Annotated in this window: 76 protein-coding genes, 8 tRNA genes, 4 rRNA genes and 20 pseudogenes (2 of these 108 cut by a window edge); 35 read left to right on the top strand and 73 right to left on the bottom strand. The window is 54.5% G+C overall.

What is annotated here, in order from left to right; genetic code table 11:
- The 14 genes and pseudogenes from pnp to rlmE all read right to left on the bottom strand — a co-directional run.
- Positions 1 to 7 (bottom strand): annotated as a pseudogene (gene pnp / locus O1V66_RS19650) (polyribonucleotide nucleotidyltransferase); it reaches 2,118 nt to the left of the window's first position.
- A gap of 325 nt (positions 8 to 332) precedes the next feature.
- Positions 333 to 602 carry a 30S ribosomal protein S15 gene (gene rpsO, locus O1V66_RS19645; protein ID WP_045049021.1) on the bottom strand — a complete coding sequence of 90 codons (270 nt, stop codon included), beginning with the start codon at positions 600 to 602 and terminating at the stop codon, positions 333 to 335.
- 155 nt (positions 603 to 757) lie between these two features.
- Positions 758 to 1,702 (bottom strand): tRNA pseudouridine(55) synthase TruB, encoded by a 945-nt coding sequence (gene truB, locus O1V66_RS19640; RefSeq protein WP_045049020.1) that lies wholly within the window; start codon positions 1,700 to 1,702, stop codon positions 758 to 760.
- Positions 1,702 to 2,115 (bottom strand): 30S ribosome-binding factor RbfA, encoded by a 414-nt coding sequence (gene rbfA / locus O1V66_RS19635; RefSeq protein WP_045049019.1) that lies wholly within the window; start codon positions 2,113 to 2,115, stop codon positions 1,702 to 1,704. The genes truB and rbfA overlap by 1 nt, the downstream gene beginning before the upstream one ends.
- A 95-nt stretch (positions 2,116 to 2,210) precedes the next feature.
- Complete coding sequence (gene infB, locus O1V66_RS19630; RefSeq protein WP_045049018.1) at positions 2,211 to 4,913, bottom strand: translation initiation factor IF-2; 2,703 nt, start codon at positions 4,911 to 4,913, stop codon at positions 2,211 to 2,213.
- 24 nt (positions 4,914 to 4,937) lie between these two features.
- Positions 4,938 to 6,446, bottom strand: coding sequence for a transcription termination factor NusA (gene nusA, locus O1V66_RS19625; RefSeq protein WP_045049017.1), 1,509 nt, complete (start codon positions 6,444 to 6,446; stop codon positions 4,938 to 4,940).
- Between the two features lie 21 nt (positions 6,447 to 6,467).
- A complete protein-coding gene (gene rimP, locus O1V66_RS19620; RefSeq protein WP_026110674.1) occupies positions 6,468 to 6,920 on the bottom strand; it encodes a ribosome maturation factor RimP in 453 nt (150 codons plus the stop codon).
- Positions 6,921 to 7,149: 229 nt separating this feature from the next.
- Positions 7,150 to 7,226 (bottom strand) — tRNA-Met (locus O1V66_RS19615).
- Between the two features lie 93 nt (positions 7,227 to 7,319).
- Positions 7,320 to 7,406: transfer RNA gene (locus tag O1V66_RS19610), tRNA-Leu, on the bottom strand.
- A gap of 143 nt (positions 7,407 to 7,549) precedes the next feature.
- Positions 7,550 to 7,885 (bottom strand): preprotein translocase subunit SecG, encoded by a 336-nt coding sequence (gene secG / locus O1V66_RS19605; protein ID WP_045049016.1) that lies wholly within the window; start codon positions 7,883 to 7,885, stop codon positions 7,550 to 7,552.
- A 299-nt stretch (positions 7,886 to 8,184) separates the two neighbouring features.
- The gene (gene glmM, locus O1V66_RS19600; RefSeq protein WP_045049015.1) at positions 8,185 to 9,519 is read right to left on the bottom strand and encodes a phosphoglucosamine mutase; all 1,335 of its coding nucleotides are present in this window, start codon (positions 9,517 to 9,519) and stop codon (positions 8,185 to 8,187) included.
- A 10-nt stretch (positions 9,520 to 9,529) separates the two neighbouring features.
- Complete coding sequence (folP, locus tag O1V66_RS19595) at positions 9,530 to 10,366, bottom strand: dihydropteroate synthase (RefSeq protein ID WP_045049014.1); 837 nt, start codon at positions 10,364 to 10,366, stop codon at positions 9,530 to 9,532.
- Positions 10,367 to 10,496: 130 nt separating this feature from the next.
- Positions 10,497 to 12,443: an ATP-dependent zinc metalloprotease FtsH gene (gene ftsH / locus O1V66_RS19590; protein WP_045049013.1), complete on the bottom strand. Its 1,947-nt coding sequence runs from the start codon at positions 12,441 to 12,443 to the stop codon at positions 10,497 to 10,499.
- Between the two features lie 56 nt (positions 12,444 to 12,499).
- Complete coding sequence (gene rlmE / locus O1V66_RS19585) at positions 12,500 to 13,129, bottom strand: 23S rRNA (uridine(2552)-2'-O)-methyltransferase RlmE (RefSeq protein ID WP_045049012.1); 630 nt, start codon at positions 13,127 to 13,129, stop codon at positions 12,500 to 12,502.
- A gap of 182 nt (positions 13,130 to 13,311) precedes the next feature.
- Between rlmE and yhbY the strand changes: the two genes are divergently transcribed.
- Positions 13,312 to 13,608 carry a ribosome assembly RNA-binding protein YhbY gene (gene yhbY, locus O1V66_RS19580; RefSeq protein WP_045049011.1) on the top strand — a complete coding sequence of 99 codons (297 nt, stop codon included), beginning with the start codon at positions 13,312 to 13,314 and terminating at the stop codon, positions 13,606 to 13,608.
- A gap of 156 nt (positions 13,609 to 13,764) precedes the next feature.
- On the opposite strand, the gene greA is transcribed toward yhbY, so the two are convergent.
- Positions 13,765 to 14,241 (bottom strand): transcription elongation factor GreA, encoded by a 477-nt coding sequence (greA, locus tag O1V66_RS19575; RefSeq protein ID WP_045049010.1) that lies wholly within the window; start codon positions 14,239 to 14,241, stop codon positions 13,765 to 13,767.
- Between the two features lie 276 nt (positions 14,242 to 14,517).
- Here greA and dacB point away from each other — a divergent pair, with 276 nt between their 5' ends.
- Positions 14,518 to 15,951, top strand: coding sequence for a serine-type D-Ala-D-Ala carboxypeptidase (gene dacB / locus O1V66_RS19570; protein WP_045049009.1), 1,434 nt, complete (start codon positions 14,518 to 14,520; stop codon positions 15,949 to 15,951).
- A gap of 87 nt (positions 15,952 to 16,038) precedes the next feature.
- Here dacB and cgtA read toward each other — a convergent pair.
- The 4 genes and pseudogenes from cgtA to rplU form a co-directional block, all read right to left on the bottom strand.
- A pseudogene (gene cgtA / locus O1V66_RS19565) lies at positions 16,039 to 17,209 on the bottom strand (Obg family GTPase CgtA).
- 149 nt (positions 17,210 to 17,358) lie between these two features.
- Positions 17,359 to 17,482: pseudogene (locus O1V66_RS19560) on the bottom strand (EamA family transporter); the annotation flags it as partial.
- Between the two features lie 99 nt (positions 17,483 to 17,581).
- Positions 17,582 to 17,839: a 50S ribosomal protein L27 gene (gene rpmA / locus O1V66_RS19555; protein ID WP_009636773.1), complete on the bottom strand. Its 258-nt coding sequence runs from the start codon at positions 17,837 to 17,839 to the stop codon at positions 17,582 to 17,584.
- An 18-nt stretch (positions 17,840 to 17,857) separates the two neighbouring features.
- Positions 17,858 to 18,169, bottom strand: coding sequence for a 50S ribosomal protein L21 (rplU, locus tag O1V66_RS19550; RefSeq protein WP_009636772.1), 312 nt, complete (start codon positions 18,167 to 18,169; stop codon positions 17,858 to 17,860).
- A gap of 258 nt (positions 18,170 to 18,427) precedes the next feature.
- Between rplU and ispB the strand changes: the two genes are divergently transcribed.
- On the top strand, positions 18,428 to 19,399 hold the full coding sequence (gene ispB, locus O1V66_RS19545; RefSeq protein ID WP_045049007.1) for an octaprenyl diphosphate synthase: 972 nt from the start codon (positions 18,428 to 18,430) through the stop codon (positions 19,397 to 19,399).
- Positions 19,400 to 19,539: 140 nt separating this feature from the next.
- On the opposite strand, the pseudogene O1V66_RS19540 reads toward ispB, so the two are convergent.
- Positions 19,540 to 19,879 (bottom strand): annotated as a pseudogene (locus tag O1V66_RS19540) (DNA-binding protein); the annotation flags it as partial.
- Positions 19,880 to 20,019: 140 nt separating this feature from the next.
- Positions 20,020 to 20,385 (bottom strand): DNA-binding protein, encoded by a 366-nt coding sequence (locus O1V66_RS19535; RefSeq protein WP_045049006.1) that lies wholly within the window; start codon positions 20,383 to 20,385, stop codon positions 20,020 to 20,022.
- A 692-nt stretch (positions 20,386 to 21,077) separates the two neighbouring features.
- Here O1V66_RS19535 and O1V66_RS19530 point away from each other — a divergent pair.
- Positions 21,078 to 21,380 (top strand): helix-turn-helix domain-containing protein, encoded by a 303-nt coding sequence (locus O1V66_RS19530; protein ID WP_045049005.1) that lies wholly within the window; start codon positions 21,078 to 21,080, stop codon positions 21,378 to 21,380.
- Between the two features lie 98 nt (positions 21,381 to 21,478).
- Here O1V66_RS19530 and mdh read toward each other — a convergent pair whose 3' ends face one another.
- Positions 21,479 to 22,441 (bottom strand): malate dehydrogenase, encoded by a 963-nt coding sequence (mdh, locus tag O1V66_RS19525; protein ID WP_045049004.1) that lies wholly within the window; start codon positions 22,439 to 22,441, stop codon positions 21,479 to 21,481.
- 478 nt (positions 22,442 to 22,919) lie between these two features.
- Here mdh and argR point away from each other — a divergent pair, with 478 nt between their 5' ends.
- Together argR and yhcN are read left to right on the top strand one after the other, a co-directional pair.
- Positions 22,920 to 23,390: a transcriptional regulator ArgR gene (argR, locus tag O1V66_RS19520; protein ID WP_009636766.1), complete on the top strand. Its 471-nt coding sequence runs from the start codon at positions 22,920 to 22,922 to the stop codon at positions 23,388 to 23,390.
- 560 nt (positions 23,391 to 23,950) lie between these two features.
- A complete protein-coding gene (yhcN, locus tag O1V66_RS19515; RefSeq protein WP_045049003.1) occupies positions 23,951 to 24,214 on the top strand; it encodes a peroxide/acid stress response protein YhcN in 264 nt (87 codons plus the stop codon).
- Positions 24,215 to 24,325: 111 nt separating this feature from the next.
- Here the strand turns inward: yhcN and mpl are convergent, their stop codons facing one another.
- Positions 24,326 to 25,705: a UDP-N-acetylmuramate:L-alanyl-gamma-D-glutamyl-meso-diaminopimelate ligase gene (mpl, locus tag O1V66_RS19510; protein ID WP_045049002.1), complete on the bottom strand. Its 1,380-nt coding sequence runs from the start codon at positions 25,703 to 25,705 to the stop codon at positions 24,326 to 24,328.
- A gap of 168 nt (positions 25,706 to 25,873) precedes the next feature.
- On the opposite strand from mpl, the gene fbp reads away from it, so the two are divergent.
- A complete protein-coding gene (fbp, locus tag O1V66_RS19505) occupies positions 25,874 to 26,878 on the top strand; it encodes a class 1 fructose-bisphosphatase (RefSeq protein WP_045049001.1) in 1,005 nt (334 codons plus the stop codon).
- Positions 26,879 to 27,065: 187 nt separating this feature from the next.
- Positions 27,066 to 27,596 (top strand): inorganic diphosphatase, encoded by a 531-nt coding sequence (gene ppa, locus O1V66_RS19500; RefSeq protein WP_045049000.1) that lies wholly within the window; start codon positions 27,066 to 27,068, stop codon positions 27,594 to 27,596.
- 86 nt (positions 27,597 to 27,682) lie between these two features.
- Here the strand turns inward: ppa and O1V66_RS19495 are convergent, their stop codons facing one another.
- The 3 genes and pseudogenes from O1V66_RS19495 to tamA form a co-directional block, all read right to left on the bottom strand.
- On the bottom strand, positions 27,683 to 28,036 hold the full coding sequence (locus O1V66_RS19495) for a gamma-glutamylcyclotransferase family protein (protein ID WP_045048999.1): 354 nt from the start codon (positions 28,034 to 28,036) through the stop codon (positions 27,683 to 27,685).
- A 2-nt stretch (positions 28,037 to 28,038) separates the two neighbouring features.
- Positions 28,039 to 31,867, bottom strand: a pseudogene (gene tamB / locus O1V66_RS19490) (autotransporter assembly complex protein TamB).
- Positions 31,864 to 33,605, bottom strand: a pseudogene (tamA, locus tag O1V66_RS19485) (autotransporter assembly complex protein TamA). The pseudogenes tamB and tamA overlap by 4 nt, the downstream one beginning before the upstream one ends.
- A 146-nt stretch (positions 33,606 to 33,751) precedes the next feature.
- Between tamA and msrA the strand changes: the two are divergent.
- Together msrA and paeA are read left to right on the top strand one after the other, a co-directional pair.
- Positions 33,752 to 34,399 carry a peptide-methionine (S)-S-oxide reductase MsrA gene (gene msrA / locus O1V66_RS19480; RefSeq protein WP_045048996.1) on the top strand — a complete coding sequence of 216 codons (648 nt, stop codon included), beginning with the start codon at positions 33,752 to 33,754 and terminating at the stop codon, positions 34,397 to 34,399.
- A gap of 218 nt (positions 34,400 to 34,617) precedes the next feature.
- Positions 34,618 to 35,949, top strand: a complete 1,332-nt coding sequence (gene paeA, locus O1V66_RS19475; RefSeq protein ID WP_045048995.1) for a polyamine export protein PaeA — start codon at positions 34,618 to 34,620, stop codon at positions 35,947 to 35,949.
- 94 nt (positions 35,950 to 36,043) lie between these two features.
- Here the strand turns inward: paeA and O1V66_RS19470 are convergent, their stop codons facing one another.
- On the bottom strand, positions 36,044 to 36,247 hold the full coding sequence (locus O1V66_RS19470) for a DUF1107 domain-containing protein (protein ID WP_045048994.1): 204 nt from the start codon (positions 36,245 to 36,247) through the stop codon (positions 36,044 to 36,046).
- A 412-nt stretch (positions 36,248 to 36,659) separates the two neighbouring features.
- Here O1V66_RS19470 and O1V66_RS19465 point away from each other — a divergent pair, with 412 nt between their 5' ends.
- Complete coding sequence (locus O1V66_RS19465) at positions 36,660 to 37,217, top strand: YtfJ family protein (RefSeq protein ID WP_045048993.1); 558 nt, start codon at positions 36,660 to 36,662, stop codon at positions 37,215 to 37,217.
- Positions 37,218 to 37,263: 46 nt separating this feature from the next.
- On the opposite strand, the gene cysQ is transcribed toward O1V66_RS19465, so the two are convergent.
- The gene (gene cysQ / locus O1V66_RS19460) at positions 37,264 to 38,007 is read right to left on the bottom strand and encodes a 3'(2'),5'-bisphosphate nucleotidase CysQ (RefSeq protein WP_045048992.1); all 744 of its coding nucleotides are present in this window, start codon (positions 38,005 to 38,007) and stop codon (positions 37,264 to 37,266) included.
- 260 nt (positions 38,008 to 38,267) lie between these two features.
- On the opposite strand from cysQ, the gene O1V66_RS19455 reads away from it, so the two are divergent.
- Positions 38,268 to 40,226, top strand: a complete 1,959-nt coding sequence (locus O1V66_RS19455) for a bifunctional 2',3'-cyclic-nucleotide 2'-phosphodiesterase/3'-nucleotidase (protein ID WP_045048991.1) — start codon at positions 38,268 to 38,270, stop codon at positions 40,224 to 40,226.
- A gap of 80 nt (positions 40,227 to 40,306) precedes the next feature.
- Here the strand turns inward: O1V66_RS19455 and fklB are convergent.
- Positions 40,307 to 40,928, bottom strand: a pseudogene (gene fklB / locus O1V66_RS19450) (FKBP-type peptidyl-prolyl cis-trans isomerase).
- 211 nt (positions 40,929 to 41,139) lie between these two features.
- Here fklB and O1V66_RS19445 point away from each other — a divergent pair.
- Positions 41,140 to 41,886: an OapA family protein gene (locus O1V66_RS19445; protein ID WP_269127968.1), complete on the top strand. Its 747-nt coding sequence runs from the start codon at positions 41,140 to 41,142 to the stop codon at positions 41,884 to 41,886.
- A 111-nt stretch (positions 41,887 to 41,997) separates the two neighbouring features.
- On the opposite strand, the gene rplI is transcribed toward O1V66_RS19445, so the two are convergent.
- The 5 genes from rplI to yjfP all read right to left on the bottom strand — a co-directional run bounded on the left by rplI (position 41,998) and on the right by yjfP (position 44,357).
- Positions 41,998 to 42,450, bottom strand: coding sequence for a 50S ribosomal protein L9 (gene rplI, locus O1V66_RS19440; protein ID WP_045048988.1), 453 nt, complete (start codon positions 42,448 to 42,450; stop codon positions 41,998 to 42,000).
- 38 nt (positions 42,451 to 42,488) lie between these two features.
- Positions 42,489 to 42,716, bottom strand: coding sequence for a 30S ribosomal protein S18 (rpsR, locus tag O1V66_RS19435; RefSeq protein WP_004392491.1), 228 nt, complete (start codon positions 42,714 to 42,716; stop codon positions 42,489 to 42,491).
- 4 nt (positions 42,717 to 42,720) lie between these two features.
- Entirely contained in the window at positions 42,721 to 43,035 is a 315-nt protein-coding gene (gene priB, locus O1V66_RS19430) for a primosomal replication protein N (protein WP_072045106.1), read from the bottom strand.
- An 8-nt stretch (positions 43,036 to 43,043) separates the two neighbouring features.
- Entirely contained in the window at positions 43,044 to 43,436 is a 393-nt protein-coding gene (gene rpsF, locus O1V66_RS19425; RefSeq protein ID WP_045048987.1) for a 30S ribosomal protein S6, read from the bottom strand.
- A 171-nt stretch (positions 43,437 to 43,607) separates the two neighbouring features.
- Complete coding sequence (yjfP, locus tag O1V66_RS19420; protein ID WP_045048986.1) at positions 43,608 to 44,357, bottom strand: esterase; 750 nt, start codon at positions 44,355 to 44,357, stop codon at positions 43,608 to 43,610.
- Positions 44,358 to 44,568: 211 nt separating this feature from the next.
- Between yjfP and bsmA the strand changes: the two genes are divergently transcribed.
- A complete protein-coding gene (gene bsmA, locus O1V66_RS19415; protein ID WP_045048985.1) occupies positions 44,569 to 44,892 on the top strand; it encodes a biofilm peroxide resistance protein BsmA in 324 nt (107 codons plus the stop codon).
- 22 nt (positions 44,893 to 44,914) lie between these two features.
- Here the strand turns inward: bsmA and O1V66_RS19410 are convergent, their stop codons facing one another.
- The 13 genes and pseudogenes from O1V66_RS19410 to nnr all read right to left on the bottom strand — a co-directional run.
- Positions 44,915 to 46,546, bottom strand: coding sequence for an isovaleryl-CoA dehydrogenase (locus O1V66_RS19410; RefSeq protein ID WP_045048984.1), 1,632 nt, complete (start codon positions 46,544 to 46,546; stop codon positions 44,915 to 44,917).
- Between the two features lie 125 nt (positions 46,547 to 46,671).
- Complete coding sequence (gene rlmB / locus O1V66_RS19405) at positions 46,672 to 47,418, bottom strand: 23S rRNA (guanosine(2251)-2'-O)-methyltransferase RlmB (protein WP_045048983.1); 747 nt, start codon at positions 47,416 to 47,418, stop codon at positions 46,672 to 46,674.
- A 131-nt stretch (positions 47,419 to 47,549) separates the two neighbouring features.
- Positions 47,550 to 50,122: pseudogene (gene rnr / locus O1V66_RS19400) on the bottom strand (ribonuclease R).
- A gap of 486 nt (positions 50,123 to 50,608) precedes the next feature.
- A complete protein-coding gene (locus tag O1V66_RS19395) occupies positions 50,609 to 51,907 on the bottom strand; it encodes an adenylosuccinate synthase (protein WP_045049209.1) in 1,299 nt (432 codons plus the stop codon).
- A gap of 195 nt (positions 51,908 to 52,102) precedes the next feature.
- Complete coding sequence (gene hflC / locus O1V66_RS19390) at positions 52,103 to 53,110, bottom strand: protease modulator HflC (protein ID WP_045048981.1); 1,008 nt, start codon at positions 53,108 to 53,110, stop codon at positions 52,103 to 52,105.
- A 3-nt stretch (positions 53,111 to 53,113) separates the two neighbouring features.
- Positions 53,114 to 54,382 (bottom strand): FtsH protease activity modulator HflK, encoded by a 1,269-nt coding sequence (gene hflK / locus O1V66_RS19385; RefSeq protein WP_045048980.1) that lies wholly within the window; start codon positions 54,380 to 54,382, stop codon positions 53,114 to 53,116.
- 17 nt (positions 54,383 to 54,399) lie between these two features.
- Positions 54,400 to 55,758 (bottom strand): ribosome rescue GTPase HflX, encoded by a 1,359-nt coding sequence (hflX, locus tag O1V66_RS19380; protein ID WP_045048979.1) that lies wholly within the window; start codon positions 55,756 to 55,758, stop codon positions 54,400 to 54,402.
- Positions 55,759 to 55,856: 98 nt separating this feature from the next.
- The gene (gene hfq / locus O1V66_RS19375; RefSeq protein ID WP_045048978.1) at positions 55,857 to 56,165 is read right to left on the bottom strand and encodes an RNA chaperone Hfq; all 309 of its coding nucleotides are present in this window, start codon (positions 56,163 to 56,165) and stop codon (positions 55,857 to 55,859) included.
- Positions 56,166 to 56,278: 113 nt separating this feature from the next.
- Complete coding sequence (miaA, locus tag O1V66_RS19370; protein WP_045048977.1) at positions 56,279 to 57,220, bottom strand: tRNA (adenosine(37)-N6)-dimethylallyltransferase MiaA; 942 nt, start codon at positions 57,218 to 57,220, stop codon at positions 56,279 to 56,281.
- Positions 57,213 to 59,177, bottom strand: coding sequence for a DNA mismatch repair endonuclease MutL (mutL, locus tag O1V66_RS19365; RefSeq protein ID WP_045048976.1), 1,965 nt, complete (start codon positions 59,175 to 59,177; stop codon positions 57,213 to 57,215). Before mutL ends, miaA begins: the two co-directional genes overlap by 8 nt.
- A 40-nt stretch (positions 59,178 to 59,217) precedes the next feature.
- Positions 59,218 to 60,921, bottom strand: coding sequence for an N-acetylmuramoyl-L-alanine amidase AmiB (gene amiB / locus O1V66_RS19360; protein WP_241481435.1), 1,704 nt, complete (start codon positions 60,919 to 60,921; stop codon positions 59,218 to 59,220).
- Positions 60,922 to 60,994: 73 nt separating this feature from the next.
- On the bottom strand, positions 60,995 to 61,462 hold the full coding sequence (gene tsaE / locus O1V66_RS19355) for a tRNA (adenosine(37)-N6)-threonylcarbamoyltransferase complex ATPase subunit type 1 TsaE (protein ID WP_045048974.1): 468 nt from the start codon (positions 61,460 to 61,462) through the stop codon (positions 60,995 to 60,997).
- Between the two features lie 10 nt (positions 61,463 to 61,472).
- A pseudogene (gene nnr, locus O1V66_RS19350) lies at positions 61,473 to 62,969 on the bottom strand (bifunctional ADP-dependent NAD(P)H-hydrate dehydratase/NAD(P)H-hydrate epimerase); the annotation flags it as partial.
- A gap of 15 nt (positions 62,970 to 62,984) precedes the next feature.
- On the opposite strand from nnr, the pseudogene queG reads away from it, so the two are divergent.
- Positions 62,985 to 64,143: pseudogene (gene queG / locus O1V66_RS19345) on the top strand (tRNA epoxyqueuosine(34) reductase QueG).
- Positions 64,144 to 64,453: 310 nt separating this feature from the next.
- Here the strand turns inward: queG and O1V66_RS19340 are convergent.
- The 4 genes from O1V66_RS19340 to orn form a co-directional block, all read right to left on the bottom strand.
- Positions 64,454 to 64,529, bottom strand: a tRNA-Gly gene (locus O1V66_RS19340).
- Between the two features lie 99 nt (positions 64,530 to 64,628).
- Positions 64,629 to 64,704, bottom strand: a tRNA-Gly gene (locus tag O1V66_RS19335).
- A gap of 47 nt (positions 64,705 to 64,751) precedes the next feature.
- A tRNA-Gly gene (locus tag O1V66_RS19330) sits at positions 64,752 to 64,827 on the bottom strand.
- A 227-nt stretch (positions 64,828 to 65,054) separates the two neighbouring features.
- The gene (gene orn / locus O1V66_RS19325) at positions 65,055 to 65,600 is read right to left on the bottom strand and encodes an oligoribonuclease (protein ID WP_045048971.1); all 546 of its coding nucleotides are present in this window, start codon (positions 65,598 to 65,600) and stop codon (positions 65,055 to 65,057) included.
- A gap of 108 nt (positions 65,601 to 65,708) precedes the next feature.
- Between orn and rsgA the strand changes: the two genes are divergently transcribed.
- From rsgA to O1V66_RS19305, 4 genes are all read left to right on the top strand, one after another.
- Positions 65,709 to 66,746 carry a small ribosomal subunit biogenesis GTPase RsgA gene (gene rsgA, locus O1V66_RS19320; RefSeq protein ID WP_045048970.1) on the top strand — a complete coding sequence of 346 codons (1,038 nt, stop codon included), beginning with the start codon at positions 65,709 to 65,711 and terminating at the stop codon, positions 66,744 to 66,746.
- A gap of 148 nt (positions 66,747 to 66,894) precedes the next feature.
- The gene (gene asd, locus O1V66_RS19315) at positions 66,895 to 67,800 is read left to right on the top strand and encodes an archaetidylserine decarboxylase (RefSeq protein WP_045048969.1); all 906 of its coding nucleotides are present in this window, start codon (positions 66,895 to 66,897) and stop codon (positions 67,798 to 67,800) included.
- Positions 67,801 to 67,840: 40 nt separating this feature from the next.
- On the top strand, positions 67,841 to 71,176 hold the full coding sequence (mscM, locus tag O1V66_RS19310) for a miniconductance mechanosensitive channel MscM (protein ID WP_045048968.1): 3,336 nt from the start codon (positions 67,841 to 67,843) through the stop codon (positions 71,174 to 71,176).
- A gap of 260 nt (positions 71,177 to 71,436) precedes the next feature.
- The gene (locus O1V66_RS19305; protein ID WP_269127967.1) at positions 71,437 to 73,983 is read left to right on the top strand and encodes an autotransporter domain-containing protein; all 2,547 of its coding nucleotides are present in this window, start codon (positions 71,437 to 71,439) and stop codon (positions 73,981 to 73,983) included.
- A gap of 97 nt (positions 73,984 to 74,080) precedes the next feature.
- Here O1V66_RS19305 and epmA read toward each other — a convergent pair whose 3' ends face one another.
- Positions 74,081 to 75,058 carry an elongation factor P--(R)-beta-lysine ligase gene (epmA, locus tag O1V66_RS19300; protein ID WP_045048966.1) on the bottom strand — a complete coding sequence of 326 codons (978 nt, stop codon included), beginning with the start codon at positions 75,056 to 75,058 and terminating at the stop codon, positions 74,081 to 74,083.
- 107 nt (positions 75,059 to 75,165) lie between these two features.
- Between epmA and blc the strand changes: the two genes are divergently transcribed.
- Positions 75,166 to 75,702 carry an outer membrane lipoprotein Blc gene (gene blc, locus O1V66_RS19295; protein WP_045048965.1) on the top strand — a complete coding sequence of 179 codons (537 nt, stop codon included), beginning with the start codon at positions 75,166 to 75,168 and terminating at the stop codon, positions 75,700 to 75,702.
- 46 nt (positions 75,703 to 75,748) lie between these two features.
- On the opposite strand, the gene O1V66_RS19290 is transcribed toward blc, so the two are convergent.
- The 3 genes from O1V66_RS19290 to efp form a co-directional block, all read right to left on the bottom strand.
- Entirely contained in the window at positions 75,749 to 75,883 is a 135-nt protein-coding gene (locus tag O1V66_RS19290) for an entericidin A/B family lipoprotein (protein WP_045048964.1), read from the bottom strand.
- Between the two features lie 130 nt (positions 75,884 to 76,013).
- The gene (locus O1V66_RS19285; protein ID WP_072045105.1) at positions 76,014 to 76,142 is read right to left on the bottom strand and encodes an entericidin A/B family lipoprotein; all 129 of its coding nucleotides are present in this window, start codon (positions 76,140 to 76,142) and stop codon (positions 76,014 to 76,016) included.
- Positions 76,143 to 76,245: 103 nt separating this feature from the next.
- Positions 76,246 to 76,812, bottom strand: coding sequence for an elongation factor P (gene efp, locus O1V66_RS19280; RefSeq protein WP_045048963.1), 567 nt, complete (start codon positions 76,810 to 76,812; stop codon positions 76,246 to 76,248).
- A gap of 41 nt (positions 76,813 to 76,853) precedes the next feature.
- Here efp and epmB point away from each other — a divergent pair, with 41 nt between their 5' ends.
- Positions 76,854 to 77,882 (top strand): EF-P beta-lysylation protein EpmB, encoded by a 1,029-nt coding sequence (gene epmB / locus O1V66_RS19275; RefSeq protein WP_045048962.1) that lies wholly within the window; start codon positions 76,854 to 76,856, stop codon positions 77,880 to 77,882.
- A gap of 98 nt (positions 77,883 to 77,980) precedes the next feature.
- On the opposite strand, the gene O1V66_RS19270 is transcribed toward epmB, so the two are convergent.
- From O1V66_RS19270 to O1V66_RS19255, 4 genes and pseudogenes are all read right to left on the bottom strand, one after another.
- Positions 77,981 to 78,325, bottom strand: a complete 345-nt coding sequence (locus tag O1V66_RS19270) for a DUF4156 domain-containing protein (protein ID WP_045048961.1) — start codon at positions 78,323 to 78,325, stop codon at positions 77,981 to 77,983.
- Between the two features lie 369 nt (positions 78,326 to 78,694).
- Positions 78,695 to 80,341, bottom strand: coding sequence for a chaperonin GroEL (groL, locus tag O1V66_RS19265; protein WP_045048960.1), 1,647 nt, complete (start codon positions 80,339 to 80,341; stop codon positions 78,695 to 78,697).
- 49 nt (positions 80,342 to 80,390) lie between these two features.
- Positions 80,391 to 80,685, bottom strand: a pseudogene (locus O1V66_RS19260) (co-chaperone GroES).
- A gap of 155 nt (positions 80,686 to 80,840) precedes the next feature.
- A complete protein-coding gene (locus O1V66_RS19255; protein ID WP_045048959.1) occupies positions 80,841 to 81,323 on the bottom strand; it encodes an FxsA family protein in 483 nt (160 codons plus the stop codon).
- 369 nt (positions 81,324 to 81,692) lie between these two features.
- Between O1V66_RS19255 and aspA the strand changes: the two genes are divergently transcribed.
- The 6 genes and pseudogenes from aspA (at position 81,693) to O1V66_RS19225 (ending at position 88,856) form a co-directional block, all read left to right on the top strand.
- Positions 81,693 to 83,126, top strand: coding sequence for an aspartate ammonia-lyase (aspA, locus tag O1V66_RS19250; protein ID WP_045048958.1), 1,434 nt, complete (start codon positions 81,693 to 81,695; stop codon positions 83,124 to 83,126).
- Between the two features lie 184 nt (positions 83,127 to 83,310).
- Entirely contained in the window at positions 83,311 to 84,612 is a 1,302-nt protein-coding gene (locus O1V66_RS19245) for an anaerobic C4-dicarboxylate transporter (protein ID WP_045048957.1), read from the top strand.
- 164 nt (positions 84,613 to 84,776) lie between these two features.
- A pseudogene (locus O1V66_RS19240) lies at positions 84,777 to 86,550 on the top strand (protein-disulfide reductase DsbD).
- A gap of 76 nt (positions 86,551 to 86,626) precedes the next feature.
- Positions 86,627 to 87,203, top strand: a pseudogene (gene dicD / locus O1V66_RS19235) (division control transcriptional repressor DicD).
- A 144-nt stretch (positions 87,204 to 87,347) separates the two neighbouring features.
- Positions 87,348 to 87,423: transfer RNA gene (locus O1V66_RS19230), tRNA-Phe, on the top strand.
- A gap of 509 nt (positions 87,424 to 87,932) precedes the next feature.
- Positions 87,933 to 88,856 (top strand): glycosyltransferase family 2 protein, encoded by a 924-nt coding sequence (locus tag O1V66_RS19225; RefSeq protein WP_072045104.1) that lies wholly within the window; start codon positions 87,933 to 87,935, stop codon positions 88,854 to 88,856.
- Between the two features lie 373 nt (positions 88,857 to 89,229).
- Here the strand turns inward: O1V66_RS19225 and dhbA are convergent, their stop codons facing one another.
- The 4 genes and pseudogenes from dhbA to O1V66_RS19205 all read right to left on the bottom strand — a co-directional run bounded on the left by dhbA (position 89,230) and on the right by O1V66_RS19205 (position 93,720).
- Entirely contained in the window at positions 89,230 to 89,988 is a 759-nt protein-coding gene (dhbA, locus tag O1V66_RS19220; RefSeq protein ID WP_045048953.1) for a 2,3-dihydro-2,3-dihydroxybenzoate dehydrogenase, read from the bottom strand.
- Positions 89,988 to 90,857, bottom strand: coding sequence for an isochorismatase family protein (locus O1V66_RS19215; protein WP_045048952.1), 870 nt, complete (start codon positions 90,855 to 90,857; stop codon positions 89,988 to 89,990). The genes dhbA and O1V66_RS19215 overlap by 1 nt, the downstream gene beginning before the upstream one ends.
- Before the next feature lie 3 nt (positions 90,858 to 90,860).
- Positions 90,861 to 92,489 (bottom strand): (2,3-dihydroxybenzoyl)adenylate synthase, encoded by a 1,629-nt coding sequence (locus O1V66_RS19210; protein ID WP_045048951.1) that lies wholly within the window; start codon positions 92,487 to 92,489, stop codon positions 90,861 to 90,863.
- A gap of 23 nt (positions 92,490 to 92,512) precedes the next feature.
- Positions 92,513 to 93,720 (bottom strand): annotated as a pseudogene (locus tag O1V66_RS19205) (isochorismate synthase).
- A 191-nt stretch (positions 93,721 to 93,911) separates the two neighbouring features.
- Between O1V66_RS19205 and fepB the strand changes: the two are divergent.
- Positions 93,912 to 94,873, top strand: a pseudogene (gene fepB, locus O1V66_RS19200) (Fe2+-enterobactin ABC transporter substrate-binding protein).
- On the opposite strand, the pseudogene entS reads toward fepB, so the two are convergent.
- A pseudogene (entS, locus tag O1V66_RS19195) lies at positions 94,860 to 96,142 on the bottom strand (enterobactin transporter EntS). The pseudogenes fepB and entS overlap by 14 nt on opposite strands.
- A 249-nt stretch (positions 96,143 to 96,391) precedes the next feature.
- Between entS and fepD the strand changes: the two are divergent.
- The 3 genes and pseudogenes from fepD (at position 96,392) to O1V66_RS19180 (ending at position 99,198) form a co-directional block, all read left to right on the top strand.
- A pseudogene (gene fepD, locus O1V66_RS19190) lies at positions 96,392 to 97,362 on the top strand (Fe(3+)-siderophore ABC transporter permease).
- Complete coding sequence (gene fepG, locus O1V66_RS19185) at positions 97,359 to 98,390, top strand: iron-enterobactin ABC transporter permease (RefSeq protein ID WP_187329826.1); 1,032 nt, start codon at positions 97,359 to 97,361, stop codon at positions 98,388 to 98,390. The pseudogene fepD and the gene fepG overlap by 4 nt, the downstream one beginning before the upstream one ends.
- Positions 98,390 to 99,198, top strand: a pseudogene (locus O1V66_RS19180) (ABC transporter ATP-binding protein). Before fepG ends, O1V66_RS19180 begins: the two are co-directional and overlap by 1 nt.
- 60 nt (positions 99,199 to 99,258) lie before the next feature.
- On the opposite strand, the pseudogene O1V66_RS19175 reads toward O1V66_RS19180, so the two are convergent.
- The 3 genes and pseudogenes from O1V66_RS19175 to fes form a co-directional block, all read right to left on the bottom strand.
- Positions 99,259 to 103,193, bottom strand: a pseudogene (locus O1V66_RS19175) (amino acid adenylation domain-containing protein).
- A gap of 134 nt (positions 103,194 to 103,327) precedes the next feature.
- Positions 103,328 to 103,522 carry an MbtH family protein gene (locus O1V66_RS19170; RefSeq protein ID WP_045048946.1) on the bottom strand — a complete coding sequence of 65 codons (195 nt, stop codon included), beginning with the start codon at positions 103,520 to 103,522 and terminating at the stop codon, positions 103,328 to 103,330.
- Positions 103,509 to 104,900 carry an enterochelin esterase gene (gene fes / locus O1V66_RS19165; RefSeq protein WP_072045103.1) on the bottom strand — a complete coding sequence of 464 codons (1,392 nt, stop codon included), beginning with the start codon at positions 104,898 to 104,900 and terminating at the stop codon, positions 103,509 to 103,511. The genes O1V66_RS19170 and fes overlap by 14 nt, the downstream gene beginning before the upstream one ends.
- A gap of 227 nt (positions 104,901 to 105,127) precedes the next feature.
- Between fes and O1V66_RS19160 the strand changes: the two genes are divergently transcribed.
- From O1V66_RS19160 to actP, 4 genes and pseudogenes are all read left to right on the top strand, one after another.
- The gene (locus O1V66_RS19160; protein ID WP_045048945.1) at positions 105,128 to 106,156 is read left to right on the top strand and encodes a S66 family peptidase; all 1,029 of its coding nucleotides are present in this window, start codon (positions 105,128 to 105,130) and stop codon (positions 106,154 to 106,156) included.
- Positions 106,157 to 106,281: 125 nt separating this feature from the next.
- Positions 106,282 to 108,243 carry an acetate--CoA ligase gene (gene acs, locus O1V66_RS19155; RefSeq protein WP_269128367.1) on the top strand — a complete coding sequence of 654 codons (1,962 nt, stop codon included), beginning with the start codon at positions 106,282 to 106,284 and terminating at the stop codon, positions 108,241 to 108,243.
- 54 nt (positions 108,244 to 108,297) lie between these two features.
- Complete coding sequence (locus O1V66_RS19150; RefSeq protein ID WP_045048943.1) at positions 108,298 to 108,609, top strand: DUF485 domain-containing protein; 312 nt, start codon at positions 108,298 to 108,300, stop codon at positions 108,607 to 108,609.
- Positions 108,606 to 110,265, top strand: a pseudogene (gene actP, locus O1V66_RS19145) (cation/acetate symporter ActP). Before O1V66_RS19150 ends, actP begins: the two are co-directional and overlap by 4 nt.
- Before the next feature lie 129 nt (positions 110,266 to 110,394).
- Here actP and rrf (O1V66_RS19140) read toward each other — a convergent pair.
- The 6 genes from rrf (O1V66_RS19140) to O1V66_RS19115 form a co-directional block, all read right to left on the bottom strand.
- Positions 110,395 to 110,510, bottom strand: a 5S ribosomal RNA gene (gene rrf / locus O1V66_RS19140).
- A 31-nt stretch (positions 110,511 to 110,541) separates the two neighbouring features.
- Positions 110,542 to 110,617 (bottom strand) — tRNA-Thr (locus O1V66_RS19135).
- 55 nt (positions 110,618 to 110,672) lie between these two features.
- Positions 110,673 to 110,788 (bottom strand): 5S ribosomal RNA (gene rrf, locus O1V66_RS19130).
- 112 nt (positions 110,789 to 110,900) lie between these two features.
- Positions 110,901 to 113,805, bottom strand: a 23S ribosomal RNA gene (locus O1V66_RS19125).
- A 236-nt stretch (positions 113,806 to 114,041) separates the two neighbouring features.
- Positions 114,042 to 114,117: transfer RNA gene (locus O1V66_RS19120), tRNA-Glu, on the bottom strand.
- A gap of 174 nt (positions 114,118 to 114,291) precedes the next feature.
- Positions 114,292 to 115,343: ribosomal RNA gene (locus O1V66_RS19115) — 16S ribosomal RNA — on the bottom strand (it continues 490 nt past the right edge of the window).
- The 16S, 23S and 5S rRNA genes sit together here with 2 tRNA genes alongside, the layout of an rRNA operon.

The following is a 115,343-nucleotide window of genomic DNA, read 5'->3' as shown; positions in this document are numbered from 1 at the left end:
ATGACAATGTAATATCCTTTTTTGCGACGCGCAGCTGTTATGACAGCAGTTCACGTCAATAAAATCTGAACTTCACATTACATCCTCGCGACTAATGACAATCCTTAACCCTCTCGTCGGGATTAAAGTCTCTCATTAGCCGCGCGAACCTCTGCAATGGAAGATCTCGCTAACAATCTACTCTTTAAAACTCTACTTTTTTATAAAACTTCACAAAGAAACGTATTTATAAAAAAGTAGCGTAGAAACAAGGTTTCTGGCAATAGCCTGTTTACCGTTGCTCCCTAGAATAAAGGGGCCAACTTGGCCCCTTTACACTGAAACTCGCTAACTTAGCGACGCAGACCAAGACGTTCGATAACGCTGGTGTAACGTGCTACGTCTTTACCTTTCAGGTAATCCAGCAGCTTACGACGCTGAGAAACCATACGCAGCAGACCACGACGGCTGTGGTGATCTTTCTTGTGCTCGGAGAAGTGACCTTGCAGATGGTTAATCTGTGCAGTCAGCAGAGCAACCTGAACTTCGGTAGAACCGCTGTCGTTGGTACCACGACCGAAGTCTGCAACGATTTGAGCTTTAGCTTCAACGCTTAGAGACATAATGAACTCCAAAATATTATAGATTAATTAAACGGGCGCCGATCTCTAATTCAGCTACCCCATGCATAAGCTGCGCTATTCTACTCTTTGATATGCCCGATCGCAACATGAGCAACACTGTGTTAACCGCCGGCCTGCAATTGCAGACCCGCCGTTTACTCAGGATACTCTACGACCAGACGTTTGGGAGCAACGCGGCCCTGATCATCGATTTCACCAACACCGATGAACTTACGCTCTTCGCCTTCGGTCATGCGCACAAGGCCCGAAAGCGGCGTGCCCGAGGCTTGCACCGGTTGACCCTGCTTCACATAGCCGGCCACCACGGGCAGTAAATTGACTTCCGGAAAATCTTCGCACGGACTGTCCATCGGCAGCAGCAGCGGGTCGAGCAGCAAACGCGGTTCGATACCTTCCGCTTCGGCGCGGGCAATCAGTTCGTTAAGCTGTTCCATGGTCACCATCCGCTCGAACGGATAGGTCGCTACCTGCAAACGACGCAGAAACGTCACGTGCGCGCCGCAGCCCAGCTTCTCGCCAAGGTCGTCGACGATGGTGCGGATATAGGTGCCTTTGGAACAGTGAATCTCCAGTTCGACTTCCTCGCCTTCCCAGCGAATGAACTGCAGCTCATAAACGGTAATGCTGCGTGACTCACGCGGCACTTCAATCCCTTCGCGCGCATACTCGTAGAGTTTACGGCCCTGATATTTCAATGCGGAATACATTGAAGGGATTTGCTGCGTCTCGCCACGGAAGCTTTCAAGCGCGGCGTCGAGTTCGGCCTGACCAAAGGTCACCGGACGTTCGGAGATAATCTGGCCTTCGGCATCAGAGGTATCCGTACGCTGCCCCATGCGGGCAATGACGCGGTAACGCTTGTCGGAGTCGAGCAGAAAACGCGAAAACTTGGTGGCTTCGCCGAGACACAGCGGCAACATGCCGGTGGCCAGCGGGTCCAACGCGCCGGTATGCCCTGCGCGATTGGCATTGTAGAGGCGCTTCACCTTCTGCAATGCATCGTTGGACGACAGACCGAGTGATTTATCCAGCAGTAAAACGCCGTGAATATCACGACCGCGGCGACGTGGGCGACTCATTATGATTCCTCGTCGTCGCCTGCTGCTGAACGACGTTCGGCATCATTTTTCACGACATTGGTCACGAGGTTGGACATACGCATGCCCTCGACCAGAGAGTTGTCGTAGGCGAAAGTCAGCTCGGGCACAACACGCAGGCGCATGGCCTTGCCAATCAGGGTACGGATGAAACCAGAGGCGTCCTGCAGGGCCTTGATACCGTTTTTAACGCGGTCGGGATCCTGGGGTTCGCTGGTCAATACGTCCAGAAAGGTCACGAAAACTTTGGCATAAGCCAGATCGCGGGAAACTTCCACGCCGGAGACGGTCGCCATGCCTACGCGCGGGTCTTTGACTTCACGCTGTAAAATGATGGCAATCTCTTTTTGCATCTCCTGGGAGACGCGCTGGGTACGGCTGAACTCTTTAGCCATAATTATTTACTCCACACTTTTACTTCAACAGGCCCCAGACAAATAAGGGGCGCAAGGCCCCCTATCGTTCTGGATACAATCAAAAACGTAAAACGTTAAGCGATGGTACGTTTGATTTCGATGATTTCGAAGACTTCGATCACATCGCCAGGACGTACGTCGTTGTAGTTCTTAACGCCGATACCACATTCCATGCCGTTACGGACTTCTGCAACGTCATCCTTGAAGCGACGCAGGGATTCCAGCTCGCCTTCGTAGATAACCACGTTGTCACGCAGAACACGGATTGGGTTGTTACGCTTGATCATACCTTCAGTCACCATACAGCCTGCGATAGCGCCGAATTTCGGTGACTTGAACACGTCACGAACTTCAGCCAGACCAATGATTTGCTGTTTGTATTCTGGCGCCAACATACCGCTCATCGCCTGCTTGACTTCGTCAATCAGGTTATAGATGACGGAGTAGTAACGCAGATCCAGGCTTTCGTTTTCAACTACGCGGCGAGCAGAAGCATCGGCACGCACGTTGAAGCCCAGGATGATAGCGTTCGAAGCTGCAGCCAGAGTCGCGTCGGTTTCGGTAATACCGCCTACACCCATACCCACGATCTTGACTTTAACTTCAGGCGTAGACAGGTTTTGCAGCGCATCGGAAATCGCTTCGCAAGAACCCTGCACGTCGGATTTCAACACGATGTTCAGTTCAGAAACTTCACCTTCGGTCATGTTCGCGAACATGTTCTCCAGTTTGGATTTCTGCTGGCGAGCCAGTTTAACTTCGCGGAATTTACCTTGACGATACAGTGCCACTTCGCGCGCTTTCTTCTCGTCACGCACTACAGTCACTTCATCACCCGCAGCCGGAACGCTGGACAAACCCAGAACTTCGACAGGAATGGAAGGACCCGCAGAGGTGATATCGCGACCCATTTCGTCACGCATCGCACGCACACGGCCGTATTCGAAGCCACACAGGATGATGTCACCCTTGTTCAGCGTACCTTCCTGAACCAGCACGGTCGCCACAGGGCCACGGCCTTTATCAAGGAAGGATTCGATAACAACGCCGCTCGCCATACCGGTGCGCACCGCTTTCAGTTCGAGAACTTCGGCTTGCAGCAGGATAGCTTCCAGCAGGTCGTCGATACCGGTACCGGCTTTCGCGGATACGTGGATGAACGGAGACTCGCCGCCCCACTCTTCCGGCATGACGTTATACTGGGACAGCTCGGTTTTAACGCGATCGGGATCGGCTTCCGGCTTGTCGATTTTGTTTACTGCAACCACGATTGGCACGCCAGCGGCTTTCGCATGCTGTACGGCTTCAACGGTCTGAGGCATCACGCCGTCATCGGCAGACACTACCAGAACCACGATATCGGTCGCCTTGGCACCACGAGCACGCATTGAGGTAAATGCGGCGTGTCCCGGGGTATCCAGGAAGGTAATCATGCCGTTTTCGGTTTCGACGTGGTATGCACCGATGTGCTGGGTAATACCACCCGCTTCGCCTGCGGCTACTTTCGTTGAACGAATGTAGTCGAGCAAAGAGGTTTTACCGTGGTCAACGTGGCCCATGATGGTCACGACTGGCGCACGCTGTTCGGCCGCTGCCGAGGCACCGGTATCACGGTCGCTCATCAGCGCTTCTTCCAGCTCGTTCTCACGACGCAGGATAACCTTGTGGCCCATCTCTTCAGCAACCAGCTGAGCTGTTTCCTGATCGATAACCTGGTTGATGGTCGCCATTGCGCCCAGTTTCATCATGGTTTTGATGACCTGAGAACCTTTGACGGCCATTTTGTTGGCCAGTTCGGCAACGGTAATGGTTTCGCCAACGACAACGTCGCGGTTAACCGCTACGACAGGCTTGTTGAAGCTCTGTTGCAGGGTGCTTGGCTTACGCTTGCCTTTACCATTACGGCCAACGGCACGCGCTTCTTCGCGATCGGCTTTGGATTCAGACAGTTTATTGCCTTTCTTCTGCTTGGTCGCTTTGCCGCCACGAGTACGGGTGCGGCGTTCGCCTTCGACTTTCGCGTCATTTTCATCTTCGGCGGCACGTGCGTGCTGGGAAGTGGTGACGTGGTAGTCGGCAGTTTCGGCTTCGGCTTCGCCAGGGGCAGTCGCTTCAGTCCATACGCCGGAGTCGGCCATCTTACGTGCTTCTTCGGCAACGCGTTTGGCGTTCTCTTCGATTTTGCGCAGGGCTTCCTGTTCCGCTTTACGCTTCAGCTCTGCGGCTTCTGCTTCGCGGCGTGCTTTTTCTGCCTGACCTGGCTTGGTTACTTCATCGGTATGTTGATTCGTCACTTTATCTTTTTCCGCTGCGTCACGCTTAGCTTTTTCAGCGGCCTCACGTTTGGCTTGCTCAGCGGCTTCACGTTTAGCTTTCTCTTGAGCGGCCGCTTGCTGGGCCTGCTCTTGTGCTACACGCTGAGCCTGTTCTTCCGCTTCACGCTTTGACTGCTCTTCCGCTTCGGCCTGGGCAAGTTCTGCTTCGGTCATATCACGTTTAACATAAGTGCGTTTCTTGCGGACTTCGATTTGCACCGATTTACTCTTCCCGCCGGTGCTCGGAACATTAAGTGTACTACGCGTTTTGCGTTGCAACGTTAGTTTGTTTGTCGCATTCGAATTTCCACCATTCAAATGCGCCAGCAATGTTTCTTTTTCATGCTGGGTGACAGAGTCAGCTTCAGACTTATCAATCCCTGCGTCAGCAAATTGCTGTACCAGGCGATCGACAGGAGTTTGGATCTCCGCTGCCAGCGATTTTACGGTTACATCTGTCATGCTGTTCCTTCCTGCTACAGTTTATTACGCATTGTCGCCGAACCAACAGATATTACGAGCGGCCATGATTAATTCACCCGCCTGTTCGTCATTAAGACCTTCAATATCAGTGAGATCGTCGACACCCTGCTCGGCAAGATCTTCCAGCGTGCAAACACCGATTGCTGCCAGTTTAAACGCCATGCTGCGTTCCAAACCTGCAAGATTCAGCAGGTCCTCAGCAGGCTTGTTGTCACCGAGACTTTCTTCCTGTGCAAGGGCCAGGGTAGTCAGCGCTTCTTTTGCGCGTTCGCGCAGCGCGTCAACCGTGTCTTCGTCCAGACCATCGATTTCTAGCAACTCGTTGACCGGCACGTAAGCCAGCTCTTCGAGGGTAGAGAAACCTTCTTCAACCAGGACTGTCGCGAAATCTTCGTCGATAGCGAGGTATTTGGTGAAGGTTTCGATTGCAGCATGCGCCTCGGCCTGATGTTTGGCCTGCAGGTCGTCTGCCGTCATCACGTTCAGTTCCCACTTGTCATCGCCACGATGCTGCTTGAGAAGCTGGGAAGCCAAACGTACGTTTTGGCCATTACGGCCAATCGCCTGTGCCAGATTGCTGGCTTCAACGGCGATATCCATGGTGCACTTGTCTTCATCAACAACGATAGACGCGACATCAGCCGGCGCCATGGCGTTGATAACGAATTGCGCAGGATTGTCATCCCAGAGGATGATATCGATACGTTCACCGCCCAGTTCACTGGAAACGGCCTGAACGCGCGCACCGCGCATACCGACACAAGCACCAACAGGGTCGATACGCTTATCGTTGGTTTTTACTGCAATCTTGGCGCGTGAACCCGGATCGCGGGCTGCGGCCTTGATTTCAATCAGCTCTTCGCCGATTTCAGGCACTTCGATGCGGAAGAGTTCAACCAGCATCTCGTTGCGTGAACGGCTAACGAACAGCTGAGCACCGCGCGCTTCAGGGCGCACAGCGTAAAGAACGCCGCGAATACGGTCACCGGAGCGGAAGTTTTCGCGCGGCAGCATGTCTTCGCGCAGGATAACGGCTTCAGCGTTGCTGCCGAGATCCAGGGCGATGCTGTCACGGTTTACTTTCTTGACGACGCCGGTCACGATTTCGCCTTCCTGTTCACGGAAAGCATCGACTACCATCGCACGCTCGGCTTCACGTACTTTCTGTACGATAACCTGTTTGGCGGTTTGCGTGGTGATACGGTCAAAGGTGACGGATTCGATTTGATCTTCGATGTAGCCACCCAGTTCAATGGATGGATCTTCGTATTGCGCAGCTTCGAGCGTGATTTCACGCGTCGGCTGAGTGACTTCGTCTACGGCTACCCAGCGGCGGAAAGTGTCAAAGTCGCCGGTCTTACGGTCGATGGTGACGCGAACTTCGATTTCCTGCTCGTACTTTTTCTTGGTCGCTGTCGACAATGCAGTTTCCAGCGCTTCAAAAATTTTCTCGCGCGGAAGGGACTTTTCATTCGAAACTGCTTCTACAACAGCCAGAATTTCTTTATTCATCCTAGTTGCCTCATCCTAACTTTAAAAGTGGGGTACCAGGTTCGCCTTCTGGATGTTGCTCAGTGCGAACACTTCGTCTTTCCCATCCACCGTAACCGTGATCATTTCGCCTTCGACAGCCTTGATTATTCCCTGCCATTTGCGGCGGTTCTGCATTGCCATTCGCAACACAACGCTGACTTCATCACCAAGGAATCGTTGATAATGTTCTGCGGTGAACATAGGGCGATCGAGGCCCGGGGAGGAAACTTCCAGGTTATAGGCAACGGTAATCGGATCTTCTACTTCGAGAACGGCGCTAACCTGGTGGCTGACATCAGCACAATCATCAACGTTGATCCCGTCTTCACTATCAATATAGATGCGTAGCGTCGATTGGCGAGCTCGAACGAACTCGATACCTACCAGTTCGAAACCCAGGGCTTCGACCGGTGCTGAAATCATCTCTGTTAACTTTTGTTCTAATGTGGACAAGTCCACCCCCAAGACATAAAAAAAGGGCCTATAGCCCAGTGATTCTGCTGCCAGTCCTTATTGCCGAAACAATAATAAAAAACCCCGATAAATCGGGGCTTTATGCAACTGGACCCTATTTGCCGCAAGGCGGCTTCGGTGCACTTTCAAAAGGATTTTTTTCAAATGGATACTCGGAAGCACCAGGGAGGATACTAGCAGTATATTTGAAACAAATACTTGAGGAAAGTGGTTGCGGGGGCCGGATTTGAACCGACGACCTTCGGGTTATGAGCCCGACGAGCTACCAGGCTGCTCCACCCCGCGTCCGAAAACAACGTAACGCGTATTTATATTACCGCGACTTGATGCCGCAAAATATTACGCCGATAACCGCAAGAATGCAAGTCATCAAAAGATTGGTACCGAGGACGGGACTTGAACCCGTAAGCCCATTCGGGCACTACCACCTCAAGGTAGCGTGTCTACCAATTCCACCACCTCGGCACTCTGTTTTCTCAATCGCGCTTACTGTCCAAGTAATTGCAATTGTTTAGAACGCTTTACTTCTTGCTTACAAGCCCCGACGCTGGCGTCAAAAGCTTTTTAAATCTTTGTGTACTGCTTACTGCGATACGGTCTACAACAACTTACTTGGGAATATCGCTGCTTGGGCCAGTTGGTGCGGCCGGTGCAGTTGTCTGCTCAGATTTCACTGGCTGACCGAGATTTTCCCACTCGCTGCCTTTTTGGCTCTTGTTGGTGCTCATGTTCCCCAGAATCAAGCTGATGACGAAGAACAGCGCCGCCAAAATAGCCGTCATGCGGGTCATAAAGTTACCGGAACCGCTCGAACCGAACAACGTGCCTGATGCACCTGCTCCGAAAGAGGCTCCCATATCTGCACCTTTACCTTGTTGCAGCATAACCAGACCTACAAGGCCGATTGCCACGATAAGGAAAATCACCAGAAGAGCATCGTACATAGTTGTACCTGTATCCTTGCGGGTTCACCGCGTGCTAGTTGCTTCACACCTGCTTCTTACTATCACTAGCGCAGGTCTTCAAGGACCTACTGAAGCGGGTCTGAATACTAACCAAACCCTATGGGCTGCGCAAGAGCAATTTTCGGGTTGGCGTTCGTTTGCGGAAAAAAACGCCAAATGGCGTATTTTATTCGCATTTCCGGCGATAAGATGAGCAATCGACACCTTGTACACCTGGCAGATAAATTTCTTAACCTGCAAATATCCAGCGGCACCCCGAAGGCTGCCGCTGGATATTATCACACCGCTTTTACGGCATCGGCAATGCGGTTGGCCAGACTTTCGACCAGCGTCGCATTTTCGCCTTCAACCATTACACGGATAAGAGGCTCGGTCCCTGACTTGCGCAGCAGTACCCTGCCCTTGCCCGCCAGCTCTTTCTCCACTTCGGCCGTCACGCTTTTGACCGTTGCATCTTCCAGCGGATCGCTGTCACCCGAGAAGCGCACATTGACCAGAATCTGCGGCAGCAGCTTCATGCCGCTACAGAGATCATGCAGGCTCATGTGGTTGCGAACCATTGCAGTGAGCACTTGCAAACCGGCAACAATGCCGTCACCCGTGGTGGTTTTGTCCAGCAGGATAACGTGACCGGAGTTCTCGGCACCGATACGCCAGCCTTTTTCCTGGAGTTTTTCGAGCACGTAACGGTCGCCAACCTTCGCGCGGGCAAACGGGATACCCAGCTGCCTGAGCGCCAGTTCGAGGCCCATATTGCTCATCAGCGTGCCGACTACGCCGCCTTTCAGCTGCCCCTGACGCAAACCTTCGCGGGCAATGATGTAGAGAATCTGATCGCCATCGACCTTGTTGCCTTCGTGGTCGACCATGATGATGCGGTCGCCGTCGCCGTCAAAGGCCAGACCCAGATCGGCCTTTTCTTCCAGAACCCGCTGTTGCAGCATTGTGACGTCGGTTGCGCCACAGCCTTCGTTGATGTTCATGCCGTCAGGCTCGCAGCCGATGGCAATCACTTTCGCGCCGAGTTCGCGCATCACGCTTGGCGCAATGTGATAGGTCGCGCCATTGGCGCAGTCCACCACGATTTTCAGGCTGCTCAGGCTCAGTTCGGCCGGAAAGGTGCCCTTGCAGAATTCGATATAACGCCCTGCGGCATCGACGATACGGCTGGCTTTACCCAGCTCGGCGGACTCGACGCAGGTCAGTGGTTTTTCCATTTCGGCTTCGATGGCTTCTTCGACGTGGTCCGGCAATTTTGCGCCGTCGGTCGAGAAGAACTTGATGCCGTTGTCGTAGTAAGGATTGTGCGAAGCAGAGATAACGATCCCGGCTTCGGCGCGGAAGGTACGGGTCAGGTAGGCGATGGCCGGTGTCGGCATTGGACCGGTGAAGGACGCGGAAAGCCCCGCCGCCGCCAGGCCCGCTTCCAGCGCGGACTCAAGCATATAACCGGAAATACGGGTGTCTTTCCCGATAATCACCTTACCGGAACTGTGGCGGGCCAGAACCTTGCCCGCGGCCCAACCGAGCTTCAGTACAAAATCAGGCGTAATCGGGGTATCGCCAACCTTGCCACGAATGCCGTCTGTACCAAAGTATTTACGGTTGCTCATAATTTATTTTTCATCCCTTCTTAGCTGAAAGTGTTGCTTCGACAATGCGCATAGCCTGCACCGTCTCTTTGACATCGTGAACGCGAACGATCTGTGCGCCCTGCATGGCGGCAATTACCGCACAGGCAACGCTTCCTGTCACCCGCTGTTCAGGCGAAACGTGCAACAGCTGGCCAATCATCGATTTTCTCGACATGCCGACGAGGAGCGGCAAACCAAAATGATGGAATTCGGCCAATCTGGCCAGCAACGCATAGTTATGCTGCAAATTCTTACCGAAACCGAAGCCCGGGTCGAGCAACAATTTCTCTTTCGGAATGCCGGCATCCCTGCATTGGGCGATGTGTCGCACAAAATAGCTGTCGACATCGGCAACCACGTCATCGTAGTGCGGCGCATGCTGCATGGTTTTCGGCTCGCCCTGCATGTGCATCAGGCAGACCGGCAAACCGGTTGCCGCCGCCGCCTGCATCGCGCCCGGCTCCTGCAGCGAGCGAATATCGTTAATCAAATGCGCTCCTGCCTTGGCCGATTCGCGGATGACCGATGCCTTTGAGGTATCCACTGACAGCCACACGTCAAAACGTCGGGCCAAGGCCTCGACGACAGGAACCACGCGGGAAAGCTCTTCGTCATCGCTGACCTCCGCCGCACCGGGACGCGTAGATTCGCCGCCAATGTCGAGAATGGTCGCGCCTGCATCGACCATCGCCTTGGCATGGGCAATCGCCAACTCGAGGCTGTTGTGACGACCGCCGTCGGAGAAGGAGTCTGGCGTAACGTTGAGAATTCCCATGACCTGCGGGAAATCGAGGTTGAGGGTGCTGCCGTGTGCGGTGAGCTGCATGCTGGGTTCCTGTAGGGATAGCCTGGAATCTTTTTCACTGGCTTGAAATGTAAAAAACCCCGGTCGAGGCCGGGGTTTTATTTTAGTCAGTACAGGCGGGCGAAGCAAAGCCTGCCATCAGCGGAATAGATTACTTGCCGCTGAACTGCTCGCACATCGTATTGCCAGGATTTGGCGTACGAGGTTCATCAACAGGCGTCGGCGCTTTTGGCGTACCGTTGTTGTTGTCGTCTGAACCGGTGCTGGTTGCTGCGTCCCAACCGGCTGGCGGACGAACTACGTCTTTGCGCGTCATCAGATCGTCGATCTGCGGGGCATCGATAGTTTCGTACGTCATCAGCGCCTTGGTCATGTTATGCAGGATATCCATGTTGGCATCCAGAATTTCACGAGCGCGCTTGTAGTTGGTTTCAATCAGGGATTTGACTTCCTGGTCGATGATACGCGCGGTTTCATCGGACATGTGCTTGGCTTTCGCCACTGAACGACCCAGGAACACTTCGCCCTCTTCTTCTGCGTACAGAAGTGGACCCAGTTTCTCGGAGAAGCCCCACTGAGTGACCATGTTACGGGCAATCGAGGTAGCAACTTTGATATCGTTCGAAGCACCGGTCGACACCTTGCCCGCACCGTAGATAATCTCTTCCGCCAGACGGCCACCGTAAAGGGTGGAGATTTGGCTTTCAAGCTTCTCGCGGCTTGCGCTGATGGCATCGCCTTCCGGCAGGAAGAACGTCACACCCAGTGCACGACCACGCGGAATAATCGTTACCTTGTGAACAGGGTCATGGCCCTTGTCTTTCAGTAACCAGCCGATGATGGCGTGGCCCGCTTCGTGATACGCGGTCGACTCTTTCTGCGCTTCGGTCATCACCATGGAGCGACGTTCCGCACCCATCATGATTTTATCCTTGGCTTTCTCGAACTCGACCATGGACACCACACGCTTGTTGCCACGTGCAGAGAACAGGGCCGCTTCGTTGACCAGGTTTGCGAGGTCGGCACCGGAGAAGCCCGGCGTACCACGTGCGATAACCGCGGCATCAATGTCCGGAGACAGAGGCACGCGACGCATGTGAACTTTCAGAATCTGCTCGCGACCGCGAACGTCCGGCAGGCCGACAACAACCTGACGGTCGAAACGACCTGGACGCAGCAAGGCCGGGTCAAGAACGTCCGGACGGTTGGTCGCCGCGATAACGATGATACCTTCGTTACCTTCGAAGCCATCCATTTCAACCAGCATCTGGTTCAGGGTCTGTTCACGTTCGTCGTGACCGCCGCCAAGACCGGCGCCACGCTGACGACCGACCGCATCGATTTCATCGATGAAGATGATGCACGGTGCCGCTTTCTTGGCCTGCTCGAACATGTCGCGCACACGAGATGCACCCACACCCACGAACATTTCAACGAAGTCGGAACCTGAAATGGTAAAGAACGGCACTTTTGCTTCACCGGCGATGGCTTTCGCCAGCAGGGTTTTACCGGTACCCGGCGGGCCCACCATCAGCACGCCTTTAGGAATTTTACCGCCCAGTTTCTGGAAACGGCTTGGCTCGCGCAGGTAATCAACCAGCTCGCTCACCTCTTCCTTGGCTTCGTCGCAACCTGCAACGTCGGCAAAGGTCGTCTTGATTTGATCTTCGGTCAGCATGCGGGCTTTGCTTTTACCAAAGGACATTGCACCTTTGCCGCCACCGCCCTGCATTTGACGCATAAAGAAGATCCAGACCCCTATCAGCAACAGCATCGGGAACCAGGAGATAAAGATAGATGCCAGCAGGCTCGGCTCTTCAGGCGGCTCACCAACAACTTTCACATTCTTCGTCAACAGGGTATCCAGTAATTTAGGATCGTTGACAGGGATATAGGTCGTATATTTGTTACTGTCTTTCTTGGTAACGTCAATTTCACGGCCATTGATATGTGCTTCACGAATCTGGTCTTGGGTCAATTCGGACATGAAGGTAGAATAATCTACCCTACGGCCATTAGACTCGCTGGGCCCAAAGCTCTGAAATACAGACATCAATACAACCGCGATGACTAACCAGAGAATCAGGTTCTTCGCCATGTCACTCAAGGGATTAACCTCATATTACAACTGTGTTAACAAACAGCGTTAGGGAACTACACTTTTCGCCCTGTCGCTACGATGTACACTTCTCGGGAACGAGCTCGGGAAGCGTCTGGCTTACGAATCTTAACCTTCGTAAACAGGGAGCGAATTTCCCGCAGGTATTCATCAAAACCATCTCCCTGGAACACCTTCACCAGGAAACTTCCGCCTGGTGCGAGTACATCACGACACATATCCAGCGCTAATTCAACCAGATACATCGATTTTGGTATATCGACTGCCGGAGTGCCACTCATATTCGGGGCCATATCGGACATGACCACCTGAACCTTGTTTTCTCCTACTCTCTCGAGCAGGGCTTTGAGTACGAGTTCATCACGAAAATCGCCCTGAAGGAAATCGACACCCACGATAGGATCCATAGGTAGAAGATCCAAAGCGATGATTCGCCCCTTGCTGCCGATTTGCGTTACTGCGTATTGCGACCATCCACCCGGCGCTGCGCCGAGGTCAACAACGGTCATCCCTTGTTTGAACAGCTTGTCGCCATGCTGTATTTCATCAAGTTTAAACCAGGCACGGGAACGCAGCCCTTTTTTCTGTGCTTCTAACACATATTTATCGCTAAAGTGTTCCTGCAACCAGCGACTGGAACTTGCAGAACGCTTTTTATTAGACATTATTTAGTAACCATATAGTTTTCAAACTACCCTGAGTAGAGCCCGTACAACAAGCTCTTAGCGTCGTTTAGTCTATGGTTAAGTCGTCTCGGCACGCTACTCGGTTGAACACTGAGTTGGTGATATAGATGAGATGGCGGTAGAATGCCCCGTTTTCAATCCCAACTTAAGTAAAAAAGACGATGAATCTTAACAATAAACAAAAACAGTTCCTGAAAGGCTTGGCACATCCGTTAAAACCGGTTGTCATGCTGGGTAATAACGGCCTCACTGAAGGCGTACTTGCCGAAATCGAACAGGCGCTGCAACATCACGAGCTTATCAAGGTGAAAATTGCCGCCGAAGAGCGTGAAACCAAGACGTTGATCGTAGACGCAATCGTGCGGGAAACCAAGGCGAACAACGTGCAGGTCATCGGCAATATGCTGGTACTGTATCGCCCTTCTACCGAAGACCGCAAAATTATCTTACCGCGTTAACTTTTACGAGTTTAACGAAAAGCGCTTTGGTTTTAACGAAAAGTTGCCATCTATACAAGCTTTTACAAAAGGCCCTTGCGGGCCTTTTTCATTTTACCTTTAAAATCATGGGTAAAAGTAGCGACAGGGTTCACAAAAACCCAGCCTGAGCCTGCATTAAATATATTCTACTTTCTGAACTTCGAACTCGACTTCGCCGCCCGGTGTCTTGATAACGACAACATCGTCTTCTTCCTTGCCAATCAATCCGCGCGCAATCGGCGAGTTGACGGAAATCAGATTCTGTTTGAAGTCGGCTTCATCATCACCCACGATGCGGTAGGTCTGTTCTTCGTCGGTATCGAGATTAAGCACCTTGACGGTCGCACCGAAGACGACACGCCCATTGGCAGGAATTTTTTTGACATCAATAACCTGGGCGTTTGACAGCTTGGCTTCGATTTCCTGGATTCGGCCTTCGCAGAACCCCTGTTGCTCACGGGCAGCGTGGTATTCGGCGTTCTCTTTCAAGTCGCCATGCTCGCGGGCAGTAGCAATGTCAGCAATAATTTTTGGGCGACGAACGCTCTTGAGATGGTCAAGTTCTTCACGTAATTTTTCAGCGCCACGCAATGTCATCGGAATCTGATTCATATTTTATTGCCTCTAACTTTGTCCTTTCGGTAAACACCGTCCTGAATTTATCAGGTAGAAATCAGGCCTCTGTGGCCGACTCGCTCTGGCGATAAACAAAAAAACCTCACCCGGAGCGAACTCCAAGCCAAGGTGGGTTTTTCAATTTGAGTGGTATTTTAACGTAGAGTTCCTTTGGGATCATTGTTTACTTTCACCCACGTTGCGCCCCCGTTCGTTGCATCGTAGTATGGCACCACGTCATCCTGCAGTTATCCAGAGCCTATACTCAAAATAATGCGTTTTTTACGAATTGTCAGTGGATTAGCCTGCGCGCTTGCGCTTAATGCCAACGCCGCCCAGGTGGAAAGCTACACGCAGTACCTGCCGGAAGGCACGAATTTATCGGTACTGGTACAGAAGATTGGAGCAACCACGCCCGTTGTCGACTATCACGGCGACCAAATGGCCCTGCCCGCCAGCACCATGAAGATTTTCACAGCGCTGGCGGCCCTGCTTCAGTTAGGCCCGGATTTTCGTTTCAACACGACCCTTGAAACCAGAGGCACCATCGGAAACGGTATTTTACATGGTGATTTAATCGCCAGATTTGACGGCGATCCGACATTTAAACGTCAGAATATTCGGAATATGGTCGCCGCGCTGAAAAAACAGGGCGTGAAAGAGATAAGTGGCGACGTGGTGGTCGATACCTCGGTATTCGCCAGTCATGACAAAGCGCCGGGCTGGCCGTGGAACGACATCACACAGTGCTTCAGCGCGCCACCGGCTGCGGCCATCGTTGACCGCAACTGTTTCTCGGTTTCGCTCTACAGTGCCACCAAACCCGACGAAAACGCCTTTATTCGCGTTGCGTCCTATTATCCCGTGCAGATGTTCAGTCAGGTCCGCACACTGGCCAAGGGGTCGCCTGATGCACAGTACTGCGAGCTGGACGTCGTTCCGGGCGAGTTTAACCGCTTTACCCTGACGGGTTGTCTCACGCAGCGTAGCGAACCGTTGCCGCTGGCCTTTGCGATTCAGGACGGCGGTGCCTACGCCGGAGAGATTCTTAAAGACGAGTTGACGCAGGCCGATATCCAGATAGACGGCCGCCTGAAACGCCAGACTCGCGTGACGCCAGCCGGCACCATTCTGGCGCAAACGCAGTCGGCACCGCTGCACGACCTGCTGCACATGATGCTGAAAAAGTCCGACAACATGATTGCCGACACGGTTTTCCGCACGTTGGGTCATCAGGTTTACGGCGTGCCGGGCACCTGGCGCGCGGGTTCCGACGCCGTTCGTCAGGTTTTGCGTCAGAAAGCGGGCATCGTGATGGGCAACAGCATTCAGGTGGATGGTTCCGGGCTCTCGCGTCATGACCTCGTGTCACCGAAAACCATGATGCAGGCGCTGCAATACATCGCGCAGCATGACAACGAGCTGGATTTCATCTCGATGCTGCCGCTTGCGGGTCATGACGGCACGCTGCAATATCGTGGCGGTCTGCACGAGGCGGGCGTCGACGGCAAGGTGTCGGCGAAAACCGGCTCGCTGGCGGGCGTTTACAACCTGTCGGGCTTTATCACCGCCGCCAGTGGGCAGCGTCTGGCCTTTGTGCAATATCTGTCGGGCTATGCGGTTCCGCCTGAAGATCAACGCACGCGACGCGCCCCGCTGGTCCGCTTCGAGAGCCGTCTGTACAAAGACATCTATCAAAACAACTGATAAATTGCGCCTCCCGAGTCAAACGGGAGGCATAAAAAAGGTCGCCCGTAAGCGACCTTTTTTATTTATCATGCAGACAGCGCGTGATTAACGTTCGTAAATGATTTCAACGCCTTCGTCGTCTTCATCATCCCAGTCGTCCCAATCATCGTCTTCGTCTTCTTCGGCCACAGCCAGCTGTTCACGGTGGTAATCGTCCCACATGAACTCGACTTTCTCCGGCACGGCTTCTTCGACAGACATATGCTTCGGATTTTCGTTGATGAACTTCATCACTTCCCAGCACAGGGCGTTCACGCCTTCACGATTGGCGGCGGAAATCAGGAAGTACTCGCCTTCCCAACCCATGCCTTCGGCGATTTCTTTTGCACGGCGCTCGGCTTCTTCCTGACCGATGACGTCAATCTTGTTGAAGACCAGCCAACGCGGCTTGTTTGCCAGCTTTTCGTTGTACTGCTGCAACTCGTTGATGATTATCTTCGCGTTTTCAACCGGATCGGATTCATCGATTGGGGCGATATCTACAAGGTGCAGAAGAACGCGGCAACGCTCAAGGTGCTTCAGGAAGCGAATGCCAAGACCTGCGCCTTCGGATGCGCCTTCGATAAGTCCGGGGATGTCGGCAACCACGAAGCTCTGCTCGTGGTCCATACGCACGACGCCGAGGCTCGGAACCAGCGTGGTAAACGGATAGTCCGCCACTTTCGGCTTGGCGGCCGATACGGAACGGATGAAGGTCGATTTACCGGCATTCGGCAGACCCAGCATACCGACATCGGCAAGCAGCATCAGCTCGAGAGACAGATCGCGCAGTTCGCCTTTGGTACCCATGGTTTTCTGACGCGGGGAACGGTTGACGGACGATTTGAAGCGGGTGTTGCCCAGACCATGCCATCCGCCCTTGGCGACCAGCTGAACCTGACCATGACGCGTCATGTCGCCCAGCACTTCGCCGGTTCCCTGATCCAGCACACGGGTGCCCACGGGAATCTTGATGGTGATGTCTTTACCGCGTTTACCGGTACAGTCACGGCTCTGGCCGTTTTCACCGCAGTTCGGCACGGAAAGACTTCACAAAACGGTAGTCGATCAGGGTATTGAGGTTTTCGTCGGCAATCAGGTAAACATCACCGCCGTCGCCGCCGTCACCACCGTCAGGACCACCGTGAGGAATATATTTTTCGCGGCGGAAGCTTACGCAACCATTACCGCCATCGCCTGCTACGACCAGGATCGTCGCTTCATCTACAAACTTCATTTGAACTGTCTCCGTAAATCATTCACCCGGATGCATACCTAGCCATCGAGTCTTGTTCTGTTCCGGGGCGCCACGCATGATGGCCCATTGCAGAATACTTTACTCCTGCAACGTCCACAAAGGCTCAAAAATAACCCGTCGGGTCATGCACCGCAGAACAGAAGACAGGCTACTTGCCAGCATAAAAAATGTCTCAGGCTTCGCCAACGGAAGCAGTGCGATAGCACATAAAGTGTACAGCAAAATGAGAATCTGCGATGAAGTCAGTCTTCTTGACTATCATTTTTATTGCCGGTGTTGGCCAACAGAATGTAAAAAGCCCCGCAACTAATTGCGGGGCTTACATCAATCTATCTAGACGCAGACGGTAAATTATTCAGCTTCGATGCTGATGAATTTACGGTTGTCTTTGCCTTTAACTTCGAACTTGACTTTACCGTCAGTCAAAGCAAACAGAGTGTGGTCTCGACCGCAACCCACGTTGATACCCGCGTGGAATTTGGTGCCGCGCTGACGAACGATGATGCTGCCTGCCAGTACTGCTTCGCCGCCAAAGCGTTTTACGCCCAGACGTTTAGCTTCTGAATCGCGACCGTTGCGTGTGGAACCGCCAGCCTTCTTGTGTGCCATAGTTTCGCTCTCCTAAACTTAAGCGCTAATGCCGGTGATTTTAACATCAGTGAACCACTGACGGTGGCCCTGCTGCTTACGGTAGTGCTTACGACGACGAAACTTAACGATCTTAATTTTCTCGCCACGACCGTGAGCAACAACTTCTGCCTTGATCACACCGCCAGCAATTAAAGGCAAGCCGATGTTGATTTCTTCACCGTTAGCGATCATCAGAACTTGGTCAAACTCAATTGTTTCACCAGTTGCGATGTCCAGCTTTTCCAAGCGAACAGTTTGACCTTCGCTTACTCGGTGTTGTTTACCACCACTTTGGAAAACCGCGTACATATAAAACTCCGCTTTCCGCGCACTCAACTTTGTATAGTCCAGAGGGCGCTATAAATATTCACAATAGGGCGCGAATTCTACGCAAAAATTCAGCATATGACAAGAGCACAATCACCAGAAAAGAAGAAAAAAGCGCAGTTCACTTGAACGCGTTTATCTCACTCATTTTTCAAGTACAATCATTACTACAGATTGCATCATGTGCCAATGTGAGCCCGTTCTCATTGCGGTGAAGAGAAATAAAGCCGAAAAATCACAATGAACCTAGAACAGATTACCGACCTCACCGAACAGGATATGGCTGCAGTTAATGCGGCAATTCTCGAACAGTTGAACTCTGATGTCTCACTCATCAATCAACTAGGATATTACATCATTAGCGGTGGTGGTAAACGAATTCGCCCGATGATTGCCGTGCTTGCCGCCCGCGCCCTGAATTACACGGGTGACAAGCATGTGACCGTCGCTGCGCTGATAGAGTTTATTCATACTGCAACGCTGTTGCACGACGACGTGGTCGATGAATCCAACATGCGCCGCGGCAAGGCGACGGCCAATGCGGCTTTCGGCAACGCGGCGAGCGTGCTGGTAGGCGATTTTATCTATACCCGCGCCTTCCAGATGATGACCGACCTCGAGTCGCTGCCCGTGCTGGCACTGATGTCGAAAGCCGTTAACGTCATTGCCGAAGGCGAAGTGCTGCAATTGATGAACTGCAACGACCCCGACATCACCGAAGAAAGCTACATGCAGGTTATCTACAGCAAAACGGCGCGTCTTTTCGAAGCGGCGGCACAGGCGTCAGCCATGCTTGCAGGCGGAACGGATGCTCAGGTACGTGCCTTGCAGGACTACGGGCGCTATCTCGGTACCGCATTCCAGCTGATTGACGATTTGCTCGACTACGACGCCGACGGTGAAACGCTGGGTAAAAACACCGGCGACGATCTGGACGAAGGCAAACCCACGCTTCCGCTGCTTCATGCCATGAAGCACGGCAACGTCGAGCAGGCCAGTATGATTCGCCAGGCCATCGAGCAGGGCAACGGCAGGCATCTGCTTGAACCCGTGCTGCAAGCCATGCATCAGTGCGGCTCGCTCGACTACACGCGCCAGCGTGCCGAGGAAGAGGCCGATAAAGCCATCGCGGCCCTTCAGGCGCTGCCAGAATCCTCTCACCGTCGTGCGCTTGAAGGGCTTGCCCATCTCGCCGTCAAACGCGATTTCTAGAGTCTGCCACCGACGTGAACCCGTTAAACGTCGAATGAACTGCAAGGCCCGCGCTCTTCCGGCGGCCTTGCACATTCGCGGTCTTCCTGTCCTTCTTCCGGGCTGACGCTTTTCTGCTGCGCCTCCTCCCTGTTCGCTCCGAGCCTCTTGATAACCGCCAGCATGCCCTCTCTCACGATGAAGGACACGATTTGTCCGCGTTCCCAGTTCGTTTAGCTGCTTATAGCTTTCGATCCAGATGAGTAAAGGATCATGACAGCTCGAAGACAAATATTCGGCAGATTTTTCCTGAATGATCAGCGCGGGTTTCATCGGTTTCGGTAAACTGCCGATGTGATATTCCACCGCCTTACCCTGCACGCCACGACGACGGCGCGTCTCCCATTTCTGCCTTCTGGCCATTCCGTGGATACCCTGTGTCGTTTTAGGTAAACCATTTACCCCTGCAAGTTCCTTGGCTGCAAACCATTCCTTTTTCATGGCAATCCTTTTATTATTTTTAAATCTTGAAATTAACAGAGATTATTTTGAAAGCGCCCAGCCCAATACAGGTAACACATAAGAGGTCGAATTTACATCAACAGTTAATTAATAGAGAAGATAAACTGGAATTCATTTATTTAACAAATATTGTTATCTATTTTATTCAGCCTATTTATGATTTCCAGAATCCCTTCCCGCATAATGAACGTGACCATCCTATTTCTCTCTTCCTCATGAAGTTGTTTATAACTTTCAATCCAAATAACGAGTGGATCCTGAAGATGTGAAAAGAGATATTCCGCGGACTGCTCCTGCAACTTAAGCGTTGACCCCGTGTTAACTGGCAAGCTATCTCTATGATATTCAACCCCTCTCCCCTGTACACCCAACCTTCTTCGCCTAACCCAACCCTGACGTCGCGCCATACTGTGTATGCCCTGGGGTGAAGAAGGCAATCCAGTAAAACTTGTTAGTTCTTTAGCTGAAAACCACTCACGATTCATAAGTACACTCTCTATTTGATGTGTATATATCATTATGATTAATGCTACCGGAAGAATTGCCGTTACCCGGATTATTATTGACAACAGGGTTTGGTCGTTGCCTTCACGATAGGACACCGCCCGAAAAAACCGGAATATCTCTTTTAGTTGAACCTTTAAGTTATACCATTAGGCCATTAAAATTTGCAGCAATAAATTTATTTACCTCACGCCGTTCCTTTTTATGATGAAATATTTTGATGGAGAAAAATAAAACTAACTCGGCAATTTAACCCTCAGCGGTAAGTTAAAATGAAGAGCAATCATCATCAGCCAATAAAAATACAATTAATTCATCAGGATAACAGATTATATCAATTTATCTGCCCTTGGGATTTTCAGAAAACAGGCAGCAATGACGATCTTTTAATAATAACCAACCATTCCGAAAAATCACCTACTCCGCTAAAAAAGTTTTCTTTGCCTTAACGAATAACGGTTAAAAATAACAATTACAGCTAGTTATCCTAATGAGATTGATTGCTTACTGGTTTGAATAAGCCCAACCCCTCATGATGAAAAATAATAATATCTTTTGGGAAACGTGTTTGAACAAAGTGCATAAATTTGCTTTTATATGTTTCCCAATCGAGAAGGGAGAAAGCCACCCTCTATATATTTCACCTGCCTGCTCATTAAATAAGGAAGCCACAATGCTTTTACGGAAAGAAGATTGGCATCATGCCGATATTATTGCATCACTGCATAAACAGCGGACTACGCTGGCCGCCCTGTCGCGTTCAGCCGGGCTAAGCTCTTCAACGCTCGCCAATGCGCTTTCCCGCCCATGGCCAAAAGGAGAATGGATTATCGCCAATGCGCTACAGGTTCACCCGTCCATTATCTGGCCGAGCCGCTATTTTGATCCCGATACGGATGAACTGCTTGAGAGAAGGATGCGTGCAACCTCGATATTGAAACCCAGGGTGCCCGCTGCCGAGGAGAAGAGTATGTAGAAACGGCGTTTCACCGAAATTTGGACATAACAAACCGCCGGAGTACGACCCGGCGGGTTATCAGGAATAGGTTACCTGTTACCGGCTTCTGTCTGCCTTCACGTTGCCGCAGTGGTCGGAGAGGGAGCATTCACGAACTGTTCTCCCAACTCGATATCTTTGCGTAACTCGGCGAGCATGGAATCCAGCGCCTGCTGTTCGAACTGGCTCAAACTCCCTATTGGTTTATATTCGGCTATCCCCTCTTTTCCGAGCACAACCGGTTGTGCAAAGAAACGGGCATATTCTCCGTCGCCTTCTACATACGAACATTCGACGACCTCGCTTTTGCCCTGCATGGCCGCAACAAGTGAAAGCCCCAGCCGCGCAGCCGCCTGCCCCATAGAGAGCGTTGCCGAACCGCCACCGGCTTTCGCCTCGACCACTTCGGTTCCGGCATTTTGAATGCGACGAGTCAGGTCTTTCACCTCGTCATCCGTAAAACTGACATCGTTGACTTGAGACAGTAGCGGCAAGATGGTCAGCCCGGAGTGACCGCCGATGACGGAAACCTCCACCTCTTGCGGCAGTTTGCCTTTCATTTCAGCCACAAAGGTATTGGCGCGCAGCGTATCGAGTGTTGTCACGCCAAACAGTTTTCGCTTGTCGTAGACACCGGCCTTCTTCAGGACTTCGGCGGCAATGGCGACCGTCGTGTTGACGGGATTGGTAATAATACCGATGCAGGCCTGTGGACAGGTTTCCGCAACCTGTTGCATCAGATTGCGGATAATGCCCGCATTGACTTTAAAGAGGTCTGAACGATCCATGCCGGGTTTACGGGCTACCCCCGCAGAGATAAGCACAACGTTTGCCCCTTGAAGCGCAGGTCGGGCATCTTCACCACTGAATCCTTTAATCTTTACGGCGGTGGGGATATGGCTGAGGTCTACCGCTACGCCCGGCGTGACAGGGGCAATATCATAGAGGGAGAGGTCAGAGCCAGACGGCAATTGAGTCTTGAGTAGTAAAGCGAGGGCCTGGCCTATTCCGCCAGCAGCGCCAAGGACTGCAACTTTCATCCTGTACTCCTTTTTAAATGACGTTGAAAAAACATCATGCTTTCATTCACTTAATAACTGTTAACCTAATAACCTTAGTAAATGGCCGTATTAAAGACAAACGACCATTTTATATATTGCGAGCTGGCGCAGAATTTAAATTCCGAATTTAAAGGCGGGAATTAAATTACTATTCTTTATCATAAGGATAAAAAATCATCAGCATGATGAATTATTTATAACGGGGAAGGGAGTGGAAAAGGAAAAGTACCTGAGCGATTAAAAAATCAAAATTATTTAATATGAAAAGAGGTTTGTTTTAATTATTAAACTAACAATTCGTATAAAAGGTTTTATTTTTTTGTTCTCTCCACAGGGCGGGGCCTCTAAAAAACGCCGTCTCTGTGTCTTTCTTGACCTTCACTCGATGTTTTATTGCATAAAAATTCAAATTTATGCATAATCAACGCCACTATCATCATGAACCTATGGGTGCAACATGCGTAATCCTGCCAAACAGGAAGATTTAATCAAAGCTTTCAAGGCGCTCTTGAAAGAAGAGAAGTTTAGCTCTCAGGGTGAAATCGTAGTCGCACTGCAAGATGATGGTTTCGAAAACATCAATCAGTCTAAAGTTTCACGCATGCTGACCAAGTTCGGTGCCGTCAGAACCCGCAATGCCAAGATGGAAATGGTCTACTGTCTTCCCGCCGAAATTGGCGTGCCAACCACGACAAGTCCCTTGAAAAATCTGGTATTGGATATCGACTACAACGACGCCGTAGTGGTAATCCGCACCAGTCCGGGCGCTGCCCAACTGATTGCGCGCCTGCTCGACTCGCTCGGCAAATCGGAAGGTATTCTCGGGACCATCGCCGGTGATGACACCATCTTCATTACGCCTGCGCGCAAGTTTACCGTAAAACAGCTGTACGACGCGATACTCAGCTTGTTCGAACAAGAGCTTTAGTTCGTTATCGGGTCGGTAGGTTTCACTTACCGACCGGCTTTGCCCCTCTCTGCCTCCCGGATATCTGTTAAAACCGTCTTACCCCAGCATAATCCCCTGCGAGATTCCGCACAGAAAGTTCATTCTTCTCAATTCTTTGATTTAACTTAAATTAAACTAAAAACGAGCAATAAAACGACATCTTTTATGCTTTGCGGTTATTAAAAAAGCAAAAAGGGCGTTAATAATTACTTAGCATACTATTAATATGCCAAGTTATTAGATGTATAATTACTCTCGTAATGACGCATTGATGAAAATGTTAATCACGACGTTCTCGTCAAGTTGCCATTGAAAGGACGAATTTTGAATATCCATTCAAAAGCCGCCGATAAAACGGATTTATCGCCGCGAAAACCGTGCATTTGTTCGCCAGCCTGTGATTCCCCGGGTAATGCGACGCCGTTAATGCAGAATGAAGTTTTCTGACCTGATAAATCCAAAAATTAATCTGCGCTGATACTTGCACCGACTTCAACAAAAGCGGGCAGCCTGCGCACAGGTAAATTAAGGAAACTATCATGAAAATCACCACAGCTTTTGCCGCATTAGGTCTGATGACTGCCGTCTCTTTCGGCGCGTCGGCCGCACAGCTCATTACTGACCAGCAGGCGCAGAACCTGCAACCTATGGGCACAATCACTGTGAGTGGTATCAATGGCGTGCCAACGGATATTCGTCAGCAGCTGTCGCAGAAGGCAGACAGCGAAGGGGCATCTTCTTACCGCGTCATTGAAGCACGCAACGACGGTAACTACCATGCTACGGCTCAGATCTATAAATAAGAGCAAGGATCCCGCCCTGCTCTTGTAAAACGAATTATAACGAACCCTCGTCGTCCTGTCCGACGACACCCTTTTGCCCTCGCTCTGCGAGGGCTTTTTTTGGGTAGCCGCTTACTGCTGGGCGAGTTTCTGCGCTTTCTTGTCAAGGGCCGCCAGCAGCTTGCCGTGAATGCCGCCAAACCCGCCGTTGCTCATCACCAGAATGTGATCGCCCGGCAAGGCGGTCTTGACAATCATGTCGACCAGCGCATCCACATCGGCATGCCAGTGCGCGGGCTGAATACAGCGCTCGGCGACTTCAGCCACCTGCCACGGAATGTTCTGCGGTTGCAGCAGGAACACTTCGTCGGCGCGACCCAGCGCAGGCGCCAGCTCGTTTTTGGTTTTGCCGAGCTTCATGGTGTTCGAACGCGGCTCGAGTACGGCAATAATACGTGCTGTGCCGCCCACCTTGCTGCGCAGCGCCGCCAGCGTGGCGAGAATCGCCGTCGGGTGGTGTGCGAAATCGTCATACACTTTCACGCCATGCGCTTCGCCACGCAGTTCGAGACGACGACGGGCGTTGATAAAGGTACCCAGCGCCTGACAGGCATCCGCAGGCGTAACGCCCACATGACGTGCGGCGGCAACGGCCATCAGCGCGTTATGCATGTTGTGCTCGCCCACCAGGGACCATGACACCTCGCCCGCGACTTCGCCATTGAGATAGACCTGGAATTTGCTGGCATCCGGCGAGGTCTTTTTGGCATTCCAGGTGCAGCCGTCACCGGCGTACTCCTGCTCGCTCCAGCATCCCATCGCCATGACCTGTTTCAGCGGCGTGTCGTGTTCGGGAAGAATAATCTTGCCCTGACCCGGCACCAGTCGCACCAGATGATGGAACTGCTTCTGGATGGCCTTCAAATCGTCGAAGATATCGGCGTGGTCGAATTCGAGATTGTTGAGCACCAGCGTGCGTGGGCTGTAATGAACAAATTTGGAACGCTTGTCGAAGAAGGCGCAGTCGTACTCGTCCGCCTCGATAACCATGAACGGGCTGTTCCCCAGACGTGCAGACACGTCGAAGTTGCCCGGCACACCGCCTATCACATAGCCAGGCTGGTAGCCGCAGGCTTCGAGGATCCAGGTGACCATCCCCGCTGTAGTAGTTTTACCGTGCGTACCGGCAACGGCGATGACCCAGCGCCCCGGCAATACATGGTCATGCAGCCACTGCGGGCCGGACACGTAGGGAATGCCCTGCTCCAGCACCGCTTCGACGCAGGGATTCCCGCGCGTCATCGCATTCCCGATAATCACCAGATCAGGCTTGGGATCCAGCTGAGTCGGAGAGTAGCCCTGAATCAGCTCAATGCCCTGATTTTCAAGCAATGTACTCATCGGCGGATAAACGTTATCGTCCGATCCGGTCACCTGATGTCCCTGAGCGCGCGCCAGCATAGCCAGTCCGCCCATAAAGGTGCCGCAAATCCCAAGAATATGAATGCGCATAAATTTTCCATTATTGCTCTGTAGTCAGCGGCTATTCTAACGCTCAGAATCCTCCAGAAGAAATGGATTTGCCTATGATCCGTCCATATATTTGGGCTAAACTGCTTTCGCTTCTGTAAATGATTTATTATAAATCGATTACTCATCCTAAGATTCAGGGAACGTATCATGAAAACGTTAGGCGAATTTATTGTTGAAAAGCAGCACGATTTTCCACATGCCACAGGCGAACTTACTGCACTGCTGTCTGCAATAAAGCTTGGTGCTAAGATTATTCATAGGGATATCAATAAAGCAGGTCTGGTAGATATACTCGGAACCAGCGGCGTTGAGAATATTCAGGGCGAAGTTCAGATGAAACTCGACCTGTACGCAAACGAAAAACTTAAGGCAGCGATGAAAGCGCGCGGTGAAATCGCCGGTATCGCCTCCGAAGAAGAAGACGAAATTGTTATCTTCGACGGTGAACGCGCCAACAATGCCAAATATGTCATTCTGATGGACCCGCTGGACGGCTCGTCAAACATCGACGTCAACGTTTCTGTCGGCACCATCTTCTCGATTTATCGTCGTACTTCGCCACTGGGTCAGCCCGTTACGGAAGCAGACTTCCTGCAACCAGGCAGCCAGCAGGTTGCAGCCGGTTACGTCGTGTATGGTTCCTCGACCATGCTGGTTTACACCACGGGTGCCGGCGTTCACGCTTTTACCTATGATCCGTCGCTCGGCGTTTTCTGTCTTTCCCACGAGAAAGTGATGTTCCCGCCAAAAGGCTACATGTACTCCATCAACGAAGGGAACTATATCAAATTCCCGAAAGGCGTTAAAAAGTACATCAAATACTGTCAGGAACAGGATGAAGAGTCCGGCCGTCCCTATACCTCGCGCTACATCGGATCTCTTGCCGCCGACTTCCACCGCAATCTGCTGAAAGGCGGGATCTACATTTATCCAAGCACCGCGAGCCATCCTGAAGGCAAGCTACGTCTGCTGTATGAATGCAATCCGATGGCTTTCCTCGCAGAGCAGGCCGGGGGTAAAGCCAGCGACGGTAAAACACGCATTCTGGATATCGTTCCGCAAAAGCTGCACGAACGTGCGCCGTTCTTCGTAGGTAACTGCGACATGGTCGAAGATGCAGAACGCTTTATCAAACAGTATCCTGACGAATAAAAACCCCACTCAGGCTGTTTGCTAAGTTACTTCAAGTACCCTAATAACGGGGTGGCCCCAAGCCGCCCCGTTTTGCTTTTAGATAAACGTTTTTCAGATAAAGGTGCCGATGAAAAGGCAGGAATTCTTGATGGAGTTGGCTATAATGTGCGGCACTCCATTTCTGGTTCAATAAAGGAAACCAACAATGAGCTTAATTAATGTACCGGCTGGTAAAGACCTGCCAGAAGATATCTATGTAGTTATCGAAATTCCGGCTAATGCCGATCCAATCAAATATGAAGTAGATAAAGATACCGGTGCACTTTTTGTTGACCGTTTCATGTCAACCGCCATGTTCTATCCGTGCAACTACGGCTACATCAACCACACCCTGTCTCTGGACGGCGACCCGGTTGACGTGCTGGTCCCGACTCCGTACTCGTTGCAGCCAGGTTCCGTTATTCGCTGCCGTCCGGTTGGCGTGCTGAAAATGACCGACGAATCCGGTGAAGACGCCAAGGTTGTTGCGGTTCCACACACCAAGCTGAGCAAAGAATACGATCACATCAAAGATGTGAACGACCTGCCAGAACTGCTGCGCGGCCAGATCACCCACTTCTTCGAGCAATACAAGGCGCTGGAAAAAGGCAAATGGGTCAAGGTTGAAGGCTGGGATAACGCAGAAGCGGCCAAAGCTGAAATCGTGTCCTCTTTCGAGCGTGCAAAAGCTAAATAAGCCTTTCGGCTTTACGGTTTTCGCAAATAAAAACACCGCCCAATCGGGCGGTGTTTTTTTTGACTAGGACGACCTTTACTTTATTCTCACTTCTCTACTTTTTGGATACGTTTGAGCCAGTCGCCACCTTCGATACGTTCCACGCCTTCCAGCGGGCGAATATACAGGTAGATCCAGGCACTGCCGTAAGGTGTAGAGATTAGCTCTCGACGATAATCCTTGGTGTTACTTTTCAGTTCGTCAAGCTCAGCCATAATGGATGAGTTGATGCGGTAAACTTCGCAGTAGATCTTTCCCTCTCCGGGAACCGCTGCCGGATAATGCCCCAGATCATACAGGGCATAGCCGTCAAGCTCGTGGTCACCCAACCACTGAGCGTTTGTCATCCAGTGACTATTACCTTGCTTGCGTCGTAAACTGCCGTAGACAATTATTCGCATGGTTAAAACTCAAACTGATAGAGCAAATCTAATGCCTGATCCAAGCCAGACACCGCTTCCAGATACAATTTAGGCATCAAACGATAACGCAGTGTCAGTGTCGCCAGCGAGTCGAAAATACCCACGCCGTATTTAACCTGCAACCCGGGAAGCACATACCCGCTGACAACCACCTGCGAGCTGTCGCCCACACCCTGCGTATCCAGCGCCAGATTACTGACGCCAAATGCCTCACCGATTTTACCCACAAGTTTGCCACTTTGTGCAACCCCCATGCCGATAAGCATGGATGTCATGGCGCTACTGTCGGCTCCCGAGCTGTCCAGCCCCTGTCCGCGTAACAGATAGGACAGTGCTTCCTGCTGCGACATCGTCGGGTCGGAGAAAACCTCAAGCTTCGGCGCATCCGCTTCACCCGTGACCCGCACACCCGCCACCACATCGTTCTCGGTCGATTCCGGATTACGGATCGCCTCGAAGTTCAGCAGCGGCTGGTCGGCCGGTCCCGAGAACAGCAAGAGACCTTTCCTGACGATTAAGTCCTGTCCGTAGGCATGGAAACGACCGGATGTGATATCTATCTGGCCGTTTAATCCCAACCCACGTTTATCCTGAGCCACTTTCAGCGCACCCTTGAGGCGGGCTTTCAGGCCAAAGGCATCGAGTCGAACATCATCCCCGATGTTCACCACAAGATTGGTGTTGATAGGTATCGAGGTCGAGGCTGGCGCAATCGGCTGACGCTGTTCATTCAACATGACTTCATCAGACGAAACGCCGACCGCACTCTCCGGAAGTTCCTGAACGGTGATGCGCGCCCAGGGAATATCCACCTTGCCATTCAACGCAAATGCTTGCGGTGTAGCATCAAACACTAGATCCGGCGAGACATCAAGCCGAACCATCGGTGGAACCGATACCCTGACCTTTTCCCCCTTCGCAGCGATACGCGCACGCCAATTATTGGGCTGACTCCAGTCCGCATCGCCGTTCAGCGCCAACTGTCCGTGCGCCGTTTGAATGACACCCGCGAGCAATGAAGACATGCCGTTGAAGTTGATATTCAGATTGGCGTGGGTGATGTCGAACGGCATGAACTGCGCATCGAAATCGACGTCCGACAGAGCCAGACGGCCATAAACCTGCGGCGCTTTTGCATTCCCGCCGACGCGCAGATTGGCGTTGAGCATACCTGCCGCCTTTTCGCCGTCGAGCAGTGCCGGTTGCAGCAGTGCCATCGAGATACGGGTGATATTGACGTTACCGCTCAGATTGCGACTGCCCATAGGGTCGGCTATCTGGAGGTTACCGTCGAGCTGCCCATTATTGGCAATCTTGATCAACCAGTTCAGGTTGGCCCGACCATTTTGCAGCGCGGCGTTGAGATTCAGCGTATCGAAGGCGACCGGCAGTGGACTGCCCTGCACCAGCTGCTGCACTTTTACGCCCTTGCCCACCAGCGCCAGACTGGCCTGCGGCAAACCGCCTTCCGCTTTCCACGCGACGTTGGCCTTGCCGCTAAACTGGCCCGACACCTGAGTGTCGTCGGTCAGGAACCGGCTTGAGCATGGCCAGATCAAAACGGTTGAGCACGATGCTGGCCTGTCCGCTGGCACCGGCATCGATGGTCGTCGGAACACAGATGTCGGCATTCGGGTTCTGCCAGCAGTGAGGGCCGACCGTCACACGCTGTTCCGTATTGAAATAGGTGAGCGCGATAGGCCGCGTCAACCGCCAATCTCCTACCGGCGTATCGAACAGCGTATTGCTCAGCGTGCCTTTCCACTGCTGGGTCTTGCGGTCGAAACTGCCGTTCAGCGCCAGACGCCCGCCCACCGGCTTGCCGGTGATGTTCAGGGTTAACTGATGCTGCTTTTCGTTGCCTTTGGCGTCGAGCGTGATATCGCTGATATCCAGCGCATCCTGTTTCAGCTGCTGGACTTTTACCGCGAGCGTGCCCTGAATCTGATCCGTCGAGGTGATATCGCCTTTGACGTTGACACTGCGGACGCTCATCGCCTGCCATTTGAGATTGCTGGCATTGAGGTCGGCGAGCACCTGCGGCGCCTTGAGGTCGCCACGCAGCTGAACCTTGCCCTTCGCGACACCGCCGAGGCTCGGCAGCGCGCCGTCGAGGTGCGAGGCATCGATGTTGGCGTCCAGCGCCCACTTGTCGCTCAGCTTGCCTTTGACGTCCAGATTATTGCGGCCGAGTTCAAGGTGCAGCTGGGGAATATCCCACTGACCATAACTGTTGCCGCGCAGATTGCCGCGCGCCTTGACCAGGTTTTTCTTCACGTTGCCGTCAAGCTCGAGCGTCGGGATCTGGACCTGCCAGGTGCCGCCGTACAAACTGCCGCGGGTGGCGATTTTACCCTGAATTTTGGCAGGCCAGTCAGGCCACTGCCGGGACGTATCAATGCCGTTCATCGTCAGCATCGTATTCCAGCTTACCGCCTTGCTCCAGTCGACAACGCCGGTCAGGTCGGTATTGCCCTGAAGTGCAGCCAGGCGCATCAGCGTCAGGTTGAACTGTTCGAGATTGCCTTTACCGTCGAGTGTCAGGGAGGCAGGCGGAATGCCTTCGCCATTGAAGCTTGAACGCAGGGAAAGCGTGTAGTCCGTCGCCTTGCCGCCCAGTTTGAGGTTCAGTCCTTTCACCTGATACTGCGGCGTGCCGGTCAGCGGCCACTGTAGCGCCTCGCTTTGCACGTTCAGCTCAAGCGGCAGGCCAACCTGCGCCAGCTCCGTTTGCGCCGCCAGCTGGGCACGCACCGGTCCTGAAAGATTGATGCCCAGTTTCAGCTGTTCACGCAGCGCACCGCCGAGGGTGAGTTTGATCTTCTCGCCTTTGACGGGATCGACATTGACGGTCGTGTTGATCGTCATATCGACCGGCCAGCTTCCGGTCAGCTGGGCCTGCCCGATGCCGTCGATACTGCCCTGCGGTGAACGAACCTCGAGGTTGTCGAGTTTGACCTGCTGATTCAGGGTGGTAATTTTCAGCAGCAAACGGTTGATGAGCAAGTCGTTATCGCCGGTTAGACGCAGGTTGTCGCCGCTGAACTGCTGCACGGTAAGATCCAGCGGCAGCTGGAAGTCCGGCAGCGCGGGCAGCAACGGTTTGGCAAACAGCGCCTTTAGCGTTTCGCCAATCGGCGGCGCTTCCACCGCCGGCTTCGGGGCTTTCTCCGGTTCGCCCGTGACTTTTTCCTTGACCGTCGTCACGGCTTTGTCCTGCGCGGCCTGAACCACCGGCGGCAGCGGATTCTGCGGCGTTTTCGGCAGCGCTACCAGCAATCCGGACAGCTTTGTCGGCAGCAGTGTAACGGCACGATCGCGCCACTCGACGCCCGTGCGGAACTGCGCCAGCGAGATATTGCGATCGTCGATGGCCACATTGATGTTATCAAGCGTCAGCAGCTTGAGGAAAATCGGGTAAGGCGTGCTGAGATTGGTCAGCGGCTCGCTCGATTCCGGTTCGGGAGCCGTCGACGGCGTCATTTCGCTGGTTTTCACCGCCACATTGACGTCGCGGGCGCGTAGTGCGTTGATGCAGAGTGATTTATTCTTGAAGCAGCTCAAGTCCACGGACAGATGGAACTCGCCCGCTTTCACGTCAACGCCCGGCATCTGGTACGCCACGCCTTTCAGCGTCAGGCTGCGCCATCCGCCGTCGACGGAGGCAATGGACAGCCCCGGAACAAAGCGTTGCGCGCCGTTAAGCACGAGATGCAGGCCGGTTTGGGTCCCGACCAGAAACGCCACTGCGCCTATCAGCAGCAGAAGGATAATCAGTATTGCCAGGCAGATCTTTTTAAACAAACTCATAATTCCGGACCCAGGCCGATATAAAATTGCACGCCGTGTTCATCTTGATCGCCAACCGGTGCGGCGATGTCCAGCTTGATTGGTCCGACGGGAGACTCCCAGCGCACACCTACACCCGCGCCGGTCTTGAAATCGTTTTTCGCGATATCATTCACCGCCTCGCCGCTGTCGACAAACACCGCGCCCCACCACTTTCCGGTCACGTTGTACTGATATTCAACCGAGCCGGTCGCCAGCTTGGAGGCACCGGTCAGCTTGTCGTCGCTGTCTTTCGGCGAGATGGATTTATATTTATAGCCACGAATGCTGCGATCGCCACCCGCGAAGAAACGCAGTGACGGCGGGACTTTCTCGAAATTGTTGGTTTCAATCCAGCCCACATTGCCACGCACCACAAAGCGGTGTTTGTCGGCAAGCGTACGGATCCAGACGTTCTGCGCCTGAATAACCGCGAAGTCGATATCGGATCCCCACGAGGTATCGGAAACGTCGAGCGAGTAGCGCTGCGAATCGCCCCACGTTGGCATCAGGCCGCCGCGCGAACGTGTGCGGTTGACGGTCACGCCCGGATAAATCAGCATCGTCGTGTTGGTCACGTTACCCTGTGTAAAGTGATCCAGGCTCCAGCGCAGGTTGACCGACCGCTGCCAGCCGCTGTCGCTATCCCAGTAGCGCGCCACGTTGGCGGTGCTGGAATCGGATTTGGTATCGTTGAGATCTTCGCGCTTGAAACCGCCCTGCACCAGATAATATTGCTGTAGGGGATCCTTGAGCAGCGGGATCTTGTAGCTGAGATCCAGCGTCTGCTCGGGCGCGGAAAGGCTGACCGAGGTTTCGAGACTGTGTCCGCGATCGTTGAGCCACGGTTTTTTCCAGTCGGCTTTGACACGCGGCCCGACGTCTGTTGCATAACCGCCGCCCAGTTCGAGCGTATTGCGGGTGCGCGGCGTCACCACGGCATTCATCGGCAGCGTTTTGCTTGCTTTGGCGGTCTTGTTGTCGAAGTCGGGCGATACCACCACGGAATTGAACCAGCCGGTCGCGGCCAGACGGCGATTTAGCTCCGCCAGCTGCGAAGAGCTGTAATAGTCGCCTTCATGGAAAGGCACCACGTTTTGCAGATAGTCGTCGCGAATTTGCGCGCCCTGAAAATCGACCTTGCCGAAACGGTAGCGCTGGCCGCTGTCGAAATCGATGTCCCAGAACGCCTGATGTTCTTCTTCTATTACACCCAGCTGGCTCTTGCGCATATCGGCGTCGAAATACCCTTTGCGCAGCGCAAGTCCGCTTAGCGAACTTTTGAAACTGTCATAGGTGCCGTGGTTGAGAATGGTGCCGTTGGCAGGCACGCGCGTTTTCTTCAGGGCTTCGAATTCGTTGTCGTCTTTGGCCTGCCCTTCTATCGCGACACGCGTACCGGCTATCTTGACCGGCGTACCGGACGCTACTTTGGCGATCAGAACAGGTCGGCCGGGCGGCGGCGTCTGCACGTAATCGAAATCGATGGTGGGATTGTAATAACCCAGAGGGCGAAGCCCGAGTTTAATGGCGTCACTGACCCGTGCGCGAAAACGTCCGTCGGCAGAGACCTCGTCGCTTCCGATGGAAGAGAGGCGAACGCGAACGTTTTTCTGAAGGTCACCGGTCAATCCTTCCAACTGCAACCTAACCTTGGCTGCGTACGATAAGGGGGTGCCAGCAGGACGGCTAACAAACAAAGTTCACGGTATCGTGGCACAAGCTCTCCTGCTATGTATCATTTATCCTGTTAAAATAGTTATCCAAATCGCTGGAACAGTCCGATGTGCATAAGATGCTATTGTGTGCAAAGAGCCTGCCAGATACAACCAACAACTTAGATGAATAAACTCAGTGGAGTCTTACGTGGTACAACTCTCGGATAAATCTCAGGCGATAAGCAAAGAAGACGCGTTACCTGGACGCACAACCCCGATGCCGGTTGCCACACTTCATGCTGTCAACGGTCATTCAATGACGCATGTGCCCGAGGGGCATGAGGTCGCCATTTTCGCGATGGGCTGTTTTTGGGGCGTCGAGCGCCTGTTCTGGCAACTCGACGGCGTTTACAGCACTGCCGCAGGCTATGCGGGCGGATTCACGCCCAACCCGACCTATCGCGAAGTATGCAGCGGCCAGACCGGCCATGCCGAAGTGGTACGCGTTGTGTTCGACCCGGCCACGGTGAGCTACGAGCAACTGCTGCAAACCTTCTGGGAAAATCACGATCCGGCGCAGGGGATGCGTCAGGGCGGTGATATCGGCACCCAGTATCGCTCTGCCATTTATGTGCTCAGCGACGCACAGAAGGCGGCGGCAAAAGCCAGCCTGCAACGCTTCCAGCAAGCCATGCAGGCGTCGGGCGATACGCGCACGGTGACCACCGACATCAGCGAGGCGCTGCCTTTCTATTATGCCGAGGACGATCACCAGCAGTATCTTTATAAAAATCCCGAAGGCTATTGCGGGCTGGGCGGTATTGGCGTCTGCCTGCCGCCTCAGTTGCAGGGCTGAGATAAAGCGTAGGTCAAAGGTCTTAAAACGGCTAGAGATTCAGCAGTGGCGATTCCCTAGATGCCCCTGCTATACTATGCGGGCCGCATTCGCGGCCCGGTAAATACGTTTCTTGCTGTTATCTTGGCTTATATCACCACGCGTGATTTTTCTTTTGACAATACAAAACGAATTACCTTTCCCTGTCGGCTTTAATGCCGGTGTTAAACGGATAGATTATGTTAAACAGTATCTTGCTGATTCTTTTATTAATCGCGATCAGTTCATTTTTCTCCCTATCGGAGATTTCGCTGGCCGCTTCTCGCAAAATCAAACTCAAACTTTTGGCAGATGAAGGAAACATCAACGCCGCACGTGTACTCAAGTTACAAGAAACACCCGGACTGTTCTTCACCGTGGTTCAAATTGGTCTCAACGCCGTCGCCATTCTGGGTGGTATCGTCGGTGACGCCGCTTTCTCCCCTGTATTCAAGCTGTTCTTCGAGAAGTTTCTCTCCCCCGAACTGGCCGATCAGATAAGTTTCATTTGCTCCTTCGTGTTGGTAACCAGCCTGTTTATTCTGTTTGCTGACCTGACACCGAAGCGCATCGGTATGATTTCACCCGAAGTGGTTGCCGTTCGGATAGTCAACCCGATGCGTTTCTGCCTGTTCATCTGCCGTCCGATGGTGTGGTTCTTCAATGGCCTGGCCAACGTGATTTTCCGCCTGTTCAAACTGCCGACCGTGCGCAATGACGACATCACCTCCGATGACATCTATGCGGTGGTAGAAGCCGGTGCGCTGGCGGGCGTGCTGCGCAAGCAGGAGCACGAGCTTATCGAAAACGTGTTCGAACTCGAGTCGCGCACCGTGCCCTCTTCCATGACCTCCCGCGAAAGCGTCATCTATTTTGATCTGCGCGAGAGCGAAGAGAGCATCAAGAACAAGATTTCCACCCATCCGCATTCCAAGTTCCTGGTCTGTGACGGGCAAATCGATCAGGTGGTCGGCTATGTCGACTCGAAAGACCTACTGAACCGCGTACTGGGCAATCAAAGCCTGATGCTGAGCAGCGGGCTGCAAATTCGTTCTGCGCTGATTGTGCCAGATACGCTGACTCTCTCCGAAGCGCTCGAAAGCTTTAAAACGGCGGGTGAAGACTTCGCGGTTATTCTTAACGAATATGCGCTGGTGGTCGGCATTATTACCCTCAACGATGTGATGACCACGCTGATGGGCGATCTTGTCGGACAGGGTATGGAAGAGCAGATTGTGGCGCGTGACGAGAATTCATGGCTGATTGAAGGCGGTACGCCTATCGAAGACGTGATGCGCGTTCTGCATATCGAAGATTTCCCGCAGTCCGGCAACTATGAAACCATCGGCGGTTTCATGATGTTTATGCTGCGCAAAATCCCGAAACGTACCGATTTCGTCAAATTCTCGGGCTTCAAGTTTGAAGTGGTGGATATCGACAGCTACAAGATAGACCAGCTGCTGGTCACGCGGATCACTGACAAGGCGGTATCGCCTCTGTTACCGCTGCCTGCCGAAGGCAAAACCGCATAACGGCCTTTGCCGAATGACAGCCACAAAAAAGGCCGCTTCTTTAACTGATTATAGTTAGGCGGCCTTTTTTATCGGGTGTGAATAATACTTTTCATCAAGCTTCCAGCTGGAGATGAACAATCTGCTTGTTCACCTCGGACATCACGCTGAAATGGCGTTTGTCGCGAATGGTTGGCAACAGTATCTTACCTTGGTCGAACTCAAATGCACCGACGTCTTTAATATAGATACGGCCTCTGAACAACGTCTTCACGTATTTCGCCACAATCAGTGGGTTATAACGTTGGAAAATCCTCATCTTCTTTCTCTTTTCTCCCTTATGTTTCTTGCTCTTTCTCGGACGCTATTGTGCTAAAGATTGTCCGAGTTCTACCGCGATTACGCTGAGTAGACCTAAAAGATAGCACTCAATGGCTGATTAGCCAGTCCTTGACCCTATATTTCACTACCTTTACACCGATTGACGATACTGAATCGCCTTATTCATATTGCGGTGCAGTATATCCCTTCAATATGTACCGAATATGACAGCGCGATATTTTATCCAGTTTACCTTTGGCAACCATCAGACAAAATCCCAATTTCTGCTAAGGACTGCACAATACTGGATGCCCAACAGGACGGACCACTTCAACTCCTTCTATGCTTGGTTTAAGAAAACACGCTCACCAATGACATCGCCTACCTAAGTTAAATTGACAGGAGAATCTATGCTGGTTAAGTCTTTATCAATTATAGCCTGCTTATTAGTTCCATTTATGGTTACAGCCCACAATTTTGAAATCGGAAGTCGCGTGGCCTCCGTCGGAGTCGATGACAAGGGCGAACTCAACTATCGCAGCGGCGAATTCAGCTACAGCCGCTGGAACAGTGCAAAGCTTCCCGGCAAGGTACGCATTGTTCAACACATTGCCGGCCGCACCCGCGCACGCGAGATGAATGAACCACTGATTGAGGCGATAAGAAGGGACAACTTGCCGCGCGACCGCTATCAGACCACCACCATTATCAATACCGATGACGCAATCATCGGCACCGGCCTGTTTGTGCGCAACAGCATCGAGGGCGGTAAAAAGGAGTTTCCGTGGTCGCAGATAGTGGTGGATGACACCGGCGCAGTACGGCGGGCGTGGCAGCTTGAAAGCAAGAGTTCGGCGATTGTGGTGCTGGATAAGTCCGGTGCGGTGCGATACGCCAAAGAAGGTGCGCTGACGCCAGCGGAAGTCACCAAAGTGATTGATACCGTAAATCAGTTGGTGAAAGAGTAAAAGCCCCTGCCGAGGCTTTTACCTTGCCGCTATTGAGCGTTGTTACTCAAAATAGCGAAACGCGAAAGCCCGGATTCAGGAAGGACTCTTTTGGCGTATAGGTGAGCGTTTGCCCCTGCCAATCGGTCACCGTGGCCCCTGCGGCGCTGGCAACGGCGTGACCGGCGGCGGTGTCCCACACGGAGGTTGGCCCAAAGCGCGGATAAAGCTGGGCGGCACCCTCGGCCACCAGGCAGAATTTCAGCGACGAGCCGATGGTAACGGTCTGGTGTTCGCCCAGTTGCACCAGATAATCCTGCAACTCCTGATCGTCGCTGTGCGAACGACTTACCACCACCAGCGGCGGATGGGCTTCCTTGGCGCTGATTTCCACGCGCTGACCGTTCTCTTCCTTCCATGCCTTGCCGTCGGCCGCAGCATACATCACGCCCGTTACCGGCACGTAAACCACCCCCATCACGGGATGTCCGTTTTCAATCAGCGCAATGTTGACGGTAAATTCACCGTTACGCTTGAGGAACTCTTTGGTGCCGTCGAGCGGATCCACCAGCCAGAAGCGCGTCCAGGTCTGGCGAATCGCCCACGAAGGAGGATCCTCTTCCGAGAGCAGTGGCGTGTCGGGATCAAGCGCCTGCAACCCGGTTTTGATCACGTTATGCGCGGCGATGTCTGCCGCCGTCACCGGCGAATCATCGTTTTTCTGCCGTGCGTTCAGCGGCTGTTCGCCCTCATAGACTTTCATAATCGCCTCGCCTGCATCACGCGCGAGTTGGCAAATGTGTTCCAGCATAATTTCACCTCGGATCTGAATTCATTTTTTAAATCATCATGAATAAAGCCTAGTTTTTTTGGCTGGAATAGCTATCTCGTATTCCCATTCTGATAATGAATTAATTTCAAAAGGATTTTTAATCATTGTCCGAATGAAGTTTGCAGCGATTAAAAATGTCCGCGATCACAATTGTTGGTGACAGCAGGTTACATTTTCTAATATTTTTGAGATACCTGTCGTGTTTATCGCCTATTTTTCTCTTTGACGGAGCCAAAGTCATGCTTAAGCGTCACCTGAAACTTTCTGCGATCGCCCTGCTCGTCCTGACCGGAACGGCGCAGGCCGCCACCGTCGATCTGCGGATTATGGAAACCACTGATCTGCACAGCAACATGATGGATTTCGATTATTATAAAGATAAACCCACCGAGCAGTTTGGCCTGGTTCGCACGGCCACGCTTATCAATGCCGCGCGTAAAGAGGTCAGGAATTCGGTGCTGGTCGATAATGGCGACGTCATTCAAGGTAGCCCGCTTGGCGACTATATGGCAGCCAGGGGATTGAAAACCGGTGACGTGCATCCGGTTTACAAGGCAATGAATACACTGGATTATACGGTCGGCAATTTGGGGAATCATGAATTTAACTACGGGCTGGATTATCTTGCCAAAGCGCTGGCCGGTGCCAAATTTCCCTATATCAATGCCAACGTGATTGACGAGAAAACCGGTAAGCCGCTGTTCACTCCGTTTATTATCACACCGCATCAGGTTATCGACAGCAGCGGGAAAACACAGACGCTCAAGATTGGCTATATCGGCTTTGTGCCACCGCAAATTATGGTATGGGATAAAGCTAATCTTAAAGGCAAAGTTACCGTTGCCGATATCACCGAAACCGCCAAAAAATGGCTGCCGGAAATGCGTAAACAGGGTGCGGATATTATTGTCGCCATCCCCCACTCCGGTCTTTCCGCCGAGCCTTACAAGACGCTCGCCGAAAACTCGGTCTATTATCTCAGCCAGATTAAAGGCATCGACGCCATTATGTTTGGCCACGCGCACGCCGTATTTCCGAGCGCCGAGTTTGCCAATATAAAAGGTGCCGATATTAGTCAGGGCACACTCAATGGGATCCCGGCGGTCATGCCCGGCATGTGGGGCGATCACCTCGGCATTGTAGACTTGGTCCTGAACAATGATGGCGGCAGCTGGAAAGTGACGCACGCCAAAGCCGAAGCGCGTCCTATCTATGACAAGGCCGCCAAAAAATCGCTGGCGGCGGAAGACCCGGCGCTGGTGAAAGTGCTGGCCGCGGATCACGACGCCACGCGCGAGTTTGTCAGTCAGCCGATAGGCAAATCCACCGCCAATATGTACAGCTATCTCTCACTGGTGCAGGACGATCCGACTGTGCAGATTGTGAACAATGCGCAGAAAGCCTATACCGAGCACTTTATCCAGGGCGATCCTGACCTTGCCGACCTGCCCGTGCTTTCTGCCGCCGCGCCGTTCAAGGCCGGAGGGCGCAAAAACGATCCGGCCAGCTTCGTCGAAGTCGAAAAAGGGCCGCTGACCTTCCGCAATGCCGCCGATCTCTATCTTTACCCGAATACGCTGGTGGTGTTGAAGGTGACGGGACAGGAGGTTAAAGACTGGCTGGAGTGCTCGGCGGGTCAGTATAACCAGATTGATATTCATAACAGCAAACCGCAGTCGTTAATCAACTGGGACGGTTTTCGCACCTATAATTTCGACGTCATCGACGGCGTAAACTATCAGATTGATGTCACGCAGCCCGCGCGCTTTGACGGTGAATGCAACCTGCGGGACAGCAAGGCCGAGCGCATCAAAAATCTGACCTATCAGGGCAAGCCCATCCGCCCTGATGCCGTGTTCCTGGTCGCGACCAACAACTACCGCGCCTACGGCGGTAAGTTTGCCGGAACCGGCGACAAGCATATTGCCTTCGCTTCGCCTGACGAGAACCGCGCCGTGCTGGCGGCTTATATCAGCGCCGAAACCAGGGCGCATGGCGCAGTGACGCCGAGTGCAGACAACAACTGGCGTCTTGCGCCCATCGTCTCGAAGCAGCCGCTGGACATCCGCTTTGAAACCTCGCCGGACCCGAAAGCCGCCGAATTCATCAGCTCGCAGGGGCAATATCCCATGGCGGCCAAAGGCACCGATGCCGTCGGCTTTGCCCTCTACCAGATCGATTTGCAGGCAAAAAGTTAGGCTTTCAGCCAAAATCGACAACAAAAAAGGCGCACAAGGCGCCTTTTCTGTTTCTGCTCGCTGCGTGTCTACGCGGGCGATTACAGGATTTCCAGCAGCTCGACTTCGAAAGTCAGGGCGCTGAATGGCGGGATGGAGGCGCCTGCACCACGCTCGCCGTAGGCCAGGTTGTGAGGAATATACAACTCCCACTTGGAACCAACCGGCATCAGGGTCAGGGCTTCAATCCAGCCTGCAATGACGCCGTTGACCGGGAATTCTGCCGGCTCGCCGCGCTGTACGGAGCTGTCGAACACAGTACCGTCGATAAGTTTACCGGTGTAGTGAACACGCACGCGATCCTGACGACCCGGGATCGGGCCATCGCCCTGGGTGATGACGGAGAATTGCAGACCGGACTCGGTGCTGGTCACGCCTTCACGCTGTGCGTTGGCGGCCAGGAATTCCTGACCTTCAACGGCCAGCACTTCCTGACGTTGACGACGAGCCGGCATCGGCACGCTCGTGAACTTCGCGCAGTGCGCGGTGTACGACATCGACAGGCACAGCAGGGGTATTCCCTTCCAGCGCATCGCGCAGGCCGGCAAGCAGTGCGTCAGGCTCAAGACCCTGTAAACCGGATTCTTGCAGCTGTTGACCGACCTGCAGGCCGATTCCGTAGCTTGCCTGCGCTTCTACGCTATCAAATGAAGGGGTAGTCATGGGATTTCCTTTAATCATAAAAAGTCGAAGACGCAGCATAACAGCGCCGAGGTGACGGGTAAAATTTTCCAACACATTTTACGCCATCGGAACGCGCGCGCCCAAAAATCCTGTGTGCTGCCGCCCATGCCTTGCACGGCAAGTGATGAAGGGGATATCGCTGGCAGGGGTTAAGCGGCTATACTTAGGCCATGAGTTTTGAGCTAATTTTATGAGTATTTCCCGCAACAAGAGAGGTTGTCATGGGCAAATATCCGCCCAGGAGAAGGAAGGCCACCCGTTTTTATCAACCGATGCTGAAATCCTGGATTTCAGTCATCCAACGGCCACTGCAAAAAGAGCGACCCCGACGGAAATCGCCGAGGAAGAAGCACCTGACGCCGCATTCGACACGAGCGAAGACGCCGTTACACCAACGCGTGCGCGCAAGCGTCATGCGCCATCGGCGTTCGATAAAATCTGGCATCTCAGCGACAACTTTCGCTGGATGGATCCGCTGCCGTATTTCCACCGTCGCTGGATAATTATCAGCGTTATCGTCGTATTGCTCGCGCTGCTGTGGCCTTACTCGCCGCAGAATACCTATGCTCCGTCGGATCAACCGACCTCCATTCCCATGCAGGCCGATCTGCGTAACGAACAGGGACGCACCACCGAACGGCAGCAGGACGCACAGCCAGTGACACAAAATCAGGGCAACTGGAGAAGTTATCAGATTCAGCCGGGCCAGACGCTGGCGCAGTTGTTTCGCGACAACAACCTGATGGTGAATGACGTGTTCGCGATGGCGCAGGTGGAAGGCGACGACAAACCGCTGAGCAATCTTCATGCGGGTCAGCAGGTCAGGATTCAGTTGAATTCACAGGGCGTGGTGACGTCGTTGCAGGTGACGACAGATCAGAGTGGAACCATCACCTTTACCCGTCAGTCCGACGGCAGCTATCAGCGTCTGCGCTAGGTTGCGGGTGAAAAAGAAGTGGCGAAACGGGACCGGGATATTTTAGCCGGTCCTGAAACGCAAAACGCCGGCACAAGGCCGGCGTTCTGACAGATTACTTAAAACGTAATATTACGCTTCAGCAACCAGTACTACAGTCAGCTTGGCAAACACATCGCTGTGAACCTGGAAGTCCACTTCGTGTTCACCCAGAGTGCGCAGAACGCCCTCTGGCAGACGAACTTCGCTCTTGGAAACCTTAACACCTGCCGCAGTTACTGCGTCAGCGATGTCACGGGTACCGATAGAGCCGAACAGTTTACCTTCGTCGCCTGCTTTAGACGCGATGGTTACAGTGCCCAGTTCGTTGATGCTGTTAGCGCGAGCTTCAGCGGCGCCCAGAACGTCAGCCAGTTTGGCTTCCAGTTCTGCACGACGTGCTTCGAAATACTCAACGTTTTTCTTGGTAGCAGGAACAGCTTTGCCCTGTGGTACCAGGAAGTTACGAGCGTAGCCCGCTTTAACGTTAACTTGATCACCCAGGCTGCCCAGGTTTGCTACTTTATCAAGCAGAATAACTTGCATTACCTAATCCTCTCTAGTCGTTAATGGACTGCGGCCAATTACTGATGACGATCAGTGTATGGCAGCAAAGACAGGTAGCGAGCGCGCTTGATACAACGAGCGAGCTGACGCTGGTATTTTGCACGAGTCCCAGTGATACGGCTCGGTACAATTTTACCACTTTCGGTAACGTAGTTTTTCAGCGTAGCGATATCTTTATAATCGATCTCTACAACGCCTTCCGCGGTGAAACGGCAGAACTTGCGACGACGGAAATAACGTGCCATTAGGCTAGTCTCCAGAATCTATCAAATCAATCTGCTCGGCATGTAACACCACTTTATTCAGTCCATTGCGACCTTGATGGCAGCTAATGAATCCGGAAACAGTGAGTTGCGTGCCGACCGTTATACTGTGAGTTAATGCTTGTGACGCTTGTCCACTGACAACCACGGGCATTCTGCACCATGCTTGTCGGTTAAATCCGGCTTCCTGTTGCTGCGAGCGGTGCTCAAGCACAAACTGGCAGTGAGGAATACCCGATGGACTGACTTTACGAATGGGGGTCTTGCACACAGTGCCAGACATCACCAGGCGATTAGTCATCACAATTATTACTCTTCAGAATCCCCAGCTTCGGAATCATCGTTAGCTTCGGCGAAATCTTCACGACGCTCACGGCGTTCGTCTTTCGCTTTAACCATTGGTGAAGCTTCAGTTACGGCGTGTTTAGTGCGCATAACCATGCTACGGATAACGGCGTCGTTGAAGCGGAAGTTAGTTTCCAGCTCATCGATCGCTTCCTGCGGAGCTTCAACGTTCATCAGAACGTAGTGGGCTTTGTGCAGTTTATTGATCGGGTAAGCCAGCTGACGACGGCCCCAGTCTTCCAGACGGTGAATCTGACCAGCAGCGTTAGTGATGGTTGCACTATAACGCTCGATCATGCCCGGAACCTGTTCGCTCTGGTCAGGGTGAACCATAAATACGATTTCGTAATGACGCATAGAATTGCTCCTTACGGATTATTCAGCCTCCTGTCAGGGTCAACCGTGGCCCATGGAAGCAAGGAACGTGTTATGTGTACGGCTGAAAAAATGACGCGCAATTATACGACTGGGCGCAAGGAAACTCAAGCACCCAATCTGATTAAATTTTCTACGCGGCGAGAAACAAGGTTAAAGGTGGGAAACAAAGAAATCGGTGGTGCGATTCGAGGCATTCACGGTGACGCGGTGAATGGCCTCTGGTTCGCTGAGGAAAGTCAGATTGGCGGCCTGATTATAGGCTTCAAGCGCCTGTTTCAGCTTCGCACTCTCGATAAACGGCACCACATCGTCTTTTTCGCCATGCCATACCAATAGCGGTTTTTCGGCAATCAATGCAATGTTATGGGTGGTATCGCAATCCAGCAGCAGCGCCGTATTCTGCTCGAATGCCTCGCGGGAGAGGCCGGTCGTGCCGCCGTACGACGGGAACAGCGTCTCCGACAGCGAGACAAAGTACCCCGAGCCCATGAGATTCGCCGCCGCTTTTACCCACGGGAAATGGACCAGCGCCGCCATTGTCGTCATTCCGCCCATCGACACGCCGCCCACGCCGAGCCGCGATTCATCGGCCAGACCGCGCGCGACAAACGTCTCTTTCAGCAGCGCAAGGTCGCGAATATTGGTTTGCAGAATACGCCAGAAGTTGTTCAGCAGTATAAGTTGATCGGCTTCGGCGCGTGCGCCATGCATCAAGGCATCCGGCAGAATCACCCGAAAACCCGCTTTCGCCAGGTTGTAACCAAAATAGGAATAGATTTCTTTCGATGAGGTAAAACCGTGATGGAAAAACACCGTCGGCAGTTTCTGGTGATACTGTCCGGCGGGAACAGCATGGATAATCTGAATACCGTCGACGTTTTCTTCATACATCTCAACCATCTCACACTCCTTGCGTTCGCGGGTTTGGCGGAAAACAGCGTTTTATGCGCCCAGTTTTTCAGCAATCTTTCCAGTGTATCTTCTCTCAAAAAGGGCACTACTATTTTTTGGCTATGTTTTATAACTGGATAATCGTGCGCAAAGCCGCGTTAACGCCCGGTTTCCCCCACGCGGCACTACACTTAAAGAAATCCCGAAGGAATGAAATACCATGAAAAAAAGTCCAGGAAAAGGCGTACGCAGACTTGGCGTGGCAATTTTTCTTTGCACGCTGACTGCCTGCAGCCTGCTGCAAACCACCCCGACGCCCCCGCCTGCCCCGACATCTTCCGCGCAGGAAGTGCAGCGTTCGCAAACCGGCACATTGACTAAAATCGGCAGCGTATCGGCCGATGTAATCGGCAGCCCGATGGACGTCGAACGCGAAATAAGGCATAAGGCCAATGCCGCCGGGGCGCGCTATTACCAGATTCTGCTGGTGAGCGACACCATCAGGCCCGGTCGCTGGTACTCGGAGGCGATTCTATTTAAATAGCCGGTGTGCCTGATAATGCCGTCTACTGCGCGCCGATCGCTCTTTCGAGCAACTGCTGGCCCAGGCGTTCGTCAATCAGCGAGTCGCCGCGCGCGTCCAGCGTCAGTCTGCACCATGCATCGGCAAGCGGTGGCGAGCAAAACTCCAGCATCTCGGCGGCGGCAAAGAGATTAAACAACTGACTGGCCAGCGTGCGCGCCTGCGCTTCTTCGCCGCGTCTCAGGCGCTGCGAAAACTGGCGCACCGCCCTGTCGAACAGCCGGTTCTGCCCACGCACCTGATGCAGTCGCCGATGAACCTCGTCCACCGCCGACGGCAGCTTCTTCAGACTGCGCAGCACGTCGAGACACATCACGTTCCCCGATCCTTCCCAGATACTGTTCACCGGCATCTCGCGGTAAAGGCGCGGCAGTTCGCTCTCTTCGCAATAGCCGATGCCTCCCAACACTTCCATCGCCTCGGCGACAAACGGCATGCCCTGTCGACACACTTCGAATTTTGCCGCCGGCGTCAGCACTCGGCAAAATACCTGTTCCGCCGCATCCCCTTCACGTCCGCGTGCATGTGCCAGACGGAACAGCAACGCGGTTTGACCTTCCAGCCGCAGCGCCATGCGGCTCAATACCTGGCGCATGAGCGGCTGTTCGATAAGCGGCTTGCCAAATGCCTGCCGCTGAAAAGCATGATACAGCGCTACCGAGAAGGCGCGGCGCATCATCGCGTGACTGCCCAGCGCACAGTCAAAGCGCGTATGACTGCCCATCTTCAGGATATGCCGTACACCTTCGCCCTCTTCGCCGAGCAACCAGCCCACGGCGTCAAAGAACTCGACCTCGCTGCTGGCGTTGGAGCGGTTACCCAGTTTGTCTTTGAGGCGCTGAATGCGCACGTGATTGCGCTCGCCGTTAGGCAGAACTCGGGGCAGAAAGAAGCACGAAAGTCCGCCTTCCGCCTGCGCCAGCACCAGATGGGCATCGCTCTGCGGCACAGAGAAAAACCATTTGTGGCCGACGAGACGATAGGCTTTGCCCGGCCCGCGTCCCTCCATCGCGCGGGCGGTGGTGGTATTGCTCAACACGTCCGAGCCGCCCTGCTTTTCCGTCATGCCCATCCCGATAAGCAAGCCCCGTTTTTTATCGCCGGGCAGCAGATGGGGATCATAACGATCAGACATCAGCGGGCCGAGCCACGCCTCAAACGCTCTGGGCAGCGACTGTTTCAGCAGCGGAATGGCGCCGTGCGTCATGGTAATCGGGCAAAGCGTGCCCGCCTCCACCTGCGCGTGCAATACAAATCGCGCGGCGCGGGCGACGGACGAGCCAAGGCGCGCCTCTTCTTCCCACGGCAGATTGTGTACGCGATTTGCCACCAGACCCTGCATCAGCAAATGCCACGCCGGATGAAAACGCACATCGTCGAGGGGTTCACCGGTAGGTTCAAAGCGCAGTAAATCGGGCGGATTGGCGTTGGCGAGCCTGCCCAGCTCCAGCGATTCGGCGGAGCCAAGCTGCTGTCCCAGCGAGGCGAGCACGTCGAGATCCCACGCGGCATGCTGTCGCGTTACGGCTTCACGCAGTGCGGTATCAGAGAGAAAGAGATTGCTGTTGCTTAAAGGTTTGGGCTGATTGAAGACCCGGTGAGTTTCCCAGTTCATTACCGCCTCCGTCGTCCGTAGCATCAGGATTTAGTATGGTAAATAACGAGATTTTTGCAGCAGGCTGGATCACAAAGAGGGGAAACGCCCGCAGCCGGCGTGGCCGCGGGAGAAGAAGCCGGGAATTAACCCTTAACTTTCACGGAACGCTGGCGCACCGCTTCGAACAGACACACGCCGGTAGCAACGGAGACGTTCAGAGAAGAAACGGAACCGGCCATCGGAATGCTGATAAGCTCATCGCAGTGTTCGCGGGTCAGGCGACGCATGCCTTCGCCTTCTGCGCCCATCACCAGCGCCATCGGGCCGGTCATCTTGCTTTCGAACAGGGTGTGGTCGGCTTCACCGGCGGTACCGACTATCCAGACATTGTGTTCCTGCAACACGCGCAAGGTGCGCGCGAGGTTGGTCACGTTGATCAACGGTACGTTCTCGGCCGCCCCGCTGGCCACTTTTTTCGCCGTGGCATTCAGCTTGGCAGAACGGTCACGCGGCACGATCACCGCGTGCACACCGGCTGCGTCAGCGGTACGCAGACAGGCGCCGAGATTGTGCGGATCGGTGACACCGTCAAGCACGAGCAGCAGCGGTGATTCCAGGCTTTCGAGCAGCGCCGGAAGATCGTTTTCCTGATACTGGCGCCCTTCTTTGACGCGGGCAATAATGCCCTGATGCACCGCGCCTTCCGACTTGTCGTCCAGCCATTGACGGCTGGCAACCTGCAGCACGATACCGCTGGCTTCAAGCTCGTCGATCAGCGGTTTCAGGCGTTTATCGTCGCGGCCTTTCAGGATGAAAACTTCCAGAAAGCGCTGGGGATCGTTGTCGAGTAAGGCTTTGACGGAATGGATACCGTAAATGATTTCGCTCATGATGCTCTTTAAAATAGTGCTCGTAAAATACATCAGCGGGCAACCTGTGCCCGCTGATGGAGTGAATAGCGTGTAGCTTGTCGGCGATTCTATCATTGACTGACGCAGGCATCAGTCAATAATTGCGCAGATTAGACGTCGGTCTGCTTTTTCTTCGCGCGCTTCGCCTTGGTGGCCGCCGCAATTTTCTGCGTTTTGTCGGAAGGCTTTTTGGCCTTCTTCGGCTTGCCGTCCTTGCCGACCGCACTCTTCACTTTCTCGGCTTTGCCTGCGTCGGCTTTTGCTACGGCCTGCGCGGTGTCTGCCTTGGTGCCTCTGCGCGACTTGGCTGGTTTGGCGGCCTTGTCTCCTTTGTCACCTTCTTTGCGAAATGCGCTGTCAGGCTCGAAGTTGACGTTTTTCTTGCCGGTACGACGGCGACCCGCGTTGGCGGCTCCACCGGTCGGACGCATACTGCGCTCACCGCCCTTCTTGGCGCGATCGCGTGCCGTTTTGCCTTCACCACGCGCTTTACGCGTGCTGGACACCAGCGCGAAATCAATCTTGCGCTCATCCATATGTACGGCTTCAACGCGAATTTCGACCGTGTCGCCGAGACGATACACGCTGCCCGACGATTCACCCACTAAACGCTGACCGATGTTGTCGTAGCGATAATAGTCGTTATCCAGCGAGGAGACGTGAACCAGCCCGTCGATAAACAGATCGGCCAGACGCACGAAGAAACCAAACCCGGTGACGCTCGAGATAATGCCGGTAAACACTTCGCCGACGTGATCCTGCATAAAGTCGCACTTCAGCCAGTCGGCGACGTTGCGGGTCGCTTCATCGGCGCGGCGCTCGGCGGTGGAACAGTGATCACCAAGCACCACCATCTCTTCGTAATCGCTATGATAGCCGCCCGTTGGCGTCCAGCGGTCTTTCAGCGTGCCGTGCTCTTTCGCCAGCAGATACTTGATGGCGCGGTGCAGGGCAAGGTCAGGATAACGGCGGATTGGCGACGTAAAATGACCGTAAGAGGTCAGCGCCAGGCCGAAGTGACCGCGGTTTTCGGGATCATAGATAGCCTGTTTCATCGAGCGCAGCAGCATGGTTTGCAGCATCTCGCGGTCAGGACGATCTTTTAGCTGATCCATGATGTCGGCGTAATCTTTCGGCTCGGGCTTGAGACCGCCGCCCATCGTCAGGCTCAGCTCGCCCAACACGCTGCGCAGCGCAGAGATGTGGTCATCGCTAGGACGATCGTGCACGCGGAACAGCGCCGGTTCGTTATGTTTTTCAACAAAACGCGCGGCCGCGATGTTCGCGAGGATCATGCACTCTTCGATGAGTTTGTGGGCATCGTTACGCACTGTCGCTTCGACACGTTCGATACGACGTTCGGCGTTGAAGATAAACTTGGCTTCTTCGGTTTCGAAGGCGATACCACCGCGTTCGGCGCGTGCCTGATCGAGCACCTTGTACATGTTGTGCAGTTCTTGCAGATCTTTCACCAACGGCGCGTACTGCTCGCGCAGCTCTTCGTTGCCTTCAATGATCTGCCAGACCTTGGTGTAGGTCAGACGCGCGTGCGAGCTCATCACCGCTTCATAGAATTTGGAGCTGGTCAGCTTGCCGCTCGCGGAGATGGTCATTTCGCAGACCATGCAGAGACGGTCAACCTGCGGGTTCAGCGAGCAGAGGCCGTTGGACAGCACCTCGGGCAGCATTGGCACCACCTGCGACGGGAAGTAGACCGAGGTTGCGCGGCTGCGCGCTTCGGCGTCCAGCGCCGTGCCCGGACGGACATAGTAGCTGACGTCGGCAATCGCGACCCATAAACGCCAACCGCCGCCGCGTTTCTTCTCGCAGTGAACGGCGTCATCGAAGTCACGCGCATCTTCGCCATCGATGGTTACCAGAGGCAGATGGCGCAGGTCGACGCGGCCTTTTTGGCCTCTTCCGGCACTTCTTCGCTCAGACCTTCGACCTGCTTTTCAACCTGCGGCGGCCAGACGTGCGGGATTTCGTGGGTCCGCAGCGCGATATCTACCGCCATGCTGGTGCCCATCTTGTCGCCCAGCACTTCAACGATTTTACCTACGGCCTTGGTGCGGCGGGTTGGGCGCTGCGTCAGTTCGACCACGACCATGTAACCCATGCGCGCGCCGCTTACGGCATCGGCGGGGATAAGAATATCGAAGCTCAGACGGCTGTCGTCGGGCACCACAAAACCTGCGCCCGCGTCGGTAAAGTAGCGGCCGACTATCTGGCTGACTTTCGGCACCACGACACGCACGATGCGCGCTTCACGGCGGCCCTTGCGGTCGGTGCCTACCGGCTGCGCCAGCACCACGTCGCCGTGGATACACATTTTCATCTGTTCGGCAGAAAGGTAGACATCGTCTTTTTTCACGCCTTCAAGGCGCAGGAAACCGTAGCCATCGCGATGGCCGATAACGGTCCCTTTCAGCAGGTCCAGACGTTCCGGCAAGGCGTAGCATTGACGGCGGGTAAAGACCAGTTGACCGTCGCGCTCCATGGCACGCAGTCGGCGGCGCAGCGCTTCCAGCGCCTCTTCTCCGGAAAGATTGAGTTCGTTGCCCAGCTCTTCACGGCTGGCCGGCGTTTCACGTTTGCCGAGGTGCTCGAGAATAAATTCACGGCTTGGGATAGGCGATTCGTATTTTTCTGCTTCCCGTTCCAAGAATGGATCTTGTGACATAGCGGTTCCTCCGTTGTCATCAGCAGTTTGTTGAAAGTCATCCGTTCAACAAGCAATAATTTGTAGAGTTGACTCTGTTTTTGGCCTTTCCGGCCTTCGTATCTTGGGTCAACTCACAAGAAAGAGTTTTTCGAATGTGGACAGCGCCTGTTTTGATCTTCAGGCCCGTCGTTTAAAAACGCGCGCAGGGCGCCGCATCCTGAGGGTACTTTTACCCGATTTTTACGCATTTATGATGACAGCGTCTCTGATGCGCGTATACCCGAAATGTGATAAATGCCGAGTATCTTCAAGATTACTCTATAGAAGCCGCTTCCTGCCACAAAGTTTGCCGCTAAATCAGGCAGACGCTGAAAATGGAAGCACAAGCGGGTAAAAAACGCAGCAGACACCCTGACTATGGCGATAAAAACAATAAACCGGGCACGATGCCCGGTTTTAGCGCGTGCCCGGTTTCGACGGGCGAGGGATAACCTGATGTGATGATTAAGCGTCAAAAGGATCGCGCAGAATCATGGTTTCGCTGCGGTCGGGACCTGTTGAAATGATATCAATCGGCACCTCGGTCAGCGCTTCGACGCGTTTGATGTAATCGCGTGCGGCCTGCGGCAACTGGTCGACGGATTTCACGCCGAAGGTGCTTTCACTCCAGCCCGGCAGGGTTTCGTAGATAGGCTCGATGCCTTCCCAGTTTTCTGCCGCCAGCGGTGTGGTGGTGACCTCCCTGCCGTTCGGCAGACGATAACCGATGCACAGCTTGACCTCTTTCAAGCCGTCCAGCACGTCGAGTTTGGTCATGCAGAAACCCGACAGCGAGTTTATCTGCACGGCGCGGCGCACAGCGACGATGTCCAGCCAGCCGCAGCGACGTCGCCGCCCGGTGGTGGCACCAAACTCGTTGCCCTGTTTGCAGAGAAATTCGCCAATGTCGTCAAACAGTTCAGTGGGGAACGGACCTGCACCTACGCGGGTGGAGTAGGCCTTGACGATGCCCAGCACGTAGTCGACATAGCGCGGGCCGATGCCCGAACCGGTGGCAACGCCGCCTGCGGTGGTATTGGAGGAGGTCACATAGGGATAAGTACCGTGGTCGATATCCAGCAGGGTACCCTGCGCGCCTTCAAACATGATCAGTTCCCCCTGCTTGCGGGCCTGGTCGAGCAGGTCGGAAACGTCGACGACCATGGCCGTCAGGATGTCGGCCACGGCCATGATGTCGTCCAGAACCTGCTGATAATCAACCGGATCAACCTTGTAATAATGCACCAGCTGGAAGTTGTGGTAATCGATAACCTCTTTCAGCTTGTGCGCAAAGGTCTCTTTGTTGAACAGATCGCCCACACGTAGCGCACGGCGAGCGACTTTATCTTCATAGGCAGGGCCAATACCGCGCCCGGTGGTTCCGATAGCCTTGGCACCGCGCGCTTTCTCGCGCGCCATATCGAGCGCAACGTGGTAGGAAAGAATCAGCGGACAGGCTTCCGAAATCAGCAAACGCTCGCGCACCGGGATGCCGCGCGCTTCAAGTTCACCCATCTCTTTCATCAGCGCGTCGGGCGACAGCACCACACCGTTGCCGATGATGCTGGTGACGTTTTCACGCAGAATGCCGGAGGGAATTAAATGAAGTACGGTCTTTTCACCGTTGATAACCAGAGTGTGACCGGCGTTGTGGCCGCCCTGATAGCGAACCACATATTTGGCGCGTTCGGTCAGCAAGTCGACAATTTTGCCTTTGCCTTCATCACCCCATTGAGTGCCTAGTACGACGACGTTCTTGCCCATCTCGATAATCACCCGTTTGCTTAAAAAAGAATACTAGCATCCCACCCCCTGCCTTTCAGTACTTTTAGCCCGGCATTGCGTGAAAAATATTCGTTTCGTGCGACAGCTCTCGTGTTGGCAAAAGAGGAAATGCAGAAAAAACAAAAGGCCCGCAAGGGGCCTTTTGGCGACATCGTCAGATGATGACAATATCGATTACGGTTTGGTTTTGTCCGGCGATTTCATGTAGCGGAAGAAATCGTCATTCGGGCTCATTACCATGACATCGTTGCCGCTGCTGAAGCTCTCTCTGTAAGCCTGCAGGCTACGGATAAAGCCATAGAAGTCAGGATCCTGACTGAAGGCATCGGCAAACAGTTTTGCAGCCTGGGCATCACCTTCACCGCGAGTAATACGCGCGGTGCGTTCGGCTTCTGCCAGAGTACGGGTCACTTCGTAGTCCGCGGTTGCACGCAATTTCTCGGCTTCTTCCTGACCTTGCGAACGGTGGCGACGCGCAACAGCTTCACGCTCTGCACGCATACGCTGGAAGATGGCATCCGACACTTCCGCCGGCAGGTTGATCTGCTTGATACGCACATCGACCACTTCAATACCCAGCGCAGCCATGCTGTTCGGATTGACCGCCGGCACCTTGCCGTTGGTTTCCTGCTCGACGCGCTTGGCGACAGAAGCAATGGCGTTGTCGGCTTCGGTAGTGGCTGCGGCAGCCGCATCGTCATCGTCGGTGCCTTTGTTCAGGGCATCGCGAACGTCCAGTGTCAGACGACCGCGCGAGTCGGTCACGATGTCCTTGACGTCAAGACGACCAATCTCGGAGCGCAGACGGTCACTGAATTTACGTTTCAGCAGCACTTCGGCCTGTGACACATCGCCACCGCCGGTCGCCAGATAGTAGCGGCTAAAATCGCTGATGCGCCATTTCAGATAGGAATCGACGATCAGGTCTTTCTTCTCTTTGGTCACGAAGCGGTCGGCCTGGTTGTCCATGGTTTGCACACGGGCATCCAGCGTCTTCACGGATTCGAAGAAAGGCATTTTAAAGTGCAGGCCCGGTGAATACACCTGCGGTTTATTGTCGCCGTCACGCAGTACCTTGCCGAAACGCAGCACGATACCGCGCTGACCTTCCTGCACCACGAACAGTGAAGCGTAGAGCGCCACCAGTACGACAACAACGACCAGTATGATTGACTTACGCATTGGTTATTCTCTCCCTACGCGAAGGGTGTCGTCACGCTGTGCATCGGCACGGCGTTGATCCATGACACTGCCAGATGTTCCTGCGCCGTTGCTGGCACTGCTGTTACGATTGCCGTTTGATGAGGCCGGCGCCTGGCGAAGCGGGATCAGGCTGTTGGCACTGTTTCCGTTTGCGCTGTTGGCGGCGGTCTTGCCTTGCAGGAGTTGATCCAGCGGCATCACCATCAAATTGTTGCTTTTATCGTTAATCAGCACTTTGCGGGTATTGCTCAGCACATCCTGCATGGTTTCGATATACAGACGCTCGCGGGTAATTTCCGGCGCGGCCTTGTACTCAGGCAGCAGTTCGGCGAAGCGGGCGACTTCACCCTGCGCTTCCAGCACGGTACGATCTTTGTAGGCTTTGGCGTTTTCAAGCAGACGCTGGGCCTGACCGTTTGCACGTGGCTGCACCTCGTTGGCATAGGCTTCGGCCTCGCGGATGTACTGCTGCTCGTTCTCGCGCGCGGCAATGGCATCGTCGAAGGCGGCTTTCACTTCCTCTGGCGGACGCGCCGTCTGGAAGTTGACGTCCTGAACGGTGATCCCCATGTCATACGGACGAATGGTCTCTTCCAGTACGCGCTGTGTATCGCTACGTACCGTGGTGCGGCCTTCGGTCAGAATTTTATCCATGGTGTACTTGCCGATAACGCCGCGAAGCGCGCTGTCGGTCGCCTGGCTCAGGCTGTCGTCGGCGTTTGCCACGCTAAACAGATAGGCGCGGGGATCGGTCACGCGATACTGCACGTTCATTTCGACGCGCACTACGTTTTCATCGGAGGTCAGCATGATGCCGGACGCCGCAAGCTCGCGAACGGATTCGACGTTAACCGCCTGCACCTGATCGATAAAGGTCGGTTTCCAGTTCAGACCAGGTTCAACCAGATGGCTGAACTTGCCAAAACGGGTAACCACACCGCGCTCGGCTTCCTTGATGGTATAGAAACCGCTGGCAGCCCAGATAACCACGACGGCGACCACGGCAAGGCCCACGAACCGGCCGCTCATGTTTCTCTGCGGACCGGTGCCGTTTCCGGAACCCTTGCCACCAAAACCGCCGAGTTTTTTACTGAGCTTTCGGAAGATATCGTCAAGATCGGGAGGGCCCTGTTCGCGCCCGCCTTTATTGTTATTTCCACCAGAATTATCACCACCAGAGTTGCCGCTATTTTTGCTGCTTCCCCAGGGGTCGCGGTCCTGTCCGTTATTACCGGGCTGATTCCACGCCATGTTATAGCTCCATTATTCTATGATTGGTGTTCTTCAGGCTCTTGGTCTGGCAGGTTATCCCAGTTGTCTTTCATTTCGAAATCCACCGAGTATCCGTTACGAACGTAATCGCCCATAGCCGGTTCCTGTTTGCAGAGACGGCGCCAGTCAACGACAGGCAAACGCACCGTTAACCCGATGCTTCCATCTTCTTCAATCCACTCTTTTTCAATTGCCTGAAGCTGGTAAAAACGACTGCGAAGGCGGCCCGCTTCCGGTGGCAGGCACAATTCAACCTGTGCGATTTCACCAGACAGACGTTCCGTTAATGCTTGAAATAACAACGGGATGCCTTCACCTGTTACGGCCGATAGCCAAACTCTGACAGGCAAATTATCTTCGTTGCGGTCGATACGCGGAACAAAGTTGTCCAGCATATCTATTTTATTCATCACTAACAGCACAGGAATATCATCTGCTTCTATCTCTGCCAATACCGTATTCACTGCGTCAATGTTTTCTTCGACGCGAATATCGGCTGCATCAATAACATGCATTAACAGAGATGCCTGTCGGGTTTCCTGCAGCGTTGCCTTGAAAGCAGCAACCAGATCATGGGGCAGGTGACGAATAAACCCTACGGTATCTGCCATCACCGTTTCGCCTACGTCGGCAACCATAATGCGTCGCAGTGTAGGGTCGAGCGTGGCAAACAACTGATCGGCCACGTAAACGTCGGCCTCGGTAATGCGGTTGAACAGCGTGGACTTTCCGGCGTTGGTATATCCGACCAGTGAAACGGTAGGAATATCGGCACGCATTCTGGAACGTCGTCCCTGATCGCGCTGTTTTTCGACGCGTTCAAGGCGGCTTAAAATAAGAGTGATTCTGTCACGGAGCAAACGACGGTCGGTTTCGAGCTGGGTTTCCCCGGGACCGCGCGCGCCAATTCCGCCACCCTGGCGTTCAAGGTGAGTCCAGCCTCGTACCAGTCGGGTTGCAATATGGCGTAACTGGGCCAGTTCTACCTGGAGTTTACCTTCGTGAGTACGGGCGCGCTGGGCAAAAATATCTAGAATAAGTCCGGTACGATCAACCACGCGACATTCGCACAAGGCTTCCAGGTTACGTTCCTGGCCGGGTGACAATGCGTGATCAAACAGGATTACAGATGCGCCGGTTGCTTTAACGGCATCTGCGATTTCTTGGGCCTTTCCTTCACCGACAAAGTATTTAGGGTGCGGAGCCTTGCGGCTTCCGGTGATGACTTGTAAAGCCTCAACCCCGGCAGAGGAGACCAGCGATTCGAATTCGCTGAGATCTTCCGTGACTTTGTCCTGCGAGAAATAGATATGAACCAGTACGGCCTGCTCACCGGCTTCATAACGGTCAAACAAGCGTGTGACCTCTCAATTGAGAAATTAGATTCAACGAGGGGCACATAAGCGGCGAAAAACCTCTTATGAACCCCTTCGAGATTGAATAACGGTGCGCCTTATTCGGCGTCATCGCCATCCTGCGGCTGCTGTGGAGCAGACGGTGCGCTACCATGATGATAGTTATTGGAAGCACCACCACCTGGATTGTTACTGTGATGAGAAACCGAGCGCGAAGGAACAACGGTGGAGATAGCGTGTTTGTACACCATCTGGCTTACCGTGTTTTTCAAAAGAATCACAAACTGATCGAAAGACTCAATCTGGCCTTGCAGCTTAATACCATTCACCAAGTAAATAGAAACCGGAACACGTTCGCGACGCAATGCGTTCAGGAACGGATCTTGCAAAGATTGCCCCTTAGCCATTCTATCTTTTCCTTATTTGTTTGTTGTTTGTAACTGTGAGCATAAGCTCGAAAATAAATCACATTAAAAAATTTGCGCGTTGAGTACTCATCAATTGTACACAATCATCCAACCTATGCACTAACAACCTGAATTACACGGGTTAAGGCCTCGTCGGGCTTCTCGGAATCCAGCCATTCGACACCTTCCCAACCGCGCAACCAGGTCATCTGACGTTTGGCCAGCTGCCGTGTCGCACAAACACCACGATAAACCATTTCATCGTAGTCGATCTCACCGGAAATATATGACCACATCTGGCGATAACCGACACAACGAACGGAAGGCATGTCCGTATGCAAATCACCCCGAGTGAAAAGCGCTCTTGCTTCGGTTTCGAATCCGTTGGCAACCATCTGCATAAAACGCATTTCAATACGATCGTGCAACAATTGGCGACTCGTAGGTGCAATCGCAAATTGGTGAACCTGGTAAGGTATCGCTTCACCCGAAATTTTAACGAGTTCCGTTAAAGTTTTACCCGAAATATAAAAAACTTCCAGTGCTCTGGAGAGTCTCTGGGGATCATTCGGATGAATACGTGCTGCCGATACCGGATCTATCTCATTTAATTGATTGTGCAGCGCTTCCCAACCCTGTTCTTCGGCCTGCGCTTCTATACGCGCCCGCACCGCAGGATCGGCAGGAGGAAGCGGCGAAAGCCCCTCCAGCAGCGCCTTGAAATAAAGCATGGTGCCACCGACCAGCAACGGAATTTTGTTGCGCGCCGTGATCTCGGCCATTTCGCGCAGGGCATCGGCGCGGAAATCGGCAGCCGAGTAGGACTGCGCGGGGTCGAGAATGTCTATCAGGCGGTGCGGTGCGGCGGCCAGCTCTTCGGGCGTCGGTTTTGCCGTGCCGATATCCATGCCCTTGTAGATAAGAGCAGAGTCGACGCTGATAAGTTCAACCGGAAGATGCTGTTGCAACGCCATTGCCAGGGCAGTTTTGCCCGAGGCTGTGGGGCCCATGATGAAAATGGCAGGAGGTAATGTTTTGGTTTCTGAATCAGTCATGCTTAAAAGCCGCCAATGTCGGCTGTAAATCAACAGGTTGCAAGAGTCCGGAAGGCGGTGACCTGACCAGCTGAGGGCAGAGTCGCTCGACGTCCGTGAGTAATTGTATTGCTTGTGAAACCGTCCAGACTTCGTGCTCGCTGCCGATATTGCGGGCAAACCACATAGCTACCGCATCAGGAGTGACCTCCTGCAGAACCGCAATATAGCCTAACAGGTCGGGTATCAACTTTTGTAAATTTTGTTGGCGTAATGGTAAAGGTACCGTGCGCAAGGTCCCACGCTGGTGCTCCATCAGCATTTCTATCCCGAAATGCTGTAAAAGCGCTTGATGTTGTGTAAAGGCGGCACGTTCCTCTTTACTCAAGTTCAATTTCACCGGGATCAGCAGCGGCTGCGGACGCAACCCTTCGGAAGTGGGGGTTAACTGGGCCGTTTTCAACCATCTTTCGGCGATGGGCAGCGATAACAGCACCAGTTTTTGTCCACGCTCGAGCAGTGCATAACTGGGTGCGCACACCGTCAGCACGCGGCCGAAACTCTGGCTGTGTCCTTCGAGGGCATCCTGCTGCTCCACGGAAGCGGATTTCGCCGCAGCATTCGCCGCGTGGACGGGCTGCTCGCCAAGGTTTTTCGGCGGATACGCCGGGCTGTCTTCGGCCTTCAGCAGACGCTGATACAGTTCGCCCTGCGGTTTGCTGTACGGATTCCCTTCGGTAAAACGCTGGGTCGGTTCGCGAAGATGCGCCGAACGCGAAGTTTCGGGGAAAATGGCTTTTCTTTCGGACGGCGCGGAAGAAGAAGACGTCGAAGTGGTCGGCGCAGATTGCGTACGTGGCGCGGCGGGTCTGGCCGCCTCGGACGGACGCGAGAAGTGGTTACCGCCCGCCGCCTGCCGATTTTCGGGCTGCCAGCGTGGCGTTTCTTCTTCGACGGGCGCGCTGTCGAGCACCGGATTGCCCGCCTGCTGCAACACCGACACCACCGCCTGATAGATAAAATCATGCACCAGACGTGATTGATGAAAGCGCACCTCGTGCTTGGCCGGATGCACGTTGACATCCACCTGATGCGGATCGACATCCAGATACAGCACGTAGGCGGGCTGTTGATCGTCTTTGAGCTGATCCTGATACGCCTGGCGGATCGCGTGGTTAATCAGGCGATCTTTCATCATGCGGTTATTCACGTAGCAATACTGCATGTCGGTCAGCGTGCGCGACCCGGCAGGGTCGGCCACCCAGCCACGAATCGCGAGATCACCGTGACTCCATTCGACTTCGAGCGCGTGCTCGACAAACGTGGTGCTGCAAATGCTGGCAAGCCGACGCGAATTCTGCGCCGGGTCTTTCACCGCGCGATATTGCCGTACCAGTTTGCCGTTGTGGCTAAGATTGATAGCCACGTCGAAACGGGCCAGCGCAATGCGGCGCACGACTTCGTCGATGTGTGTAAATTCGGTTTTTTCGGTGCGCATGAATTTGCGGCGCGCAGGCGTGTTGTAAAACAAGTCCAGCACTTCGACCGTGGATCCCTGCGGATGCGCGGCCGGTTTCACCGTGACCGCCATATCACGCCCTTCGGCATACGCCTGCCAGGCTTCGTCTTGCGCGGCCGTACGCGATGTCAGCATCAGGCGCGAAACCGAGCTGATACTCGCCAGCGCCTCGCCGCGAAAGCCGAGGCTGAGAATGGCTTCCAGATCATCGAGCGAGCTGATTTTGCTGGTAGCATGACGCGCCAGCGCCAGCGCCAGTTCGTCTTTGCCGATGCCGCAGCCGTTATCACGGATACGGATAAGCTTGGCCCCGCCACGATCGATATCGATATCGATTCGCGTCGCGCCCGCGTCAAGACTGTTTTCGACCAGCTCTTTAACCACCGACGCGGGCCGTTCGACAACCTCGCCTGCGGCTATCTGATTTGCCAGCTGCGGTGGCAGTACCCGAATCGGCATAGCGCTCCTGTTAACCAGAAAAGAGGATTTCAACGTCCGGTCAGGATTGCGGAATGGTCAGCGTCTGACCAAGCTGCACGTCACCGGATTTCATGTGGTTGGCGGTACGAATATCGCTCATGCTCACGCCATAATGCGAGGCAATTGCCGACAGCGTATCGCCGCCCACCACTTTATGCCGCGCCTTCCTTTTTGATCCCTGCGCCACGCTGACTCTGGCGGTCGTGTTTCTCGACACCGCCGAGGTGCCCGCAGGCACTTTCAGTCGCTGTCCGACCCACACGCCGTCTTTCTTCAGCTTGTTAAGGTCATGCAGCGCGGCAGGCGTGGTGCCATAGTGCGCGGCAATGCCGGTCAGCGTTTCACCGCGTTTAACCTGGTGAATCTGCGTCGCGCCGCCCAGCGCCGCCGTGGTTTCAATCGGGCCGGGCTGGCTCAGAGAGGCGCTGGCCGGAGGTGAGGAGTTAACCGCCGTTGCGCTGGACAGCAACGGTCGGTTTTCGACCTTTGGGCCGGATTGTAACGGATGCGCCAGGAAATAACTGCGCAGGCCTTCATAGATGGCGTGTGCAATTTTATCCTGATACGCGCTGCTTCCAAGCAGCCGCTCCCCACTAGGATTACTGATAAAGCCGGTTTCAACCAGCAGCGACGGGATATCCGGTGAACGCAATACGCCGAGGCTGGCATGTTCAGGCTTGCTTTTATGCAGCGCACCGACGTGGCGCAACTGCTGGAGCACTTTCGTCGCGACGTCGTAACCTACGCGCTGCGAATGACCAAACTGTAAATCCAGTACCGCCTGACTGAGATACGGGTCCGAGGCGGTGTTTGCCAGCATGTCACCGGCTCCGCCGAGCAACTCGGACTGTTTCTCGTGCTGCTCCAGCCAGTTACCCATCTCGCTGTTGGCGCGACGATTCGACAGCACCCACACGGACGCGCCACTGGCGCTGCGGTTCGGCGCGGCATCCGCGTGAATGGACACCAGCAGATTGGCGCCCTTCTTGCGCGCGACGTCCGAGCGGCCCATCACGGAGATAAAGTAGTCGCCGTCGCGGGTCAGCACGGGTTTGAACATCGGATCACGCGCCATCTCCGCCTGAAGCTTGCGGGCGATGGCAATGGTAACGTTTTTCTCTTTTAGCCCGCCGGCACCCTGCGCGCCGGGGTCTTGCCCACCGTGACCGGCGTCAATCGCCACAATCACCTGATTATCGGCATCGTTACCGCTGGTGCGCGGGGTTAACGCGGCGGCGGGAACGGGCGCGGTAGTCGCGACAGGCGTTTTGTCGCCGTCAAACGGATTGGCGCGCCGAGGTTGCGCCGGCACCGGACGACTGGCGGACTGCACGCTGGAAATCATCGGCGAAGACAGAGTGCGCTGCGCCGCGGCATTAAGCGTAAACACCACCGTGTACTGGCTGCCGTTTTGCTGCACCTGCGCGTTGGTTCTGACTTTCTGCGTCAGTTCAAACACCAGACGCTGGGTTTTCGCATCGGCTGGCGTGCTTGAACGCACGCGGCGAACCAGATTCTGACCGCTGAAATTAAGCGGCAGGCCGCGCATGATGCCATTCTGCTTGATATCGATAACCACCCGCTCGGGACTGTGCAGCGGAAAGAACGAATAGTCGGGCTTGCCATCGAAATCGATGGTGACAGTGGATTGCGTACTCCCGTTGGAAACGTTGATATTTTTCATCCCTGCGGCAAAGGCAGGCACCATGGTTGCCGGTATCATCAGTGTTACAGTCACCACCAAGGCAGCTGCAACCTTTTTCCAAACTCTGTTAACGCATTGAATCATTACAGCATTATCCTTGCTTTTGTAGCACCTGCAGTAAACGGTTACCTGCCTCGGAAACGGCCTTGAGGGTGGCCAGTCGCCCGTCTTCCCGATAATCGAGCGTCAGTTCAAGATCAGGATCGGGGAGAACACCCGTTCCTTGCTGAGGCCATTCGACCAGACAGATAGCGTCCTCTGTAAAATAGTCACGAATGCCCATGAACTCCAGCTCCTCGGGGTCGGCGAGACGATACAGGTCGAAATGATAGACCGCCATCGGATGAAGCTGATAAGGCTCGACCAGCGTATAAGTCGGGCTTTTGACGTTGCCTTTATGCCCACGCGCCTGCAGGAAACCGCGGCTGAACGTGGTTTTGCCGGCACCCAGATCGCCAAAAAGATGAATGACGGTCGCCCCCGTACAGGCGGTGGCTAGATCTGCCCCCAGTTTGAGGGTCGAGGCTTCATCGGGCAGAGGTAGTGTCAGTTGATTCATGGGGTCGTTTCTATTTTTCCAGCTCGGGATTAACCAACGGGGTTATCCAGTGTAATAAATCGGTGGGCAGCATGCCGCGCGTGCCTCGGCGTTCGGCGATGACGTCCGCCGCCGCGCCATGGACCACGGCACCGGCACAGGCCGCATCATAACAAGATAACTTCTGCGCAAGCAGCGCGCCAATCACGCCGGACAGGATATCACCCATGCCGCCGGAGGCCATGCCCGCATTGCCGACATCGGCGAGCGCGATGTGCCCTTCCTGCGAACCAATCAGCGTGCCCGCGCCCTTCAATACCACCACGCCGCCGTAGCGCTGCGTCAGCTGCTTCAACGCGGCGAGGCGATCGCTTTCAATGTCTTTCACCGAGCAGCCGAGTAAACGCGCGGCTTCGCCCGGATGTGGCGTCAAGACGCGATTTTGCCGTTTATCAGGGGCTTTTGCCAGCATGTTTAGCGCATCGGCGTCCCACAGCGCAGGTTTTTCACTTTCGGCAACCAGCCGATATGCCGCCTGCCCCCATGCGTTCTGACCCAGTCCCGGCCCGATGACTACCGTGCTGGCCCAGTCGAGCGCGGATTTCAAGGCGTCTTCATCAAGCTCCTGCACCATCAGCTCGGGGCGAGCGGTAAGCAGAGGCCCGATGTGCTGCTTGTGAGTAAGTACTCGCACCATACCTGCGCCCGTGCGCAGCGCGGATTCCGAAGCCATACGAATCGCACCGGCGAAACCGACATCGCCCCCTATCAACAGAAGATGCCCATGTTCGCCCTTGTGAGAGCAGGGACGACGCGGCTTGAGCCAGCGCGCAAGCAGGCTCGCGTCAAGCCGTTGCAACAGGGGACGATGGCCGCTGAGCCAGCTTTCCAGCCCCAGCGCATCGCAAGAGAGTGTGCCGACATAGTCGCGCGCCTGTCCGGTCAGCAAGCCGGGTTTCAGGGCGATAAAAGAGACGGTTAGCGCAGCATGTACCGCATCGCCCGCGACGGTGCCGGTTTGCGCGGCAAGGCCCGAAGGAATATCCAGAGACAGGACGGGCGCATCATGATGGTTTATTGCCCTGATAAGACGGGCGACCGGCTCGCGGGGCGCGGAACTCAGCCCGGTCCCCAGCAGCCCGTCGACTATCAAGTCGATTTTCTCAGGCCAGCGCGCGTCGGCATTGCCTATCTTCCCGCCTGCATCCAGCCAGCCTTTGCGCGCTTTTTCGGCCTCGGCAGGCAGGGGTTTGTCGCTGCCTACGGCCAGCAGCGTAACGTTCAGACCGGCGTTTTTGGCCAGGCGAGCCAGCTCATAGCCGTCACCGCCGTTATTGCCATGCCCGCACAGTATCAGCCAGTCCGTCGCCTGCGCAAAGGTGACGCGGGCATGACGAAAGGCCGCCGCCGCGGCGCGCTGCATCAGGGTAAACAGCGAAAGACCGGTGTCACGCGCGGCCTGTGCTTCGGCCTCTCTTAACCAGTCCGCAGAGTAGACAGAATATGGTAAACTTGTCGGGTTCTTTTTTCAATCTGGTTAGTCATGACGCACCTCCTCGATCTCGATCAATTAGCCCAACATATCAAGCAATGGGGCCAGTCGCTAGGTTTCCAGCAAGTTGGCATCTGTGATACCGACCTGTCTGCCGAAGAGCCGAAACTTCAGGCATGGCTTGATAAACAATATCATGGAGAGATGGACTGGATGGCGCGTCACGGCATGATGCGTGCGCGTCCGCATGAGTTGCTGCCCGGCACACTGCGGGTAATCAGCGTGCGCATGAACTATTTGCCCGCCAAAGCCGCGTTCGCCAAGACCCTGAACAACCCGACACTAGGCTATGTCAGCCGTTATGCCCTGGGACGCGACTACCACAAGGTTCTGCGTCAGCGGCTGAAAAAACTGGGCGACATGATTCAGGATTTCTGTACCGCGTCACAGCCGGATTCGGCGCTCAGCTTTCGGCCCTTTGTGGATTCTGCGCCTATCATGGAACGGCCACTGGCCGAGAAAGCCGGTCTTGGCTGGGTTGGTAAGCACTCACTAATTCTCAACCGCGAATCCGGCTCCTGGTTTTTCCTGGGTGAACTCCTGATCGATTTGCCCCTGCCGGTCGACAAACCGCAGGAAGAACAGTGTGGCCGCTGTGTCGCCTGTATCACCACCTGCCCGACCGGCGCGATCGTTGCGCCCTATCAGGTTGATGCCCGTCGCTGTATTTCCTATCTGACCATCGAGCTTGAAGGCGCCATTCCCGAAGAGTTTCGCCCGCTGATGGGCAACCGTATCTATGGCTGCGACGACTGTCAGCTTATCTGCCCGTGGAACCGTTATTCACAGCTGACGGACGAAGACGATTTCAGCCCGCGCGCCGCCTTGCATGCTCCCGAACTCATTGAATTGTTTGGCTGGAAGGAAGAGAAGTTTCTGCGCATCACCGAAGGTTTCGCCTATCCGCCGTATCGGCCATCTGCGCTGGCTGCGCAATATCTCCGTAGCACTCGGCAATGCGCCCTATCACGAAAATATCGTGCTGGCACTCGAGAGCCGAAAAGGAGAAAACAGTATGTTGGACGAGCATATTGAGTGGTCAATAGCACAACAGCTAGTCAGAAGAAGTGAACATCAGATTGAAGTGCAGTCTTCACAGAAGAAAAGGCTGATTCGGGCTGTGGAAAAAGGTTTGCCGCGCGACGCCTGAAAAGGGGAATTTTGGTCATCCCTGAAAATATGCTTCTGTGCATAAAAATAAAAAGGCTTTGCCGATCAACTGCAAAAAAAGAGCAAGAGATCGCTATAGCGTTTTCAGTTTTTAATTATTTGTTAAAATTCAAAGAGTTATTTTTTAACAATATTGGCTGATCAAATAAAAAGCAGTGCAGAATTTGTACAGAATCTGTGGATAACTCTGTTCACAAAAATAATTCAGGCCATGTTTTCCACGAGGAAAAAACGACGAAAATGACACGCAAAGCGCGTGGTGACTGGCGTTGTGTTTGGAAGATAAAATTTGGAGCGGGAAACGAGACTCGAACTCGCGACCCCGACCTTGGCAAGGTCGTGCTCTACCAACTGAGCTATTCCCGCAAAGAGGTGTAAATCTTGCTGCGGTTGTAAATTCGTTTCGTAAGCCCTCTTCGTATGAAGAGTCACTTGCTCTACGACAAATACAACATTTGAAAAGTTTGGAGCGGGAAACGAGACTCGAACTCGCGACCCCGACCTTGGCAAGGTCGTGCTCTACCAACTGAGCTATTCCCGCGTCGCATGGTGGTGCTTTATAACTTACTGTAAAACCTGTACTAAATTTGGAGCGGGAAACGAGACTCGAACTCGCGACCCCGACCTTGGCAAGGTCGTGCTCTACCAACTGAGCTATTCCCGCTCTGCATATCGACGAAATCATCTAAACGAATTCTTCATCGGTACGGGGTGCGCATTATACGAGAAATCTTTAACGCCGCAAGCCCCCTTTCACAAAAAAACCGTTTTTATTCAATATTTCGTTCAAGTGCCGATTAAAAGAGCAAAGCGCACATTTAACCAGCAATCCGACGGCAAAAAGGGGCGTTTGCCGCCCGATTTCACCGCCTGAAATATTTTAGCCCGACATCACAATTTAATAAAATGTTCGCGGTAATAGGCTAATTCGGCCACCGACTCGCGAATGTCATCCATGGCCTGATGTGTGCCCTGCTTGGTAAAGCCGTCGAGCACTTCGGGTTTCCAGCGGCGAGCCAGTTCTTTCAGCGTACTGACATCCAGATAGCGATAGTGGAAGTAGGCTTCCAGCTCCGGCATATACTTAAACAGAAAACGGCGATCCTGCCCAATGCTGTTACCACAGATGGGCGATTTGCCTGCCGGTACCCACTTTTTCAGGAACTCGAGGGTTTTCTGCTGCGCGGCGTTTTCATCGAGCATACTGGCCTTGACGCGGTCCACCAGCCCGCTTCCGGTGTGCGTGTTTACATTCCAGTCGTCCATCAGCGCCAGCTGCGCATCGGACTGATGCACCGCCATGACCGGCCCTTCCGCCAGAATGTTCAGATTGGCGTCGGTAACTAAGGTAGCGATTTCAATGATTCGGTCGCGCTCGGGATTGAGGCCGGTCATTTCCAGATCGATCCAGATGAGGTTGTTATCACTTACAGACATACAGGCTCCAGTTATGAAAAGTCCCACAACGGTTAATTAATACGAAATAGCTGGTATCATAGTCGTTTTGGTCGCAACGAGCGATTAAAGCCAGTCAAGTGAGGCGCAGTGACTAAGATAAAACTGTCAAAAGGGCAACAACGTCGCGTTAACGCCAACCACGAACGTCGTCTGACCAAGACGGACAAGCGGAAAGAGCTGGACGACTCCCTGCACGGCGAACCACAGGAAGGTATCGTGATCAGCCGTTTCGGGATGCACGCTGACGTTGAAGCTACCGACGGCAGCCAGCATCGCTGCAACATCCGTCGGACCATCCGTTCGCTGGTGACCGGAGACCGCGTCGTGTGGCGCTCCGGCGAAAACGCCAGCGTCAAGGGTATCGTTGAAGCCGTGCATGAACGCACGTCGGTACTGACGCGCCCCGATTTCTACGACGGCGTAAAACCTATCGCCGCCAACATCGATCAAATCGTGATCGTCTCTGCCATTCTTCCCGAGCTGTCTCTCAATATCATCGACCGCTATCTGGTAGCCTGTGAAACGGTCGAGGTCGAGCCGCTTATCGTGCTGAACAAGATTGACCTGCTGGACGACGAAAGCCGCAAATTTGTCGCGCAGATGATGGATATCTACCGCCATATCAATTACCGCGTACTGGAAGTCTCAAGCTATACCGGCGAAGGCATGGAAGAGTTCATCGCCGCGCTGACCGGGCGCATCAGCATCTTTGCGGGTCAGTCTGGCGTGGGTAAATCCAGCCTGCTCAACGCCCTGCTGCCGCCGGAAGAGAAACAGATTCTGGTGAACGATGTCTCCGACAACTCCGGTCTGGGTCAGCACACCACCACGGCGGCGCGTTTGTACCACTTCCAGCACGGCGGCGACGTCATCGACTCCCCGGGCGTGCGCGAATTCGGTCTTTGGCATCTGGCCGCCGAGCAGATCACGCAAGGCTTTGTCGAGTTTCGTCCGTATCTCGGCTACTGCAAGTTCCGCGACTGCAAACACGGCAGCGATCCCGGCTGTGCCATTCGCGAAGCGGTAGACAAGGGCGAAATCGCCGAGGAGCGTTTTGACAACTATCATCGCATCCTCGAGAGCATGGTCGATGTAAAAACGCGTAAAAACTTCGACAGCCTCTGATAATTGCCGTCAGTTCCTTTAAAATCTTCGGGCCGCTTTTTGCTGCTCGTTTTCATTATTGTTTCTGCCGCCCTTTGCGGCAGAGATCCCGGCCATTTCGCGTTACAGCAGGAATGATACCGGGTCTCCATTTTCGAGAGGGTAATCCGTGTTAGACAAAATCAAAATAAAACTTCAATACCTGCTGCCGAAACAAGGCCTGACCCGTCTGGCAGGCTGGGGTGCCGAACGCCGCGCCGCCACGCTGACCCAGTGGGTTATCAAAGCCTTCGCCAGCTACTACAAAGTCGACATGAAAGAAGCGCTAGACCCTAAATTCTCCGCCTACCCGACCTTCAACGATTTCTTCGTGCGCCCGCTGCGTGCCGGTGCGCGTCCGGTGGTCAGCGGTCTGGACATGCTGTGTCTGCCGGCCGACGGCGCCATCAGCCAGCTCGGGGCGATTGTCGACAACAATCTGTTCCAGGCGAAAGGCCATTTCTACTCGCTCGAAGCGCTGCTGGCGGGTAACTATCAGTTGGCAGAACAGTTCCGCGAAGGCCTGTTTGCCACGACCTACCTGGCCCCGCGTGATTATCACCGCGTGCATATGCCGTGCGACGGCGTGCTGCGTGAAATGACCTACGTGCCCGGCGACCTGTTCTCCGTAAACCCGCTGACGGCAGCCAACGTGCCCAACCTGTTTGCCCGCAACGAGCGCGTTATCTGCGTCTTCGATACCGAATTCGGCCCGATGGTGCAGATTCTGGTCGGCGCGACCATCGTCGGCAGCATCGAAACCGTCTGGGCAGGCCAGATTACGCCGCCGCGCGAAGGCATCATCAAGCGCTGGACCTATCCGGCAGCCGGTACGGAAGGCGCGATCGCACTGGAAAAAGGTCAGGAGATGGGCCGCTTCAAGCTGGGTTCCACCGTTATCAACCTGTTTGCCGCCAATCAGGTGACTTTTATGCCGCAGCTGAAAAACGGCACTGTCACCCGCATGGGCGAACCCTTTGCCGAAGCCGTTCGTTTGCCCCGAGCCGAACCCGTTACCCCAGACGTGGTTGTTTAAGACAAACGCTGTTTTTTAGTTATTTGAAAGGAATAAGTCAGTGCGCCTGATCCCCTCTCTGTTGGTGAGTTTGCTGTTGGCGCTGCCTTTATGCGCCAACGCCGCGCTTTCAGAAGACCAGCTCCAGCAGGAATTAAAACAAGCCGAAGCCAACAAGGAGTCGGCCAACCAGGCGCAGATAGTCGAGTCGCTGCAAAATGCCATCAACTGGCTGAGTGAATCTCGTGCCTCGCTGGCCCGTTCGGGGCAATATCAGACGGTCATTGACGACTTCCCGCGCCTGACGCAGAGCCTGCGTCAGGAGTTGAAAGCCCAGAGCGACAAACCCCTGCCGGTCGACGAGACGCTCTCCAGCACCGAACTCGACCAGCAGATTCTGCAGGTCAGCAGCCAGTTACTGGAAGAGGCTCGTCAGCTGCGTCAGGAGCAGGACCGTTCACGCGATATCAGTGACTCCCTGAGCCAGTTGCCGCAACAGCAGTCCGAAGCCCGCAACGCGCTGGCCGATGTCGATCAGCGCCTGCAAAGTTTCAGCAATAACAACTCTGCGCTGGCGCAGGCCAAACTCAAGGCCCTGCAAGCCGAGTCTACCGCCCGCAAGGCACGCGTCGACGAGCTGGAACTGGCGCAGCTTTCCGCCAGCAATCGGCAGGAACTGTCGCGCATTCGCGCCGAACTTTACAAGACCCGTCACGATCGTCTCGACGAACAGCTGCAAACGCTGCGTAACAACCTGAACAGCCAGCGACAGAAAGAGGCCGAAACGGCACTCGAGAAAACCGAACAGCTGGCCGAGCAGAGCGGCGAGCAGCCAAAATCGATTACCGAACAGTTGCAGGCCAACCGCGAGCTGTCGCTGGCGCTGAACCAGCAGGCGCAGCGTATGGATCTCATCTCCTCGCAGCAAAGACAGGCCGCCGCGCAAACGCTGCAGGTTCGTCAGGCGCTGAGCACTATCCGCGAACAGGCGCAATGGCTGGACGCCTCGCCGCTGCTGGGTGAAACCCTGCGCGCGCAGGTAGCCAAACTGCCCGAAATGCCGAAACCGCAACAGCTCGACAGCGAAATGGGGCAGTTACGCGTTCAGCGTCTGCACTATGAAGACCTGCTCGGCAAACAGCAGCAGTACCGTCAGGGACGTCAGGACGATGGCCAGCCGCTGAGCACCGCGCAGCAAAGAATTTTACAGGCACAGCTGAGAACCCAGGCCGATCTGCTGAATTCGCTGCTTTCGGGCTGTGACTCGCAGATCCTCGAGCTGACCAAGCTGAAAGTCGCCAATACGCAGCTGGTGGATGCCCTCAAAGACATCACCGATGCGGCGCACCGTTATCTGTTCTGGGTCGCCGATGTCAGTCCGCTGAGCTTCAACTATCCGTTGCAGACCATGCATGACCTGAATCGTCTGCTGTCGCTCGACACGCTTTCCCAGCTCGGCAAGGCCTCGGTCATGATGGTCACCAGCAAAGAAACCCTGATGCCGCTGTTTGGCGCCTTGATTCTGGTGATTGTCAGCGTCAGTTCGCGTCGGCATTACTACAACTTTCTGGACCGCGCCAGCAGCCGCGTCGGCAAGGTCACGCAGGATCACTTCTCGCTGACCGCGCGTACGGTATTCTGGTCGATTCTGGTCGCCCTGCCCCTGCCCGTCCTGTGGGCCGCACTGGGCTATGGATTGCAGAGCGCATGGCCGTTCCCGATTGCGGTTGCCATCGGCGACGGCGTGACCGCGACCCTGCCGGTGCTGTGGCTGTTTATGATAAGTCACTATCTGGCGCACCCGAAAGGGTTGTTCATCACCCATTTCAACTGGCCGCAGCGCCGTGTTTCCCGCGCGCTGCGCTACTATCAGCTGTCAATCTGGCTGATCGTGCCGCTGATTATGGCGCTGATTACCTTTGATAATCTCAACGATCGCGAGTTTTCCAATACCTTGGGGCGTCTGTGCTTCATCGTGCTTTGCGTGCTGCTGAGTCTGGTGACACAGAGCCTTAAACGCGCCGGTATTCCGCTGTATCTCGACAAACAGGGCAACGGCGAGAACATGCTGAACAGCACGCTGTGGTGGATGATGCTGAGCGCGCCGCTGATTGCCGCGTTTGCCTCGATGCTCGGGTATCTGGCCACCTCGCAGGCGCTGCTGGCGCGTCTGGAAACCTCGCTGGCTATCTGGTTCCTGCTGCTGGTGGTGTATCACATTATCCGCCGCTGGATGCTGATTCAGCGGCGCAAGATTGCCTTCGAACGTGCCAAGCAGCGTCGCGCCGAGATTATTTCGCAGCGCGTGCGCGGTGAAGAGGAATCAACGCTTGCGAGCAGCAACGAAGGAGCGGTGGAAATCGAAGAGCCGGTCGTTGATCTCGACGTTATCAGTTCGCAGTCATTACGGCTGGTGCGCTCACTGCTGGCCATGGTGGCGCTGGTGTCGGTTATCTTCCTGTGGTCCGAAATTCACTCGGCGTTTTCATTCCTTGAAAACATCAAGTTGTGGGATGTTTCTTCTACCACGCAGGGCGTCGAAAGCATGCAGCCGATTACGCTCGGCCATGTGCTCATCGCGATTCTGGTGCTGATTATTACCACGCAACTGGTGCGTAACCTGCCTGCCCTGCTGGAACTTGCGTTGCTTCAGCATCTGGACTTGACCCCGGGCACCGGTTACGCCGCGCTGACTATCACCAAATACGCGGTGCTGCTGATAGGCGGCCTGACGGGCTTCTCGATGCTCGGGATAGAATGGGGCAAGCTACAGTGGCTGGTCGCGGCAATGGGCGTCGGACTGGGCTTCGGGTTGCAGGAGATCTTCGCCAACTTTATCTCGGGCCTGATGATCCTGTTTGAAAAGCCTATCCGTATCGGCGACACGGTGACCATCCGCAATCTCACGGGCAGTGTGACCAAAATCAATACCCGTGCCACAACGATTGTCGACTGGGACCGCAAAGAGATTATCGTGCCGAACAAGGCCTTTATCACCGAGCAGTTCATCAACTGGTCGCTGTCAGACTCGGTAACGCGCGTGGTGTTGAGTGTTCCGGCCCCTATCGATGCCAACAGCGAAGAGGTGACGTCTATCCTGACGCAGGCGGCACGCAAGTGTTCACTGGTGCTCGATACGCCCGCGCCGGAAGCCTATCTGGTCGATTTACAGCAGGGGATCCAGATTTTCGAGCTGCGTATGCATGCGGCGGAAATGGCACATCGTATGCCGCTGCGCCATGAAATCCACCAGCTGATTCTGGCCGGATTCCGCGAGCATGGCATCACCCTGCCGTTCCCGCCTTTCCAGGTGCGGATGGAAACCATGAACCGCGCGCAAAACGGCAATAGCGCAACCCTGAGCAGCGGCGGTCCACGAAACACGGGCGATCTCTAACTGCCCGCCTCGCTTTCCCCGGCTGATGAATGTCGGCCGGGGAAAGTCGTTTTAGCCCGACCTCGGCAATATATTAATTAAAATATAATTACCGGTTAAATATCCCCTAAACCCCCTTGTCTCTTTCCTTACTAGTACGATATCCCTGTCATTAAATATCCTCGAAAATAGCCGCATCAAATCCGAGTTAATACTCTCCAGTTTTGCGAACTTGTCAGTTGGCATTACGAAATATCAGGCTAAAATTTCAAGGATTATAAATGCACAACGGTATGCGTCTTTCAACTCTGACCCGATGTATTTTGCTGGCAACGTCGTCATTCATGGCGGCAGGCCAGGCTTCTGCGGCAACCCCGGTCGTCAAGGATATTTCCAGACAGGTTAGCGATCTGACCTTAAATAACAGTGCCAATAACCGCAACGAAAACTGGAATATGGCGCATCTTAACGGCAACGCCGCCGTGGTTGCCCATGCAGCAGCCAATCATAATGTCTATTTTTCAGGCCCGACCCGAGATGCCAACGACAGGCAGGAGCTGATCGTTGCCGGTACACAGCTTGGGGATCACTATATCAACCTGAGCACCGGAGGCGCTGCCAGCGTCTATTTATTGCCGGGCAGTAAAACAGATATGATTGAAGCCGGCGACAGAGGTAAAAAAACCGATATTACCGTGGTGCTCGATAACGCCATGTTAAACGGCCAGCAGAATGGCCTGAAATACGATGACAAACCCGTCAATGCGGTCGTCAAGAATAAAGATTATATGCAGGGGTCCGCTATTTGGCAGGACCCTGAAGATAACGGCGAATTAATCGTCTCCGCCACCCATAAAAGTATTATCAACGGCAGTATTGATGCCAGCGGCACCGGTAATAAAAATATCCTTCTCGATGACAGTTTATTGACCAACGGCACGATTAATCTACATGGCAATGCCATTAACAGCATTGCTCTAAAAAATTCACAGCTTGATCCTTATTTGAATTTGTCGTCTGCCGATTACACTCTCAGTAACGATGCCATTTATGCCTTCGGTGCCAAGGAAAACCATGTCTCTCTGGATAACAGCGTTGTTTTAGGGGATATCACGTTGGACAGCACCGGTGATACCGACCTGTTTATTGCCCATAAGAGCCTCTATGTCGGCGATATCTTTATCAATGCCGGGGGCAAGGCGGCGGTGGATATCAGCGATTCGCAACAAGATGGCGTCATCAAGGTCATGGGCGCGAAAGGTGCCAGCATTTTCGTTACCCACAACGCCACCTACTATGGCCGTATCTATTTTGGCAGCGGCAAAAACCTGCTGACGGTATCGGATAACTCTGGCGTCTATGCGGACGTCATGGCCGATACCGGCAGCCAGACGGACATGGTTATCGGCGATAACAGCACTTACTGGGGTAAGATTAGCGGCGTGCAAAACCTTTCAATCGGTGACAAGGGTCAGGTCGTGACCTCCGAACCGAAAGATATGCACATTGCCATGAACGGCAATAGCGCCCTGGTGACTACCCATCTGAATCACAGTGTTCTCGGCATGAACACCAGCGATCGTCTTGTGGCCACCAAGGTTTCAGGCGCAAATGCCCTTACCGTCACTCGACTTTCCAAAGACACGACGACCGGAAATCATGCGCTGACGCAATTGACGATGACGAAAGGCGCAACGGTGAAAACGGCTTTCGGCAACGGGCAGCAGGCGGTATCCGCGCGCAGCGGTGCCTACAACGATCGCCTTGCCCTCTCGACGCTGGACACCACGGCGAAATCCAAAGGTGCGGCGGCACAGCAGGAGCTAATCCTGTCGGTGAAACGTACCGAACTGGCCAGTGATGTGAAAAGTGCCATTGCGGGTCTCGACGGTGCCAAAGCCTCGGCGGCGGCAGTGACCGACAGTATCGCCAATCGCCTGAATGTCCTGAACGCAGGCAACCTGTTCTACGGCGTGCGGGAAGGAGCCAGTCTATGGGGCGATTATCTCTATCAGGATGCCAATTTAAAGGGCAATACCGACGCCCACAGCACCTTGCAGGGCCTGAACAGCGGCGCTGACTGGACGTGGAAACTCGGCAACGGCAGCAGTGTGACGACCGGATTGGCTATCGGCCAGGTGAAGAACAAGTTGACTCACGTCTCTATCGCCGGCGACTTCAACAACCACGTGACCGGCAACTTCTACAGTCTTTACGGCGGTTGGCAGCAGGCGCTGCAAAATCGCACCTGGAGCCTGTTTACCAATGCCAATCTCAGCTACGGCCAACTGCGTTATTCCGCCAGCAGCAACAATGTCGGCGATTCAACCACCGGCCTCAAGGAACACCTCAACAGCGGTTATAAAGGCAATGTTCTGCGTGCAGAGTTGCGCTCGGGCGTGAACATCCTGCTGAGCCAAACCGTCTCGGTACAGCCTTATGCCTTGCTCGGCATGGATAAAGCCACCGCTGACGCGTTTGCCAACAGCCATGTCAAATTCGCCAGAAATCACAGTGGTTCGAGCTATGCGGGCATCGGTACGCGCCTTACCGGCAAGGTAGAAGTGAAAAGCATTAAACTGATGCCCTGGGCCGACGTCAGCTATACGCAGGAATTCCACGATAACACCGCTATCAAGGCAACTTCTGCCGACAAAAATGGCGATTATCAGCTAAATGCAGGCAAAATCCGTAAAGTCATGACAATGGGAGCGGGCCTGAACGCTGCCGTCACTCATAATCTGAATCTGAATTCCGGTGTTTACACGCATGCCGGTGATATTCGCAACGATGTCAGCGTCCGTCTGGGCGTGAATTACAGCTTCTAAAACAGGTTCGCAAGAACAGACCGGAAATGGCAATAAAAAAGGGCTGATACGTTATCAGCCCTTTTCTTGTGTCTGGCGTGCCTGAACCGGCAAGAACCTAGGCGCGGGTGACCGGGAAGGCCAGCACATCACTCAGGCTTTCAGCGCCCAGCGCAATCATCACCAGTCGGTCAACGCCCAGCGCCACGCCCGAACACTCCGGCATGCCGTGCTCCAGCGCCGCCAGCAGGTTCTGGTCGATGGGATGCTGCGGTAATCCTCTGGCCGCACGTTTGCGGTTATCCTGCTCGAAACGCTGACGCTGTTCGCGACCGTCGGTCAGTTCACGGAAACCGTTGGCAAGCTCTACCCCTTTGTAATACACCTCGAAGCGCTCGGCCACGCGGTGATCTTCGGTGCTGATTTCTGCAAGCGACGCCTGCGTTGCCGGGAAATGGTAAACAAAAGTCGGCTTGTCGCGACCAATGTGCGGCTCCACGCCCATTGCAAACAGCAGTTGCAGCAGCGTGTCGCGATCCTCTTCTTCATCGGCAATATTGGAAAGATCCAGCTTGGCCGCCGCTTCGCGCAGCTGCGCCTTGTCGGCCGACAAAGGATCGACCTCGAGATGGCGGATAAAGATCTGCTGATAGGAAACCGTTTCGGCGGTATCGCAATCGAGGATCTGTTGCAGCAGGTCATCCATCTCGTTCATCAGTCGATACATGTCATAACGCGGACGATACCATTCGAGCATGGTGAATTCAGGGTTGTGATAGCGCCCTGCCTCTTCGTTACGGAAGCTGCGCCCCATCTGGAAAATTGGCCCGCTGCCCGCGGCAAGCAGACGTTTCATGTGGTATTCCGGGCTGGTCATCATGTAGAGGGTCATGCCCTCGGCAGCGCCCGGCCCGACGAAGCGCGTCTCAAAAGGAAACAGATGAATGTCGGTGATCGTCGCCTGGCTCATGGTCGGTGTTTCCACCTCCAGAACGCCGCGATCGCTGAAAAAACGTCGAATTTCAGCCAGGATTGCCGCACGCTTCAACAAATTGGCGATAGATGCACTGGGTTGCCAGCTTGCTGTTTCGCTCATGATTACTTACTCCGATATCAGACAGGGCATGCAGTCTACTCGCATCCCCTCGGGCAAACAAATTTCCGTTGGCTACACTTAAACTTCTACATCAGAAAGGGAAGACTATGCGTATCTTGTCCAAAATGGGCGTTTTTATTTCTGCACTGCTTTCAGTCGGTTGTGCCGTTACACCGCCTGACAACGTCAAAGTGGTCAATAATTTTGAACTCAATCGCTATCTTGGGAGCTGGTACGAGATTGCCCGTCTTGATCACGGCTTCGAAAGCGGTCTGGAGCAGGTGACGGCCAATTACAGCCTGCGCGACGACGGCGGCGTAAAGGTTATCAATCGGGGTTTCAATCCGCAGAAAAACAAATGGCAGCAAAGCGAAGGCAAAGGCTATTTCACCGGCCCGACGTCACGTGCGGCGCTTAAGGTGTCCTTCTTTGGGCCATTCTATGGCGGCTACAACGTTATTGTGCTCGACAAGGATTACCAGTATGCGCTGGTTTGCGGGCCTGACAAAAGCTATCTGTGGATCTTGTCACGCGCGCCAAAACTGGACGAAGGTGTGAAGCAGCAACTGCTGGAGACGGCGCAGGGCTACGGTTTCGATATCAACAAGCTGGTCTGGGTTAATCAGTCGAAAGCCGTGCAATAGAGGGGAAAGGGGGTGACATTTTAATAGGTCGTCACCCCTTGCTGCGTTATTGGGCTGCTCTTTGAATCGCATTACCGCCTGACGACACATCTTCGCCCACGCCGCGAGTAGTATTACAGGCGCTCAGCAGGCTGGAAAGTACAACGACAGAAACCAGAGTAAGAATACTTTTCTTCAGCATATAAAAATCCTTCCTATAAGAGAATGTAAAGTAAGACGACTTAAGTGTAGTTAACTTTGCGAAGGGGGGAGCAAGCTGTAGAAATTTAGGACAAAAAGAGAAGACGAGCACAAAAAAGGCCGACGCGATGTCAGCCTACTCTGGAGATAGCGCCGCCGAGGTGTTGTATGTCTTCACCAAAGCCGTGAACCGTGTTGCAACCGCTCAGGATCGCCAACGCCAGCACTGAAACCACGATCAACAACATCTTGTTCAACATTGTACTCGTAATCCAAAAACCGGAAGTTCACACGTAGGCACCACGGCGGAAACGTCTCACCGTGGCGCTACGCGTCATACGTTGCTGCGAATTAAGCGGTCGATCACTTAACGCGGGAAACGTATTCGCCGGAGCGGGTGTCGACACGCACCACTTCGCCAATCTGTACGAACAATGGCACTTTGACAACCGCGCCGGTAGACAGGGTTGCAGGCTTGCCGCCGGTACCGGCAGTATCGCCTTTCAGGCCTGGATCGGTCTCGGTGATTTCAGCTTCGATAAAGTTCGGTGGCTGAACGGCGATAGGACGACCGTCCCACAGAGTCACGATACACTCGGCGTTGTCTTGCAGCCATTTTGCTGCATCGGCAACGGTTTTCGCTTCAACGCCATGCTGCTCGAAAGATTCCGGGTGCATGAAGTGGAAGAACTCGCCGTCGTTGTACAGGTAGTTCATGTTGGTATCAACAACGTCCGCGCCTTCACAGGAGTCGGTAGACTTGAAGGTTTTCTCTACGCGAGAACCGGTCAGCAGACGACGCATCTTGACGCGTGCGAAAGCCTGACCCTTGCCCGGTTTTACAAATTCACTGGATTCGATCGCGTAAGGCTCGTTCTCGAACATGATTTTAAGACCCGGACGGAAATCGTTGCTAGAATAAGTCGCCATAATGGCCCTCTAAATTTTAAACTGGTAGCTTAGCCAAAAAAATGGCACACATTGTAACCCTAAATACGCCATTTAGAGAAGATTGGTTGTATCAACTCGGCGATGTAATTACGGACCCGGACGAACTGCTTACTCTTCTGGCACTTAACGATCATGCAGATTTGCAGCAGGGCCGCGATGCCCGTCGTTTGTTCCCGTTGCGCGTGCCACGCGCTTTTGTTGCACGCATGCAGCCGGGCGATCCACAAGACCCTTTACTTTTGCAGGTCCTGACCGCGCGCGAAGAGTTTATCGCGGCACCGGGCTTTGGCACCGACCCGCTTGATGAACAAAAAAGCGTGGTGCCGGGCTTGTTGCACAAGTACCGCAATCGTGCGCTGCTGCTGGTCAAAGGCGGCTGTGCGGTTAACTGTCGCTACTGCTTCAGACGCCATTTTCCCTATCAGGAAAATCAGGGCAACAAAAATAACTGGTCTCAGGCGCTGGAGTATATCCGCACTCAGCCAGAACTGGATGAAATAATTTTCTCCGGCGGCGACCCGTTGATGGCGAAAGACCACGAGCTTGACTGGCTTATCAGCGAACTCGAGGGGATTTCACACATTAAACGCCTGAGAATTCATAGTCGTTTGCCCGTTGTTATCCCGGCGCGCATCACCGAGGGCTTGTGTCAGCGGCTTGCCGCCTCCAGATTGCAGGTGTTGATGGTGACGCACATTAACCACGCCAACGAGATTGACGATGCGCTGCGAGCCAGCATGGCGCGCCTTAAAAAGGCGGGTGTGACGCTGCTGAACCAGAGTGTGCTGCTGCGGGGCGTCAATGACAATGCGCAGACGCTGGCAACGCTCAGCAATGCGCTGTTCGATGCCGGTATTCTGCCCTACTACATTCACGTGCTGGACAAAGTACAGGGCGCGGCGCACTTCATGGTCAACGATGACGAAGCGCGCGCCCTGATCAAGGCATTGCTGAGTCTGGTTTCGGGTTATCTGGTGCCGACGCTTGCCCGCGAAATCGGCGGCGAGCCAAGCAAGACGCCGCTGGATCTGCGGCTTACGCAGTCGTAACACGTACTCGTGGGATCACAATAAGCAAAAGGGATGCACAATGGCATCCCTTTTTTATTGGCTGTCGCCGATTGGCGAGAGAGTACGGTTTTGGCCGCTTACGGGCACTTGTAAACCTGTCCAACCATCTTGCTGTCCAGCGGCGCAAAGCTGGAGAAGATATTTTGCGTAGGACTGTTGGCACCATAAATGGTGTTGCCGCCCATGTCCGCCGCCTTGTTACGCAGATCGTTTGCCGCACCGCGCATGGAGCTGCCGTCACCTGCGGTACCGGAGAACCAGTTGCTCTGAGCACCGGTTACGGTTCCGAGGGGCTGACACTGGCTGCTCGGTTTTTCATCGGTGAATTTCACCTGCTGACCGGCAGAGCTTAATTGATGTGCTGTGCTACAACCCGCCAGCAGCATCACTGCCGACAAGCCAAGCAACATTTTAATCCGCATCTCTTTCCCCATTTGTTTTGAGAATGACTTAACGCCTATCAGATAACATTTCGCAATCTAAGGCATCCGTTGCCGAGTTTACCCAGAATTCAACGCATTATCCGACACAATTTGTGGCAGAGCGCGTCTCTAGTTTACACGTTATTTATGCGCGAGGATGAGACTTATCTTACTGAATACCACAAAATAAAGGTAAAAATTTCCCAATCCACCGTCTTGAAGCCATGCAGCGAGAGAGGCAGGCGCGGTAAAAAACGCCCGTTCGGCGACATTCAGCCATAAAAAAACCCAGCCGCAAGGACTGGGTCTTTTTAATCCGGATGCAGCCGCAGCCACATCCGAACAGGCAAAATAGCTGCCGGGGGATGATTACATCATGCCGCCCATGCCGCCCATTCCACCCATACCGCCAGCGCCGCCCATATCGCCTTTATCTTCTTTTGGCAGGTCGGTAATCATGCACTCGGTGGTGATCATCAGGCCGGCAACAGAAGAGGCGTACTGCAGTGCAGAACGGGTAACTTTGGTTGGATCCAGAATACCCATTGCGATCATGTCGCCGTATTCTTCGCTGTAGGCGTTGTAGCCGTAGCTGCCTTCGCCCGCTTTCACATTGTTGGCGATAACAGACGCTTCTTCACCGGCGTTGATAACGATCTGACGCAGAGGCGCTTCCATTGCACGCAGTGCAACTTTGATACCCACGGTCTGGTCTTCGTTGTCGCCTTTCAGGCCAGCCAGTTTGTGGGCAACGCGGATAAGCGCAACACCACCACCGGCAACCACGCCTTCTTCTACCGCAGCACGGGTCGCGTGCAGGGCATCTTCAACGCGTGCTTTCTTCTCTTTCATTTCAACTTCAGTTGCTGCACCAACTTTCAGAACGGCGACGCCGCCTGCCAGTTTAGCGACACGCTCCTGCAGTTTTTCTTTGTCGTAATCAGAGGTCGCTTCTTCGATCTGCTGACGAATCTGGGTCACACGGCCCTGAATAGTGGTTTCGTCGCCGATACCATCGATGATGATGGTGGTGTCTTTGTTGATAACAACACGCTTGGCCTGACCCATATCTTCGAGGGTTGCCTTTTCCAGCTCCATACCGATCTCTTCGGAGATAACGGTACCGCCAGTCAGGGTTGCGATGTCTTGCAGCATGGCTTTACGACGGTCACCGAAGCCTGGTGCCTTGACTGCTGCAACTTTCACGATGCCGCGCATGGTGTTGACCACCAGCGTTGCCAGCGCTTCGCCTTCAACATCTTCGGCGATGATAAGCAGAGGTTTACCGGCTTTCGCAACAGCTTCCAGCACTGGCAGCATTTCGCGGATGTTGGAGATTTTCTTGTCGGCCAGCAGGATGAACGGGCTTTCAAGTTCAACAGCGCCAGTTTCCGGCTTGTTGATGAAGTAAGGAGAGAGGTAGCCACGGTCGAACTGCATACCTTCGACAACGTCCAGCTCGTCGATAAGGCCGGTGCCTTCTTCAACGGTGATAACGCCTTCTTTACCGACTTTTTCCATAGCCTGGGCAATCAGTTTGCCCACGGTTTCGTCGGAGTTCGCAGAAATGGTCCCTACCTGCGCGATAGCTTTGGAATCTGAACATGGAACAGACAGCGCTTTCAGCTCTTCGACCGCAGCGATAACCGCTTTGTCGATGCCGCGCTTGACGTCCATCGGGTTCATGCCGGCAGCCACAGCTTTCAGACCTTCGGTGATGATGGCCTGAGCCAGAACCGTTGCGGTGGTAGTACCGTCGCCTGCTGCATCGTTAGCTTTGGACGCAACTTCTTTCACCATCTGAGCACCCATGTTTTCGAACTTGTCTTCCAGCTCGATTTCACGTGCTACAGAAACGCCGTCTTTAGTGATAGTTGGCGCACCAAAAGATTTGTCCAAAACTACGTTACGGCCTTTAGGACCTAAGGTGACTTTTACTGCGTTAGCAAGAATGTTCACGCCGTTCAGCATTTTTACGCGGGCGTCGTTACCGAATTTTACATCTTTAGCTGACATTATAATTTCCCTTAAATTCGTTCAGTTCAGAAAATGGGTGAAGAGACGATTAGGCTTCTACGATAGCCAGAATGTCGCTTTCAGACATGATCAACACTTCTTCATTGTCGATCTTCTCGGCTTTCACGCCGTAACCGTCGTTGAAGATGACGATGTCGCCAACTTTCACGTCCAGCGCTTTCACTTCACCGTTTTCCAGAATGCGACCATGACCAACAGCCAGGATCTCGCCACGGGTTGATTTACCCGCTGCAGAGCCAGTCAGAACCGATGCCGCCAGCAGATTTGGATTCAACTTCTTTACGCTTGACGATAACGCGGTCATGCAATGGACGAATTTTCATTGATAACTCTCCTGTGAGCAGGTCCATATCTAATTATTTGGGTTGAACGCCAGGTAGAAAGTCTATCCTGACCTCGTGGTTTGATTAATGGGGTGCTTTACACGCCCATTCAAGGGGAGCAAAGAAAATTTTTTGAATTTTCTTTGCTCGCAATGTTAGCGATCCTTTGGATCCTGCCGGTCTTCTTCCTGCGGCGACACCAGACGCTCGGGGGTGTCGTCCCTGCGCTGGAATTCGCCCTCGAACGTATTGCCTGCCGCCGGACCGGCACCGCCCGGGCGATAGATATTCAGATGCGGCATCAATTTCAGCGTCAGCGTTTTCTGCACCGGCGGCAGCAACAGCAGCAGGCCGCAGATATCGGTAAAGAAGCCCGGCACCAGCAGCAGGAATCCGGCCAGAACCAGCGATACGCTTTTGACCATTTCCGCCGCCGGACTTTCGCCGAGCGCCAGCTTTTGCTGCATCTGGAAAAGGGTTTTCATGCCCTGGTTGCGCACAAGCGAAATGCCCACGCAGGAGGTGAAAACCACCAGCAACAGGGTAATGGCGACGCCCAACACGGCAGCAACTTTGATAAATAAGGTTATTTCTATGTAGGCAACCAGAAATAAAATCAGTAGCGGTAACCAGCGCACAGCGCTCTCCTTGTAATGACAAGTTCCGAAAATCAGGGTTCCAGAACTCTTTAATGGGGGCTTCATAGGCTTATCCTATGAAGGCTGATTACAAGGAGATGGTATCGTTGGCGTGTGATTTCAACCTGTTGATGTGATTTAAATCGCGCCGTTGGGCCAGACGAGATAAATAGTGTGAGAAATTTCACAGTTATCCAAAGCATTGTCCCTAAAGCATCAACGTGTCGTACTTAGTGCGTGCAATTCGCGACAGGCAGCATATGATCGCCCGCACGGCCGCGCTGAGTGGTGTATTATTTTATTTAGTCCAGCGTCAGTAACATTTATCTAATCAGCCTGTAACGGTTTAGCACCAAAAAGAAGGTTCTCATGTCAAATACGATTCGTATCGAGGAAGATCTGCTGGGCACACGTGAAGTCCCGGCCGATGCCTACTGGGGTATCCATACCCTGCGCGCTGTTGAAAACTTTTATATCAGTAACACGACAATCAGCGATGTCCCGGAGTTTGTCAGGGGCATGGTCATGGTGAAGAAAGCGGCCGCGCTAGCCAATAAAGAGCTGCACACCATTCCACGCAAAATCGCCGACATCATCATTCAGGCCTGTGATGAAGTGTTAGACAAAGGGAAATGCATGGATCAATTCCCGATCGACGTTTTCCAGGGCGGTGCCGGTACGTCCGTCAATATGAACACCAATGAAGTGCTGGCGAATATCGGCCTCGAGCTGATGGGCCATCAGAAAGGCGATTACCAGTTCCTCAATCCCAACGATCACCTGAATAAATGCCAGTCCACCAACGACGCCTACCCGACCGGCTTCCGTCTGGCGGTATACACCTCGTTGCTGAAACTGATTGATGCCATTGCCCAGCTGGGCGACGGTTTCGAGCGCAAGGCGGTGGAATTCGAAAAAATCCTCAAGATGGGCCGTACCCAGTTGCAGGACGCCGTACCGATGACGCTGGGCCAGGAGTTCCACGCCTTCAATGTGCTGCTCAAAGAAGAGACCCGCAACCTGCTGCGCACCGGAGAACTGCTGCTCGAGGTCAACCTCGGCGCAACAGCCATCGGGACGCGCCTGAACACGCCCGAAGGCTATCAGGCGCTGGCGGTGCAGAAACTCGCCGAGGTCAGCAACCTGCCGTGTATTCCGGCCGAAGACCTGATTGAAGCCACCTCCGACTGCGGCGCCTACGTCATGGTGCACAGCTCGCTGAAACGTCTGGCGGTGAAACTTTCCAAGATTTGCAATGACCTGCGCCTGCTGTCTTCGGGTCCGCGTGCCGGACTCAACGAGATTAACCTGCCCGAGTTGCAGGCCGGGTCGTCCATCATGCCGGCCAAGGTCAATCCCGTCATTCCCGAAGTCGTCAATCAGGTGTGCTTCAAGGTTATCGGCAACGATATGTGTGTCACGATGGCCGCCGAAGCGGGTCAGTTGCAGCTTAACGTGATGGAGCCGGTCATCGGCCAGGCCATGTTCGAATCTATCCACATTCTGACCAATGCCTGCTACAACCTGCTGGAAAAATGCATCAACGGCATTACCGCCAACAAGGAAGTATGTGAATTCTACGTGTTCAACTCGATAGGCATCGTGACCTATCTGAACCCGTTCATTGGTCACCACAACGGCGACATCGTCGGCAAAATCTGCGCCGAAACCGGCAAAAGTGTACGTGAAGTCGTGCTGGAGCGCGGCCTGCTGACCGAAGCCGAGCTTGATGACATTTTCTCTGTCGAAAACCTGATGCATCCGGCCTACAAAGCCAAACGCTATATGGATGAAAACGAGTAACGAACACCAATAGTGGCTTTCAGGCGGAATTCCCCTGCCCTGATTAAGACTATTTGAGGGCGCGAAGGTCTTTTAAGCTTCGCGCCCTCTCTTTTAGAAAAAATCCTGCCTTCAATCTTCATTTCATTAATAATCCCCTCTCAGTTCTTGTTAAGTGAATTAAAAGAATATTGGAAAGGGGTTTATGGTCATTCTTGAGTTAGTCATTGTGTTTGCCGCAATATTTCTGGGTGCGCGCCTCGGCGGCGTAGGGATTGGTTTTGCAGGCGGACTGGGCGTTCTGGCGCTGTCCCTGCTCGGCGTCAAGCCCGGCAGCATTCCTTTTGACGTGATTTCCATCGTGATGGCAGTGATTGCCGCCATCTCCGCCATGCAGGTTGCGGGCGGCATGGATTATCTGGTGCTGCAAACCGAAAAGTTGCTGCGCCGCAATCCGCGCCATATCACCATTCTGGCACCGATCGTCACCTACGGCCTGACCGTGCTGGCCGGTACCGGCAACATTTCCCTGTCGGCGCTGCCGGTGATTGCCGAGGTGTCGAAAGAGCAGGGCATCAAGCCCAGCCGACCGCTCTCGACCGCCGTTGTCGCGGCGCAAATCGCGATTACCGCCTCGCCGATTTCTGCGGCCGTAGTGTATATGTCCTCCGTCATGGAAGGGCACGGCGTGAGTTATCTGCATCTGTTGATGGTGCTTATTCCGTCAACGCTGCTGGCGGTAATTCTGACCTCGATTTTTGTCAGCCTGTTTTTCGATTCGAAACTGCATGACGATCCGGTCTATCAAAAGCGATTCAACGAAGGGCTGATTACGCTGCGCGGCAGCAAAACCCTCGAGATTCAGCCACGCGCCAAAGCTTCGGTGGCGATTTTCCTGCTGGGCGTGCTCTCTGTTGTGGCTTACGCCGTGATAAGCAGTCCGGGAATGGGCCTCATCACGACCCCATTGATGACCACCAACAGCGCCATCCTGATCATCATGCTCAGCGTGGCGACGGTGATTACGCTGGTGTGCAGCGTCGATACCGACCGCATTCTCTCTTCCGGCACCTTCAAGGCCGGGATGAGCGCCTGTATCTGTATTCTCGGCGTCGCCTGGCTTGGCGATACCTTTGTGCAGGCCAATCTTGGCGGAATCAAAGAGACGGCGGGCGGCCTGATTCAGGCGCATCCGTGGTTGCTGGCGGTGATATTCTTCTTCAGCTCGGCGCTGCTGTATTCGCAGGCTGCCACGGCAAAAGCGCTGATGCCGCTGGCGCTGGCGCTCAACGTGTCTCCGCTCACTGCCGTTGCCGCGTTCCCTGCCGTCTCCGGTCTGTTTATTCTGCCCACCTACCCTACACTCGTGGCAGCCGTGCAGATGGACGACACCGGTACCACGCGCATCGGCCGCTTCGTGTTTAACCATCCGTTCTTTATTCCGGGCACGATGGCGATAGTTCTCGCCGTCCTGTTCAGCTTTGCTCTGGGCAGCATCATCCTCTAACAGTTTTCGTCGCGCCTAAGCCGCTGGTTTTAGGCGCTTTCTCTGTAAAGACCTGTAATCCACCGTTACCGGCGTTCTCCTCACCTCTCATGGCGCGTATAATGCCGGGTTGAAAAACAGGCGATTGCACCTTTCCCCGCCCAACCATCAGAGAAAACGCTCCCGTGACGGATTACCGAGTTCTTAAGAAATATTTGCCGCTTGTCTGCCTGCTGCTGTGCAGCCTTTTGTTACTGCCGAGTCGAAGTGAAGCTTCCCTCTTTGGCAATAACAGCTCACCCCATTTCGTGACCGTCGATCAGGCTTTCAGCTTCGATTTTTCGCAAAAAGGCGCAGATCTGGCGCTGAACTGGAAAATACGCGACGGCTATTATCTCTATCGCCAAAAGATTGACATTGTCGCCAACCACGCCACGCTTGCCGCCTATATTCTGCCGAAAGGCCTGGCGCACCATGACGAGTTCTTTGGCGATTCTGAAATTTATCGCGATAAACTCAACCTGATGCTGCCGCTCAGGGAAGCCGGAACCAACGCCAGCCTGAGAGTGACCTATCAAGGCTGTGCGGCAGCGGGATTCTGCTATCCGCCCGAAACCCGCGATATTCCGCTGGCCGAAGTCGCCGAAGTGGCCGCCCCTACTGCGGCGGACTCCCCGCAACAGGCCTCCAGCACTTCTCAAGACGCGCCTGTCGCGGCGCAAACCACACCCCAGCCGACACCCCTGCCATTTTCACCGCTCTGGGCGCTGCTCATCGGTATCGGCGTAGCCTTTACGCCCTGCGTGCTGCCGATGTACCCGCTTATTTCCAGCATTATTCTCGGCCGCCAGCGTCCGCATAGCCTCAAGCGCATCTTTTTGCTGGCGATGCTGTACGTACAGGGCATGGCGCTGACGTACACGCTGCTTGGCGTGACCGTTGCCGCGGCCGGGCTTCAGTTTCAGGCGGCGCTGCAAAGTCCGTGGGTGCTTGTCGGCCTGTCGGTGACGTTTATTGCGCTGGCCCTGTCGATGTTTGGCCTGTTTACCCTTCAACTGCCCTCTTCGCTGCAAACCCGTCTGACGTTGTTGAGTAATGAGCAAAAAGGCGGATCCTGGGTCGGCGTATTTGTGATGGGCGCGCTGGCGGGGCTTATCTGTTCGCCCTGCACCACCGCGCCGCTTAGCGCCATTTTGCTGTATATCGCGCAGAGCGGAAATCCCTGGGCCGGTGCCGGTACGCTCTACCTTTATGCTTTCGGTATGGGCATTCCTCTTGTTGTCGCCACCCTGTTTCGGCAATCGCCTGCTGCCGCGCAGCGGACCCTGGATGAATTCGGTTAAAGAAGGCTTCGGGTTTGTGATTCTGGCACTGCCGGTGTTTCTGCTGGAACGCGTGATAGGCGAAGTATGGGGCCTGCGCTTGTGGAGCCTGCTGGGCGTCGCCTTCTTCGGCTGGGCGCTGTTGCTGAGCATGAAGACCTCGCGTGGCGTGTTCAGGCTGCTGCAACTGGTGTTCTTCGCTGCGGCGCTTGTCGTCAGTCGTCCATTGCAGGATTGGGTATTTGCTCCTGCGACCCCTCGGCACTCTGCCGAGAACACTCTGGCGTTTCAGAAGATTCGGAATGTTGACGAGCTGAATACCGCCTTTCAGCAGGCCAAAGGCAGACGCGTGATGCTGGATCTCTATGCCGACTGGTGCGTGGCCTGCAAGGAGTTCGACAAGTACACTTTTACCACGCCGCAGGTGCAGGATGCCCTCGCCAATACCCTGCTGCTGCAGGCTGATGTCACTCGCAACAGTCCCGAGCAGGCGGCATTGCTCAAACGCCTCAGGGTGCTCGGATTGCCGACGATTCTGTTTTTTGATGCCGAAGGTAAAGAGTTGCCGCAGTCGCGCGTTACCGGCTTTATGGACAGCAATGCGTTTACCGCGCATTTGCACAATACCCAGCCATAAACGACACTGTAGCGATAGCTAGTGGTCAACTAGCATCGAGACGATATATTTTTGCAAGACAAGAGGGATAGAAAGCGTGCTACGTGAACAAGTATTGGACCAAACACTCAACCTGTTGGAACAACGTGGCCTGGCAACCCTGTCTATGGCCTCGATTGCCGAGCTGGTGGATGTCCCGCTCAGTGAGCTTACCCATTACTGGCCGGACGCCGAAGCGCTGCTGTACGACAGCCTGCGTCATCACGGTGAGCAGATAGATATCTGGCGACGCCAGTTGCTGCTGGATGAAACCCTCACTCCTCCGCAAAAGTTGCTGGCACGTTATAAAGTGCTGAACGAACAAGTGAGACAACAGCGTTATCCCGGCTGCCTGTTTATTGCGGCGTGCAGTTTTTATCCTGACAGAGAATCGCCGATCCATCAGCTCGCCGAACCAACAGAAACAGGCGTCGTTTAACTATACGCTGGCGCTGTTGCAGGAGATGGGGTCTGACGATGCCGAAATGGTGGCTTACCAGATGGAGCTGATTCTCGAAGGTTGCCTCAGCAGACTGCTGGTGAAGCGCCAGCTTCGTGATGTCGAGGTGGCCAATCGTCTGGCCGAAGATGTACTGAATATTGCGCGCTGTCGTCAACATGGGGCATTATCTTAATCGGCAGGTGCGGGCATATTTTCGCCCTACGCGCCTAAAAATCATGTTTTTTGTTTGAAAAGCCAGCAGTCAGTCACCTTTTAGGAGATAAACTGCATAAAGGCGTTGACGGCGTTGGGCCAATACGGTTTAATGCGCCCCGTTGCCCGGATAGCTCAGTCGGTAGAGCAGGGGATTGAAAATCCCCGTGTCCTTGGTTCGATTCCGAGTCCGGGCACCATATTTAGAAGAACCCGCCTATGGCGGGTTTTTTGCTTTTGAGATCCAGGTATCTTTACCAGGTGCTGTTTGTCTACGCAAAACGCCATAAACGTTAACTCATTTCCTTAAGTTCTTTCTTCTCTCAATTAACTTTTCTTTTCGACACATCATCAGTTAAAACAAGACAAATCCCACATAATAAGTTGAGCTGCCTCATCTTTTAAAAAGTAAATTAGCTGCAAACTTATCCAAGCCGCTATCTACAATAATTATTTAAGCCTTTTCCCATTGTTGAATAATTAAATCTAACTAAAGTAATAATTGTAAGATTGATTTTAGTGAAGAAAATAGTGTGATAAATCAGATTAAATAATTCTTTTCTTAACCGCACGATGCACACTTTTTTGTCTAAAATTATGTTAGATTTTTTTTCGCCCTCGAAGACAGATTTGAGACGGAGTGTTAAAATGTTTAAGGATTGCATGATTTTTTTGAAAAAATTACCCCTGTAAACAAGAAATTATAAAAATGAAACTATACGACCTGACTGTTATCGTTACTGCGCACAACTGTGCCCAGCACTTAACAGCCTGCCTTGAATCAGTAAGCGTAGCGCTGGGAGACCACTTCTCACAGTGCGAAATCATGCTGATTAATGACTCCTCAACCGACGCCACAGGCCGTATCTGTGAGCAGTTCGCCGAGGGTCATGACAACGTGGTGCAGTACGATGTCGGGTTTAAGAACATTGGTAAGGTCAGAAATTTCGGCGTCTCCCATGCACGTGGTGAATACATCACAATGGTCGATGGCGATGACCAGCTCAAGCCTAATTCGTTGATTGAAGTCCTCGACTTCCTCAACGGCAATCAGCCGGACATGCTTATCACGCGCCTGACGGAAGTGCGTGACAACGCTCTGCCAATCAGCAATCCTCCCCTGCAGCCGAAGCAGATAAGCAAGCATGTGGCCATCAAAAAATACCTGATTCACCAGGCATTTCAGGCGCATTTCATCGGCAAGTTTATCAAGCGCAGTATTTTATTGCGTTGCAAGTTTCCGCACTATATTTGCTACGAAGATGCCTTTATATTCCCCGAGGTATTGAAAAACTGTAATAACATTTATTTCTCGGCGACCGGTCCTTATATGTACTTCAAACACGGAAGTTCATTATCCAGCGACCTGGATGAAGAGAAAATAAAACTTTGCCGTCTTGGTTTAGACCAAATGTCATTGGTACTTAAAGGAGAATATAAATTCCTTCAAGTCTGCCACTGGATTGAGTTTATTAACCGTAATCATGTCACTATTTCAAAGTGGGATGATAGAGACACTATCAAGCAAAATATCGAAGAAGTCGATATCGTGCAATTTATGCTGCATCCAGAAGTCCGGATGAGCTATAAACGCAAGCTGATAAAGGTGAAAAAACTTATTCGCTCGTGGTAAACCGCTTTATATTCTTCAAGAACCCCTTCTGAACTACGCTTATCAAAAAACCTACAAACCCCTGATAATTATAAATAATTTTTAATGGCATTTTTTTGCGCCGAGCGCATGAAACTGACTTTTTATTCATGCAAAGCGTCATTTCCCCTATGCTCATTCCAGTCTCTAGATTCTCTTTTCTGGACCAAAAAAGTAATGGAAACGGCTTATCTCTTACTGGATCAAGCGGGTCAATGATAAATGAGCGAATAAGCTGATTGTGTCGAACTTTGACAATCTGTGCCTTTAAAACGAACGCAAAGTGTATTATTTGACGCATAAAAAAACCCGCGCAATGCGGGTTTTGATTTGTTGTCAGGCACGATATCGATAATCAGGCAGAGAGCGTTGCGCCGCCGTCAATAACGATGTCCTGCATGGTAATATGCCCGGCGCGATCGGAGGCCATAAATAACACGGCGTCGGCTACGTCCTGCGGCTTACCAATTTTTCCGAGCGGGATCCCTAATTTAAACTGGTCGGGGAATCCGTTAATGGTATTTTGTTCGCTTTCCGGCGAAGTCCACATTCCACGTTGCATAGGCGTGTCGGTAGAGCCTGGCGACACCAGATTGCAACGCACGCCGAAAGGCGCCATCTCAAGGCCAACGGTCATGCAAAGACTGCGCAAGGCCGCTTTGGAGGCGCAATAGGCCGACATACCCATACGCGGTACGTGCGCGGCGTTGGAGGCGATGCTGACGATAGCACCGCGCTGCTGGCGACGAAATACCGGCAGCGTATGGCGGAACATGTTGAACGCGCCGCCTGCATTCACCGCAAGGCAGGCCTGCCAGTCTTCATCACTCAGCTCGTCGGTCGCGCCCATGCGCAGAATTCCCGCGCCATTGACGAGTACGTCCAGCGAATCGTGTTCGGCCAAAAGGCGCTGACACACTTCACGCGCCGCGCTGGCATCGGTGACGTCGAGCACTTCGGTACGAAACGGATAGTCGTGGTCGCCGAAATGTTTGTCGAAACCAATCACCTCGGCCCCTGCTTCAACAAATGCCAAGGCGGTGGTGTAGCCAATTCCCTGGCCCGCGCCGGTTACCCAAACGCGCTTTTGTGCAAACTCCTGACCCGTGCTCATTACGCTTTCTCTCCAGAAAGCAGTTTCCACCAGCCATTAATGGTTGGTGTTTTCGCCAGAGCCACGAAGTCGATGTCTTCGCGGATTTTACGCCAGCGGGTCGCAAGCGCCATGATGCGCACGGAATCAAGGCCGTAGTCGATCAGGTTGTCGTCATCGTCCAGATCATCGCAGTCTTCGTCCAGTAGAGGCAGGATCTCGCTGCGCAGCTGATCTTTGCTGGCGATCGCTGATTTGCCGGTTGATCCGGTCAGATCTTCTGTCATTACAACGCGACCACAGCGGCCCGCGGTGTAACGCAGCGCCATCAGATGCTCGTCACGCGAGAAGTCGGCCAGACCATCGGCCACCATGAAAGGCTGAATGTTACGCATAAAACCGTCAATCGCCGTGGTCAGGCAACCAATGTGGGCATAGACACCACAGATGATCAGCTGATCGCGCCCCGTTTCTTTCAGGATTTCCTGCAAAGGCGAACGGTGGAAGGCGCTATAACGCCATTTCACCAGCACCTGATCGTCTTCATCGGGAGCCAGCGCGGCAACGACTGCCTGCTGCTCGGGATGTTTGTTCAAACCCGGCCCCCACATGTCGTTGAGCAGCGCGCGGTCTTCATCGCTCTGGTTGTTCGGCTGTGCGGTGTAAAACACCGGAATGCCCTGCGCCTTGCAGTAGCTGCGCAGAGCGGCGATGTTCTCGACCACCTGCTTGACCAGCGGGCTGTCTTCTCCCCAGAAGTTTAGGAAATACTGCTGCATGTCGTGGATTAACAGGGCAGCGCGCGAGGGTTCCAGTTCCCACTTCACCTTGTTCGTTGGCAGTTCTGCCACGGTTGGCAAGGCATAGGATTCGAGTTTTGGAATGGCCATCGTTTATTCTCCAGAGGATTGTGTAGGTGACTGCGCGTCAAAAGACTGACGCAAAAGCTTTTTATCAATTTTGCCGACCGGCGTCAGCGGCAGGGTATCAACGCGAATGAAGCGGTCCGGCAGCTTGAATTCGGCGATCCCCTGTTCACGCAGGTGACGGCGCAGGGCAACGGACTTCAGCTCGACGTTCGAGATAATAAACGCACAGCTTTTTTCGCCCATCAGCTCGTCAGGCATGGAAACCAGCGCGGCATTGACGATGTCGGGATGGCGCAGCAGCAGGTTCTCAATTTCTTCGGCGGCAATTTTCTCGCCGCCGCGATTTATCTGATCCTTCAGACGGCCTTCGACGCGCACATACCCGTCTTCGGTCAATGAAATAAGGTCGCCCGAGCAGTAGAAGCCATTTTCGTCAAAGGCTTCGGCGTTGTGTTCAGGGCTTTGATAATAGCCGCGGAAGGTATAGGGGCCGCGAGTCATCAGGCGACCGACCTGTCCGGCAGGCAGCGGATTACCGTGTTCATCGGCGACCCAAAGCTCGTCGTCGGGCGACATGGGATAACCCTGCGTGGTGAGGATATGCTGTTCGCTGTCGTCCAGTCGGGTGTAATTGACCAGACCTTCCGCCATGCCGAAGACCTGCTGCAACTGACAGCCAATTTCGTTCTGAATGCGTGCCGCCAGCGTTTCGCCAAGTTTGGCACCGCCAACCTGCAACAGTTTCAGGCTGGACAGCGCCTTGTTGCTGCCCCACTCTTCAATCGCCTGCAACCAAAGCGTCACGGCCGGTGGTACCAGCGCAGTCACGTTAATCTGATGTTTTTCAATTAACTGGAAGCACACCAGCGCGCTGGGATCGGCGGCAAGTACCATCTGTCCGCCGCCATAGAATACGCCGAGCGCACCCGGCGAACTCATCGGATAGTTATGGGCAATCGGCAGCGCACACAGATAACGGGTATCGGCATCGAAACGGCACACCTCTACACTAACGCGCACGCTGTAGTAATAATCGTTGTGAGTACGCGGAATAAGCTTCGGCGTACCGGTACTCCCGCCCGAGAGCTGGAAGAATGCGACCTGATCGGCAGGGGTTGGCGAGGCGGTAAAGGCGTCCTGCTCCTCGGCAATCAGCGCCGTCAGAGAAGTTTGCTCGCCCATAGCATTGCGCAGCGCCACGAGACGCAGGGAAGCATGCTGACTCTGGAACGCGTCCAGGAAGGCGTCGTTGCCAATCAGCGGATGGTCGCGGTCGGCAATCAGCAATGCCGGTTTGATTTGGCTGGCGTAAGCGTTCAGCTCGGTACGCTGATGGCTGAACAGCGCATTGACCGGCACTACACCGATTTTCAGCAACGCGAAGAACACGACATAGAACTGGTTGACGTTGCCGAGTTGTACCAGCGCGGTCTCGCCTGCCACAATGCCACGACGGCGCAGCGCGCCTGCCAGACGATCGGACTGCTGATTCAATTCGCGATAACTCAGGCTGCCTGTTGCATCAGTCATGGCGAGACTGTCGTTATTGGCCTGACGGGTCAGGATATCGGTCAGCGGTTCATCAATCCAGTAGCCGCGTTCGCGGTAGCGTTTGGCAAAATCTTCCGGCCAGGCGGTAAAAGCAATACTCATTGTTGTCTTCTCTAAATAGTTTTTTAAACCTGGTTCAAGCCAAAAGCACGAAGCATGGTATTCAGTTTGACGCCGGTTTCGCGCCATTCAGACTCGGGAGAGGAGTCAGGAACGATCCCCGCACCGGCAAACAGGCGGACCTGATCGCCCTTCACCGTACCGCAGCGGATAGTCACTACCCATTCGCCGTTACCGCGATCGTCACACCAGCCGACGATACCGCCGAACAGGCCGCGATCAAAGGGCTCTAGCTGCTCTATCAAATCGCGTGCGACGGTGGTCGGCGAGCCGCAAAGCGCAGGTGTCGGGTGCAGCAGGCAGGCCAGCGACAGCGCGTTTTCCTGCGCGTCCTGCACTTCGCCGTTGATAGGCGTGGAGAGATGCCACAGCGTCGGCGTGCTCAGCAACTCGGGTGAAGAGGGAATATCCAGCGAGCGGCTGCGGCCTTCCAGCACCTGGCGCATGCCTTCGGTGACAATGTGGTGCTCATACAGATCCTTGCCGGAATCCAGCAGTACGCGGCTGACTTCGGCGTCTTTCTCCGGGCTGCTCTCGCGGCGGGCGGAACCGGCCAGCGGATTCGAATGGAACTGGTTGCCCTGCTTGCGCAGCAGCAGTTCCGGGCTGGCGCCTATCAGTGCGCCCTGCTCGAGCGGCACATGAAAATGGTAACCGTTTGGATTCTGCTCCACGATGCGGCTCATCAGCGCCTGCGGCTCTACCGCGTTGCGGGTTTTTATCTCCAGCAGGCGCGATAACACGGCCTTGTCGAGCTTGCCGTCGTTCATGGCCTGCACGGCATCGCTGACCATCTGCATAAACGTTGCCTGCTCCGGCAGTTCCGTTTTGCTGGCGATGTCCGGCAGCGCTCCTTCCAGACCGGTTGCGGCCGCCATAGCCTCTTCACGCTCCAACCAGTGGGTTTTCAGCGGAACAAAAAGGGCGGAAGGTTGACGTTTATCGAAAGGGATCGCGCCACATAGCACGGGATGCTTAATACCTGCGGCGCGGGCATCCGAAAATGCGGCAGCTATGGCCTGTTGAAACGCACCGTTTAACCTATCACCATCCCTGGCCGATTCGGTTATTTTGGTCAGGCAACCTTGCGTACTCAGGCTCCGATAGGGGAGGTAAAGAAAAAGCCCGAGGTTGGGGAAAGCTCGGTAGCCTGTGCGCTTTCATTATCGTGCTGTCCGCCGACCCGATCGCGCTCTTTCATCACAGTATCCATCTGTCTTCTCCTACGTATATAATGATAACCATCATGATAATCATTATCATTTGTATTTAATCGCGTTAAAGTACGTGATGCGTTTCACAGTGTCAATGAGGGAGGATTTGTCCTGCTTCTAAAATGTCCAGCCGGAATTCTCTTTTTACTCAACGAATCTGGCAGTTATTCACCACTAAGGTCTGAAAATGATGACATCTGTATTTCGCCCGCTGGCGGCTATTTTAGGAATTTTTACGCTTTTGACGACAACAGCCCATGCGGCGGAAGGTTGGCCGAGAGAGATAACCACCCCCACGGCGTGATCACGCTGAAACAGCCTCCCCAGCGCATTGTTTCCACCAGCGTGACGGTGACCGGCACCCTGCTGGCCATCCATGCGCCGGTGGTGGCGAGCGGGGCAACCAGTCCCAATACCCGCATTGCCGACGACCAGGGGTTTTTCCGTCAATGGGGCAACGTGGCGAAGCAGCGCGGCGTTAAACGTCTCTATGTCGGTGAACCCAATGCCGAAGCCATTGCAGGCGAAGCGCCGGATCTAATTATCGTCTCCGCAACGGGTGGCGATTCCGCACTAAAAGTTTACGACCAGCTTTCTGCCGTCGCGCCGGTGATGGTGGTTAATTATGATGACAAGAGCTGGCAGGCGCTGGCGCAGGAGTTGGGCGAAGCGACCGGCAAGGAAACCGAAGCGGCCAAAACCGTAGCCGATTTCGATGCCCGCGAAAAGGCGGTGAAGAACAGCATTCATCTGCCGCCGCAGCCGGTGTCGGCACTGGTGTATCGTCCGGATGGCAAAGCCGCCAACCTGTGGACCCCGGCTTCTCCGCAGGGACAAATGCTGCAACAGCTGGGCTTTACGTTGGCGCAGCCGCCGGCCCATGCCGCCAGCAGCCAGTCGCAGGGCGTGCGTAAAGATATCATCCAGCTTTCCGGCGAGAATATGGCGGCGGGTCTGAACGGCAAATCGCTGCTGCTGTTTGCCGGTGATAAAACCGATACCCAGCGTCTGGAAGGAAATGTGTTTCTGAGTCACCTGCCTGCGGTACAAAACAAGCAGGTGTTTGCCTTGGGCAACGACACGTTCCGCCTGGATTACTACAGCGCCAGCAATGTGCTGACGCAGCTTGAAACCCAGTTTAGCGGCCGTTGACCGGTTTGGCGGGTTGGGGCATCGCTTCCGACCCGTCTTTTATCTCTGACGAATGAGACACATCGCGTAGCGCACGCAGCGAAAACGCCAGCACCAGTCCGACAAGCGCCGCACCAAAGCCGAAGCTCGCCGAACTGGCTACCGGCAACATCACCGATCCCAGTGTGCCCAGCAGCAGCGCACCCAATGCATCGCCCGTCACGTTTTGCGCGGTCCACAGACCGTTGACTCGTCCCAGATATTCATCCGGCGTCAGGCGCTGAATCAGCCCGTATTGCAGCAGCGAGTTAATGGCGCTCAGATAGCCGAAGACCACCAGACACAGCAGCGCCGTGCCGTACCACGGCATCAGGCTGAACAGCCCGATGGCCACAAATGCGGCGATGGCGGTGGTCAGCATCATCCAGCCCGGACGCGCCACGTTGGCCACGCGACCGCTGGTAAAGGCGCCGATTGCCGCACCCAGCGGCACGGCAGCGTACATCAGGCCCAAACGTGAAGCATCGACCTGCCAAAGCCCCGAAAGCGCCGGATAAAGCACGCGTACCGCACTCGCCATCGTCAGCAGCGCGCCGATAAGCGCCACCATTCCAATCACTTTATTCTGGAACAGGAAACGCACGCCGCTTGCCAGAGACTTTAGCGGGTGTTCGCGCGGCTGCGGCGGAGGCGCGAGCTTTGGCAAACGCAGCAACGGCAGCAGCGTCAGCAAGGTGCCGAAAGCGGCCAGCCCATAGTTCCACACCACGCCGCCGCTGGCGATAATCAGCCCGCCGACCGCCGGTGAAAGAATGGAGCCAAAACGCACGGTCAGCATACTCAGCGCACCGGCCTGTACCAGGTTCTCGCGCCCCACCAGCGCGGGTGTCGCGGCCAGAAGCGCCGTAACGCCTACCGCGCCGAAGAAACCATCCCACACGGAGAGCAGATAAATCACCAGAAGCGACGGCGAGGGCATTGCGGCGTTAATGCACAATCCGACGAAACCGATGCCACAGGTGGATCGGGCAAACAGGATAAGTCGGCGGCGCTCGTAGCGGTCGGCCATGACACCCCCATCAGCAGGCCGATAAACATGCCGCTGCCTGCCAGGGTTACGGCAAGACCGACCAGCAAGGTTGAACCGGTAAGCGATTGAATCTGCACGGGCAAGGCGATGCCGAGCAGTCCCAGCGCCAGAATGGAGATAAATCGGGCGCAAAACACGGAGCGGAAGGCAGGATGGGTTTTCAACAGACTGAAATTAAGTAAAATTGACGGCTTTTCCATAGCGAATTCAGGGTCCAACGATAACAGAGAAAGCAGCAAAGGGTCTGACGGGTGGATCCCGCAGCCTGGGGACTGCAACAGTTCAAAGAGTCATGCTACCATATACAAACCCAAGCGATAACGATAATAAATATCATTCACATTACTGAATAATCTGCTTACCCTAAGGCTGCTATGTCTCGGCTCATGCGCAGTAGTGCGCTCAACATTTCCACCCCGTCTTCCGCCTTCACGCGTCAGTGGCCCGGCATGCTGCTGGCTATTCTGCTGTTATTGGCGATGGTCGCCCTCAGCCTGTCGGTGGGCGAAAAGTCCATTCCGCCCAGCATGATTTTGCCCGCGCTGAACGGCCAGTGCAGCAGCGCCGACTGCGTGATTATTCTCGATGCGCGACTCCCCGCACGCTGGCCGGCATTTTAGCCGGTATGGCTCTCGGCCTATCGGGCGCGCTGATGCAAATTCTGACCCGCAATCCGCTGGCGGATCCGGGTATTCTCGGCGTGAACTCGGGTGCCGGATTTGCTGTGGTGCTGGGCATTGCCTTTTTTGGTGCCAGCGATATCGAACATTATTTGTGGTACGCCTTTGCGGGCGCGATGGTCGCAACCCTGCTGGTGGCGATGATTGGCGCGCTGGGTCGCGGGCGAATCAATCCTATCCGCCTGACCCTCGCGGGCGTGGCGCTCGGCGCGGTGCTTGAAGGCATGTCTTCCGGCATCTCGCTGCTGAATCCGCAGGCCTTTGACCAGTTACGTTTCTGGCAGGCTGGCACGCTGGATATCCGCAGCATGGCAGTTATCCGCACCGTTGCCGGGCCGATTCTTGTCGCCAGCCTGATGACCCTGTTGATGAGCCGTTCCCTGAATAATCTGACCATGGGCAGCGAGTTGGCGACCGCGCTCGGCACGCGCATTGCGCTGACCCAGCTTACCGGCTTGCTGGCGATTACTCTGCTTTGCGGCAGCGCGACCGCTGCCGTCGGGCCGATCGGTTTTGTCGGTCTGATGATGCCGCACATCGCCAAACGCCTGTCGCGCGCCAATCCGCGCTGGCTGTTGCCGTGGACGCTGGTGCTGACCCCTTCCCTGCTGCTGGCCGCAGATTTGCTGGGCCGAATGCTGGTGGTGGGCGAACTTCGCGTTTCCGTGGTTACGGCCTTTATCGGCGCGCCGGTGCTAATCTGGCTGGTCCGCCATCACAACGGATTAAGCCGGGGATGAGCATGAATTCCGCCCTCGAACGCCGACATCCGGCAGAGAAAAACCTTCGCCTTGCGCGGCCTGTTTTGACCGTGGCGGCGCTGTTGATCTGCTGTGCGCTACTGGCAGTTTATGCCCTCGGCAACGGCACACTGCCCCTCTCCGCCCATCAGGTTATCGATGCGCTGCGCGGGGAAGGTCCGAAAAATCTGGCGGTGATCGTCACGCAATGGCGTTTGCCACGCGTGGCGATGGCCTTGATTCTGGGCGCGGCGCTCGGCATCAGCGGCGCGATTTTCCAGTCGCTGATGCGCAATCCGCTCGGCAGCCCCGATGTCATAGGCTTTAACACCGGCGCTTACAGCGGTGTGCTGGTCGCCATCGTCTTGTTCAACGGCAGCATCAATGAAATCACCGCCGGTGCCATGGCAGGCGGGATCATAACGGGTCTGCTGGTGTACTGGCTCGCGTGGCGAAAAGGCGTGGAAACCTTCCGGTTGATCATTGTAGGCATCGCCATTCGCGCCTTGCTGATTGGCGGCAACACCTGGCTGATTATCAATGCCTCGCTGGAGTCGGCGCTGACCGCCGGGCTTTGGAGCGCAGGCTCGCTCAACGGTATTACCTGGCAGAAAAGCCTGCCCGCCATCGGAGTGATTATTTTTGCCGTGCTGCTGGCGCAGGCGCTGTGCCGCCGAATGCGCCTGCTGGAGATGGGCGATGATACCGCCTGTGCGCTGGGTGTGCCGGTCGAGCGTTCGCGCCTGCTGCTGATGCTGGTTGGTGTGTCGCTTACCGCCGCCGCTACCGCCGTGGCCGGTCCCATTTCGTTTATCGCGCTGGTGGCCCCGCAGATTTCCCGCCGCCTCTGCCCGAATCAGAAGCAGCCGCTGCTGTTTGCCGCCCTGACCGGCGCGTTGCTGCTGCTGGCCGCCGACGTTATCGCCCAGCGCGTATTCCTTCCCTATCAACTGCCCGTGGGGGTGCTGACGGTGAGTCTCGGCGGCCTCTATCTGATTGGCCTGCTAATTCGAGAGTCTCGCCGCTAATGAGCACTGAACATTTATCCCCGTTACGGGCAGACAACCTGACCCTGAGCTACGAAAAAAGGTCGTCGCCCGCGATTTGTCGGTTTCGATTCCCGAAGGCAAGGTCACGGTCATTATCGGCCCGAATGCCTGCGGAAAATCCACGCTGCTGCGCACGCTGAGCCGCCTGATGCAGCCACAGGCGGGTTCAGTATGGCTAAACGGCAAGATGATCAACGAGGTGCCGACCAAAGAGGTCGCCAAACAGCTTGGCCTGCTGCCGCAGAGTTCAACGGCACCGGGCGATATCACCGTGGCGGATCTCGTCGCCCGTGGCCGTTATCCGCACCAGAACCTGTTTAGCCGCTGGAATGCGCAGGACACGCTGGCGGTCGATGAGGCGATGCGCGCCACCGGCGTCCATGAACTGGCCGATCGGCGGGTAGACAACCTTTCCGGCGGTCAACGCCAGCGGGTATGGATTGCGATGGTGTTAGCCCAGCAGACGCCGCTGTTGCTGCTCGACGAGCCTACGACCTGGCTGGACATCGCCCATCAGATTGACCTGATGGAGTTGATGTGCCGCCTGAATCGCGAGAATAACCGCACGCTGGTGGTGGTGCTCCACGACCTCAATCACGCCTGCCGCTATGCGGGGCATTTGATTGCCATGAAAGACGGCAAAATACTCGCCCAGGGCGCACCGGCGGATATCGTGACGCCCGAACTTATCGAAGCGGTGTTCGGCCTGCGCTGTCACATCATCGACTGCCCTGTCTCCCATACGCCGCTTATCATCCCGCTGGGTCACTGCGAATCGCTTTCCTGATCCAAAGCCATAAAAAAACCCCGCGTCGGGCGGGGTTGGTGATGACACTTGCCGAAACCGTTACAACGCGCGCAGTATCCGATTGAGCATCGGCCCCAGCACTTTAAACGATGCCGGTGAAACGATGTCGACGTGGGCGCAGTCCAGCTCGTGAACCTGTAGCGAATCCACATAATGTGACCAGGTCTGCTGCACGTCCATGCCGGCCTGCAAGGTGCGCTTCGCCACAAACAGCGTGGCTTCGCCGTTGAAGCGCGCCGTGCTGGTGGCCGAAAGCAGCCTCACAGAATCCGCATAGTTGGCTTCAATCTTGTCAAACATCGAGTGTCGACCGCCGCCTTCCGCCGGTTCGAGCGACTCTTCGGAAACCGCGATAAACCGCTCGCGTTCGCGCTGAATCTCTTTCAACACGTTGTCGTCGAGCATCACGTCCCAGTTTTGCGTTTCCGGCGGATAGGTATCCAGCAGTCCAAGGAATGCCACCTCTTCGCCTCGCGCCTGCAAACGTGCCGCGATGCCCTGCGCCAGCGTGCCTCCCAGCGAATAGCCGATGAAGTGGTAAGGGCCGTGCGGCTGCACACTCAGCACCGTTTGCAGATGCGCGTCGCATACCTGGTCCATATTGTCGCTGGTTGCAAGGGGTCCGGCAGGTTGCGGCGACTGAATGCCGACCACTGACCACTGCTGGTCGATGTAGCGAGGCAACACGCTGAACTGCCAGGAAAAACCGGAAGCCGGATGCAGACAGAACAATGTCGGACCGGTTGCGCTACGCAGCGGCAATACGGACTCGAAACCACAGTTGTCGGCCTCGGCTTGCGACGGTTCCTCGCCCAGCAGGGCCGCAAGCTGTTCGATTCTTGAAGCAACCATGATCTGCCCGACGGTGACCGGCCTGTCCAGCTCGCGACGAAGCTGCGCAGCCAGACGCATCGCCAGCAGGGAATGACCGCCGAGGGCAAAGAAATCGTCGTCGGCATACACTTTTTCACGCGACAACAGGCCTGCCACGGCGCGGGCAATGTGCGTTTCAAGGCCCGGTTGCGGCTCACGACCTTGTGTCTGCTGCGCCGCTTGCGGCTGCGGCAATGCCTTGCGGTCAAGCTTGCCGTTGGCGCTCAGCGGTAACGTCGGCAAGGCCACCAGCGCGACCGGCACCATGTGTGGCGGCAGCAAGTCGCCGAGCGAACGGCGCAGTGCGTCGAGATCCAGCGTAATGTCCGGCTGTGCGACCAGATAGCCTACCAGCTGACGGGCATCGCCGCCGGTCGCGTCCTGCGGCGCATTACCCAGCGTCAGCGCATGGGTTACGGCCTGCGCCACGCCCGGCAGGGAAAGCAAGGCATGGTCGATATCGCTCAGCTCGATGCGCTGGCCGCGAATTTTCAGCTGGAAATCGCTGCGGCCAAGGTATTCCACGGCACCGGTCGGCAGCCAGCGCGCGACATCGCCGGTGCGATACATGCGCCCGCCGTTGCCGAGCGGGTCGGCCACAAAGCGGCTGGCAGTGAGATCCGGACGTCCGAGATAGCCGTGCGCCAACTGTACGCCGGTGAGATAGAGATCGCCTGCGACACCCGGCGGCACCGGTTGCAGTCGGCCGTCGAGAATGCGCAGACCCGTATTCCACACCGGCAGGCCGATAGGCACGTTGGCCCCTTTGACTTCGGCCAGCGCCTCGCCATAGGCCGGATGATAACTGACGTCGACGGCGGCTTCGGTCGGCCCGTAAAGGTTATGCAGAGCAACCCCGACGCGGCGCTGCCACAGACGGCACAGCTCGGCGGGCAAGGCTTCGCCGCTGCAGAATACCTGACGCAGCGACGCGCACTGCGCGATTGCATCCGGCTCTTCGAGTGTGGCGACAAAGGCGGCCAGCATCGACGGCACGAAATGCAGGGTTGTAATCTGGTGTGCGGCAATCAACTGCTGCAATTGTTCCGGGTCGCGGTGCGCTTCGGGCGGAGCCATCACCAGTTTTGCACCCACGATCAGCGGCCAGAAGAATTCCCATACGGACACGTCGAAGCTGCTCGGCGTTTTTTGCAAGACGGCATCGCTGCCATCCATCGGATACGCGTTTTGCATCCACAGCAGGCGGTTCACAATGGCCTGATGGCCGACAACCACGCCTTTTGGTCTGCCGGTCGACCCTGAAGTAAAGATCAGATACGCTGGATCTTCTGAGGAAGTTCGGATAAAAGTCTGAGGTAAATCTGATCTCAGGGAAAGCGGCGCGTCATAGATCATCACATTGCCCTTGCGGGCAAAGCGCGCCAACTGGGTATTATCAGTAATAATCAGACGTGGCGAGGCATCTTCAATCATCATCGCCAGACGATCGTCAGGGTAACTGGTGTCCATCGGCAGATAGGCCGCACCGACTTCCACAATCGCCATCAGCGCCAGCGACAGGAATACAGAACGCGGCAGCGCCACGGCAACGATATCGCCGCGTTGCACGCCCTGTTCCACCAGCCGCTGTGCCAGTGCAACAACCTGTTCGCGCGTTTCACGATAGGTAAAGTGGTGCTGCGCATCGACCAGCGCCACACGGTCTGGCGTTTTCGTGGCCTGTTCGGCCAGAAGATGGCTAAGCGTTGTGCTGGCAACCGGCGTGGCCGTGCGGTTTACACGACGGATCAAGGCGTGATCGTCGGCGGTCAGCATGTCGGCTTCTCCGCTCAACAGCGCAGGATTGTCCGCGAACTGGGCCAGCAACAGCGGCAGACGCTGCAAATGCGCCTTGAGCTCTTCCGGCTGGTAACGCTCGGCGTTGGCCAGCAGATCAACCGTCAGTTGACCGGCTTCATCGATATACATGGCGATTTCAAGGTCGCGCACCGGACCGGAGGTCAGCTCGTGGGTAACGCCCTGCATGCCGTTGAAATCCAGACGGAAATCAAACATCTTGAAGTTGAAGACGGTGCCATAGAGCGGCTGGGCATCGCCAACGCCGCCGACATCGCGCTGAATTTGTTCGGCATCGTAACGCTGATGGCGACGAGCTTTTTCAACTCGCGGGAGATTTCGGCCGCCACTTCCACCAAGGTGTGCTGCGGCGCGACATTGAATGCCACCGGCAGAACGTTGATGACCGGCCCCGTGGCGCACAGGGCAGCCGATCCCATACGGCGCATAAAGATAAAACCGGCACCGAAGTCCGTTTGACCGCTCAGGCGTGAAACCCACAGCGATACCAGCGCCAGCGCCATATCGGATGGCGTCAACTTGTGCGGCTCCCCGGCGGCTGTCAGTTGGGCAAATTGCTGCGGCGAGCAGGCCTGGGAAAGACGGAAGATGTGCGTCGACGGCACTTGTCCGGCCAGCGGCTGCGGGCTAAGGCTTGCAGCGGGCGGCAGTTGACGCGCCTTCTCCAGCCAGAACTGTTTGTCGCGCTGACACACGGAAGAGTGTTCATAGTGTTGATACTCCTCCACGACGTCCCTGAAAGGAACAAAAGGAGTCGGCTCGGGCGGTTGCTGCTGGCAGAGGGCGGTATAAAGGTGCGCGATACGGCGCGCGATGGCGGTAAAGCTGAAGGCATCGACAATAACGTGGTGATAGCGCTGATACCAGAACCAGCGGTCTTGCGCCACGCGGATAAGGACGTGGCGGAACAGCGGCAGGCCGTCGGCGACACGCAGTTGCCCGTTGAGATCCTGCTGCATCAAGGCCAGTGCGGCAGCCTGCTGATCTTCCACCGGCCGACCGGCCAGCGCGGGATTGGATAACGCGCGATCGTAGAGATCGACCCACTCGATTTCGGGCAGGGCAGCGGCGGTGTCAACCCACTGCATCGGCACGCCGTCCTGCTCCTCGAAACGCATGCGCAGCGTATCGGCTTCGGCCAGCCCCTGCGAGATGGCATCAATCATGCGATCGCGGTCAAGCTGGCCGGTCAATTCAATATAGTGCGCCACAGCATAGGCGTTGTCGTGGGGAGAGAGTTGGTCTGCTACCCAGATCCCAGGCTGTGCGGCCACCAGCGGCATGGCGTCACGCTGAACGGGCTGAATGTTGGAAAGCGGTAATGTTGAAGTCACGTCTTGCACCCTGAATACTCCTGATGATTAATCTCTGGCCGACTCCTTCGGCACGGTCTTTGTCGCGTTGCTGGCGCGATACCCTACGAAGCCGGCTGCAGAGTGGGCCAATGGCTCTCGAGCCAGGTTATGCACTCGGCACGCGCTGTCGGCCCGAATACCGGCTGCCAGCCTGCCGGGATCGCGCTGAAATCGGGCCACAGGCTGTATTGCTGCTGGCCGTTTTGCACCACCAGAGTGGGCTGTTGTTCGTCATCAAAAGGATTAAGCTTTTCCACGATGCGCTCCTGCTGTAATCGTATCCAAAGTAAATGAGAGCGGAGGCTGATGGCTGACGAAATCGTCGGCCCACAGCGCTTCCAGCCCGTCGAGCAATCCGCCACGCCAGCACAATGCGTCGTGCCCGCCTTCGACCACGCGGTAATGCACCTGGTGATCGGTATGCCTGAAAATATTGACCAGACTGTCGTTGACCTTATGGATCAGCCCTTCGTGGCGTCCCGCTTCCATAAAGATTTTCAGGGGGCTGTTTTTACCCAATCCCTGCGCGACCTGTTTGGGCAGCCAGCAGGCATCTTCCGGCACAGCATCGCCTTGCAGCATGTCGCGGCGCGGCCACCAGAAGGAGCCGGATTGCGCCAGCACGCAGCCAAAACGCTGTGGCCAGTTGAGTCCGGCATACAGCGACGACAGGCCGCCGAAGCTCTGGCCTGCCACCACGGTTTTGGCGGGATCTTGCGTGTGCGGCGCACGCCGTGCAATGTCGGGCAGCAACTCTTCCTGCACCGCCTGCCAGAAATCAGGATTGCAGGTCAGTTCCCTGCCGCGCTGCTGGCTGTCTATCACCTCAATCAGCACATAGACGGCAGCGGGCAATTTTCCCTGCGCCGTCTGCTGCATCAGAGGTTCCCAGATGGGCATCTTCTGAGACCAGAACTGCCCGTCGAGCAGAACGGCCAGCGGACGTGAAGCCGGATGGGCACCTTCGCCGGTGCTGTAGATCCACACATTGCGCGTGTTGCCAAGACGCGGACTGTTCCATTGATAGCGTTGAATATTCGCCGGTGCTGCGGGAATGCAACGCCCGTTCGAGGTGGCGTAACTGTCGAACTCCTGCCATGCAGGCTGAGGCGGCGCATCAGGCAGATGAATGCCGGAGAGCGCGTGGCCCTTCGCGCCTGCCCATGAACGATGCGGATTCAGCAGGTCGTGAGTCGCACTGGCAAACAGCGTGCGCCACCAGCTGCGCACCGCGAACATGCGGTCAAAATCTCCGTCGGTTTCGGCGGTAAAGGCACGCTCGTCGACGCTCGGAATAAAGCTGTAGCTGCCACGCCAGTCGGACTTCAGCGTAATCTGCCAATACCAGACATCGGTTCCGTTCAATCGCTGCAGGCTTTGCGGCGGAGAAGACTGATGATGGTCCGTCAGGCAGTTGATATTGACCCAGACCCGTTTGTAGGGAGAGGTATATTCGCTCCCCTGCGGATCGCGCCAGAAGAAGGTGACGTTGCAAAGCCCTTCACCTGAACGCTCAATCCATGGCGTTCCACGTCGGGCCACTTCCAGCCACCAGCCGTTGCTTCCTGCGTGCTTGCTGTTGAGCAGCGTATGGCTTGCCGAGGTAGACGGTGTATGCAGACAATCTGATTTCAAAACACTTACTCTTCATGTGGCGACAAAAACATTCAGAACGTACCGAGGGCTTAAAAATAGCGTCCTGAACCTTTCTTAAGGATATAAAGAATAGTATTGATAATTATTTGCATTTGCAATAGGAGGGCGCCGGGTGACGGGCCGACTTTGCTTCCTCTACATTTTGATTGAGAAAATTCAATGAATAAGCGAGGGTAGAAACCTCTTTTGCGTCTTTGGAGAACACGATGGATTTTACCTCTCAACCTTTGCTGGCTCAGTCACTTAAGCCCGGCGATACCCTGGGTTTTTTCTCCTCCTCTTCCCCTGTGACGGTGACGGCGCCCCACCGTTTCGCGCGTGCCCAGCGTTTTCTGCAAGACAAGGGCTTCTCTCTGAAGGCGGGCAATCTAACCGGCAAGGCGGATTTCTATCGCGCAGGAACGATTGCGGAAAGGGCCGAAGAGTTGAATCAGCTATTGCGGGATCCGCAGGTGCGCTGCGTGATGTCGACGATTGGCGGCATGAACAGCAATGCGCTGCTGCCCTATCTCGATTATGACGCCATTCGCGCCGACCCCAAGATTATCATCGGCTATTCGGATACTACCGCGCTGCTGCTCGGCATTTATGCCAAAACCGGCCTCATTACTTTTTATGGCCCCGCACTGGTCGCCTCGTTCGGCGAATTTCCGCCGCTGGTCGATGTGACCTGGAACGCGTTTTCCGACCTGCTGACCGGCTCGCCCACCCTGCCCTATACCTATCCTCTTCCGGATGTCTGGAGTGATGAAAAGCTCAACTGGGACACGCGCACGCCGGAACGCCCGAAAACGCTCTACCCCAACGATTGCCGGTTTCTCGGCTCGGGGCGTGTGACGGGCCGGGTCATCGGCGGCAATCTGAATACGTTGTCGGGTATTTGGGGCAGCCCTTATATGCCTGCTATTCGGCACGGAGACATTCTGTTTATCGAGGACAGTCTCAAAGATATTGCCACCGTCGAACGCGCCTTTTCGATGCTGAAAATCAACGGCGTGTTCGACAGGGTGTCGGCTGTCCTGCTTGGAAAACACGAGCTGTTCAATGATGCCAACAGTGGACGTCGTCCGGTTGACGTGCTGCTTGAGGTGATGAACGACAAGCGGCTGCCCATCGTCGACGGTTTCGACTGTTGTCATACGCATCCGATGCTGACCCTGCCGTTGGGCGGAAAAATAGCGATCGATTTCGATCGTGAAAAGGTCGCGATTCTCGCCCCTTATTTAATCCCATAAAACTAACTGCTTGTGTCGCAAAGGCATTGCGTGATCTGCCACCCAAAACCCAAACAAAGCCCTTACGCAAACTACAATTAACTTTTGATTGACATAGTATTAACACATTCATAAGGAGAACAATGATGAGCCAATCTCACAAGCACCCTGTTCCTGCCTCCATTGCGGAACACGCCCTGATTACGCCTGAGAAATATGAGCAATATTATCAATTGTCTGTGGAAGATCCGGACGCATTCTGGGGCGAACAGGCCAAAGTGATCGACTGGATCAAACCTTTCACCAAAGTGAAAAACACCTCTTTTGCACCGGGCAATATCGACATTCGCTGGTTTGAAGACGGCACCCTGAATCTGGCGGCCAACTGTCTTGATCGTCATCTCGCCGAGCGCGGCGATCAGGTCGCTATCATCTGGGAAGGCGACGATCCCAAGGCGGAGAACAAGTTCGTAACCTATAAACAGCTGCATGAAGATGTCTGCAAATTCGCCAACGTTTTGAAAGATAAAGGCATTGGCAAAGGCGACGTGGTCGCAATCTATATGCCGATGGTGCCGGAAGCGGCGGTTGCCATGCTGGCCTGCGCACGCATCGGCGCAGTGCATTCGGTGATTTTCGCCGGTTTCTCGCCGGAAGCGGTGGCGGGCCGAATTATCGATTCCAATGCCAAGCTGGTGATAACCGCCGACGAAGGGCTGCGCGCCGGGCGAACCATTCCATTGAAGCAGAACGTCGATGATGCGCTGAAAAATCCGGCCGTCGTGACGGTAAGCCATGTGATTGTCTATCAACGCACCGGTAAAAAAGGCGAGTGGAAAGAAGGACGCGATCTATGGTGGCACGAGGTTACGGCCAACGCCTCCGGGGATTGCCCGCCGACCGAAATGAAGGCCGAAGATCCGCTGTTCATTCTCTATACCTCGGGGTCGACCGGCAAACCCAAAGGCGTGCTGCATACTACCGGCGGTTATCTGGTCTATGCGGCGCTGACCTTCAAATACACCTTTGATTATCATGCCGGAGATGTGTACTGGTGTACCGCCGACGTGGGCTGGGTGACAGGGCACAGCTATCTGCTGTACGGACCGCTGGCCGTCGGTGCCGTCACCCTGATGTTCGAGGGTGTGCCGAACCATCCGACCACCAACCGCATGTCGCAGGTTATCGACAAGCATCAGGTCAATATCCTCTATACCGCTCCGACCGCTATCCGGGCGCTGATGGCCGAAGGCGACAAGGCGATTGAAGGCACCAGCCGCAGTTCGCTGCGTATCATGGGCACAGTGGGCGAACCTATCAATCCAGAAGCCTGGGAGTGGTACTACAAGACGATTGGCAACAGCCAATGCCCTATCGTCGATACCTGGTGGCAGACGGAAACCGGCGGTTTCATGATAACCCCGCTGCCGGGCGCGACCGAATTGAAAGCCGGCTCTGCAACGCGTCCCTTCTTCGGCGTGCAGCCAGCGCTGGTCGATAACGAGGGCAATCCGCAGGAAGGCGCGACAGAGGGCAATCTGGTTATCATCGACTCCTGGCCGGGTCAGGCGCGTACGCTTTACGGCGACCATGAGCGCTTCGAGCAGACCTATTTCTCGACCTTCAAGAATATGTACTTCAGCGGTGACGGCGCGCGTCGTGACGAAGACGGTTATTACTGGATAACGGGCCGTGTCGATGACGTGCTCAATATCTCGGGCCACCGTCTGGGCACCGCCGAAATTGAATCGGCGCTGGTGTCGCATCCAAAAATCGCCGAAGCGGCGGTTGTGGGCTTCCCGCACAGCATCAAGGGACAGGCGATTTATGCCTACGTCACGCTGAATCACGGCGAAGAACCTACGCCGGAACTCTATACCGAAGTGCGCAACTGGGTGCGCAAAGAGATAGGCCCCATCGCAACGCCGGATATCCTGCACTGGACGGATTCGCTGCCAAAAACGCGTTCCGGAAAAATCATGCGCCGTATTCTGCGCAAAATCGCTGCGGGTGATACCAGCAACTTCGGCGATACCTCTACCCTCGCCGATCCTGGCGTGGTCGACAAGCTGTTGGAAGAAAAACAATCAATGAAAGCGTCGTCATAATTTTCACCGCCCTGGCGCGGTGAACTCAATCAATGCCTCATAGGAGTCGTGTCGATGAATGATCTCATTTATCAAAAGGTTGAAAGTAATCCGCGCTTTAAAGAGTTGGTGTATAAACGCAGCCGGTTCGCCTGGCTGCTTTCCATTATCACGTTGGTACTGTACGTCGGATTTATCTTTCTGATTGCCTTCGAGCCCCAGTGGCTGGGGACGCCGCTTTACGAGGGCGCGACCATCACGCGGGGCATCCCGGTAGGCGTCGGCCTCATCGTCATCTCCTTTGTCATGACCGGTATTTATGTAGTGCGCGCCAATGGCGAATTTGACCACCTGACGGCCGATATCGTGCGCGAGGTGCAACCATGAACGCCCGTCGTCTGGGTGTTCTGGCGCTGCTGGCGCTTAGTTTCTCCGGCTGGGCTGCGGAAGGAATTGCAGGCGCAGTCAGGAAACAACCGCTGAATATCGAAGCCATCATCATGTTCGTGCTGTTTGTCGGCGCAACGCTGTATATCACCTATTGGGCTTCTAAACGCACACGTTCCCGGCAGGATTACTATACGGCGGGCGGACAGATAACGGGCCTGCAAAACGGCCTGGCGATTGCCGGGGATTTCATGTCTGCGGCGTCTTTCCTCGGCATTTCGGCATTGGTGTATACCTCCGGTTATGACGGCCTGATCTACTCGATAGGCTTTCTGATTGGCTGGCCGATCATTTTGTTTCTCATCGCCGAGCGCCTGCGTAATCTGGGCAAATATACTTTTGCCGACGTCGCCTCCTATCGCCTTAAGCAGAAACCGATTCGCACCCTGTCGGCCTGTGGCTCGCTGGTAGTGGTCGCGCTTTACCTGATTGCGCAGATGGTGGGGGCGGGTAAGCTTATCCAGCTGCTGTTTGGGCTCAACTATCTGGTGGCGGTCATTCTGGTCGGCATTTTGATGGTGATGTATGTGCTGGTTCGGCGGAATGCTGGCGACTACCTGGGTGCAGATTATCAAGGCGGTACTGCTTCTGGCAGGGGCGAGCTTTATGGCGCTGATGGTAATGAAATCCGTTGGTTTCAACTTCAATACGCTGTTTACGCAGGCGGTGGCGGTACATCCGAAAGGCATTGCGATAATGAGCCCGGGGGGACTCGTCTCCGACCCCGTATCGGCACTTTCACTGGGTCTCGCGCTGATGTTTGGTACCGCGGGCCTGCCGCACATCCTGATGCGTTTCTTTACGGTCAACGATGCGAAAGAAGCGCGTAAGAGTGTGTTTTATGCCACCGGTTTTATCGGCTATTTCTATATTCTGACCTTTATTATCGGCTTTGGCGCTATCGTGCTGGTGAGTTCCAATCCTGATTTCAAGGATGCGGCAGGTGCGCTGCTTGGCGGCAATAACATGGCGGCGGTACATTTGGCCAACGCCGTCGGGGGGAGTTTCTTCCTGGGCTTTATCTCTGCGGTAGCCTTCGCCACGATTCTGGCTGTTGTTGCCGGTTTGACATTGGCGGGTGCGTCAGCCGTTTCCCATGACCTGTACGCCAGCGTAGTAAAAGATGGCAAGGCAACGGAAAGAGCCGAACTGCGCGTGTCGAAGATTACGGTTATCGTGCTGGGAATTGTCGCGATCGCGCTGGGCATTCTGTTCGAAAAGCAGAATATTGCCTTTATGGTGGGACTCGCTTTCTCGATAGCGGCCAGCTGTAACTTCCCCATCATCCTGCTTTCAATGTACTGGGCGAAACTGACCACGCGCGGCGCAATGATTGGTGGCTGGCTGGGGCTGCTGACGGCGGTAATCCTGATGATTCTTGGCCCGACAATCTGGGTGCAGATCCTGGGTCATGCCAAGCCCATCTACCCTTACGAATACCCGGCGCTGTTCTCGATGATCGTGGCATTTATCGGTATCTGGTTCTTCTCGATAACCGATAAATCGGCTTCGGGTGAACAGGAAAGAGCCCGTTTCTGGCCACAGTTTGTTCGTTCGCAAACCGGTATTGGAATATCGCAGAGCAGTAAACACTGATTAATGACGGGTAAAGCAACAAAAAAGGGCCTCGATCGACAGATCGAGGCCTTTTCTTTATGATTTTTCATGATTTACAGACACAAAAAAACCCCAGTCTTTCGACTGAGGTTTTTCCGTTTGTTTGATGCCTGGCAGTTCCCTACTCTCGCATGGGGAGACCCCACACTACCATCGGCGCTACGGCGTTTCACTTCTGAGTTCGGCATGGGGTCAGGTGGGACCACCGCGCTAGTGCCGCCAGGCAAATTCTTTTAAAACTTGACGCTTTATTTCTGGTGCTGATACCCAGAGTCGAACTGGGGACCTCACCCTTACCAAGGGTGCGCTCTACCAACTGAGCCATATCAGCATACTAATCTACAACAAGCCAAACGGTTAACGTCACGTTCAACTTTAAATTTGATGCCTGGCAGTTCCCTACTCTCGCATGGGGAGACCCCACACTACCATCGGCGCTACGGCGTTTCACTTCTGAGTTCGGCATGGGGTCAGGTGGGACCACCGCGCTACTGCCGCCAGGCAAATTCTGTTTATTTTCACCGCCTTCCCCTACTGCGGGCCGGCCATGAAAACCAATCTTCGAACAAGCTGATAGTTAAAACTGCGTCTCTCTAAAACACCTTCGGTGTTGTAAGGTTAAGCCTCACGGGTCATTAGTACTGGTTAGCTCAATGCATCGCTGCACTTACACACCCAGCCTATCAACGTCTTGGTCTTAAACGTCCCTTCAGGGGGCTTATAGCCCCAGGGAAGACTCATCTCGAGGCAAGTTTCGCGCTTAGATGCTTTCAGCGCTTATCTTTTCCGCATTTAGCTACCGGGCAATGCCATTGGCATGACAACCCGAACACCAGTGATGCGTCCACTCCGGTCCTCTCGTACTAGGAGCAGCCCCTCTCAATCTTCCAACGCCCACGGCAGATAGGGACCGAACTGTCTCACGACGTTCTAAACCCAGCTCGCGTACCACTTTAAACGGCGAACAGCCGTACCCTTGGGACCTACTTCAGCCCCAGGATGTGATGAGCCGACATCGAGGTGCCAAACACCGCCGTCGATATGAACTCTTGGGCGGTATCAGCCTGTTATCCCCGGAGTACCTTTTATCCGTTGAGCGATGGCCCTTCCATTCAGAACCACCGGATCACTATGACCTACTTTCGTACCTGCTCGAGCCGTCACTCTCGCAGTCAAGCTAGCTTATGCCATTGCACTAACCTCACGATGTCCGACCGTGATTAGCTAACCTTCGTGCTCCTCCGTTACTCTTTGGGAGGAGACCGCCCCAGTCAAACTACCCACCAGACACTGTCCTCACCCCAGATTATGGGGCCGAGTTAGAACATCAAACATTAAAGGGTGGTATTTCAAGGTTGGCTCCACGCAGACTGGCGTCCACGCTTCAAAGCCTCCCACCTATCCTACACATCAAGGCTCAATGTTCAGTGTCAAGCTATAGTAAAGGTTCACGGGGTCTTTCCGTCTTGCCGCGGGTACACTGCATCTTCACAGCGAGTTCAATTTCACTGAGTCTCGGGTGGAGACAGCCTGGCCATCATTACGCCATTCGTGCAGGTCGGAACTTACCCGACAAGGAATTTCGCTACCTTAGGACCGTTATAGTTACGGCCGCCGTTTACCGGGGCTTCGATCAAGAGCTTCTCCTTGCGGATAACCCCATCAATTAACCTTCCGGCACCGGGCAGGCGTCACACCGTATACGTCCACTTTCGTGTTTGCACAGTGCTGTGTTTTTATTAAACAGTTGCAGCCAGCTGGTATCTTCGACTGTCTTCGGCTCGGGAAGCAAGTTCCTCCACCTAGCGACAGCGTGCCTTCTCCCGAAGTTACGGCACCATTTTGCCTAGTTCCTTCACCCGAGTTCTCTCAAGCGCCTGAGTATTCTCTACCTGACCACCTGTGTCGGTTTGGGGTACGATTCAATGTTACCTGATGCTTAGAGGCTTTTCCTGGAAGTGCGGCATCAACTGCTTCATCACCGTAGTGACTCGTCATCACGCCTCGGGGTTAAGGTGTACCGGATTTACCAGGAACACCCCCTACACGCTTAAACCGGGACAACCGTCGCCCGGCCAGCCTAGCCCTCTCCGTCCCCCCTTCGCAGTAACACCGAGTACAGGAATATTAACCTGTTTCCCATCGACTACGCCTTTCGGCCTCGCCTTAGGGGTCGACTCACCCTGCCCCGATTAACGTTGGACAGGAACCCTTGGTCTTCCGGCGTGCGGGTTTTTCACCCGCATTATCGTTACTTATGTCAGCATTCGCACTTCTGATACCTCCAGCAGACCTCACAGTCCACCTTCGACGGCTTACAGAACGCTCCCCTACCCAACAACGCCTAAGCGTCGCTGCCGCAGCTTCGGTGCATGGTTTAGCCCCGTTACATCTTCCGCGCAGGCCGACTCGACCAGTGAGCTATTACGCTTTCTTTAAATGATGGCTGCTTCTAAGCCAACATCCTGGCTGTCTATGCCTTCCCACATCGTTTCCCACTTAACCATGACTTTGGGACCTTAGCTGGCGGTCTGGGTTGTTTCCCTCTTCACGACGGACGTTAGCACCCGCCGTGTGTCTCCCGTGATAACATTCTTCGGTATTCGCAGTTTGCATCGAGTTGGTAAGCCGGGATGGCCCCCTAGTCGAAACAGTGCTCTACCCCCGAAGATGAGTTCACGAGGCGCTACCTAAATAGCTTTCGGGGAGAACCAGCTATCTCCCGGTTTGATTGGCCTTTCACCCCCAGCCACAAGTCATCCGCTAATTTTTCAACATTAGTCGGTTCGGTCCTCCAGTTAGTGTTACCCAACCTTCAACCTGCCCATGGCTAGATCACCGGGTTTCGGGTCTATACCTTGCAACTTGACGCCCAGTTAAGACTCGGTTTCCCTACGGCTCCCCTATACGGTTAACCTTGCTACAAAATATAAGTCGCTGACCCATTATACAAAAGGTACGCAGTCACACCACGAAGGTGCTCCCACTGCTTGTACGTACACGGTTTCAGGTTCTATTTCACTCCCCTCGCCGGGGTTCTTTTCGCCTTTCCCTCACGGTACTGGTTCACTATCGGTCAGTCAGGAGTATTTAGCCTTGGAGGATGGTCCCCCCATATTCAGACAGGATGTCACGTGTCCCGCCCTACTCATCGAACTCACAATCTGTGCGCTTTTGTGTACGGGAGTATCACCCTGTACCCTGCGACCTTCCAGACGCTTCCACTAACGCACAAACTGATTCAGGTTCTGGGCTGTTCCCCGTTCGCTCGCCGCTACTGGGGGAATCTCGGTTGATTTCTTTTCCTCGGGGTACTTAGATGTTTCAGTTCCCCCGGTTCGCCTCGCATGGCTATGTATTCACCATGCGATAGTGTGACGTATCACACTGGGTTTCCCCATTCGGGTATCGTCGGGTATAACGGTTCATATCACCTTACCGACGCTTTTCGCAGATTAGCACGCCCTTCATCGCCTCTGACTGCCTAGGCATCCACCGTGTACGCTTAGTCGCTTAACCTCACAACCCGAAGGTGTCTTTGCAGACGCGTTCGAAGCCGTGATTATTTGAGAGACTCTGCTGCAGGTTACTTTCCACCCAATACTTCTACGGGGGCAGATTTCAGCTGCAGCGTTTCAATTTTTCAGCTTGTTCCAGATTGTTAAAGAGCAATATCTCAAACACGACTCGTTGAAGTCATCTTTAAGATATGAGTTTGCAAAAACTCGGTGACAACGTCTTTCACGCGTTGTCGATGGCGTCCCCAAGGGGATTCGAACCCCTGTTACAGCCGTGAAAGGGCAGTGTCCTAGGCCTCTAGACGATGGGGACCCGAAATTTTTCTATCGAATCACCGATTCGATAATTTCGGGTAAGGGCGAGATTTTTCCATGAAAAATCGAGCGGCAATGTTATTTGTCGCTACCCTCACCGAATGGTGATGCTCTTGCTCGTTTACATCTATCAGACAATCTGTGTGGACACTGCACAATGCGTATCTTGAGGTAAGGAGGTGATCCAACCGCAGGTTCCCCTACGGTTACCTTGTTACGACTTCACCCCAGTCATGAATCACAAAGTGGTAAGCGCCCTCCCGAAGGTTAAGCTACCTACTTCTTTTGCAACCCACTCCCATGGTGTGACGGGCGGTGTGTACAAGGCCCGGGAACGTATTCACCGTAGCATTCTGATCTACGATTACTAGCGATTCCGACTTCATGGAGTCGAGTTGCAGACTCCAATCCGGACTACGACGCACTTTATGAGGTCCGCTTGCTCTCGCGAGTTCGCTTCTCTTTGTATGCGCCATTGTAGCACGTGTGTAGCCCTACTCGTAAGGGCCATGATGACTTGACGTCATCCCCACCTTCCTCCGGTTTATCACCGGCAGTCTCCTTTGAGTTCCCGACATTACTCGCTGGCAACAAAGGATAAGGGTTGCGCTCGTTGCGGGACTTAACCCAACATTTCACAACACGAGCTGACGACAGCCATGCAGCACCTGTCTCAGAGTTCCCGAAGGCACTAAGCTATCTCTAGCGAATTCTCTGGATGTCAAGAGTAGGTAAGGTTCTTCGCGTTGCATCGAATTAAACCACATGCTCCACCGCTTGTGCGGGCCCCCGTCAATTCATTTGAGTTTTAACCTTGCGGCCGTACTCCCCAGGCGGTCGACTTAACGCGTTAGCTCCGGAAGCCACGCCTCAAGGGCACAACCTCCAAGTCGACATCGTTTACAGCGTGGACTACCAGGGTATCTAATCCTGTTTGCTCCCCACGCTTTCGCACCTGAGCGTCAGTCTTTGTCCAGGGGGCCGCCTTCGCCACCGGTATTCCTCCAGATCTCTACGCATTTCACCGCTACACCTGGAATTCTACCCCCTCTACAAGACTCTAGCTTGCCAGTTTCAAATGCAGTTCCCAAGTTAAGCTCGGGGATTTCACATCTGACTTAACAAACCGCCTGCGTGCGCTTTACGCCCAGTAATTCCGATTAACGCTTGCACCCTCCGTATTACCGCGGCTGCTGGCACGGAGTTAGCCGGTGCTTCTTCTGC

The organism is Rouxiella chamberiensis (genome assembly GCF_026967475.1).
Lineage (GTDB): Bacteria > Pseudomonadota > Gammaproteobacteria > Enterobacterales > Enterobacteriaceae > Rouxiella > Rouxiella chamberiensis.
The sequence above is the reverse complement of the archived record's forward strand: the minus strand, read 5'-3'. Positions and strand labels throughout refer to the sequence as shown.

Bases quoted from the DNA above. Each gene is read 5' to 3' on its own strand.
- O1V66_RS19535 (WP_045049006.1), bottom strand. From the start codon at position 20,385: ATGAATCGTGAGTGGTTTTCAGCTAAAGAACTAACAAGTTTTACTGGA.
- dacB (WP_045049009.1), top strand. From the start codon at position 14,518: ATGCGTTTTTTACGAATTGTCAGTGGATTAGCCTGCGCGCTTGCGCTT.
- ppa (WP_045049000.1), top strand. From the start codon at position 27,066: ATGAGCTTAATTAATGTACCGGCTGGTAAAGACCTGCCAGAAGATATC.
- bsmA (WP_045048985.1), top strand. From the start codon at position 44,569: ATGAAAAAAAGTCCAGGAAAAGGCGTACGCAGACTTGGCGTGGCAATT.
- O1V66_RS19290 (WP_045048964.1), bottom strand. From the start codon at position 75,883: ATGCTGAAGAAAAGTATTCTTACTCTGGTTTCTGTCGTTGTACTTTCC.
- infB (WP_045049018.1), bottom strand. From the start codon at position 4,913: ATGACAGATGTAACCGTAAAATCGCTGGCAGCGGAGATCCAAACTCCT.
- O1V66_RS19160 (WP_045048945.1), top strand. From the start codon at position 105,128: ATGGATTTTACCTCTCAACCTTTGCTGGCTCAGTCACTTAAGCCCGGC.
- truB (WP_045049020.1), bottom strand. From the start codon at position 1,702: ATGAGTCGCCCACGTCGCCGCGGTCGTGATATTCACGGCGTTTTACTG.
- O1V66_RS19530 (WP_045049005.1), top strand. From the start codon at position 21,078: ATGCTTTTACGGAAAGAAGATTGGCATCATGCCGATATTATTGCATCA.
- O1V66_RS19410 (WP_045048984.1), bottom strand. From the start codon at position 46,546: ATGAACTGGGAAACTCACCGGGTCTTCAATCAGCCCAAACCTTTAAGC.
- O1V66_RS19305 (WP_269127967.1), top strand. From the start codon at position 71,437: ATGCACAACGGTATGCGTCTTTCAACTCTGACCCGATGTATTTTGCTG.
- yhcN (WP_045049003.1), top strand. From the start codon at position 23,951: ATGAAAATCACCACAGCTTTTGCCGCATTAGGTCTGATGACTGCCGTC.
- acs (WP_269128367.1), top strand. From the start codon at position 106,282: ATGAGCCAATCTCACAAGCACCCTGTTCCTGCCTCCATTGCGGAACAC.
- groL (WP_045048960.1), bottom strand. From the start codon at position 80,341: ATGTCAGCTAAAGATGTAAAATTCGGTAACGACGCCCGCGTAAAAATG.
- ispB (WP_045049007.1), top strand. From the start codon at position 18,428: ATGAACCTAGAACAGATTACCGACCTCACCGAACAGGATATGGCTGCA.
- mdh (WP_045049004.1), bottom strand. From the start codon at position 22,441: ATGAAAGTTGCAGTCCTTGGCGCTGCTGGCGGAATAGGCCAGGCCCTC.
- rpsR (WP_004392491.1), bottom strand. From the start codon at position 42,716: ATGGCACGTTATTTCCGTCGTCGCAAGTTCTGCCGTTTCACCGCGGAA.
- fbp (WP_045049001.1), top strand. From the start codon at position 25,874: ATGAAAACGTTAGGCGAATTTATTGTTGAAAAGCAGCACGATTTTCCA.
- mpl (WP_045049002.1), bottom strand. From the start codon at position 25,705: ATGCGCATTCATATTCTTGGGATTTGCGGCACCTTTATGGGCGGACTG.
- orn (WP_045048971.1), bottom strand. From the start codon at position 65,600: ATGTCTGTAAGTGATAACAACCTCATCTGGATCGATCTGGAAATGACC.
- rplU (WP_009636772.1), bottom strand. From the start codon at position 18,169: ATGTACGCGGTTTTCCAAAGTGGTGGTAAACAACACCGAGTAAGCGAA.
- O1V66_RS19470 (WP_045048994.1), bottom strand. From the start codon at position 36,247: ATGAGGATTTTCCAACGTTATAACCCACTGATTGTGGCGAAATACGTG.
- O1V66_RS19245 (WP_045048957.1), top strand. From the start codon at position 83,311: ATGGTCATTCTTGAGTTAGTCATTGTGTTTGCCGCAATATTTCTGGGT.
- paeA (WP_045048995.1), top strand. From the start codon at position 34,618: ATGTTAAACAGTATCTTGCTGATTCTTTTATTAATCGCGATCAGTTCA.
- fepG (WP_187329826.1), top strand. From the start codon at position 97,359: ATGAGCATGAATTCCGCCCTCGAACGCCGACATCCGGCAGAGAAAAAC.
- rpsF (WP_045048987.1), bottom strand. From the start codon at position 43,436: ATGCGTCATTACGAAATCGTATTTATGGTTCACCCTGACCAGAGCGAA.
- yjfP (WP_045048986.1), bottom strand. From the start codon at position 44,357: ATGGTTGAGATGTATGAAGAAAACGTCGACGGTATTCAGATTATCCAT.
- yhbY (WP_045049011.1), top strand. From the start codon at position 13,312: ATGAATCTTAACAATAAACAAAAACAGTTCCTGAAAGGCTTGGCACAT.
- glmM (WP_045049015.1), bottom strand. From the start codon at position 9,519: ATGAGCAACCGTAAATACTTTGGTACAGACGGCATTCGTGGCAAGGTT.
- rlmE (WP_045049012.1), bottom strand. From the start codon at position 13,129: ATGTCTAATAAAAAGCGTTCTGCAAGTTCCAGTCGCTGGTTGCAGGAA.
- O1V66_RS19285 (WP_072045105.1), bottom strand. From the start codon at position 76,142: ATGTTGAACAAGATGTTGTTGATCGTGGTTTCAGTGCTGGCGTTGGCG.
- cysQ (WP_045048992.1), bottom strand. From the start codon at position 38,007: ATGCTGGAACACATTTGCCAACTCGCGCGTGATGCAGGCGAGGCGATT.
- O1V66_RS19455 (WP_045048991.1), top strand. From the start codon at position 38,268: ATGCTTAAGCGTCACCTGAAACTTTCTGCGATCGCCCTGCTCGTCCTG.
- rpmA (WP_009636773.1), bottom strand. From the start codon at position 17,839: ATGGCACACAAGAAGGCTGGCGGTTCCACACGCAACGGTCGCGATTCA.
- hfq (WP_045048978.1), bottom strand. From the start codon at position 56,165: ATGGCTAAGGGGCAATCTTTGCAAGATCCGTTCCTGAACGCATTGCGT.
- miaA (WP_045048977.1), bottom strand. From the start codon at position 57,220: ATGACTGATTCAGAAACCAAAACATTACCTCCTGCCATTTTCATCATG.
- tsaE (WP_045048974.1), bottom strand. From the start codon at position 61,462: ATGAATCAACTGACACTACCTCTGCCCGATGAAGCCTCGACCCTCAAA.
- ftsH (WP_045049013.1), bottom strand. From the start codon at position 12,443: ATGGCGAAGAACCTGATTCTCTGGTTAGTCATCGCGGTTGTATTGATG.
- efp (WP_045048963.1), bottom strand. From the start codon at position 76,812: ATGGCGACTTATTCTAGCAACGATTTCCGTCCGGGTCTTAAAATCATG.
- dhbA (WP_045048953.1), bottom strand. From the start codon at position 89,988: ATGAGCACGGGTCAGGAGTTTGCACAAAAGCGCGTTTGGGTAACCGGC.
- hflK (WP_045048980.1), bottom strand. From the start codon at position 54,382: ATGGCGTGGAATCAGCCCGGTAATAACGGACAGGACCGCGACCCCTGG.
- priB (WP_072045106.1), bottom strand. From the start codon at position 43,035: ATGACTAATCGCCTGGTGATGTCTGGCACTGTGTGCAAGACCCCCATT.
- hflC (WP_045048981.1), bottom strand. From the start codon at position 53,110: ATGCGTAAGTCAATCATACTGGTCGTTGTTGTCGTACTGGTGGCGCTC.
- O1V66_RS19495 (WP_045048999.1), bottom strand. From the start codon at position 28,036: ATGCGAATAATTGTCTACGGCAGTTTACGACGCAAGCAAGGTAATAGT.
- O1V66_RS19215 (WP_045048952.1), bottom strand. From the start codon at position 90,857: ATGGCCATTCCAAAACTCGAATCCTATGCCTTGCCAACCGTGGCAGAA.
- O1V66_RS19395 (WP_045049209.1), bottom strand. From the start codon at position 51,907: ATGGGCAAGAACGTCGTCGTACTAGGCACTCAATGGGGTGATGAAGGC.
- amiB (WP_241481435.1), bottom strand. From the start codon at position 60,921: ATGATACCGGCAACCATGGTGCCTGCCTTTGCCGCAGGGATGAAAAAT.
- O1V66_RS19210 (WP_045048951.1), bottom strand. From the start codon at position 92,489: ATGAGTATTGCTTTTACCGCCTGGCCGGAAGATTTTGCCAAACGCTAC.
- epmB (WP_045048962.1), top strand. From the start codon at position 76,854: ATGGCACACATTGTAACCCTAAATACGCCATTTAGAGAAGATTGGTTG.
- blc (WP_045048965.1), top strand. From the start codon at position 75,166: ATGCGTATCTTGTCCAAAATGGGCGTTTTTATTTCTGCACTGCTTTCA.
- O1V66_RS19150 (WP_045048943.1), top strand. From the start codon at position 108,298: ATGAATGATCTCATTTATCAAAAGGTTGAAAGTAATCCGCGCTTTAAA.
- rplI (WP_045048988.1), bottom strand. From the start codon at position 42,450: ATGCAAGTTATTCTGCTTGATAAAGTAGCAAACCTGGGCAGCCTGGGT.
- O1V66_RS19445 (WP_269127968.1), top strand. From the start codon at position 41,140: ATGAGTATTTCCCGCAACAAGAGAGGTTGTCATGGGCAAATATCCGCC.
- epmA (WP_045048966.1), bottom strand. From the start codon at position 75,058: ATGAGCGAAACAGCAAGCTGGCAACCCAGTGCATCTATCGCCAATTTG.
- greA (WP_045049010.1), bottom strand. From the start codon at position 14,241: ATGAATCAGATTCCGATGACATTGCGTGGCGCTGAAAAATTACGTGAA.
- argR (WP_009636766.1), top strand. From the start codon at position 22,920: ATGCGTAATCCTGCCAAACAGGAAGATTTAATCAAAGCTTTCAAGGCG.
- O1V66_RS19225 (WP_072045104.1), top strand. From the start codon at position 87,933: ATGAAACTATACGACCTGACTGTTATCGTTACTGCGCACAACTGTGCC.
- secG (WP_045049016.1), bottom strand. From the start codon at position 7,885: ATGTACGATGCTCTTCTGGTGATTTTCCTTATCGTGGCAATCGGCCTT.
- O1V66_RS19270 (WP_045048961.1), bottom strand. From the start codon at position 78,325: ATGCGGATTAAAATGTTGCTTGGCTTGTCGGCAGTGATGCTGCTGGCG.
- aspA (WP_045048958.1), top strand. From the start codon at position 81,693: ATGTCAAATACGATTCGTATCGAGGAAGATCTGCTGGGCACACGTGAA.
- folP (WP_045049014.1), bottom strand. From the start codon at position 10,366: ATGCAGCTCACCGCACACGGCAGCACCCTCAACCTCGATTTCCCGCAG.
- rpsO (WP_045049021.1), bottom strand. From the start codon at position 602: ATGTCTCTAAGCGTTGAAGCTAAAGCTCAAATCGTTGCAGACTTCGGT.
- O1V66_RS19465 (WP_045048993.1), top strand. From the start codon at position 36,660: ATGCTGGTTAAGTCTTTATCAATTATAGCCTGCTTATTAGTTCCATTT.
- mutL (WP_045048976.1), bottom strand. From the start codon at position 59,177: ATGCCGATTCGGGTACTGCCACCGCAGCTGGCAAATCAGATAGCCGCA.
- rlmB (WP_045048983.1), bottom strand. From the start codon at position 47,418: ATGAGCGAAATCATTTACGGTATCCATTCCGTCAAAGCCTTACTCGAC.
- rbfA (WP_045049019.1), bottom strand. From the start codon at position 2,115: ATGGCTAAAGAGTTCAGCCGTACCCAGCGCGTCTCCCAGGAGATGCAA.
- nusA (WP_045049017.1), bottom strand. From the start codon at position 6,446: ATGAATAAAGAAATTCTGGCTGTTGTAGAAGCAGTTTCGAATGAAAAG.